The sequence below is a fragment of the Klebsiella sp. JN_Kp121 genome (assembly GCF_040062145.1).
Lineage (GTDB): Bacteria > Pseudomonadota > Gammaproteobacteria > Enterobacterales > Enterobacteriaceae > Klebsiella > Klebsiella aerogenes.
The window spans coordinates 1-85,588 of sequence record NZ_JBEAHX010000032.1; the positions used below are offsets into that span (position 1 = coordinate 1).

The 85,588-nt window shown below is 54.6% G+C and carries 77 protein-coding genes, 1 pseudogene and 1 riboswitch; of the genes and pseudogenes, 49 read left to right on the plus strand and 29 right to left on the minus strand.

What is annotated here, in order from left to right; translation table 11 throughout:
• Window positions 1-145: 145 nt before the first annotated feature.
• From ABLU86_RS21040 to aceK, 5 genes are all read left to right on the plus strand, one after another.
• Window positions 146-535: a YjaA family stress response protein gene (locus ABLU86_RS21040; protein ID WP_015368803.1), complete on the plus strand. Its 390-nt coding sequence runs from the start codon at window positions 146-148 to the stop codon at window positions 533-535.
• A gap of 126 nt (window positions 536-661) precedes the next feature.
• Entirely contained in the window at window positions 662-1,591 is a 930-nt protein-coding gene (gene metA, locus ABLU86_RS21045; protein ID WP_045396850.1) for a homoserine O-succinyltransferase, read from the plus strand.
• Window positions 1,592-1,851: 260 nt separating this feature from the next.
• On the plus strand, window positions 1,852-3,453 hold the full coding sequence (aceB, locus tag ABLU86_RS21050; RefSeq protein ID WP_020079890.1) for a malate synthase A: 1,602 nt from the start codon (window positions 1,852-1,854) through the stop codon (window positions 3,451-3,453).
• 31 nt (window positions 3,454-3,484) lie between these two features.
• Window positions 3,485-4,789, plus strand: a complete 1,305-nt coding sequence (gene aceA / locus ABLU86_RS21055) for an isocitrate lyase (protein WP_015368800.1) — start codon at window positions 3,485-3,487, stop codon at window positions 4,787-4,789.
• A gap of 100 nt (window positions 4,790-4,889) precedes the next feature.
• Window positions 4,890-6,674 carry a bifunctional isocitrate dehydrogenase kinase/phosphatase gene (aceK, locus tag ABLU86_RS21060; RefSeq protein WP_015704022.1) on the plus strand — a complete coding sequence of 595 codons (1,785 nt, stop codon included), beginning with the start codon at window positions 4,890-4,892 and terminating at the stop codon, window positions 6,672-6,674.
• Between the two features lie 51 nt (window positions 6,675-6,725).
• On the opposite strand, the gene iclR is transcribed toward aceK, so the two are convergent.
• Window positions 6,726-7,556 carry a glyoxylate bypass operon transcriptional repressor IclR gene (iclR, locus tag ABLU86_RS21065; protein ID WP_015368798.1) on the minus strand — a complete coding sequence of 277 codons (831 nt, stop codon included), beginning with the start codon at window positions 7,554-7,556 and terminating at the stop codon, window positions 6,726-6,728.
• Between the two features lie 195 nt (window positions 7,557-7,751).
• Here iclR and metH point away from each other — a divergent pair, with 195 nt between their 5' ends.
• A complete protein-coding gene (gene metH, locus ABLU86_RS21070; RefSeq protein ID WP_020079886.1) occupies window positions 7,752-11,435 on the plus strand; it encodes a methionine synthase in 3,684 nt (1,227 codons plus the stop codon).
• 130 nt (window positions 11,436-11,565) lie between these two features.
• Entirely contained in the window at window positions 11,566-13,197 is a 1,632-nt protein-coding gene (locus ABLU86_RS21075) for a Na/Pi cotransporter family protein (protein ID WP_015368796.1), read from the plus strand.
• 70 nt (window positions 13,198-13,267) lie between these two features.
• On the opposite strand, the gene pepE is transcribed toward ABLU86_RS21075, so the two are convergent.
• Window positions 13,268-13,957, minus strand: coding sequence for a dipeptidase PepE (pepE, locus tag ABLU86_RS21080; protein ID WP_072383819.1), 690 nt, complete (start codon window positions 13,955-13,957; stop codon window positions 13,268-13,270).
• 145 nt (window positions 13,958-14,102) lie between these two features.
• On the opposite strand from pepE, the gene ABLU86_RS21085 reads away from it, so the two are divergent.
• Complete coding sequence (locus tag ABLU86_RS21085) at window positions 14,103-14,348, plus strand: YmjA family protein (RefSeq protein WP_020079884.1); 246 nt, start codon at window positions 14,103-14,105, stop codon at window positions 14,346-14,348.
• Window positions 14,349-14,409: 61 nt separating this feature from the next.
• On the plus strand, window positions 14,410-15,288 hold the full coding sequence (rluF, locus tag ABLU86_RS21090) for a 23S rRNA pseudouridine(2604) synthase RluF (RefSeq protein WP_015368793.1): 879 nt from the start codon (window positions 14,410-14,412) through the stop codon (window positions 15,286-15,288).
• On the opposite strand, the gene ABLU86_RS21095 is transcribed toward rluF, so the two are convergent.
• Entirely contained in the window at window positions 15,285-15,557 is a 273-nt protein-coding gene (locus ABLU86_RS21095; protein ID WP_015368792.1) for a DUF3811 domain-containing protein, read from the minus strand. The two genes, rluF and ABLU86_RS21095, sit on opposite strands and share 4 nt — an antisense overlap.
• A 203-nt stretch (window positions 15,558-15,760) precedes the next feature.
• Here ABLU86_RS21095 and ABLU86_RS21100 point away from each other — a divergent pair, with 203 nt between their 5' ends.
• A complete protein-coding gene (locus ABLU86_RS21100; RefSeq protein ID WP_072383821.1) occupies window positions 15,761-16,117 on the plus strand; it encodes a type II toxin-antitoxin system RelE/ParE family toxin in 357 nt (118 codons plus the stop codon).
• Window positions 16,114-16,452, plus strand: a complete 339-nt coding sequence (locus ABLU86_RS21105; RefSeq protein ID WP_015368790.1) for an XRE family transcriptional regulator — start codon at window positions 16,114-16,116, stop codon at window positions 16,450-16,452. Before ABLU86_RS21100 ends, ABLU86_RS21105 begins: the two co-directional genes overlap by 4 nt.
• Window positions 16,453-16,488: 36 nt before the next feature.
• Here ABLU86_RS21105 and panS read toward each other — a convergent pair whose 3' ends face one another.
• Window positions 16,489-17,418 carry a ketopantoate/pantoate/pantothenate transporter PanS gene (gene panS / locus ABLU86_RS21110; protein ID WP_015368789.1) on the minus strand — a complete coding sequence of 310 codons (930 nt, stop codon included), beginning with the start codon at window positions 17,416-17,418 and terminating at the stop codon, window positions 16,489-16,491.
• A 125-nt stretch (window positions 17,419-17,543) separates the two neighbouring features.
• Window positions 17,544-19,115 carry an RNA repair transcriptional activator RtcR gene (rtcR, locus tag ABLU86_RS21115; RefSeq protein ID WP_015368788.1) on the minus strand — a complete coding sequence of 524 codons (1,572 nt, stop codon included), beginning with the start codon at window positions 19,113-19,115 and terminating at the stop codon, window positions 17,544-17,546.
• Between the two features lie 453 nt (window positions 19,116-19,568).
• Here rtcR and ABLU86_RS21120 point away from each other — a divergent pair, with 453 nt between their 5' ends.
• The 3 genes from ABLU86_RS21120 to ABLU86_RS21130 are packed head-to-tail and all read left to right on the plus strand — an operon-like array spanning window position 19,569 to window position 22,722.
• On the plus strand, window positions 19,569-20,711 hold the full coding sequence (locus ABLU86_RS21120; protein WP_015368785.1) for a slipin family protein: 1,143 nt from the start codon (window positions 19,569-19,571) through the stop codon (window positions 20,709-20,711).
• On the plus strand, window positions 20,701-21,927 hold the full coding sequence (locus ABLU86_RS21125; RefSeq protein ID WP_032713435.1) for an RtcB family protein: 1,227 nt from the start codon (window positions 20,701-20,703) through the stop codon (window positions 21,925-21,927). Before ABLU86_RS21120 ends, ABLU86_RS21125 begins: the two co-directional genes overlap by 11 nt.
• Window positions 21,928-21,933: 6 nt before the next feature.
• Entirely contained in the window at window positions 21,934-22,722 is a 789-nt protein-coding gene (locus ABLU86_RS21130) for a nucleotidyltransferase domain-containing protein (RefSeq protein WP_015704031.1), read from the plus strand.
• Window positions 22,723-22,779: 57 nt separating this feature from the next.
• Here the strand turns inward: ABLU86_RS21130 and lysC are convergent, their stop codons facing one another.
• On the minus strand, window positions 22,780-24,129 hold the full coding sequence (gene lysC / locus ABLU86_RS21135) for a lysine-sensitive aspartokinase 3 (protein ID WP_015704032.1): 1,350 nt from the start codon (window positions 24,127-24,129) through the stop codon (window positions 22,780-22,782).
• A gap of 183 nt (window positions 24,130-24,312) precedes the next feature.
• Window positions 24,313-24,546: riboswitch (Lysine riboswitch) on the minus strand.
• Window positions 24,547-24,886: 340 nt separating this feature from the next.
• Here lysC and pgi point away from each other — a divergent pair.
• Window positions 24,887-26,536, plus strand: a complete 1,650-nt coding sequence (pgi, locus tag ABLU86_RS21140) for a glucose-6-phosphate isomerase (RefSeq protein ID WP_020079879.1) — start codon at window positions 24,887-24,889, stop codon at window positions 26,534-26,536.
• A gap of 49 nt (window positions 26,537-26,585) precedes the next feature.
• Here pgi and ABLU86_RS21145 read toward each other — a convergent pair whose 3' ends face one another.
• The 5 genes from ABLU86_RS21145 to ABLU86_RS21165 all read right to left on the minus strand — a co-directional run bounded on the left by ABLU86_RS21145 (window position 26,586) and on the right by ABLU86_RS21165 (window position 29,990).
• Entirely contained in the window at window positions 26,586-27,065 is a 480-nt protein-coding gene (locus ABLU86_RS21145; protein WP_015368780.1) for an acyltransferase, read from the minus strand.
• A 109-nt stretch (window positions 27,066-27,174) separates the two neighbouring features.
• The gene (locus tag ABLU86_RS21150; RefSeq protein WP_348796321.1) at window positions 27,175-27,555 is read right to left on the minus strand and encodes a Rid family detoxifying hydrolase; all 381 of its coding nucleotides are present in this window, start codon (window positions 27,553-27,555) and stop codon (window positions 27,175-27,177) included.
• 20 nt (window positions 27,556-27,575) lie between these two features.
• Window positions 27,576-27,896, minus strand: coding sequence for an AzlD domain-containing protein (locus ABLU86_RS21155; protein ID WP_015368778.1), 321 nt, complete (start codon window positions 27,894-27,896; stop codon window positions 27,576-27,578).
• Window positions 27,889-28,629, minus strand: coding sequence for an AzlC family ABC transporter permease (locus ABLU86_RS21160; protein WP_100279307.1), 741 nt, complete (start codon window positions 28,627-28,629; stop codon window positions 27,889-27,891). Before ABLU86_RS21160 ends, ABLU86_RS21155 begins: the two co-directional genes overlap by 8 nt.
• A gap of 83 nt (window positions 28,630-28,712) precedes the next feature.
• Window positions 28,713-29,990, minus strand: a complete 1,278-nt coding sequence (locus ABLU86_RS21165) for an L-serine ammonia-lyase, iron-sulfur-dependent, subunit alpha (RefSeq protein WP_348796320.1) — start codon at window positions 29,988-29,990, stop codon at window positions 28,713-28,715.
• Window positions 29,991-30,354: 364 nt separating this feature from the next.
• Between ABLU86_RS21165 and psiE the strand changes: the two genes are divergently transcribed.
• A complete protein-coding gene (psiE, locus tag ABLU86_RS21170; RefSeq protein ID WP_015368775.1) occupies window positions 30,355-30,765 on the plus strand; it encodes a phosphate-starvation-inducible protein PsiE in 411 nt (136 codons plus the stop codon).
• A 193-nt stretch (window positions 30,766-30,958) separates the two neighbouring features.
• Here psiE and malG read toward each other — a convergent pair whose 3' ends face one another.
• From malG to malE, 3 genes are all read right to left on the minus strand, one after another.
• Entirely contained in the window at window positions 30,959-31,849 is an 891-nt protein-coding gene (malG, locus tag ABLU86_RS21175) for a maltose ABC transporter permease MalG (RefSeq protein WP_015368774.1), read from the minus strand.
• A gap of 14 nt (window positions 31,850-31,863) precedes the next feature.
• On the minus strand, window positions 31,864-33,408 hold the full coding sequence (malF, locus tag ABLU86_RS21180) for a maltose ABC transporter permease MalF (RefSeq protein WP_015368773.1): 1,545 nt from the start codon (window positions 33,406-33,408) through the stop codon (window positions 31,864-31,866).
• Window positions 33,409-33,537: 129 nt separating this feature from the next.
• A complete protein-coding gene (malE, locus tag ABLU86_RS21185; protein WP_015368772.1) occupies window positions 33,538-34,728 on the minus strand; it encodes a maltose/maltodextrin ABC transporter substrate-binding protein MalE in 1,191 nt (396 codons plus the stop codon).
• Window positions 34,729-35,098: 370 nt separating this feature from the next.
• Here malE and malK point away from each other — a divergent pair, with 370 nt between their 5' ends.
• From malK to ubiA, 5 genes are all read left to right on the plus strand, one after another.
• Window positions 35,099-36,208, plus strand: coding sequence for a maltose/maltodextrin ABC transporter ATP-binding protein MalK (malK, locus tag ABLU86_RS21190; protein ID WP_015368770.1), 1,110 nt, complete (start codon window positions 35,099-35,101; stop codon window positions 36,206-36,208).
• A 99-nt stretch (window positions 36,209-36,307) separates the two neighbouring features.
• Complete coding sequence (locus ABLU86_RS21195; RefSeq protein ID WP_015704036.1) at window positions 36,308-37,606, plus strand: maltoporin; 1,299 nt, start codon at window positions 36,308-36,310, stop codon at window positions 37,604-37,606.
• A gap of 107 nt (window positions 37,607-37,713) precedes the next feature.
• Window positions 37,714-38,652, plus strand: a complete 939-nt coding sequence (malM, locus tag ABLU86_RS21200; protein ID WP_015704037.1) for a maltose operon protein MalM — start codon at window positions 37,714-37,716, stop codon at window positions 38,650-38,652.
• Between the two features lie 188 nt (window positions 38,653-38,840).
• A complete protein-coding gene (gene ubiC, locus ABLU86_RS21205; RefSeq protein ID WP_015368767.1) occupies window positions 38,841-39,338 on the plus strand; it encodes a chorismate lyase in 498 nt (165 codons plus the stop codon).
• Window positions 39,339-39,350: 12 nt separating this feature from the next.
• Entirely contained in the window at window positions 39,351-40,220 is an 870-nt protein-coding gene (gene ubiA, locus ABLU86_RS21210; protein ID WP_015368766.1) for a 4-hydroxybenzoate octaprenyltransferase, read from the plus strand.
• 52 nt (window positions 40,221-40,272) lie between these two features.
• Here ubiA and plsB read toward each other — a convergent pair whose 3' ends face one another.
• Entirely contained in the window at window positions 40,273-42,696 is a 2,424-nt protein-coding gene (gene plsB / locus ABLU86_RS21215) for a glycerol-3-phosphate 1-O-acyltransferase PlsB (protein ID WP_015368765.1), read from the minus strand.
• 130 nt (window positions 42,697-42,826) lie between these two features.
• Here plsB and ABLU86_RS21220 point away from each other — a divergent pair, with 130 nt between their 5' ends.
• The 4 genes from ABLU86_RS21220 (at window position 42,827) to ABLU86_RS21235 (ending at window position 45,707) form a co-directional block, all read left to right on the plus strand.
• Window positions 42,827-43,195: a diacylglycerol kinase gene (locus tag ABLU86_RS21220; RefSeq protein ID WP_015368764.1), complete on the plus strand. Its 369-nt coding sequence runs from the start codon at window positions 42,827-42,829 to the stop codon at window positions 43,193-43,195.
• 122 nt (window positions 43,196-43,317) lie between these two features.
• Window positions 43,318-43,926 carry a transcriptional repressor LexA gene (gene lexA, locus ABLU86_RS21225; RefSeq protein WP_015704040.1) on the plus strand — a complete coding sequence of 203 codons (609 nt, stop codon included), beginning with the start codon at window positions 43,318-43,320 and terminating at the stop codon, window positions 43,924-43,926.
• Between the two features lie 70 nt (window positions 43,927-43,996).
• Complete coding sequence (gene dinF / locus ABLU86_RS21230; RefSeq protein ID WP_047037043.1) at window positions 43,997-45,322, plus strand: MATE family efflux transporter DinF; 1,326 nt, start codon at window positions 43,997-43,999, stop codon at window positions 45,320-45,322.
• Between the two features lie 175 nt (window positions 45,323-45,497).
• Window positions 45,498-45,707 carry a CsbD family protein gene (locus tag ABLU86_RS21235; protein ID WP_015704042.1) on the plus strand — a complete coding sequence of 70 codons (210 nt, stop codon included), beginning with the start codon at window positions 45,498-45,500 and terminating at the stop codon, window positions 45,705-45,707.
• 80 nt (window positions 45,708-45,787) lie between these two features.
• Here ABLU86_RS21235 and zur read toward each other — a convergent pair whose 3' ends face one another.
• Window positions 45,788-46,303, minus strand: a complete 516-nt coding sequence (gene zur / locus ABLU86_RS21240; RefSeq protein ID WP_015368760.1) for a zinc uptake transcriptional repressor Zur — start codon at window positions 46,301-46,303, stop codon at window positions 45,788-45,790.
• 114 nt (window positions 46,304-46,417) lie between these two features.
• On the opposite strand from zur, the gene ABLU86_RS21245 reads away from it, so the two are divergent.
• The 3 genes from ABLU86_RS21245 (at window position 46,418) to pspG (ending at window position 48,403) form a co-directional block, all read left to right on the plus strand.
• Window positions 46,418-46,906, plus strand: coding sequence for a cupin domain-containing protein (locus ABLU86_RS21245; protein ID WP_015368759.1), 489 nt, complete (start codon window positions 46,418-46,420; stop codon window positions 46,904-46,906).
• Window positions 46,907-47,008: 102 nt separating this feature from the next.
• The gene (gene dusA, locus ABLU86_RS21250; protein ID WP_080709064.1) at window positions 47,009-48,007 is read left to right on the plus strand and encodes a tRNA dihydrouridine(20/20a) synthase DusA; all 999 of its coding nucleotides are present in this window, start codon (window positions 47,009-47,011) and stop codon (window positions 48,005-48,007) included.
• Window positions 48,008-48,160: 153 nt separating this feature from the next.
• Window positions 48,161-48,403, plus strand: a complete 243-nt coding sequence (pspG, locus tag ABLU86_RS21255; RefSeq protein ID WP_015368757.1) for an envelope stress response protein PspG — start codon at window positions 48,161-48,163, stop codon at window positions 48,401-48,403.
• Window positions 48,404-48,596: 193 nt separating this feature from the next.
• Here the strand turns inward: pspG and ABLU86_RS21260 are convergent, their stop codons facing one another.
• Complete coding sequence (locus tag ABLU86_RS21260) at window positions 48,597-49,580, minus strand: quinone oxidoreductase (protein WP_015704044.1); 984 nt, start codon at window positions 49,578-49,580, stop codon at window positions 48,597-48,599.
• A 52-nt stretch (window positions 49,581-49,632) separates the two neighbouring features.
• Between ABLU86_RS21260 and dnaB the strand changes: the two genes are divergently transcribed.
• The 6 genes from dnaB (at window position 49,633) to ABLU86_RS21290 (ending at window position 55,414) form a co-directional block, all read left to right on the plus strand.
• Entirely contained in the window at window positions 49,633-51,048 is a 1,416-nt protein-coding gene (gene dnaB / locus ABLU86_RS21265; RefSeq protein ID WP_015368755.1) for a replicative DNA helicase, read from the plus strand.
• Window positions 51,049-51,079: 31 nt separating this feature from the next.
• The gene (gene alr / locus ABLU86_RS21270) at window positions 51,080-52,159 is read left to right on the plus strand and encodes an alanine racemase (RefSeq protein WP_020079873.1); all 1,080 of its coding nucleotides are present in this window, start codon (window positions 51,080-51,082) and stop codon (window positions 52,157-52,159) included.
• Window positions 52,160-52,343: 184 nt separating this feature from the next.
• Window positions 52,344-53,537 (plus strand): aromatic amino acid transaminase, encoded by a 1,194-nt coding sequence (gene tyrB, locus ABLU86_RS21275; RefSeq protein ID WP_320896208.1) that lies wholly within the window; start codon window positions 52,344-52,346, stop codon window positions 53,535-53,537.
• Between the two features lie 248 nt (window positions 53,538-53,785).
• A complete protein-coding gene (gene aphA, locus ABLU86_RS21280) occupies window positions 53,786-54,499 on the plus strand; it encodes an acid phosphatase AphA (RefSeq protein WP_015368752.1) in 714 nt (237 codons plus the stop codon).
• A 141-nt stretch (window positions 54,500-54,640) separates the two neighbouring features.
• Complete coding sequence (locus ABLU86_RS21285; protein WP_221914602.1) at window positions 54,641-55,057, plus strand: secondary thiamine-phosphate synthase enzyme YjbQ; 417 nt, start codon at window positions 54,641-54,643, stop codon at window positions 55,055-55,057.
• A gap of 3 nt (window positions 55,058-55,060) precedes the next feature.
• Window positions 55,061-55,414 (plus strand): MmcQ/YjbR family DNA-binding protein, encoded by a 354-nt coding sequence (locus tag ABLU86_RS21290; RefSeq protein WP_020079872.1) that lies wholly within the window; start codon window positions 55,061-55,063, stop codon window positions 55,412-55,414.
• Between the two features lies 1 nt (window position 55,415).
• On the opposite strand, the gene ABLU86_RS21295 is transcribed toward ABLU86_RS21290, so the two are convergent.
• The 3 genes from ABLU86_RS21295 to uvrA form a co-directional block, all read right to left on the minus strand.
• Complete coding sequence (locus ABLU86_RS21295) at window positions 55,416-55,733, minus strand: hypothetical protein (RefSeq protein ID WP_125992625.1); 318 nt, start codon at window positions 55,731-55,733, stop codon at window positions 55,416-55,418.
• The gene (locus tag ABLU86_RS21300; RefSeq protein ID WP_348796319.1) at window positions 55,733-56,140 is read right to left on the minus strand and encodes a hypothetical protein; all 408 of its coding nucleotides are present in this window, start codon (window positions 56,138-56,140) and stop codon (window positions 55,733-55,735) included. Before ABLU86_RS21300 ends, ABLU86_RS21295 begins: the two co-directional genes overlap by 1 nt.
• Before the next feature lie 133 nt (window positions 56,141-56,273).
• Window positions 56,274-59,099 carry an excinuclease ABC subunit UvrA gene (uvrA, locus tag ABLU86_RS21305; RefSeq protein ID WP_015368747.1) on the minus strand — a complete coding sequence of 942 codons (2,826 nt, stop codon included), beginning with the start codon at window positions 59,097-59,099 and terminating at the stop codon, window positions 56,274-56,276.
• 254 nt (window positions 59,100-59,353) lie between these two features.
• Between uvrA and ssb1 the strand changes: the two genes are divergently transcribed.
• Entirely contained in the window at window positions 59,354-59,878 is a 525-nt protein-coding gene (ssb1, locus tag ABLU86_RS21310; RefSeq protein ID WP_015368746.1) for a single-stranded DNA-binding protein SSB1, read from the plus strand.
• A gap of 79 nt (window positions 59,879-59,957) precedes the next feature.
• Here the strand turns inward: ssb1 and ABLU86_RS21315 are convergent, their stop codons facing one another.
• On the minus strand, window positions 59,958-61,538 hold the full coding sequence (locus ABLU86_RS21315; protein ID WP_348796318.1) for a lytic transglycosylase F: 1,581 nt from the start codon (window positions 61,536-61,538) through the stop codon (window positions 59,958-59,960).
• Window positions 61,539-61,988: 450 nt separating this feature from the next.
• Here ABLU86_RS21315 and iraM point away from each other — a divergent pair, with 450 nt between their 5' ends.
• A complete protein-coding gene (iraM, locus tag ABLU86_RS21320; protein WP_015704054.1) occupies window positions 61,989-62,348 on the plus strand; it encodes an anti-adapter protein IraM in 360 nt (119 codons plus the stop codon).
• A 67-nt stretch (window positions 62,349-62,415) separates the two neighbouring features.
• Here the strand turns inward: iraM and ABLU86_RS21325 are convergent, their stop codons facing one another.
• Window positions 62,416-62,697 (minus strand): YjcB family protein, encoded by a 282-nt coding sequence (locus ABLU86_RS21325; RefSeq protein ID WP_015704055.1) that lies wholly within the window; start codon window positions 62,695-62,697, stop codon window positions 62,416-62,418.
• A gap of 551 nt (window positions 62,698-63,248) precedes the next feature.
• On the opposite strand from ABLU86_RS21325, the gene ABLU86_RS21330 reads away from it, so the two are divergent.
• The gene (locus tag ABLU86_RS21330; RefSeq protein WP_042894962.1) at window positions 63,249-64,853 is read left to right on the plus strand and encodes an EAL domain-containing protein; all 1,605 of its coding nucleotides are present in this window, start codon (window positions 63,249-63,251) and stop codon (window positions 64,851-64,853) included.
• Here the strand turns inward: ABLU86_RS21330 and soxS are convergent.
• Window positions 64,838-65,167 (minus strand): superoxide response transcriptional regulator SoxS, encoded by a 330-nt coding sequence (gene soxS / locus ABLU86_RS21335; RefSeq protein WP_015368734.1) that lies wholly within the window; start codon window positions 65,165-65,167, stop codon window positions 64,838-64,840. The genes ABLU86_RS21330 and soxS overlap by 16 nt on opposite strands.
• A gap of 85 nt (window positions 65,168-65,252) precedes the next feature.
• Between soxS and soxR the strand changes: the two genes are divergently transcribed.
• From soxR to ABLU86_RS21355, 4 genes are all read left to right on the plus strand, one after another.
• Complete coding sequence (gene soxR / locus ABLU86_RS21340) at window positions 65,253-65,711, plus strand: redox-sensitive transcriptional activator SoxR (protein ID WP_015368733.1); 459 nt, start codon at window positions 65,253-65,255, stop codon at window positions 65,709-65,711.
• A gap of 274 nt (window positions 65,712-65,985) precedes the next feature.
• Window positions 65,986-66,654 carry a glutathione S-transferase gene (locus ABLU86_RS21345; RefSeq protein ID WP_015368732.1) on the plus strand — a complete coding sequence of 223 codons (669 nt, stop codon included), beginning with the start codon at window positions 65,986-65,988 and terminating at the stop codon, window positions 66,652-66,654.
• Between the two features lie 372 nt (window positions 66,655-67,026).
• Entirely contained in the window at window positions 67,027-68,376 is a 1,350-nt protein-coding gene (locus ABLU86_RS21350; RefSeq protein ID WP_015368730.1) for an NCS2 family permease, read from the plus strand.
• A 147-nt stretch (window positions 68,377-68,523) separates the two neighbouring features.
• Entirely contained in the window at window positions 68,524-70,170 is a 1,647-nt protein-coding gene (locus tag ABLU86_RS21355) for a Na+/H+ antiporter (protein ID WP_015368729.1), read from the plus strand.
• Window positions 70,171-70,500: 330 nt separating this feature from the next.
• Here ABLU86_RS21355 and ABLU86_RS21360 read toward each other — a convergent pair whose 3' ends face one another.
• Window positions 70,501-71,382 (minus strand): LysR family transcriptional regulator, encoded by an 882-nt coding sequence (locus tag ABLU86_RS21360; RefSeq protein ID WP_015368728.1) that lies wholly within the window; start codon window positions 71,380-71,382, stop codon window positions 70,501-70,503.
• A 103-nt stretch (window positions 71,383-71,485) separates the two neighbouring features.
• On the opposite strand from ABLU86_RS21360, the gene ABLU86_RS21365 reads away from it, so the two are divergent.
• From ABLU86_RS21365 to ABLU86_RS21395, 7 genes are all read left to right on the plus strand, one after another.
• Entirely contained in the window at window positions 71,486-71,896 is a 411-nt protein-coding gene (locus ABLU86_RS21365) for a CidA/LrgA family protein (RefSeq protein WP_015368727.1), read from the plus strand.
• Window positions 71,889-72,578: an LrgB family protein gene (locus ABLU86_RS21370; RefSeq protein WP_015368726.1), complete on the plus strand. Its 690-nt coding sequence runs from the start codon at window positions 71,889-71,891 to the stop codon at window positions 72,576-72,578. Before ABLU86_RS21365 ends, ABLU86_RS21370 begins: the two co-directional genes overlap by 8 nt.
• Window positions 72,579-73,080: 502 nt before the next feature.
• A complete protein-coding gene (locus ABLU86_RS21375; RefSeq protein WP_162619017.1) occupies window positions 73,081-73,641 on the plus strand; it encodes a fimbrial protein in 561 nt (186 codons plus the stop codon).
• Window positions 73,642-73,698: 57 nt separating this feature from the next.
• Entirely contained in the window at window positions 73,699-74,388 is a 690-nt protein-coding gene (locus ABLU86_RS21380) for a fimbrial assembly chaperone (RefSeq protein ID WP_032706696.1), read from the plus strand.
• Window positions 74,342-76,927, plus strand: coding sequence for a fimbria/pilus outer membrane usher protein (locus tag ABLU86_RS21385; RefSeq protein ID WP_348796317.1), 2,586 nt, complete (start codon window positions 74,342-74,344; stop codon window positions 76,925-76,927). The genes ABLU86_RS21380 and ABLU86_RS21385 overlap by 47 nt, the downstream gene beginning before the upstream one ends.
• A 34-nt stretch (window positions 76,928-76,961) precedes the next feature.
• A complete protein-coding gene (locus ABLU86_RS21390) occupies window positions 76,962-77,531 on the plus strand; it encodes a fimbrial protein (RefSeq protein WP_015368722.1) in 570 nt (189 codons plus the stop codon).
• A 21-nt stretch (window positions 77,532-77,552) separates the two neighbouring features.
• Window positions 77,553-78,644 (plus strand): type 1 fimbrial protein, encoded by a 1,092-nt coding sequence (locus tag ABLU86_RS21395; protein ID WP_042894947.1) that lies wholly within the window; start codon window positions 77,553-77,555, stop codon window positions 78,642-78,644.
• Window positions 78,645-78,685: 41 nt separating this feature from the next.
• On the opposite strand, the gene actP is transcribed toward ABLU86_RS21395, so the two are convergent.
• The 3 genes from actP to acs all read right to left on the minus strand — a co-directional run bounded on the left by actP (window position 78,686) and on the right by acs (window position 82,793).
• Entirely contained in the window at window positions 78,686-80,335 is a 1,650-nt protein-coding gene (actP, locus tag ABLU86_RS21400; protein ID WP_015704067.1) for a cation/acetate symporter ActP, read from the minus strand.
• Window positions 80,332-80,646 (minus strand): DUF485 domain-containing protein, encoded by a 315-nt coding sequence (locus ABLU86_RS21405; RefSeq protein WP_015704068.1) that lies wholly within the window; start codon window positions 80,644-80,646, stop codon window positions 80,332-80,334. The genes actP and ABLU86_RS21405 overlap by 4 nt, the downstream gene beginning before the upstream one ends.
• Window positions 80,647-80,834: 188 nt before the next feature.
• Entirely contained in the window at window positions 80,835-82,793 is a 1,959-nt protein-coding gene (gene acs / locus ABLU86_RS21410; RefSeq protein WP_032709622.1) for an acetate--CoA ligase, read from the minus strand.
• Window positions 82,794-83,207: 414 nt separating this feature from the next.
• Between acs and gltP the strand changes: the two genes are divergently transcribed.
• Window positions 83,208-84,518, plus strand: coding sequence for a glutamate/aspartate:proton symporter GltP (gene gltP, locus ABLU86_RS21415; RefSeq protein ID WP_015368716.1), 1,311 nt, complete (start codon window positions 83,208-83,210; stop codon window positions 84,516-84,518).
• A 35-nt stretch (window positions 84,519-84,553) separates the two neighbouring features.
• Here gltP and ABLU86_RS21420 read toward each other — a convergent pair whose 3' ends face one another.
• Both ABLU86_RS21420 and ABLU86_RS21425 read right to left on the minus strand, forming a co-directional pair.
• Entirely contained in the window at window positions 84,554-85,237 is a 684-nt protein-coding gene (locus ABLU86_RS21420; RefSeq protein WP_063402167.1) for a tetratricopeptide repeat protein, read from the minus strand.
• A 68-nt stretch (window positions 85,238-85,305) separates the two neighbouring features.
• Window positions 85,306-85,588, minus strand: a pseudogene (locus ABLU86_RS21425) (hypothetical protein); the annotation flags it as partial.

The window sequence follows — 85,588 nt, forward strand, 5'->3', positions numbered from 1 at the left end:
TACAGACCCCGTAGCCCGGAAAAGGTGCGCAGCACCGCCTCCGGGGAAATCCCACGCCCTATTCCGAAACTTGATACGGAGCGTCTAAAGTCTCCTGTCAGCTGTTATTATCCTCTCAGGATCTTGCTGAAACAGGAAAGGACGCGTGACCATCTTATATATCTCGTTGTATAAAAATCGAATGACCGTACGTAACCTCGATGATAGCCGCGAATACAGTGGCAGCGGGGCATTTAGCAATCAACGTCTCCTCGTGGCACAGTTTTTTGCCGCGCATGACGTCTTATATCCCCTGATCCAACAACAAAAAGGCGAAAACTGGCTGGCGCGTTTGCTGAAAAGAAAGCGCTTTCGCATTCTGGTCGATGCCATGGAGTTAAATGAAGGAGGGTTATCACAAGTCGAAGAGCGCGCAATAATGGAAATGGTTGCCAGCGCCGTATCAATGCGTTACCGCCAGCTTGAAGTTCGCTGCAGCAGCCATGTACGCAACGATGTTGAAGTTCGTGCGTTGCTGGCTAATTCCACGTCCTGACGGCTGTTGTCGATATTGAAACTTTCTCACCTTCCGCTTGCAGACTCGACATTTTGTTTATTCCTGGTTATTGTCAGCTATCTGGATGTCTAAACGTTTATACGTATGTAATGAGGTGATACAGCTATGCCAATTCGGGTGCAGGACGAGCTACCGGCCGTCAATTTCTTGCGCGATGAAAACGTCTTCGTGATGACCACATCGCGTGCTACAACTCAGGAAATCCGCCCGCTGAAGGTGTTAATTCTCAATCTGATGCCCAAGAAGATCGAGACGGAGAATCAGTTCCTGCGGCTGCTGTCGAACTCGCCGCTGCAGGTTGATATCCAGCTGCTACGCATCGATGCGCGTGAGTCGCGTAATACGCCGACGGAGCACCTGAATAACTTTTACTGCAACTTTGACGACATTCGCGAGCAGAACTTCGATGGTCTGATTGTTACCGGTGCGCCGTTGGGGCTGGTCGAGTTTAATGATGTTGCCTACTGGCCGCAGATTAAACAGGTACTGGAGTGGGCTAAAGATCACGTCACGTCAACGCTATTTGTCTGTTGGGCGGTACAGGCGGCACTGAATATTCTGTATGGCATCCCCAAGCAAACTCGTACCGAAAAGATCTCTGGCGTTTATGAACACCATATTTTGCACCCGCATGCGCTGCTGACTCGGGGGTTTGATGACACCTTCCTTGCGCCTCATTCGCGCTATGCCGACTTCCCGGCCGGGCTGATTCGTGACTACACTGACCTCGATATTCTTGCTGAAACCGAAGATGGCGATGCCTATCTGTTCGCCAGCAAAGACAAGCGTATCGCTTTTGTTACCGGTCACCCTGAATACGATCCGCATACCCTGGCAAGTGAATACTTCCGCGATCTGGAGGCAGGTTTAGCGCCACAGCTTCCGGACAACTACTTCCCGAATAACGATCCAAACAATAAACCGCGGGCGACCTGGCGCAGTCATGGCAATCTCCTGTTTGCCAACTGGCTTAACTATTACGTCTACCAAATCACACCATACGATCTGCGACATATGAATCCCACGCTGGATTAATCTACCAGCGCGTACGATCCTAAAGCGTTTCAGCATCTCGCCTCAGGCACCTTCGGGTGCCTTTTTTATTTCCGAAAATCACTTCCCCTTCTATTTAAACTTTAATTTCTTTGTTATCAGGATGTTGTATAAATTTTAAATTGAAAATGGAAATTGTTTTTGATTTTGGAAAATTCTTGAGTAGTCTTAATTGTGCTGAGCGAAAAGCAGACAACGATCTTTCGTTCGCGCTACCAGGATAAACCAAGAGGAGCTGCACAATGACGCACCAGGCGACAATGACCGATGAACTGGCTTTCAGCCAGCCTTATGGCGAGCAGGAGAAGCAAATTCTGACTGCGGAAGCGGTGGAGTTCCTGACGGAACTGGTGAGCCGCTTTATGCCTGAGCGTAATCAACTGTTGGCGGTACGCGTCCAGCAACAGCAGGCCATTGATGAGGGTAATCTTCCTGATTTTATTTCGGAAACGGCTTCCATTCGTAATGGTGACTGGAAGATTCGAGGTATTCCGGCCGATTTACAGGACCGCCGCGTAGAAATCACCGGTCCGGTTGAACGCAAGATGGTAATTAACGCCCTGAATGCTAACGTCAAAGTCTTTATGGCTGATTTCGAAGACTCGCTGGCGCCGGATTGGCACAAAGTCATTGATGGCCAAATCAACCTGCGTGATGCGGTCAACGGCACCATCAGCTACACCAACGAAGCGGGGAAAATTTATCAGTTGCAGCCCGATCCGGCGGTTCTGGTCTGCCGCGTTCGCGGCCTGCATCTGCCGGAAAAACACGTTACCTGGCGTGGTGAGGCGATTCCCGGCAGTCTGTTCGATTTTGCGCTCTATTTCTTCCACAACTACCAGGCCCTGCTGGCGAAAGGGAGCGGCCCCTATTTCTATCTGCCGAAAACCCAGTCCTGGCAAGAGGCGGCATGGTGGAGCAAAGTCTTCAGTTTCACCGAAGATCGTTTTGAACTGCCGCGCGGCACCATTAAGGCTACTTTGCTGATTGAAACACTGCCGGCAGTGTTCCAGATGGATGAAATCCTGCATGCGCTGCGCGACCATATTGTTGGCCTGAACTGCGGGCGCTGGGACTATATCTTCAGCTATATCAAGACGCTGAAAAATCACCCCGATCGTGTCCTGCCGGATCGCCAGGTGGTGACGATGGATAAACCTTTCCTGAGCGCCTATTCACGCCTGCTGATTAAGACTTGCCATAAGCGCGGCGCCTTCGCGATGGGCGGTATGGCGGCGTTTATCCCGAGCAAAGACGCCGAGCGCAATCGTCAGGTGCTGAATAAAGTCACCGCCGACAAAGAGCTGGAGGCTAACAATGGCCACGATGGCACCTGGATTGCGCATCCGGGACTGGCGGATACGGCAATGGATGTCTTTAACCGCGTACTGGGTGAACATCCTAACCAGCTGTTTGTTACCCGCAATGACGACGCGCCGATTACCGCCGAGCAGTTGCTGGCTCCCTGCGAGGGCGAGCGTACTGAAGCCGGCATGCGCGCCAATATCCGCGTGGCGGTGCAGTACATCGAGGCCTGGATCTCCGGCAACGGCTGCGTACCGATTTACGGCCTGATGGAAGATGCGGCGACGGCTGAGATTTCGCGTACCTCTATCTGGCAGTGGATCCATCATCAGAAAACCCTGAACGACGGCACACCGGTTACCAAGGCGCTGTTCCGCCAGTGGCTGGCTGAAGAGCTGATGGTGATTCAGGAAGAGTTGGGGGAACACCGCTTCAGCCACGGTCGCTTTGACGATGCGGCACGGCTGATGGAGCAAATCACCACTTCCGACGAACTGATCGACTTCTTGACGTTGCCAGGTTACCGCCTGCTGGCGTAATTCACCCCATCACAATATGGAGCATCTGCACATGAAAACCCGTACCCAACAAATCGAAGAATTAAACAAAGAGTGGACGAACCCGCGCTGGGAAGGCATTACCCGCCCATACAGCGCGGAAGAGGTGGTGAAGTTACGCGGCTCGGTGAACCCGGAATGCACGCTGGCGCAGCTTGGCGCGGCGAAAATGTGGCGTCTGCTGCATGGTGAAGCGAAAAAGGGTTATATCAACAGCCTTGGCGCGTTAACCGGCGGCCAGGCGCTGCAGCAGGCGAAGGCGGGCATTGAAGCCATCTACTTGTCTGGCTGGCAGGTCGCCGCCGACGCCAACCTGGCCTCCAGTATGTACCCGGATCAATCGTTGTACCCGGCTAACTCGGTGCCATCGGTGGTTGATCGGATCAATAACACCTTCCGTCGCGCCGATCAGATCCAGTGGGCGGCGGGGATTGAGCCGAACGATCCGCGTTTTATCGACTATTTCCTGCCGATCGTCGCCGATGCGGAAGCCGGTTTTGGCGGCGTGCTGAACGCCTTTGAGCTGATGAAATCGATGATTGCGGCCGGTGCAGCGGCCGTGCATTTCGAAGATCAGCTGGCGTCGGTGAAGAAGTGCGGACATATGGGCGGCAAGGTGCTGGTGCCGACACAAGAGGCGATTCAGAAGCTGGTCGCCGCGCGCCTGGCGGCGGATGTGATGGGCGTGCCGACGCTGCTTATCGCCCGTACCGACGCTGATGCCGCTGACCTGATTACCTCGGATTGCGATCCTTACGATCGCGAGTTTATCTCCGGCGATCGCACCAGCGAAGGTTTTTATCGCACCCATGCCGGAATCGAACAGGCAATCAGCCGCGGCCTGGCCTACGCCCCTTACGCTGACCTGGTATGGTGTGAAACCTCCAAACCGGACATTGAACAGGCGCGTCGTTTTGCCGAGGCGATCCACGCCCGCTTCCCGGGCAAGCTGCTGGCCTATAACTGCTCGCCATCTTTTAACTGGAAGAAAAATCTCGACGATAAAACCATCGCCAGCTTCCAGCAGCAGCTTTCGGATATGGGCTATAAATTCCAGTTCATTACCCTGGCGGGTATTCACAGCATGTGGTTCAACATGTTCGACCTGGCCCACGCCTACGCGCAGGGTGAAGGCATGCGTCACTACGTCGAAAAAGTTCAGCAGCCGGAGTTTGCCGCCGGGCCGGAAGGCTACACCTTCGTGTCGCATCAGCAGGAGGTGGGTACCGGGTACTTCGATAAAGTGACCACCATTATCCAGGGGGGGACCTCGTCGGTAACGGCGCTGACCGGCTCGACCGAAGAATCGCAGTTTTAAGCAATGCCCGGTGGCGCTGCGCTTACCGGGCCTACAAAGGTGTAGGCCGGATAAGCGAACGCGCCATCCGGCATGATGTTGTGCCGGATGGGGGAAAGCGATGACGCGTGGCCTGGAACTACTGATTGCCCAAACCATTTTACAGGGATTCGACGCCCAGTATGGGCGTTTTCTGGAAGTCACTTCCGGCGCGCAGCAGCGCTTTGAACAGGCTGACTGGCACGCCGTGCAGCAGGCGATGAAGCAGCGTATCCACCTCTACGATCACCACGTGGGTCTGGTGGTAGAACAGCTGCGCTGTATTACCGAAGGGAAAAGTACCGACGTCGATTTTCTTCTGCGGGTGAAACAGCAGTACACCCAACTTTTGCCGGATTACCCTCGCTTTGAAATTGCGGAGAGCTTTTTCAACTCGGTCTACTGCCGACTGTTTGACCACCGCTCGCTGACCCCCGAGCGGCTCTTTATTTTCAGCTCCCAGCCAGAACGGCGTTTTCGCACGATTTCGCGACCGCTGGCGAAGGACTTTTATCCCGAACGCGGCTGGGAATACCTGATGCATAACCTGCTTGCCGATTTGCCGCTGCGCCTGCCGTGGCAAAACAAAGGGCGTGATATCGGTTATATCGTCAGTCATTTACGCGAAGCGCTTGGCGGCGAGTTGCTGTCGCAGTCGCATCTGCAGGTGGCGAATGAGTTGTTTTACCGTAATAAAGCCGCCTGGCTGGTGGGTAAACTGATTACGCCGATGGCGACGCTGCCGTTCCTGCTGCCGATACATCGTAGCGATGACGGTCAGCTGTTTGTGGATACCTGCCTGACGACCCACGCCGAGGCGAGTATCGTCTTTGGTTTCGCCCGCTCCTATTTCATGGTCTACGCGCCGCTGCCCGCGGCGCTGGTTGAATGGCTGCGCGAGATTCTGCCGGGAAAAACTACCGCCGAGCTATATATGGCGATTGGCTGCCAGAAGCATGCTAAAACGGAAAGTTATCGCGAGTACCTGCACTATGTTACCCGCAGCGATGAGCAGTTTATTGAAGCGCCAGGCATCCGTGGGATGGTGATGTTGGTCTTTACCCTGCCGGGATTCGACCGGGTATTTAAGGTGATTAAAGACCGCTTTGCGCCGCAAAAAGAGATGACTGCCGCCCACGTCCGCGCCTGCTATCAGCTGGTCAAAGAACACGACCGCGTCGGGCGGATGGCGGATACTCAGGAATTTGAAAACTTTGTGCTCGATAAGCGGCAAATTGCGCCCGAGCTGATGACGCTGTTGCAGGCGGAAGCGGGAAATAAGTTGACCGACCTCGGCGATCGCATTGCCATCAGCCATCTTTATATTGAACGACGGATGGTGCCGCTCAATATCTGGCTGGAGCAGGTGGAAGGCCAGGCGCTGCGCGACGCGGTAGAAGAGTATGGTAATGCCATTCGCCAACTGGCGGCCGCCAATATCTTTCCCGGCGACATGCTGTTCAAAAACTTCGGCGTCACGCGCCACGGGCGGGTAGTATTCTACGATTACGATGAAATTTGCTACATGACCGAGGTGAATTTCCGCGATATTCCGCCGCCGCGCTATCCGGAAGATGAGCTGGCCAGTGAACCCTGGTATAGCGTGTCCCCTGGCGATGTCTTCCCGGAAGAGTTCCGTCACTGGTTGTGCGCCGATCCGCGGATCGGACCATTACTGGAGGAAATGCACGCCGATTTGCTGCGTGCCGATTACTGGCGCGAATTACAGACGCGAATTAAAAACGGACACGTGGAAGATGTTTATGCTTACCGGCGTAGGCAGCGCTTTAGCGTGCGCTATGGCGCCGACAGTAGGCCGGATAAGGCGTTTACGCCGCCATCCGGCAAGGTGCGCCGATCTGCCTGATGGCGCTACGCTTATCAGGCCTACTAAAAATGCCCCTTTGGGGCATTTTTATTATTTAACCCCGCCGTATGCCAACGTGACTTCCTTGGCGGCCTTAATGACCAATGCGCCAAGCTCGGTCACCCGGTCATCGGTCATGCGCGAAATCGGCCCGGAGATGGAGATAGCGGCGAACGGCTCGCGGTGTTCGTCGTAAATGCAGGAGGCGATACAGCGCAACCCCAGCGCATGTTCTTCATCATCAAATGAATAGCCGCGTTTACGCGTTTGGGCCAAATCCTCTTTCAAATGTACCGGAGAAACCAGGGTAGCGTGGGTGTAAGCGTGCAGCCCTTTCCGATGTAGCAGCGTGGTGACCTCTTCTTCGCTCAACTGCGACAGAAACGCTTTTCCGGCGCCTGACGCGTGCATCGGCAATTTGCCGCCAATCGGCGCCGACATGCGCATCAGCTGCGTACATTGCACCTGGTCGATGATAATCGCCTGATGATCGCTTTTATCCAGCACCGCCAGGTTGACCGTTTCGCCGGAATCTTCCATCAGCTGGCGCAGAATAGGATGGACGATGGCCAGCAGATTGCGGCTTTGCAGGAAGCTGCTGCCGACGACAAACGCATGCGCGCCAATCGCCCAGTGCCCCAGATCGCCGACCTGGCGGACAAAACCGAGCTGCTGCATGGTGGTGAGCAGACGATGGGTCGTGGAGTTAGGCAGTCCCGCCTGCTGCGCCAGTTCGGTGAGTGCGACGCTGCTATGCGATTCAGAAATCCATTCAAGCAGTTTCAAACCGCGGGTAAGCGACTGCACTTGCCCGCCAGCCTGCGCGGCAGGGGCGGCAGCGGCGGGTTTTCTGCCGCGTTTGGCGGGAACCGGGGTAGCCATGATGAACTCCTTTTTTCTGTATCGTGGAAATGATTTTCGTTTTATTTGGCGATAATGCAATCAGAACCAGACTGATCGGAGGAGTGAAGTTGAACTTGTCTCATGTTGCTGCAGGTTTCCTTTTCCGGCAGGTTGGTTTATGCCAGTATGGTTTGTTGGCTTTTTGGTCTGAGTTGAGCGCTGTCGGGAGTCTGTGTGAGTAACAAAGTAGAACAATTACATCAGCAGTTAAGAGAACGCATTCTGGTTCTGGACGGGGGCATGGGCACCATGATCCAGGGCTATCGTCTGAGTGAGCAGGATTTCCGCGGCGAACGCTTTGCCGATTGGCCGTGCGACCTGAAAGGCAATAACGACCTGCTGGTCCTCAGCAAGCCTGAGGTTATTCGCGAGATCCACGACGCCTATTTCGCCGCCGGCGCGGACATTATCGAGACCAATACCTTCAACTCGACAACCATCGCGATGGCGGATTACCAAATGGAATCCCTGTCGGCGGAAATCAACTTTGCCGCCGCAAAGCTGGCCCGCGCCAGCGCCGACGCGTGGACCGCGCGTACGCCGGAAAAACCGCGCTATGTGGCGGGGGTGCTCGGGCCGACCAACCGCACCGCTTCTATTTCTCCGGACGTCAACGATCCGGCATTTCGGAATATCACGTTCGATCAGCTGGTGGCCGCCTATCGTGAATCCACCAAAGCGCTGGTGGAAGGCGGCTCGGATCTCATTCTTATTGAAACGGTCTTTGACACCCTGAACGCCAAAGCGGCGATTTTCGCGGTCAAAGAAGAATTTGAGGCGCTCGGCGTCGAGCTGCCGATTATGATTTCCGGCACTATCACCGATGCCTCCGGACGTACACTGTCCGGGCAGACGACCGAAGCGTTCTATAATTCGCTGCGCCACGCCGATGCCCTGACCTTTGGCCTGAACTGCGCGCTGGGGCCGGATGAGCTGCGCCAGTACGTGCAGGAGCTTTCGCGGATCGCCGAATGCTACGTTACCGCGCACCCGAATGCCGGACTGCCGAACGCCTTCGGCGAATACGATTTGGATGCCGACACCATGGCGGCGCAAATTCGCGAATGGGCGCAGGCTGGTTTCCTTAATATCGTCGGCGGCTGCTGCGGCACCACCCCGGAACATATCGCCGCCATGAGCCGGGCGGTAGAAGGCTTACCGCCGCGCCAGCTGCCGGAACTGCCGGTCGCCTGCCGTCTGTCTGGCCTGGAGCCGCTGAACATCGGCGACGATAGCCTGTTCGTCAACGTGGGTGAGCGGACCAACGTCACCGGCTCCGCTAAATTTAAGCGCTTAATCAAAGAAGAGAAATACAGCGAAGCGCTGGACGTGGCGCGTCAGCAGGTGGAAAGCGGCGCGCAGATTATCGATATCAACATGGATGAGGGGATGCTCGATGCCGAAGCGGCGATGGTGCGTTTCCTCAACCTGATAGCGGGTGAACCGGATATTGCCCGTGTGCCGATTATGATCGACTCCTCCAAGTGGGAAGTCATCGAAAAAGGGCTCAAGTGCATTCAGGGCAAGGGCATCGTTAACTCGATCTCGATGAAAGAGGGCGTCGAACCCTTTATTCATCACGCGAAGCTGGTTCGCCGCTACGGCGCGGCAATGGTGGTCATGGCCTTTGATGAAGTAGGCCAGGCCGATACCCGCGAGCGCAAAATCGAAATTTGCCGCCGCGCCTACAAAATCCTCACCGAAGAGGTCGGTTTCCCGCCGGAAGATATCATCTTCGACCCCAACATTTTTGCCGTCGCTACCGGTATTGAAGAGCACAACAACTACGCTCAGGACTTTATCGGCGCCTGCGAAGACATCAAACGCGAGCTGCCGCATGCGCTGATTTCCGGCGGCGTCTCCAATGTGTCGTTCTCGTTCCGCGGTAACGATCCGGTACGTGAAGCGATCCACGCCGTATTCCTCTACTACGCTATCCGCAACGGTATGGATATGGGCATCGTCAATGCCGGCCAGCTGGCGATATACGACGATCTGCCTGGCGAGCTGCGCGACGCGGTTGAAGATGTGATCCTTAACCGCCGCGATGACAGTACCGAAAGATTGCTTGAGCTGGCGGAAAAATATCGCGGCAGCAAAGCGGACGATAGCGCGAACGCTCAGCAGGCGGAATGGCGCAGCTGGGAGGTGAAAAAGCGTCTTGAATACTCGCTGGTCAAAGGGATTACCGAATTTATCGAGCAGGATACGGAAGAGGCGCGCCAGCAGGCCGAACGGCCGATTGAGGTGATTGAAGGGCCGCTGATGGACGGCATGAACGTGGTCGGCGATCTGTTCGGCGAAGGCAAAATGTTCTTGCCGCAGGTGGTAAAATCCGCGCGGGTGATGAAACAGGCGGTGGCCTACCTCGAACCTTACATCGAAGCCAGCAAAGAACAGGGCTCCAGCAACGGTAAGATGGTGATCGCCACCGTGAAGGGCGATGTACACGATATTGGTAAAAACATCGTCGGCGTAGTGCTGCAGTGCAACAACTACGAAATTATCGATCTCGGCGTGATGGTGCCGGCAGAGAAAATCCTGCGTACCGCGCGCGAAGAAAACGCCGATCTGATTGGTCTCTCCGGGCTTATCACGCCGTCGTTGGACGAAATGGTCAACGTGGCGAAAGAGATGGAGCGTCAGGGCTTTACCATTCCGCTGCTGATTGGCGGAGCGACGACCTCGAAAGCCCATACCGCGGTGAAAATCGAACAGAACTACAGTGGCCCGACGGTCTACGTGCAGAACGCCTCGCGTACCGTAGGCGTGGTTTCAGCCCTGCTGTCGGCAACCCAGCGCGATGATTTTGTCGCCCGTACCCGTAAAGAGTATGAAACCGTGCGAATCCAGCACGGGCGTAAAAAGCCGCGCACGCCGCCGGTGACTCTGCAGGCGGCGCGGGAAAACGATCTGGCGTTTGACTGGGAGAGCTACACGCCGCCGGTAGCCCACCGTCTGGGCGTGCAGGAGGTGGAAGCCAGCATCGAAACGTTGCGTAACTACATCGACTGGACGCCGTTCTTTATGACCTGGTCGCTGGCGGGTAAATATCCGCGTATCCTGGAAGATGAAGTGGTGGGTGAAGAGGCGCAACGCCTGTTTAAAGACGCCAACGATTTGCTGGATAAACTCAGCGCCGAAAAAACGCTCAACCCGCGCGGCGTGGTCGGGCTGTTCCCGGCCAACCGAGTTGGCGACGACGTGGAAATCTATCGTGATGAAACCCGCACCCACGTGCTGACGGTCAGCCATCACCTGCGCCAGCAAACGGAAAAAGTCGGCTTCGCGAACTACTGCCTCGCTGATTTTGTTGCGCCGAAGCTGAGCGGTAAAGCGGACTATATCGGGGCTTTCGCGGTGACCGGCGGGTTGGAAGAAGACGCGCTGGCGGAAGCCTATGAAGCGCAGCACGACGACTATAACAAGATCATGGTTAAGGCCATCGCCGACCGTCTGGCGGAAGCCTTCGCCGAGTATCTGCATGAGAAAGTGCGTAAGGTTTACTGGGGCTATGCGGCCAATGAGAACCTCAGCAATGAAGAGCTGATCCGCGAAAATTACCAGGGGATCCGCCCGGCGCCCGGTTATCCGGCCTGCCCGGAACACACCGAGAAAGCGACCATCTGGGAACTGTTGGATGTGGAAGCGCATACCGGCATGAAGCTCACCGAGTCCTTCGCCATGTGGCCTGGCGCATCGGTTTCCGGCTGGTACTTCAGCCATCCTGATAGTAAGTACTTCGCCGTGGCGCAGATTCAGCGCGACCAGGTAGAAGATTACGCCCTGCGTAAAGGGATGACGGCGGCCGAAGTTGAGCGTTGGCTCGCCCCTAACCTCGGCTATGATGCTGACTAACGAAATATGTTTCGTTACAACAAACAAGGCGCTCTTTGAGCGCCTTGTCTCTTTATTGAAGTTAACCCCTTATACTGAAGGGAGGTTTAAACCTCAGGAACACTTATAACGATAAGGAGAAGCTGATTCTGTGTTAACGCTGTTACACCTACTTTCCGCCGTAGCCCTACTGGTGTGGGGTACCCATATTGTGCGCACCGGCGTGATGCGCGTCTTTGGCGCGCGCCTGCGTACCGTGCTCAGCAGCAGCGTGGAGAAAAAACCGCTCGCCTTCTGCGCGGGGATTGGCGTCACCGCGCTGGTGCAGAGCAGTAACGCCACCACCATGCTGGTGACGTCGTTTGTGGCCCAGGATCTGGTCGCGCTGGCGCCAGCGCTGGTCATGGTGCTGGGTGCGGATGTGGGGACGGCGCTGATGGCGAGGGTACTGACCTTCGACCTCTCCTGGCTATCGCCGCTGCTGATATTTATCGGCGTTATTTTTTTCCTCGGGCGTAAACAGACCCGCGCGGGCCAGCTTGGACGGGTGGGTATCGGCCTCGGGCTTATCCTGCTGGCGCTGGAGCTTATCGTCCAGGCGGTGCATCCGATTACCCAGGCCAACGGCGTTCAGGTGATTTTCGCCTCGCTGACCGGCGATATCATGCTGGATGCGCTGATTGGCGCCGTGTTCGCCATTATCAGTTACTCCAGCCTGGCGGCCGTGCTGCTGACCGCAACGTTAACCGGCACCGGGGTGATCTCTTTCCCGGTGGCGCTATGTCTGGTCATCGGCGCTAACCTTGGCTCAGGTCTGCTGGCAATGCTTAACAACAGCGGTGCCAATGCGGCGGCGCGGCGGGTGGCGCTTGGCAGCCTGCTGTTCAAGCTGGTGGGGAGCTTGATAATTTTGCCATTTGTGCACGTACTGGCGGATGTCATGCACAAATTGCCGCTGGAAGAGTCGGAGCTGGTCATCTACTTCCACGTCTTCTACAACCTGATTCGCTGTGTGGCGATGGTGCCGTTCGCCGGGCCGATGGCGAACCTGTGTAAACGCCTGATCCGCGATGAGCCGGAGCTGGATAACCATCTCAAGCCGAAGCATCTGGACCCCTCGGCGTTGGATACGCCGGCATTGGCGTTGGCCAATGCCGCGCGTGAAACCCTACGTATCGGCGACGCCATGGAGCAGATGCTGGAAAGCCTGCGCAAGGTGATGCACGGCGAGCCGCGCGAAGAGAAAGAGTTGCGGCGGATGGCGGACGATATCAACGTGCTGTATACGGCGATTAAGCTTTATCTGGCGCGGATGCCGAAGGACGAGCTGGCGGAAGAGGAGTCGCGCCGCTGGGCGGAAATTATCGAGATGTCGCTCAACCTGGAGCAGGCGTCTGACATCGTCGAGCGAATGGGCAGCGAAATCGCCGATAAATCTCTGGCGGCGCGGCGCGCATTTTCCGTCGAGGGGCTAAAAGAGCTGGATGCGTTATACGAGCTACTGCTCAGTAACCTGCAGCTGGCAATGTCGGTCTTCTTTTCCGGCGACGTGCCGAGCGCCCGTCGGTTGCGCCGCAGTAAGCACCGTTTTCGTATTCTTAACCGCCGTTACTCGCACGCGCATGTTGACCGCCTGCATCAGCAAAACGTGCAGAGTATTGAAACCAGTACGTTGCATCTGGCGCTGCTGGGCGATATGAAGCGTCTGAACTCGCTGTTCTGCGCTGTTGCCTATAGCGTGATGGAGCAGCCGGATGAAGACGACGAGCGGGATGATTATTAGCGGGATTTACGCAGGGTAGCCCGGATAAGGCGCAACACGCCGCTATCCGGGTAATGTTCGCCAAACCAGCCTAGAAACGGTGTCCCGCGGCCAGGGTTACCGCTTCTTCTCCCGCTTTGAACAACAGCGTCGGGTTCGGGCCGCCGAGCGTGGCGTGTCCGTCGCTGACCTGAATCCAGTTCCCCTCCGGCAGGCCAATCACCGTTAATTCCGGCGCCACGACCAGCAATTCGCGAATACGTTGCTCGCGGGTCTCACCCTGATGCCCGGTCGGCAGCGCGTTGGTGAAGTGCGGGTTAATCTGCAGCGGGAACAGCCCTAACGCGTCAAACCCCTGAGGATCGACAATCGGCATATCGTTGGTGGTGCGAATGGTCGGGCAGGCGAGGTTAGATCCCGCGCTCCAGCCGATATACAACGCTCCGCGCTTGACGACATCGACAATCGGCGCCAGCAGCCCGCGGCTGCGACACTCTTTCAGAAGCTGGAAGGTGTTCCCGCCGCCGACGATAACCATCTCGGTGTTTTCAATGGCGGCGATAGGGTCGGCGACGCTGTGAATACCGGTCACTCTGACGCCCATAGGCGCCATGACTGCGGCGGCTTTGGCGGTGTAATCATCCCAGCTTTGCGTCACCCCGGCGAAGGGAATAAATACCGCCGAACGGCGGCCTTTGACCTGGCCGGCAATCAGCGGCAGCGCATGTTCCATCCAGGCTTTGCCCGGTAGCGTTGAGTTACTCAGTAACAGCAGTTCCATCTTTTCATCCTGTGTAAGCATGTCATTTGACGCCGATTCTATCATTGGCCCGGCGTCGGGGCGCTGATATGGCTCACGGTGCAGATAAGCTGAATGCTATCATCGGGGCCGAAAGCGCAGATGCTAGCCACCCCGGAGACGACCTATGAACAATGAAATACCGCTGAAATATTATGACATCGTGGATGAGTACTCGACGGAGTGCGCAGAAGCGGTAAAAGAGTCCGAGCGCGATTGTCTGGCGCATTACTTCCAGCTGCTGATTACGCGCTTAATGAATAACGAGGAGATCAGCGAGGAAGCGCAGCAGGAGATGGCCCGTGAAGCAGGCATTGCCGAACAGCGTATCGACGATATCGCCAATTTCCTCAATCAATGGGGTAATGAATAACGCTATCCCTGTTTTTTATCGCCAGTAAGGTGAGGTATATTTCGCTGTCAAAGGAGAAACTATGCTGACCGACTCATCTACTCGATTAAATAAATACATCAGCGAAAGCGGGATTTGCTCGCGTCGCGAAGCGGACCGCTTTATTGAACAAGGCAACGTCTTTATCAACGGTAAGCGCGCCGCCATTGGCGATCAGGTGAAACCGGGCGATGTGGTGAAAGTCAACGGTCAGCTGATTGAGCCGCGAGAAGCCGATGATTTGGTGCTGATTGCGCTGAATAAGCCAGTAGGTATTGTCAGCACTACCGAAGATGGCGAGCGCGATAATATTGTCGACTTCGTGAACCACAGTAAACGTGTGTTCCCGATTGGCCGTCTCGATAAAGACTCCCAGGGGTTAATTTTCCTGACCAACCATGGCGATCTGGTCAACAAAATCCTGCGCGCCGGCAACGACCACGAAAAAGAGTATCTGGTCACCGTCGATAAGCCGGTTACCGATGAGTTTATTCGTGGCATGGGCGCGGGGGTGCCGATTCTTGGTACCGTGACCAAGAAATGTAAGGTCAAGAAAGAAGCGCCGTTCGTGTTCCGCATTACGCTGGTTCAGGGGTTAAACCGTCAGATCCGCCGCATGTGTGAGCATTTCGGCTATGAAGTCACGAAGCTGGAGCGGACGCGCATTATGAACGTTAGCCTGACGGGCATTCCCCTGGGTGAGTGGCGCGATTTAACCGATGATGAGCTGATCGACCTGTTCAAGCTGATTGAAAACTCCTCTTCCGAAGCGAAGCCAAAAGCTAAACCGAAGGCCAAAGCGGCGACCGCCGGGATCAAGCGCCCGGTGGTGAAGATGGAAAAAACCAACGATAAAGGAGGCCGCCCGGCCTCGAACGGTAAACGTTTCGCTCAGCCGGGACGTAAAAAGAAAGGCCGCTAACGCCTGCCGCGGGTCGGCGTATTCGCCGACCACGAAAATGTCGCCTCTTTGTCTACTTTGTAAGCCTGCTGTTTTTTCGCCTGGCGGGCTTTCTTCGCTTCCGCTTCGCGCACCGCCATCAGCTTATCGATATATTCCTTTTTTACGCTGTTCGTTTCCGCATTGCTCAGCGGGCGGCCGTGCGCGATACGCGCGCGGTCCAACAGCGTTTTCAATTCGCGCTGTTCGCGCTCGGTCATCTCTTTTTGTGTAATGCGGGGGAGTGCCATGGTGGTGCCCTCAATCAGACCAGAGAACCCAGTGTACGGCAATCAGCGCAAAATAGAACTAATCCGGAAAATGCCTCGCAGAATATTTGCTGCGTGGGTGACTGATGATGTTGTCTGGATTAGCGTAGCGGCATGGTTTATGTGGTCATCCGCAAACTTATTTTTGCGTGATTTGTGTATAAAATTTTATACAAGGATGTGGTATGTTGAATCAAGGGCAAAGTTTACGACGTATTGTCTGGATGGGGTCTTCCTTTGATGATTTGCGCCAATTTCCTGAGGAGGTCCGCCGTGATGCCGGTTTCCAGCTTTACCGTTTACAGGCGGGGTTAGAAACTGCTGATTGGAAAGCAATGCCTCAGTTGGGTCGAGGCGTGGAGGAAATACGGTTACGTCATTATTCCGGCGCTTATCGGGTGATTTACCTTGCTCGTTTTGAGGCAGAGGTTTATGTCCTGCACTGTTTTAACAAAAAAACTCGACGTACCGCCGAACATGAAAAACAAATTGTCAGAAGCCGTTTGCAGCTTATACCGCAGGAACACAGGAGTCGTAAATGAATCGTAAGACAGTGGATGGCATCCGTCACGTGACGGCAGCAGAGACGAATATTTTCAGTGAACTCGGCTTTGATGACTGTGAAGCGGAGCGGTTAAGGGCGCAAGCGGAACAAGAAGTCGAACAGCTAATGATACTTAAGCGGCAACTCATGCAGGAAATTGCTGAGTGGATAGATGAAAATCAACTGAAGCAAGCGGATGCTGCAGCGAAGTTGAATATTTCACGACCACGTATTTCAGATGTGGTAAACCAGAAAACCAGTAAGTTTACCCTTGATGCGTTGGTCATGATGTTAATGAAGTTAGGCAAGCCGGTGAGTTTACAGGTGGGATAAACAAAACGTCCGGGCATTTGCCCGGACGTATACCGATTAGCGCTGGTTGCCTTTTTTGGTCGTCGGCTTACCGGACCAGTAACCCGCCAGCAGCGAGCCGGAAAGGTTATGCCATACCGAGAACAGCGCGCCGGGCAGGGCGGCCAGCGGGCCGAAGTAGATTTTCCCGAGGGCCGCGGCGAGGCCGGAGTTTTGCATACCCACTTCGATCGCCAGGGTGCGGCAGGTGGATTCATCAAAACCGAACAGGCGCCCGCCCCAGTACCCGCCGAGCAGGCCAATGGCGTTATGCAGGATCACCGCTACGATAACCACCAGGCCTACCGAAGCGATATGCGATGCGGAACCGGCGACCACGGCGCTGATAATCGCCAGGATGCACAGCATGGAGAAGGCGGGAAGGAAGGGTTCCACCGCCTTTACCACTTTTGGCAACAGGTGATGGACAATCAGACCGAGGCCGATTGGGATCACCACGATTTGCAGGATGCTTAACAACATGCCCATCACATCGACCTGAATGTGCGCATCAACGTACAGGCGCGTCAGCAACGGCGTGGCAACCACGCCAACCAGCGTAGAAACGGAAGAGATGGTTACCGACAGCGCGACATCGCCTTTCGCCAGGTAGATCATGACGTTGGATGCCGTGCCGCTGGCGACGCTGCCGACCAGCACCATCCCGGCGGAGAGTTCTGGCGGCATGTGGAACAGCAGCGCCAGTACCCAGGCGGCGAGCGGCATCACCAGGTAATGCAGAAAAATTCCCGCAGCGACCGGCGCCGGACGTGACAGCACGCGCTTAAAATCGTCCAGCTTCAAATGGACGCCCATGCCGAACATAATCAGCATCAGCAGCGTGGTGACCCACGGGCCGATAGGGGTAAAAGTGGTTGGCGTGTAATAAGCCAATACGGAGAGCAGCAGCGCCCATAACGGGAACAGCCGCGTAAGCGTGGCGAGCATAGTGTATTCCTTGCGACAGTGTTTGTTGTGTTGATGTTGTTATAAAAAAGCCGGGTTCGAGCCCGGCTATAGCTATTGTTTATCGCGCTAAGGAATAATATTCAAACAAATTATGCTCATGATGATTAGCCCAGGCTTTCCCAACTGAGACCAAAGCGGGCGAGGTACTTGCGTAACCGGTCGGCATCATTCGGATTGGCCTTTTTCAGCCGGGAGACCGCAAACAACTCACGGCCGGCTTCAGATAGCGAAGCGCTGCGGCGGCAAACCTCCAGCACCGTTTCCAACTGACGGCGATCGAACAGATCGATCTCGTCGATGACGGCGGGAAGAGGATCGTTGATCTGCCAGCTCTCGCTCAGTCGCGAAATTTCCTCATCGACCACATCCAGCGTAATTCGGCCCTGTTCGGCGAGGGTCGCCATGCGGGTCACCGAGGCGCCAAGCTCGCGAAAATTTCCGCGCCACTGGGCCTGCGGCGAACTGGCGAAAGCCAAATAGCGCACGCGCGCGTCTTTATCAAAACGTATTTGCTGCTGTCTGGCGCTGGAGAAACGTTGCAATTCGTACTCAATATTGGGCGCAATATCTTCTCTACGCTGCGCCAGACCGGGTAGCGCAAAGCTCCACATGTTGATACGCGCGTATAAATCCTCACGAAAGCGGCCATCGGCGACCCACTGGCGCATGTCGCGGTGGGTACCAGCAATCAGTTGAAAATCACTGTGCACTTCTTTGTCGGAGCCAAACGGGAAAAAGCTTTTTTCTTCAATCGCTTTTAACAACATCGCCTGTTCATCGAGGCCCAGTTCGGCAATTTCATCGAGAAACAGCACGCCGCCATCGGCCTCGCGTAGCAGGCCGCTACGCGCCGCTTGCGCGCCAGTAAAAGCGCCTTTGACGTGGCCGAATAGCGTCGACATGGCGTTATCGCCACGCAGCGTGGCGCAGTTGATGGCGACAAACTTACCCGCCACCAGGTGGCGTGACTGGCGTAGCTGGAAAATGCGTTTCGCGAGAAAGGATTTGCCCGCGCCGGTAGGCCCGGTGAGTAGAATCGGATCGGTTGAACGCAGAGAAACCCGCTCAATGCGATCGATAAGCTTATTGAAGGTGGCGTTGCGGGTTTCAATCCCGTCCTTAAGAAATGAAACGGACTGCTGTTGTTCACGCTGAAAACGGCTGGTTAGAGTGGCATAGCGGCTTAAATCCAGATCGATAACCGAGGCGGTACCGGCCGCGATCTGCTCGTCGGTGGCGCCTTTTGGCGCCGGCCCGGTCTGCAGCAAACTGGCGGGCAGATAGCGCGCCTCGGTCAACAGGAACCAGCAGATCTGCGCCACGTGCGTTCCGGTGGTGATATGCACCAGATACTCTTCATTGTCGGTATCGAACGGGTAGCGGGTCGCAAAATCAAGAAAGGCGGCATACACCTCTTCGAAATCCCAGGGATTAGCGATGGCTACAGCATGTGGATGTACTTCGGTCTGTGGCGAGACCAACGCCACATCTTCGGCGAGCTGCTGCGCCATGCCGATGTCACGCGGCTGATGCAGTAGTTCCAGCCGATCAATGGGCATTTCAGCTTGTTGGCACAACCCAACCGTTGGCCGCCACTTGCGAAAACGGTTGGCGCGCTTGCCACGTTTATCGAGTACCGTCCCCAGTACGCCAATAACCACCCGACGTTTTCTCATGATTTATCCTGCAAGATAAAATTAGATACTTAAGGATAAAAATATATCTTGCCGTAGGCAATCTGAATAGATGCTTAATAAATAAAAGTCATTAATTTTCATTTTGTTAAAAGATTATTTTGTTGTTTTACGTTTTTGGCACGCTTCTGGCAATAACTCTATTGTCAACGCGCTGAAATGCAGGGGGTTAAACCCCGCCGGCGCTGTAGAAACGGCGCAGTCCGTTTTTCTGCCGCGTTCCGTCAGCAACTGACCACAAAAGTGGAGGGTTCGATTCCCTCATTCATCTCCTCGATGAAACTGGTTGTAAATCAAAATAATAAACCGGGGAACTGCGGGTTTGGCGGTCCCCAAAACAGGTTGCCGATAATAACGCCGGGCGCCAGGCAAAAGAGAGTTCCCCTGCCGTTTCGCCTTTGCATCCGCGCCTGCTCCATTTTTAAGGAACGAATAATGGCTAAGAAAATGACGATACGAAAAGGTCAATTAGGTCTGCTGGCGAAAGCGGGCGACTATTATCAGGTGCTGGAAGCCGGCGAGCATCGCTTACCGTGGTTTTCCACACCGGAAGTGCTGATCGTCACCACCGATGGCAGCGAAGTACCGCAGGCGTTGGCCGACTATATGCGCCGCTTCCAGCCTGAATGGATCGACCGTTACTGCCTGGCGGCTGATATGGCGGAAGAGGAAGCCGGCGCGCTGTATATCGATGGCGTACTGCAGGAGATCATCCCGCCAGCGACGCGCCGTCTGTACTGGCAATATGACAATGCGCTGAAGCTGGTACGTATGGATACTCGCGCGGTGCTGGTACCCGCAGAGGTGATGAACGCGGTACTGCAACCTCGACGCAGCGGCGCGGTAAAAGGGCGTGAGTCGATACTGACGGTACAGGTTCCTGCCTGGCATGTTGGGGTGTTGAAAATTGACGGCGAGCTGCAGAAAGCTCTACCTCCCGGTTTGACTGCCTACTGGAAGATTAACCATCTGGTGGAAGCCGAAGTGGTGGATACTCGTCTGCAGGTGCTGGAGGTCAGCGGTCAGGAGATCCTGACCAAAGACAAAGTTAATTTACGTCTGAATCTGGCGGCGAACTGGCGTTATCAAGACGTGCTGACGGCATTTTGCCAGTTAACTAAACCGCTGGATCATCTGTATCGTGAACTGCAGTTCGCGCTGCGCGAAGCGGTCGGTACACGTACGCTGGATGAGCTTCTGGAAAATAAACAGATGATTGATGAAGTGGTGAGCGCGCAGGTGAAAGAGCGTATGGCGCCATTCGGCATCGAAATCGCCTCGTTGGGAGTAAAAGATATCGTCCTGCCAGGCGACATGAAGGCCATTTTGTCGCAGTTGGTGGAAGCGGAGAAATCGGCCCAGGCCAACGTTATCCGCCGCCGGGAAGAGACGGCGGCAACTCGTTCTTTATTGAACACGGCCAAAGTAATGGAAAACAATCCGGTCGCCCTGCGCTTAAAAGAGCTTGAAACGCTCGAACGCGTCGCGGAGCGAATCGATAAAATCTCCGTATTTGGCGGGCTGGACCAGGTATTACATGGACTTATCAACATTAATGGAGTGAACCATGGCGCATAACGATTATCACCTGCTGACGGCGGAAAATAGTGCGCCGATCAAAATGTGGACCCGCGGCGTGCCGGTAGAGCCGGAAGCTCGCGTCCAGTTGCTGAATACGGCAAAAATGCCGTTTGTCTTTAAGCATCTGGCGGTGATGCCGGACGTGCATCTCGGGAAAGGCTCGACTATTGGCAGCGTGATCCCGACAAAAGGGGCAATCATTCCGGCGGCCGTCGGCGTGGATATTGGCTGCGGTATGATGGCGGTGCGTACTTCGCTTATTGCCAGCGATCTGCCGGATAACCTGGGCGGGTTGCGCAGCGCGATCGAGCAGGCGGTACCGCACGGGCGAACTAACACGCGCTCCCGGCGCGATAAAGGCGCCTGGGAGACGCCGCCGCAGGAAGTCGATCAACAGTGGTCGCTACTGGCTCCGCGCTTTAAGCGCCTGACGGACAAATATCCGCAGTTGTTGAAAACCAATAATCATCAGCATCTCGGAACATTGGGTACCGGCAATCACTTTATTGAAGTGTGCCTGGATGAACAGCAGCGGGTATGGGTAATGCTGCATAGCGGTTCGCGCGGCGTCGGTAATGCTATCGGCAACCTGTTTATTACCCTGGCGCAGAACGATATGCAGCAGCATATCGCTAATCTGCCGGACAGAAATCTGGCCTACTTTCAGGAAGGTAGCCCGCACTACGAGGATTACATCGAGGCGGTGGAATGGGCGCAGGATTTCGCCAGGCATAATCGCGAGGTAATGATGGCGCGGGTACTGGCGGCGCTATCGGCCATTGTGACGAAACCGTTTATGACCCAGCAGGAGGCGGTCAATTGCCACCATAACTATGTGCAGAAAGAGCGGCACTTTGGCGAAGAGGTTCTGGTCACGCGTAAAGGCGCGGTATCGGCGCAGAAGGGGCAAATGGGCATCATTCCCGGCTCAATGGGGGCAAAAAGCTTCATTGTGCGCGGATTGGGTAATGAAGAGAGTTTCTGCTCATGTAGCCACGGCGCAGGACGCGTGATGAGCCGAACGGCGGCGAAAAAGCGGTTCACCGTCGCAGACCAGATCCGCACGACCGCCCATGTCGAATGCCGAAAAGATAGTGAGGTGATCGACGAAATTCCGCTGGCTTATAAAGACATTGAGGCGGTGATGGCCGCGCAATCGTCGCTGGTAGAGGTGGTACATACCCTGCGTCAGGTCGTCTGTGTTAAAGGATAAAAAATAATGAGTGAAAATAGCGTCGATGCCGCGATGCGCCAGCGCGTGCGGCGGCAGTTAGCCGACATAGAACAACGCTACCAGGTCAGGGTGCTGTATGCCTGTGAATCGGGTAGCCGCGGCTGGGGTTTTGCCTCGCCGGATAGCGATTATGATGTTCGCTTTTTATATGTTCATCAACCCGAATGGTATTTACGCGTGGAAGCGCAGCGCGATGTTATCGAACTGCCGATAGATGATGAGCTGGATGTCTGCGGCTGGGAGTGGCGCAAAGCGCTGGGGTTATTGAAAGCGGCGAACCCTACTCTTATAGAGTGGCTGGATTCACCGGTGGTGTATCAGCAGGATGCGTCGACAGTGGCGGCGTTAAAAGCGCTGGTGCCGCAGTGGTTTTCGCCGCTACGCGCCCGTTGGCACTACTATTCAATGGCGCGGAAGAACTTTCGCGGCTACCTGCAGGGTGAGCAGGTACGGTTGAAAAAATACTTTTATGTACTGCGCCCGCTGTTGGCCGTGCGCTGGGTTGAAGCCGGTAAAGGCGTGCCGCCGATGCGTTTTAGCGAACTGCTGGCGGGCAGCGAACTGGAACCCGCCCTGCGTAATGAAATCGATGAGCTGCTGGTTCGCAAACAACGTGCCGGCGAAGCAGAGTACGGCATACGACGCCCGCTTTTGCATGCCTTTATTCAACATGAGCTGGCGCGTGGCGAGGTAGCGCCGGAACTGCCGGATAGCCGAACGGGGCGCGTTGAGCAACTCGATCGCTTGCTGATGAGCACGGTACTGGCGCCATAAAAAAGGCCCGGCTTCTGACGAAACCGGGCCTTTTGCTAACGGGCTTTCCCGTCGCGATTATTCAAACAAATTATGATGCAGCTTCTGCACCACTTTCTCCGCATCGTCGCCCGGCACCAGGAAGCACAGGTTGTGGCTGGATGCGCCGTAACAGATCATGCGGATATTGAACGGTTCCAGAACGCCAAACACCTCTTTACCGACGCCGCAGGCTTTCGACAGCTCGTTGCCGATCAGGGCGACCAGCGCCAGATTTTCTTCCACTTCGACGCGGCACAGCGAAGAGAGTTCGGTCAGCAGCGCCTGGGTGAGCAGGGTGTCGCCAGCGGAGGTAGAACCGGTGGTGTCCATGGTCAGCGCAATGCTCACTTCCGAGGTGGTGATCAGATCGACGGAAATATTATGCCGCGCCAGAATACCGAACACTTCAGCAAGGAAGCCGCGGGAGTGCAGCATATGCAGGCTGTGCAGGGTCAGTAGCGTCTGACGACGACGCAGCGCCAGCGCGCGGAACAGCGGTGGATTTTCGGTTTTATGACAGACCAGCGTGCCGCCGGCTTTAGGTTCTTTACTGGAACCGACGAATACCGGAATATCGCTGCGTACGGCCGGCAGCAGGGTGGCCGGATGCAATACCTTGGCCCCGAACGTGGCCATCTCCGCGGCTTCAGCGAAAGCGATCACATCGATGCGTTTCGCCGCGGGCGCGACGCGCGGGTCGGTTGTGTAGATCCCTGGGACATCGGTCCAGATATCCACACGGCTGGCGTTTAAGGCCTCGCCGAGCAGCGCAGCGGTATAGTCGCTGCCGCCGCGACCAAGGGTAGTGGTACGTCCTTTGGCTTCGCTGCCGATAAAGCCCTGGGTAATAACCAGGCCTTCTTGCAGGCGCGGCGCCAGTTGTTGTTGCGTTAGCTCCGCCAGCGCGGCGATATCCGGTTCGGCACGGCCGAAACGATCGTTGGTGCGCATCACTTTACGTACGTCGAACCACTGAGCCGCAATACCGCGTTCGCGCAGGATCTCAACGAACAGTAAGGTGGACATCAGTTCGCCGTGGCTCACCAGTTCATCGGTCAAGGCTTCCGAGCTGGCCAGCGAGGCGGCTTCCGCCAGGGTAGTAATGTTTTCCAGCAGACGTTCAATTTCTTCACGAATAACGTTGGGATAACGTAAACGCTCCAGAATATTGAACTGGATTTGGCGCATTTCATCGAGCTTAGCGAAACGTTCGGTGGGTTCCAGCCCTGCCGCTAAAGCAACTAAGATATTGGTAACGCCAGCCGATGCGGATAACACCACTACGCGGGTATTCGCATCCAGCAGCGCGACGTCGACGCTACGGTTCATCGCGTCGAAATCGGCCACGCTGGTGCCGCCGAACTTAGCAACAACTAAATCTGTCATAACAACCTCGTGTCAGGGGGCCTGACTTATTAAAACGATTCCTGAACAACCGCTCCTGGTTCGGGCTGGAAATAACCGGAGCGCTACAAAATGTCTTAATAAGCCAGGCCAAATTAACTCAGCCATGGCACAAGGGAAGAGCGAAAAGTAGGGTGGGCGCAGAGCGATAAACAAACTACGATGTCACCCAGAAGTGCTCCACCTTGTAGACCCGTTCGCCGATGACGCGCATCGGTTCGCGAGTATGAAACGCCCGACTGCGAACGCTTCTGGTGACAACCCAGGGGATTCAGCCCCTGTGGCCGGCGACAGACTTAACCAGATGTCTGTGCGCCTCGGCGTTGCTCCCCCTCACGTATTATCCCCGGACTGGTTCCTCCAATACGGTTACCTGGGCAACGCACCTCTTCTGGCAATTACTGACGTCTTTCACTATGCCTGGGGAGAGACTGGTCATTATACCCCCCAACGATACTCTTCGCTGTAGCGTGAAATGCGCGAGCAATACATACCTACGGTTCCGTAGGCAGTTCAGCTATATAAAGGCTTCCGGACGGGTATGTCAACGACAGGGTTATGCGGATTTTTCATGCATCGGCGGATAACAGAAAAAAGCCTAATGATCGCTATAATATGGGAGCTCTTTACCCTATTTCTGACCCCCGTCAACGGCATAACACAAAAATCATCACAATTTTTCGCCGCTGAGGCTACAATCGACCGAAGTCACATTTTTCAAATCAGAAGAGTATTGCTAATGAAAAATATCAACCCAACGCAGACCGCTGCATGGCAGGCATTACAGAAACACTTCGATGAAATGAAAGACGTCACTATCAGCGAGCTTTTCGCCAAAGATAGCGATCGTTTCTCTAAATTCTCCGCCACTTTTGACGATCTGATGCTGGTGGACTTCTCCAAGAACCGCATCACTGAAGAGACGCTGTCTAAGCTGCAGGATCTGGCGAAAGAGACCGATCTGGCCGGTGCTATCAAGTCGATGTTCTCCGGTGAAAAAATTAACCGTACCGAAGACCGCGCGGTACTGCACGTCGCGCTGCGCAACCGCAGCAATACGCCAATTGTGGTTGACGGCAAAGATGTGATGCCGGAAGTCAACGCTGTACTAGAGAAGATGAAAGCCTTCTCAGAAGCGATTATCTCTGGTAGCTGGAAAGGCTATACCGGCAAACCGATCACCGACGTGGTGAACATCGGTATTGGTGGTTCAGATCTCGGCCCGTTCATGGTGACCGAAGCGCTGCGCCCGTATAAAAACCACCTCAACATGCACTTCGTTTCTAACGTTGATGGCACCCATATCGCCGAAGTGCTGAAAGCGGTGAATCCGGAAACCACGCTGTTCCTGGTGGCTTCTAAAACCTTCACCACTCAGGAAACCATGACCAACGCCCACAGCGCGCGTGACTGGTTCCTGGCGACCGCGGGCGACGAGAAACACGTGGCGAAACACTTCGCGGCGCTCTCCACCAACGGTAAAGCGGTTGGCGAGTTCGGTATCGATACGGCTAACATGTTTGAGTTCTGGGACTGGGTCGGCGGTCGTTACTCCCTGTGGTCCGCCATCGGTCTGTCTATCATTCTGTCCGTCGGCTTCGACAACTTCGTTCAGCTGCTGTCCGGCGCCCACGCCATGGACAAACACTTCTCTACCACGCCGGCTGAGAAAAACCTGCCGGTACTGCTGGCGCTGATTGGTATCTGGTACAACAATTTCTTCGGCGCCGAAACCGAAGCAATTCTGCCGTACGATCAATACATGCACCGCTTTGCCGCTTACTTCCAGCAGGGCAACATGGAATCCAACGGTAAGTACGTTGACCGTAACGGCAACGTCGTGGATTATCAGACTGGCCCAATCATCTGGGGCGAGCCGGGGACTAACGGTCAGCACGCGTTCTATCAGCTGATCCACCAGGGCACCAAAATGGTACCGTGCGATTTCATCGCCCCGGCTATCACCCATAACCCGCTGTCTGACCACCATCAGAAACTGCTGTCTAACTTCTTCGCTCAGACCGAAGCGCTGGCCTTTGGTAAATCCCGCGAAGTGGTTGAGCAGGAATATCGCGATCAGGGTAAAGATCCGGCTCAGCTTGAGCACGTGGTGCCGTTCAAAGTGTTCGAAGGCAACCGTCCGACCAACTCCATCCTGCTGCGTGAAATTACCCCGTTCAGCCTGGGCGCATTGATTGCGCTGTATGAGCACAAAATCTTCACCCAGGGCGCGATCCTCAACATCTTCACCTTCGATCAGTGGGGCGTTGAGCTGGGTAAACAGCTGGCTAACCGTATCCTGCCGGAACTGAAAGATGGTGCGGACGTCAGCAGCCACGACAGCTCTACCAACGGCCTGATTAACCGTTATAAAGCCTGGCGCGCATAAGCGCTGCGTAATTAAACCTTAATGCCGACCCTCGGGTCGGCATTTTTATTTATAGTCGCCGCAGCAGCCTCGCCGGGTTGCCTGCCCAAACGCCTTTCTCGGTGATGGATTTTGTCACCACGCTCCCGGCGCCGATGACCACGCCATCGCAGATACTCACCGCCAGAATGGTGGCGCCGCTGCCGATAGACACGTCATTGCCGATTTCAATGCGCCCCCAACTGTCGCGGTCGGCATTCGGTTTGCCATCGCGGAACATATCGTTAGCGAACATCACGCCGTGGCCGATAAAACAGCGTTGGCCGATGGTGACGTACTCGCAGATAAAACTGTGGGACTGGATTTTGCTGTCCGCACCGATGCGCGTGTGCCCCTGAATCTCGACGAACGGCCCGACAAAGACGTTATCGTCAAGCTGGCAATCATAAAGGTTGGCGGGCTGGTATATGACCACGTTTTCGCCGCAAATGACGTTGCGAACGCCGGTATCGCGAAGCGTAAAAGGGGGAATATTTGGCTCATTCGACATGCTGCATTCCTCGTTCGGATCTCATCGTATAGTGCCTGCAAAATGAGCAAGGAGGAACGGCGAAAAACGGTGGGGAAGGAGGCTGGAGGTTTTCCCCCCAGCCAGGAGATTAACGAGCGAAGACGATGGCTTCGATTTCGACGCCGGCGTCTTTCGGCAGTCTTGCGACCTCCACGCAGGAGCGTGCCGGAAAGGTGGCCTGATGTTCGGTAAAGAAGGCCTCATAGGCGGCGTTGATGGCGGCAAAATCCTGCAGGTCTTTGACAAACACCGTGGTTTTAACAATCTGCCCGACCGTGAGTCCAGCAGCTTCAACGATGGCTTTCACATTTTCCAGCGATTGCCGCGCCTGTTCGGCGATATCGCTGGGCATGGTGCCGTCCAGCGGATTAATCGGCAGCTGACCGGAGGTGATGGTCATCGCGCCGAGATTGACGCCCTGCACGTACGGGCCGATAGCGGCAGGCGCGTCAGCGGTGGTAATAATCATACGGGTTATCCTTCAAACGGTTACATAAAGTAATTCAACAACACCAGCGAGCCGACGCCGCTCACCACCACCCACACCAGGCCTAAACGGAAGCTGGCGAGCGTGCAGATAATGGCGGCGATCACCTTCGGATTCTTTAAGTCGAACTCCATGCTGGAATTCACGCTAAGGATCTGAATGGTGATAATGGCCGGCAGGACGGTGACCGGGACGAAGCGCAGCGTTTTCGTCACCCGCTCGGACATCTGGATTTTTCCGGCCAGGCCGATAAACGAAAATCGGATCAGGAAGGTCACGGCGGCCATACCCAAAGTCAGGGCGATAAAGTAGCTATTATTCATGTTCCAGCGCCTCCACGAGCGGCATGTCGGATTCGGCCATCGCTGCCTGTTTACGTTCTTCAGCCAGGTCGACGCACAGCCCGGCGAGCACGCCAAGTACTGAGGCGACGACAATACCCAGGGAGTAGGGCAGGATGACCAACAGCACGCCGGAGACGGCGGCCACCACGGCGGCGACGGTACAGGCCTGGCTTTTTATTTGCGGCACCACAATGGCGATAAAGGCGGCGACCATGGCGAAATCCAGACCATACTTTTCAATATTCGGGAATGAGGCGCCGACCAGCGCGCCGAGGAAATCGGCCAGTACCCAAATCGCCCAGAAGGTGATCATCGCCGAGCCATAAAACAGATACTTATCCTGCTTATTGCCCTCCATCTCTTTTACGGTGGTGGCGTACACTTCATCGGTCAGCGCGTAGGACATAAAGCATTTTTTAAAGAACGATGCTTCACGGACGGTACCGGAAATAGAGGCGCTGTACAGTACGTGACGTAGGTTAATTATTAATGTGGTGAATATAATAACCCCGAGCGTGGCGCCGGTTTTAAGCATATTTAATGCCAGCATTTGCGCCGAACCGGCAATAACAATCGCCGACCACGCCGTACTCTGCCAGACGCTCATGCCGGCGCTGACGCTTAATGCGCCGACAATAAATGAAAATGGAAAGTCGCCGATGCACAGCGGCATAATGGCGCTGGCGCCGCGGAAGATGACTTTTTTATTCATCTGCTATACCTGCTAATTTATAAATAATAGTGTGGGTAGGGTAGGTTAATCAGGGCCTGAATGTTCAGGCCCGTTAAATATTATTATTTAGCGGCCATGATGCTGATGATTTCTTTATCGGTGAGGGCCATTGGTTTAATCACCAGGCGACACAGGTTATTAATAGTCTGCTCGACATCGGCGCAGACAATACCGTCATTGGCGCCAGCACAGCTATTTTGCATTGCCATCAGTACTGCCTTAAAGGCGCTGGATACCACAGATGAGACTTTCATCGCACAGCTATTAGAGGCGCCATCACAAATCATGCCGGTAATATCGCTGACCATATTAATAATCGCGGTGTTAATGGTGTTGATGTCGCGAGTAAATAGCCAGGCCATCCCGGCGGCGGCGCCCATGGCGGCGGTTGAGGCCGCGCATAGCGCAGATAAGCGCGTATAACGAGAATGAATTGAGATGGCGGTGAGATGAGAAAGAGACAAAGCGCGCGCCAGGTTCTCTTCATCGGCGCCGAGATGCTCTGCAACCACCACTACCGGCATGGTTGCTGTAATGCCCTGATTGCCTGAGCCGAAGTTAGACATCGCTACCACCGGCGCGCCGCCCATGCGGGCATCTGAAGCGGCGACGGTGTCGATGATCACCTTGCTTAACAGATCGTTGCTCATCAGGCCGTTTTTCACGGCGTCAGCAAAGGTACCGTTAATGTTCAGGCCATATTTTTTGGTTTTGCCTTCTGCCGCCAGCGCGGAGTTTAAGCGCGCGGCTTCGAGAATAAAGCGAATATCATTAAAGTCGGCGCTATTAATAAATTCGTAAGCCTGCTGTAGCGAAAATGTGGGCAGCGTTTCGTGCCGGGCGCTCGCATTCTGTTTTGCGCTTAATGGCTGCTGCTGGCCATTAATATAAAGTTCGACCACGTTGGTGTGGGTTCCTTTCACCACGACGCGACAGTTATTCTCGCCAGCAGAGAGGGTTAAATCGAGATGAATAAAGTCCGGAGTCTCTTCGACGGCAATATCAACGGCATTATTGGCGATCAGTTTCTGCGCCATTTCGACGTGTAGTGGGGTGATATCTTCCAGCGTTTTTAATCCCTTTTGCGGGTTGCCGCCGAATGCGCCAATTGCGGCGGCCAGCGCTACACCGCAAACGGTGGTGCCGGGAATAGTCACGCCCATCGCGTTTTTATAGAGATTGGCGGAAATAAAACCGCTAATTCTGGTGCAAGGCTGATCCAGATATTGTGCGGCGTAGGCGGCAGTGAAGGAAATAGCGACGGGTTCAGTACAACCTAAAGCCGGGGCAACTTCTTGTTTGAGCCATTTTACGTACAGGGAAGCGTTATCGGTATTCATAATGATTTAATGTCCAAAATTAAATTTTATTCAGCTGCGATAATGCTAAGACAAAGGATGAGAAAAATCTTACCCTAATAGCCATATAAATAATGCGGATTAGAGAAAAATTTTATCTTGTGGCAGGTTTTAAGATATAACTGTTTCAAATGGTAAATGTTTTAAATTTCAGTTGGTTATTTGGTTTTGTCCTAAGCGTAACGGATGATTTAGTTAACTTGCTCACAGCATTGTAGGAAGTAAAACTTTCTCTTAGTTGCATTTACCGCGTTGAAGGACCGATGCTGCTCGCAAAGCGAAGTAGATCTGGATCACACTTTTGCGCTATACAGATCAATAACGTTCATGCATTTGAGGTGTCACTATGCCGTCGGTATATCGTCCGCTGGTTAATTTTGTTGCGAAGGCCATGCAGGCCGTGCTCAACCTGGCGCTGCTGTGTCTGGGAATTATTCTGGTGGTGTTCCTGGGAAAGGAGACCCTGCATCTGGCGCACGTGCTGTTTACGCCGGAGCCGGTGAGTAAGTACAAGCTGGTCGAAGGGCTGGTGGTTTATTTTCTCTACTTCGAATTTATCGCGTTGATTGTGAAATACTTTGAGTCCGGTTTTCACTTCCCGCTGCGTTATTTCGTCTATATCGGCATTACGGCGATTGTTCGGCTTATTATCGTCGACCATGAGTCGCCGATGGCGGTGCTGATTTACTCTGCGGCGATCCTTATCCTGGTGATTACCCTGTGGTTGTGTAATTCCAACCGCCTGAAACGGGAATAAAAAAAGCGGCCTCCAGGGCCGCTTGACCGACAATCACAAATGAAATTTATGTAGGGTCCAGTAGAGGATTGCAGTGGCATTTGCCCTACTTTTTCAGGGAGAGGTGGGCTGCCGTACCCGGTTGGGGTCGTGTACCACATCCCACCCTCTCTGAAATTTGGGGCGATAAAACAAGGGTCTAACATGATGAAACTTAACCTTTCACCCCGCCCGCCGTCAGGCCGTTGACCAACCAACGCTGAGCCAGCAGGAAGACGACGGTAATCGGAATCGCCGACAGTACCGCCGCCGCGGCGAAGTCGCCCCACAGGTAGTTCTGCGGATTGAGATACTGCTGCATCCCCACCGCCAGGGTATAGCTGTTCACATCGCGTAGCAGCAACGAGGCCACCGGCACTTCGGTAATCGCGGCGATGAACGACAGAATAAACACGACCGCCAGAATCGGCACCGACAGCGGCAGCAGCACCAGGCGGAAGGCCTGCCACGGAGTGGCGCCATCCAGCGCGGCCGCTTCTTCCAGTGAACCATCGATAGTTTCGAAGTAGCCCTTAATCGTCCAGACGTGCAGCGCGATGCCGCCCATATAGGCGAAGATCACCCCGCCGTGAGTGTTGAGGCCGACGAAAGGCAGATACTGACCGAGGCGGTCGAACAACGCATACAGCGCCACTAACGACAGTACCGCCGGGAACATCTGGAAAATCAACATCCCTTTGAGCAGCGTCGCTTTACCCGGGAAGCGCATACGGGCGAAAGCGTAAGCGCAGGTGGTGGAGAGGGCGACGATGCCGATCGCAGTAATCCCGGCCACCTTAATTGAGTTCCACAGCCACAGCAGGACCGGGAATGGCGGCGGCGTTACCCGGCCATCGGCGTGTTCGACGCTGAAGCCTAATGCCAGACGCCAGTGCTCCCAGGAGATGGTATCCGGGATCAGGCTGCCGGTCGCGAAGTTGCCTTCGCGCAGCGAGATAGCGATAACCATCAGCAGCGGGAACATAATCGCGGCGATAAAAATCAGCAGCAGGAGATGCGTGGTAAATAAACGTAGCTTCTGCGATTTGGGTTGGACCATAGCCATTATCGTTATCTCCCTTAATCAAACTTCATGCGCGTGGCTTTCAGATTCACAATCGCTAACGCCCCAACCAGCAGGAAGATAAGCGTGGCGATAGCCGCCGCCAGGCCGAAGTCCTGACCGCCGCCGCCTTCAAAGGCGATGCGATAGGTGTAGCTCACCAGCAGGTCGGTATAACCGGCCGGCGTGGTGGTGCCGAGACGGTCCGGGCCACCGTTGGTTAACAGTTGAATCAGCACGAAGTTGTTAAAGTTAAAGGCGAAGCTGGCGATCATCAGCGGCGTGAGCGGCTTGATCAGCAGCGGTAGCGTAATTTTAAAGAAGTTCTGGAACGGGCCCGCGCCATCCATCGCCGACGCCTCGTACAGATCGTCCGGAATCGCCTTCAGCAGTCCCATGCACAGGATCATCATGTACGGGTAGCCCAGCCAGGTGTTGACGATGATGATCATCGTGCGCGCGGTGGTTGGGTCGCTAAACCAGGCCGGTTTAATGCCGAACAGCGCGCTCAGCATCATGTTGATTTCACCAAAGCTCTGGTTAAACAGCCCCTTGAAAATCAGTATTGAGATAAATGACGGCACCGCATACGGCAGAATCAACAGCACGCGGTAAATCGCTTTGCCCTTCAACGCTTCCCACTGCACCAGGCAGGCCAGCACCATTCCCACGGCGACGGTCAAAATCACCGTCAGCACCGAGAACACCACGGTCCAGACGAAAATGGCGAAGAACGGCTTCTGGATCCCTTCATCCTGGAAAACGCGGGTGAAGTTATCCCAGCCGATGGTGACGGTATAACCCGGGCTCAGCTTCTCATTGCCCCAGCTGCCGTCGGCATTGATGGATTGATAAAAGCCGATGTCGGCGTTGGGGCGGTATTTCACGCCGCTTTGGTTGTTGGTGAGCGTGCCGTCGTTAGCCAGTGCGTACAGCGGCTGGGTGCCGGAAAACTGGCGCAGTGAACTCATAATCACTTTGCTTTCATCCGGCAGCACGGCGGTCAGTTGGTTCAGCGCGGCGCGGTTCTGGGTGATTACGCGTAAATTCGCGCGTTCGCCTTGCGGCAGGGCATCGGCTTCTTTTAACGCCAGCTTCTGCTCGCCGCCAAATTTAAAGGCTTCAGAGAGATAATTTTTACCGCTTTCACCGTCTGTCAGCGCCAGCTGCCACTCATCGCCTGCCGGGTAGAGTGAGAAGTTATAGGCTTTGCCGGCCTGGAAAGAACGATCCATCAGTACCTGTTGGGCGCGTTCGAAGGTGAGCTGGTTGGTGCTGCTGTAGTTGGTGAAGGCGATGGCAATGGTGCAGATCAGCGGGAACAGAACAAACAGCCCCATCCCGGCGAGACCCGGATAAACATAGCGCCAGGCGTAAGCCTTGCGATTGGAAAAGATATACAGGCCAACTGAGCTTAAAATCAGCGTCATGATGGCGAACAGGTACTCCCCCTGGGCGTACATTAAAACAACAAGGTAACCCACCAACAGGCACAGCAAACCAATCACAGACCATGTGAGTTGCGGGCTTTGCCACCAGTGTTTCTTTTTAACGGCATCCATGGGGATCATCCTCTACAACGTTAAATATCTGTCGACAAGAGTGCCTGATGGCGCTGTGCTTATCCGGCCTACAAAGCGTGTAGGCCGGATAAGGCATTTATGCCGCCATCCGGCACGTGTGCGACGGTATTACTTGGTGATACGGCCCTGTGCATCCTTCAGCGCGGCATCGACGGTCTGACGGCCGCTTGCGGCGTTGATAACCGCGGTACGGACGGCATACCAGAACGCCGACATCTGCGGGATGTTCGGCATGATTTCGCCTTTCTGGGCGTTAGCCATGGTGGCGGCGATACGCGGGTCTTTCTCCAGCTTCTCCTGGAAGGATTTCAGCGCCACGGCGCCCAGCGGTTTATCGTTATTCACCGCTTCCAGGCCCGGATCGGTCATCAGGTAGTTTTCGAGGAACTCTTTCGCCAGTTCTTTATTCGGACTGGCGGCGTTAATCCCGGCGCTCAGTACGCCAACGAACGGTTTAGACGGTTTGCCTTTGAAGGTCGGCAGCAGAGTGACGCCGTAGTTAACCTTGCTCTTGTCGATGTTAGACCACGCCCACGGACCGTTGATGGTCATCGCGGTTTCGCCTTTGTTGAATGCCGCTTCCGCGATGGAGTAGTCGGTGTCGGCGTTCATGTGTTTATTTTTGATGAGGTCGACCAGGAAGGTCAGACCGGCTTTTGCCCCGGCGCTATCGACGCCGACGTTTTTCACGTCGTATTTGCCGTTTTCAAACTTAAACGCGTATCCACCATCGGCGGCGATCAGCGGCCAGGTGAAGTACGGTTCTTGCAGGTTGAACATCAGCGCGCTCTTACCTTTCGCCTTCAGCGCTTTATCCAGCGCCGGGATCTCTTCCCAGGTTTTCGGCGGGTTCGGGACCAGGTCTTTGTTATAAATCAGCGATAAGGCTTCCACCGCCACCGGGTAAGCGATCAGTTTGCCGTTGTAACGTACGGCATCCCAGGTGAACGGATAGAGCTTGTCCTGGAACGCTTTATCCGGGGTGATTTCCGCCAGCAGACCGGACTGCGCGTAGCCGCCAAAGCGGTCATGCGCCCAGAAGATGATATCCGGGCCGTCGCCGGTCGCTGCAACCTGCGGGAACTTCTCTTCCAGCTTATCCGGATGTTCTACGGAAACTTTAATGCCGGTATCTTTTTCGAACTTTTTACCCACTTCAGCGAGGCCGTTATAGCCTTTATCGCCGTTAATCCAGATAACCAGCTTACCTTCTTCAATTTTTGCGAGGGCAGAGGCGGAAAACATCATCGTCGTCAATGCAGACAGCGCGAGGATGCGAGCGCCAGTTTTGATTTTCATATACCCGTCCTATTTGGTGATGTGCTCGTGGATACACTTGAGTGGTTTAACGCTGATGAGTTTCCTTTTTTAACAACCTCTTTCCATCCTCCCTATGTCTACGCCCCGCCCGCCGTTTATGTGATCCGTATTGCAGAAATGCCGGTAATGGGCCCTGGAGCACATAAAAAAGCCACCGTTTTTGTCGCTTCGATCACGAAATGACCTTTTGCCGGGAACTTCCGGCGGCGAGAGGCAATTTCTCATCCTCCCGTCTCCTCCCCCATCAAAAACCCGGGGGGTGGAGGATTTGCCAACGTAATGAATGCCGCATAGTCAGCCCATCTTGAATGTGTCTTTAAGTGACAGGTTGTAACGAAGGGAGAAGGGCATGGCGAGCGTACAGCTACGAAATGTAACGAAAGCCTGGGGCGACGTGGTGGTATCTAAAGATATCAATCTCGAGATCCAGGATGGGGAGTTCGTCGTGTTTGTAGGACCGTCGGGCTGCGGCAAATCCACCCTGCTGCGTATGATTGCCGGACTGGAAACGGTCACCAGCGGCGATCTGTTTATTGGCGATACCCGAATGAACGATGTGCCGCCCGCCGAGCGCGGCATCGGCATGGTATTCCAGTCTTATGCGCTCTATCCCCACCTTTCCGTTGCCGAAAATATGTCTTTTGGCCTGAAACTGGCCGGGGCGAAAAAAGAGGTGATTAACCAGCGCGTGACTCAGGTCGCCGAAGTGTTGCAGCTGGCGCACCTGTTGGAGCGTAAGCCGAAAGCGCTCTCCGGCGGCCAGCGTCAGCGTGTAGCCATCGGCCGTACCCTGGTCGCCGAGCCGCGGGTTTTCCTGCTTGATGAACCCCTGTCCAACCTCGATGCCGCGCTGCGCGTGCAGATGCGTATCGAAATCTCCCGTCTGCATAAGCGCCTTGGTCGCACGATGATTTACGTCACCCACGATCAGGTGGAAGCCATGACCCTGGCCGACAAAATCGTCGTGCTGGATGCCGGCCGCGTCGCGCAGGTCGGGAAACCGCTGGAACTCTATCACTATCCGGCAGACCGCTTCGTCGCGGGCTTTATTGGCTCGCCGAAGATGAACTTCCTGCCGGTCAAAGTCACCGCGACCGCCATTGAACAGGTACAGGTCGAACTACCGAACCGCCAGCAGGTCTGGCTGCCGGTAGACAGCGCCCACGTTCAGGTCGGCGCCAATATGTCTTTGGGCATCCGCCCGGAACACCTGCTGCCGAGCGACATCGCCGATGTCACCCTTGAGGGCGAAGTGCAGGTGGTCGAACAGCTTGGTCACGAAACGCAAATTCATATCCAGATCCCCGCCATCCGTCAGAACCTGGTGTACCGCCAGAATGACGTGGTGTTGGTAGAAGAGGGAGCCACATTCGCCATCGGTTTGCCGCCGGAGCGCTGCCATTTATTCCGTGAGGATGGCACCGCTTGTCGTCGGTTGCATAAAGAGCCAGGCGTATAAGGTTCCCCATTAAAAGAAGACGCGAACCCAGCGCGCAGCCAACCATGCGGCGGCCGACGGGGAAGTGTTCAAAGAAAAGCAATGATCTCAGGAGATAGAATGATGATTACTCTGCGCAAACTTCCACTGGCGGTAGCCGTTGCGGCGGGCGTGATGTCTGCCCAGGCGCTGGCTGTCGATTTCCACGGCTACGCGCGTTCCGGTATTGGCTGGACCGGCAGCGGCGGCGAACAGCAGTGCTTCCAGGCCACTGGCGCTCAAAGTAAATACCGTCTCGGTAACGAATGTGAAACTTACGCTGAACTGAAACTGGGCCAGGAAGTGTGGAAAGAGGGCGATAAGAGCTTCTACTTCGATACCAACGTTGCCTACTCGGTATCGCAGCAGAACGACTGGGAATCTACCAGCCCGGCCTTCCGTGAAGTTAACGTGCAGGGTAAAAACCTGATCGACTGGCTGCCGGGTTCAACCCTGTGGGCCGGTAAGCGCTTCTATCAGCGTCATGACGTTCACATGATCGACTTCTACTACTGGGATATATCCGGTCCTGGCGCCGGTATCGAAAACATCGATCTGGGCTTCGGTAAACTCTCTCTGGCCGCCACTCGTTCTTCTGAATCCGGCGGCTCGGCAACCTATGCTGACCGCGATCCGCTGACTGGCGAACGCGTTTATGATCATCTGGTACCGAACGACGTCTTCGATGTGCGTTTAGCGCAGATGGAAACCAACCCAGGCGGTACGCTGGAGCTGGGCGTGGACTATGGTCACACCAACGTGCCGGATGACTACTACCTGCAGCCGGATGCATCAAAAGATGGCTGGATGTTCACCGCTGAACATACCCAGAGCATCCTGAAAGGCTACAACAAATTTGTTCTGCAGTACGCGACCGACGCCATGACCTCCAACGGCAAAGGCGTACCGCAGGGCGGCAGCATTAATAACGATGGTTCCATGTGGCGTGTGCTTGACCACGGCGCGGTCTCTCTGGCGGACGATTGGGACATGATGTACGTCGCCATGTACCAGGACGTCAACCTGGACAACAACAACGGTACCAAATGGTGGACCGTCGGCGTACGTCCTATGTACAAGTGGACGCCGATCATGAGCACCCTGCTGGAAGTCGGCTACGACAATGTCAAATCGCAGAAAACCGGCGACAGCAACAACCAGTACAAAATCACCCTGGCGCAACAGTGGCAGGCGGGCGACAGCATCTGGTCCCGTCCGGCAATTCGTCTGTTCGCCACCTACGCGAAGTGGGATGAGAAGTGGGGTTACACCGATAGCGGCGTCGCCATGCGCGATACCTCTGGTACCGGCATCAACACTTCCAGCCGCGGCGACGACGATGAGTGGACCTTCGGCGCCCAGATGGAAATCTGGTGGTAATGCAATCCGCATCATGATGAGTAAAAGAGGGGCAGCAGCCCCTCTGTTTTCGGCCCAGCGCGCTATTGCCTGGCTAACGCTCGGCCATAGGAATTGAGGTGATAACAATGAATATGAAGAAAAGTCTCGTTGCCCTCTGCCTGTCCGCCGGCCTGCTGGCCAGCGTACCCGCAGTCAGTTTTGCTGATGTCAATTTCGTGCCGCAGAATACCTCTGCCGCGCCGTCAATCCCGGCCTCCTCGCTGCAGCAGTTGACCTGGACGCCGGTCGATCAATCGAAAACCCAAACCTCTAAAGTGGCGGTCGCCGGTCAAACGCTGAATGTCCCCGGTATCGCCGGGCCGGTGGTGGCCTATAGCGTACCGGCCAATATCGGCGAGTTAACTCTGACGTTGACCAGCGAAGTCGACAAACAGACTAGCGTCTACGCGCCAAATGTCCTGATCCTCGATCAGAGCATGACGCCGTCCGCCTTCTTCCCGAGCAGCTATTTCACTTATCTGGAGCCGGGCGTGATGAGCGCCGACCGCCTGGAAGGGGTAATGCGCCTGACGCCGGCGCTGGGACAGCAGAAAATTTATGTGCTGGTGTTTACCACTCCGCAGGATCTGCAGCAGACCACCAAATTAATCGACCCGGCGAAAGCCTACGCGAAAGGCACCGGTAACGCGGTGCCGGACATTCCGGATCCGATCGCTAAACATACCACTGACGGCACCTTGAGCCTGAAGGTGAAAACGTCTTCGAGTTCCAGCGTGCTGGTGGGCCCGCTGTTCGGCTCCTCCGGCCCAGGCCCGGTGACCGTCGGTAATACCGCCGCGCCGGTCTATAACGCCCCGGCCGCTGCGCCGGTAGCCGCGCCAGCCCCAGCAGCCAAAAGCGAACCGATGCTTGACGATACCGAAACCTACTTCAACAACGGTATTAAGCAGGCGGTGAAGCAAGGTGATATCGACAAAGCCCTGAAATTGATGAACGAAGCTGAACGCCTCGGCTCGAAATCTGCTCGTTCCACCTTTATCAGCAGTGTAAAAGGCAAGGGGTGACCGTCTCCCCACAATGCTGATGTTTAGGCACAGCCTTTAGGTGCGTCCGCCTGGACGCACTTTTTTTTCTCGCGCAGCGGCAACTGTTGCATGCCTGTTGCGCGGATGATCGTATATTGACGTTTGCCCGCCCTCAAAACGCTATTCTGCGATACAATGCCTGCACGTTTTGTACCGGAGAATCAGGCATGCCACATCCTGCGCTTACGCAACTGCGTGCGCTGCGCTATTTTGCCGCCATACCCGAGCTGGACGCGCCGCTGCGCGACTGGCTGTTGCTGGAAGACTCAATGACCAAACGCTTTGAGCAACAAGGGAAAAAGGTCACCGTGACCATGATTAACGAAGGTTTCGTCGGGCGCGACGCGCTGGCGGGCGAAGAAGCCCTGCTGCCGGAAGATGCGCGGTATTGGCTGCGGGAGATCATTCTTTGCGCCGATGGCGAACCCTGGCTTGCCGGTCGTACTCTCGTGCCGGAATCGACGCTATGCGGCCCGGAATTAGCCCTGCAGCAGTTGGGGCAGACGCCGCTGGGTCGGTATCTGTTTACGTCGTCGACGTTAACCCGTGATTTTATTGAGATTGGCCGTAGTGCACAGCTGTGGGGGCGACGTTCCCGTCTCCGGCTGAGCGGCAAACCGCTGCTGCTGACAGAGCTTTTTCTGCCTGCATCGCCATTGTATTAAGAGGAAGAGAAAATGGAGTGGAGTCTGACGCAGAATAAGCTGTTGGCGTTTCACCGCCTGATGCGTACTGACAAACCAATCGGCGCGCTATTGCTGCTGTGGCCGACGCTGTGGGCGTTATGGGTGGCTTCACCCGGGGTACCGCCGCTGTGGATTCTGGCGGTATTTGTCGCTGGCGTCTGGTTGATGCGCGCCGCCGGCTGCGTCGTGAATGACTATGCCGACCGTAAATTTGATGGTCACGTTAAGCGTACGGCTCGCCGGCCGTTACCAAGCGGCGAGGTCACGGAAAAAGAAGCGCGCATATTATTCGCGGTGCTTGTGGGGCTCTCCTTCCTGTTGGTGCTGACGCTCAATACCATGACCATCCTGCTGTCGGTCGCGGCGCTGGCGCTGGCCTGGGTCTACCCCTTTATGAAGCGCTACACCCATCTGCCGCAGGTGGTGCTGGGCGCGGCCTTTGGTTGGTCGATCCCGATGGCGTTCTCGGCGGTAAGTGAAGCGCTGCCGCTCAGCTGCTGGCTGATGTTCCTCGCCAATATTCTGTGGGCGGTAGCCTACGACACCCAGTACGCGATGGTCGATCGCGACGATGATGTCAAAATCGGCATTAAGTCGACGGCGATTCTGTTCGGCGAAAACGATCGTTTGATTATCGGTATTCTGCAGGTTGCCGTGCTGGTATTGATGGGGGCTGTAGGCTGGCTGAATGGGCTGAACTGGGCGTTTTACTGGTCGCTGTTTATCGCGGCAGGACTGTTTGTCTGGCAGCAGAAACTTATCTTCAAGCGCGAACGCGATAACTGCTTCAAAGCGTTTATGAATAATAACTACGTTGGGCTGGTGCTGTTTCTCGGTCTGGCGATGAGTTACCTGCAGTAAATCCTTCTGTTCCCCGACTCGCGCCGCGAGCCGGGGAACAGAAGCCGCAACGTTATGCGTCGTCCTGAGCGGCGCTTTCAATCGTCAAACGTACATCCGACGTAATCAAATCCGCCAGCATCTGGTAGACCTTCAGGGTCTCTGCCGGCTCGGCATCGCCAGTATCGCTGATGTAGCCTTCGTCACGCAGGGTCAGCACGAGGGTACTGAACACCGCCTTATCGAAGAACTCCGGCGCATTGATACCATGCAGTACCGACAGACGCTGCGCCATGGTGCGGCTTTCTTTCTCCAGCGTACTGCGGTTGATGGACGGGTTGGCGCTCAGCAGCCAGAAGGTAATCGCGTAGCGCTGTAACGTCTCACGCGCGCCGGCGGCCAGCAGCTGCAGGGAACGAGAGTGAGCCGGATTGACGCTCATCTCATCGCCATTCAGCACCACCAGCCCCTGACGCTGCATCTCTGCCATCAGCGCATCGATAACGCCCGCCAGTTCTTCTTTTTCCCAGCGCAGGAACAGTTCGGCTTTCAGGAACGGATAGAACATCTCGACATGACGCAGCACTTCGCTACGGGAGATGCGGCGATGCTGGGTCACGATAGCGGCCAGCAGCGATGGCATCACCAGCATATGGGCGATGTTGTTGCGATAGTAGGTCATCAGCACCGCCTGCTCGCGCGGCAGGATGATGATATCGCCGATGGTGTCTTTCTCGACTTCGAACTTGTTCATCTGCAGCGCGTGGTCGATAAGCTCGCTGGCGGAAGCCGTCGGCGCGGTCGAATCGGTGGAGTACGGCACGTTACGCAGCAGGTCGAGGTAGCAATCCAACTGTTGGGTTAGCTGCTCACGGGTCAAAGAACGCTGACGTGACGCCAGAAGCGCCGTACAGCACAGGTTCATGGCGTTAGCTGCCCCGGCATTGTTGATGCGCACCATCAGGTCGGCGGCGATATTATTCACCGTCGGCGTCAGCCAGGAAGGGCGGACGGCTTCGATAGGATCGATGGCTTCGCGCCATTCCGGCACGTGCTGATTGAGATAGGTCATCAGCGGCAGCGGTTCACCGAAGTTAACGTAGCCCTGGCCAAGATTACGCAGCTTACTGAGGCCGCGCATCATCTGCGGCAGGCTCTCTTTTTCTTTTGTCGCGCCGCGCAGCTCTTTGGCGTAGGTACCCACTTCCATCACGTGCTCGTAGCCGATATAAATCGGCACCAGCGTGATGGGGCGGCTACCGCCGCGCAGCATCGCCTGGATAGTCATCGACAGGGTGCCGGTTTTCGGATCCAGCAGACGGCCGGTACGGGAACGCCCGCCTTCGACAAAGTATTCCACCGAATAACCACGGCTGAACAGCTCGCCAAGATATTCGCGGAATACCGTGGAATAGAGCTTGTTGCCCTTAAAGGTACGACGAATAAAGAAAGCGCCCAGGCGGCGGAAAATCGGCCCAGCCGGCCAGAAGTTGAGGTTTATGCCGGCAGCGATATGCGGCGGCACCAGACCCTGATGATAGAGCACATAGGAGAGCAGCAGGTAGTCCATGTGACTACGGTGACAAGGCACATAGACAATCTCATGGCCGTCATGCGCCAGCTGGCGTACGCGCTCGGCATTGTGCACGTTAATCCCCTGGTACAGACGGTTCCAGGTAAAGCCCAGAATACGGTCAGTCAGGCGGATCATTTCATAAGAGAAGTTAGCGGCAATCTCTTCCATCAGCGCAATGGCGTTCTGCTGGGCCTTCTCGTGAGAAATCTTCTTGCTGCGCGCTTCATCTTCTACCGCGCGGGCGATAGCTTTCGACGCCAGCAGCTTGTTGAAGAGATCCTGGCGGGCAGGGAGGCGCGGGCCGACGGCGGCCAGACGTTGACGGGCGAAGTGCATACGCGCCACGCGGGCCAGCTTCTGGGCGATGATTTTATCGGTCCCGTGCTCATCCGCCATGCGGCGCAGAGAGACCGACGGCGAGAAACGCACGAAGCTATCGCGGCCAAGCCAGGAGACGGCGAAGAATTTCTGAATACCGTTAAGCATCCGCAGCGGCGGATTCTCTTCGCCTTTTTCACGACCCGGCGCGCGGCCGAACATGACCGACACCGGTACCATTTGCACGTCGAGGTCGGGATGATTACGGTGCAGATCCAGGTAGTCGTGGAACAGCTTGATGGACTCTTCTTTCGGCGTGTAGTAGGTAAACACGCGCGGGCCGCCGTGGATGAAAACGTAGCGCGGCAGCAGTGTGCCGTCGATTTCCAGCGGTTCAAAAGGGTCGGGTAAGTCATGCGCCAGGCACTGGGCGCGCAGGGTCAGCAGGTCCGCCTTGGAGTTATAAGGCAAGACGTACATTATCGGACGCGAGGTATCGAGCCCTAATTCCTGAGCAGGTTCTGCCGGAATAGACTTGCTTTTTACCAGCACCCGTAATGGTAAATTCAGTAATTTATAGTAAATTCGTTGCCAGCCGGACATAAACGATGTGAAGCCTCTGGTTAATCATGCAAATGCGCGGCAAGAATAACAGAAAGCGTACAAAATTTCCGTTGTCACACGGCAAACACGTACACTCAGCGACGTCATTTACATTAAAAGGTTCTTTTTGATGGCCAATAATACCACTGGGTTAACCAGAATCATTAAAGCAGCAGGTTATTCCTGGAAAGGTTTCCGCGCGGCATGGGTTAATGAAGCCGCTTTCCGTCAGGAAGGGGTCGCCGCTATTGTGGCCGTGGCGATAGCCTGCTGGCTGGATGTCGATGTCATTACGCGAGTCCTGCTTATTGGCTCGGTCCTGTTAGTGATGATAGTCGAAATACTTAATAGCGCGATTGAAGCGGTGGTTGATCGTATCGGGCCTGAGCATCATGAGCTTTCCGGGCGCGCCAAGGATATGGGGTCGGCAGCGGTGCTGCTGGCGATAATCATCGCGCTGATCACCTGGGCCATGCTGCTGTGGTCGCATTACCGCTAAGTCTTGTCGGCAACGCTCGCAAAACGGAAAGAATCTCCTGATTTTTATATGATATGTGGTTCCAAAATCACCATTAGCTGTATATACTCACAGCATAACTGTATATACACCCAGGGGGCGGAATGAAAGCGTTAACGACCAGGCAGCAAGAGGTGTTTGATCTCATCCGGGATCACATCAGCCAAACGGGCATGCCGCCGACGCGTGCGGAAATTGCTCAGCGCTTGGGGTTCCGTTCCCCAAACGCGGCGGAAGAACACCTCAAAGCGCTGGCGCGTAAAGGCGCGATTGAAATCGTCTCCGGCGCTTCCCGCGGCATTCGTCTGCTGACGGAAGAAGAACATGGCCTGCCGCTGATTGGCCGCGTCGCCGCCGGCGAGCCGCTGCTGGCGCAGCAGCATATTGAAGGTCACTACCAGGTTGACCCGGCGATGTTTAAACCGAATGCCGACTTCCTGCTGCGCGTAAGCGGGATGTCGATGAAAGACATCGGTATCCTCGACGGCGATCTGCTGGCGGTGCATAAAACTCAGGACGTGCGTAACGGCCAGGTCGTCGTCGCGCGTATCGATGAAGAAGTCACCGTAAAACGTCTGAAAAAGCAGGGCAACGTCGTTGAACTGCTGCCGGAAAACAGCGAGTTTTCCCCGATCGTCGTCGATCTGCGCCAGCAGAGCTTCACCATTGAAGGTCTGGCCGTCGGCGTGATCCGTAACGGTGAGTGGCTGTAACTCCCGTCCTAACGCAGCGTCATCATGATGCATGACGCTGCGATGTTCCTCCTCTGTCTGGTCCCTCTTCATGCTGCTCAACGCCGCCGATAAAGCACTGTGGCGCCTCGCGCTACCGATGATTTTCTCGAACATTACCGTTCCGCTGTTGGGGCTGGTCGATACCGCCGTTGTCGGCCATCTTGATAGCCCCGTATACCTTGGTGGCGTCGCCGTCGGCGCAACGGCCACCAGTTTCCTCTTTATGCTGCTGTTGTTCCTGCGAATGAGCACCACTGGCTTAACCGCTCAGGCCTACGGCGCCAAAGATCCGCAGCGGCTGGCGCGCGCTCTGGTGCAACCGCTGATCCTGGCGCTGGCCGCCGGGCTGCTCATTGTTCTGTTCCGCATGCCGCTCATTGACCTCGCGCTACATATCGTCGGCGGGAGCGAGGCGGTACTGGAGCAGGCCAGACGGTTCCTCGAAATTCGCTGGCTCAGCGCCCCGGCGTCGTTAGCTAACCTGGTGCTGTTAGGGTGGCTGCTTGGCGTCCAGTACGCTCGCGCCCCGGTGATCCTGTTGGTGGTCGGTAACTTGCTGAATATCGTGCTCGATCTGTGGCTGGTAATGGGGCTGCATATGAACGTGCAGGGGGCGGCACTGGCGACGGCGCTGTCGGAATACGCTACCTTTATCATCGGCCTGCTGATGGCGAAACGGGTGCTGGCGCTGCGCGGCGTGACGCTTGCCATGTTGAAGGAAGCCTGGCGCGGCAATATGCGGCGCCTGCTGGCGCTTAATCGCGACATCATGCTGCGTTCGCTGCTACTGCAGCTCTGTTTTGGCGCCATCACCGTCTTCGGCGCCCGTCTGGGCAGCGACGTGGTGGCGGTCAATGCGGTACTGATGACCATGCTGACCTTTACCGCTTACGCGCTGGACGGTTTTGCCTATGCCGTCGAAGCCCATTCCGGACAGGCTTACGGCGCGCGTGACGGTAGCCAACTGCTGGAAGTCTGGCGCGCGGCCTGTCGGCAGTCGGGAATGGTCGCGCTGGCGTTCGCGTTAATCTACAGCGTGGCCGGTGAGCATATCATCGCGCTATTGACCTCTATCCCATCATTGCAGCAGCTGGCCGACCGCTATCTGTTCTGGCAGATGATCCTGCCGGTGATTGGCGTCTGGTGTTATCTGCTGGATGGCATGTTTATCGGCGCGACGCGCGGCGCGGAGATGCGTAATAGCATGGCGGTAGCCGCTGCGGGGTTTGCGGTGATGTTGCTCTCTGTGCCCGTGCTCGGCAATCACGGCCTGTGGCTGGCGCTGGCCGTGTTCCTGGCTTTGCGTGGGCTTTCGCTGGCGCTCATCTGGCGCCGCCACTGGCAGCGTGGCACCTGGTTTAACTCACCCTCCTGAATGTAAAAAGCCCGGCTCAGCGTAGCGCGAGCCGGGAAAATCCCCCCAGCGTTTTCAATCGACCTGATGGTTAAAAATTCCGAATAACGAATCGGTGCCAGCATTGTCATCTATAGTTATTACCATGTCCGGAACAAAACGGGCTGTTAACCCACCGAATGATGAGGACGTAATGATGAATAAAGACGAAATCAGCGGTAACTGGAAACAGTTGAAAGGTAAAGCCAAGGAACAGTGGGGTAAGCTGACCGATGACGATATGACGGTCATCGAAGGGAAGCGCGACCAGTTGGTCGGTAAAATTCAGGAACGCTACGGCTATGCCAAAGATCAGGCCGAAAAAGAGGTGTCTGACTGGGAGCGTAAGAACGATACGCGCTGGTAGCGAACGCGGTTTTGACCCCCTGTTTATGCCTGTCTAACGGCATAGTGATATGCCGTAGCTTCCCGCTGATGTCGCCCGACTCAGCGGGCTTTCTTTTTAATCTGGATGGTATGATCGTGATGGCAGTGTTCGCGAGTACTGCAGGCTTCGACTTCCACGCAGGCCGCGCACAGGCCATGCGCTTCAATCACATTATGCCGTAGAGCGAAGCCCATTCTGGCCGCCAGCGTATGCATAATATCTTCTACGCCTTCCGCACACTCTTCTTTGACCACGCCGCAGCGATCGCAGATAAACATCGCCGAACTGTGGGTTGGCTGATCGAAAAGGTGGCACAGCACATAGCTGTTGGTCGATTCAACTTTGTGCACAAAACCTTGCTCCAGCAGAAACTCCAGCGCGCGATAGACCGTCGGCGGCTTCGCCTGCGGCTCTTTTTCACGCAGCAGATCCAGCAGATCGTAGGCGCTAATCGCCCCTTGCTGCAGGCTCATCAGACGCAACACTTCCAGACGCTGCGGGGTCAGGCGTACGCCACGTTGCACGCAAAGCTTTTCAGCCTGCGCTAACATTTCTTGCGAAGTGGTGTTATCCATGAGCATCCTCTGGTTGCGTGATGTTGAAACTGTTACTTTATCACGAACCAGGTAAAACGCCGAGAACCTGCAAGCTTTGCTATACCTGATGTATCTCATTTTCGGGAGAAAACGATGAAACGACCTGATTGCATTCGACATTGGCGCGAACTGGAAGGTGCGGATGATTCCACCTACCCCGATAGTCACGAGCTTTTTTCTATTGGCGCGCCTCTTGCCCGCGGCCTACGGCTAAATCGGCTGGGCATCCATCATGAACGTTTACCGCCGGGACGTAGAACCTCTTATCCGCACGCGGAAAGCGATGAAGAAGAATTCATCTACGTGCTGGAAGGCTTTCCGGAAGTCTGGATCAATGGCTATCTATGGAAGCTGGAACCGGGCGATAGCGTCGGCTTTCCGGCGGGAACTGGCGTATGTCATACCTTCCTGAATAATACCGAGCAGGAGGTGCGACTGCTGGTCGTTGGCGAGGCAAATAAAAAGCACAACCGTATTTACTATCCGCTGAACCCGGGCTATGCAGCGACTCGCCAGGACCGTTGGGTGGATCACCCTCCGCAGTTCTTTGGCCCGCACGACGGTAAACCGCGTAAAATATAGGCAACATTTTGACCATGGCGCGTGGCGTTCGACGCTATGCGCCGTGGTTTGTGTTTGTGCTATAGTAGCGCCCCTTTTTACCCGGATGCTTATTTATTCGCCATGATGCCAGAATCCACGTCTACCGCTTTTGCCGCCCACCGTTTTTCTATCGCGCCCATGCTCGATTGGACCGACAGACATTGCCGCTACTTCCTGCGTCTGCTGTCGCGCCATACTCTGTTGTATACCGAAATGGTCACCACCGGCGCGATTATTCACGGTAAAGGCGACTATCTGGCCTATAGCGAGGAAGAACATCCGGTAGCGCTGCAGCTGGGCGGTAGCGATCCTGCGGCGTTGGCGCAATGCGCGAAGCTCGCCGAGGCGCGCGGCTATGATGAGATTAACCTCAATGTCGGTTGCCCCTCTGACCGCGTGCAGAACGGGATGTTTGGCGCTTGTCTGATGGGTAATGCCGCGCTGGTGGCGGACTGCATCAAAGCGATGCGCGACGTGGTGTCGATCCCGGTAACGGTAAAAACCCGTATTGGCATTGACGATCGGGATAGCTATGAATTCCTGTGTGATTTCATTGAGACCGTCTCCGGCAAAGGGGAGTGTGAAATGTTCATCATTCACGCCCGTAAAGCCTGGCTTTCCGGCCTGAGCCCGAAAGAGAACCGTGAAATCCCGCCGCTGGATTATCCGCGCGTCTGGCAACTAAAACGTGATTTCCCGCATCTGACGATGGCGATTAACGGCGGAATTAAATCTCTGGCAGAGGCCAAACTGCAACTTGAGCACATGGATGGCGTGATGGTGGGGCGTGAAGCCTATCAAAATCCGGGCATTCTGGCTTCGGTGGATCGTGAGATTTTCGGCGTCAACGGCGCGGATGCCGATCCGGTGGCGGTGGTGCGCGCAATGTACCCCTATATCGAGCGTGAGCTCAGCAACGGTACCTATCTGGGTCATATCACCCGCCATATGCTGGGATTGTTCCAGGGGATCCCCGGCGCGCGTCAGTGGCGCCGCTATCTCAGCGAAAACGCCCACAAAGCGGGCGCCGATATCAACGTGCTGGAGCACGCGCTGAAGCTGGTTGCCGATAAGCGTTAATTTTTTCGCTAAAACCTGGTCTTTTTCGCCACGCCCTGCGCTATTTCTGCAGGGCGTTTTGTTTTAATTCAATGAGTTATACCTGGCATGATTCTTGAAGATGACTCTTGAAATAGCTAATCAGCTATCTGGTTATTTTTTCGGGAGAAGACCATGCTGGAACTCTTATTTGTTATTGGCTTTTTTGTCATGTTGCTGGTCACCGGCATCTCGCTGCTTGGCATTATTGCCGCGCTGGTTGTCGCCACGGCGTTGATGTTCTTCGGCGGCCTGTTTGCATTAATGTTTAAGCTGCTACCCTGGCTGCTGCTGGCGGTGGCTGTCGTATGGGTCATTCGGGCGATGAAATCGCCGACGACCACCCGCTATCGTCGTGAAGATCGCTGGCGCTATTAAGCCAACATTTTGGGTATTGAGCGGTATGTCACAACCTGAGTAATTTTGCATAAAACAGCGTAGGCATTGCGTATTAAATCTGTCACTATTAGCGCGATAACGAATTCATCGCGCTGTACCCTACATACAGCCGAACAAAAAAAGTCAGGGCCTCCGTCAGGAGGCCCTAAACTTTTCTGGCGATCTCACCCCGTTACGGCAGCAGCAGGCTCGACCCCTCGGTCACCCGGCTTTCCAGAATCTCATGCGCGCGCCGGGCGTCACGCAGGGCGTATTTCTGATTATCCGCCACATCGACTTTGATCACGCCGCTGGCGATCAGCGAAAATAGCTCGTTGCTGGCTTCCGTCAGCTCTTCCCGGTTGGTGATGTAGCCTTGCAGAGAAGGGCGGGTCACATAGAGTGAGCCTTTCTGATTGAGGATACCCAAATTCACGCCGGTTACCGGGCCAGATGAATTGCCGAAGCTGACCATCAGCCCACGCCGCTGAAGACAATCGAGCGAGGCCTCCCAGGTATCTTTACCTACGGAATCGTAAACCACGGCGACTTTTTTGCCGCCGGTCAGCGCCTTGACGCGCTCGGCAATATTCTCTTCGCGGTAGTTAATGGTTTCCCAGGCGCCGGCCTGCCGGGCGCGCTGCGCTTTTTGCTCGCTGCCGACGGTGCCGATAAGTTTCGCCCCCAGCGCTTTCGCCCACTGGCAGGCAATCAGCCCCACGCCGCCCGCCGCCGCGTGGAACAGGAAGGTCTCGTTGGCTTTTATTTCATAGGTTTTGCGCAGCAGATACCAGACGGTCAATCCTTTCAGAAACGAGGCGGCGGCCTGCTCAAAGGAAATCGCATTCGGTAAAATCGCCGCTTTATCGGCATGCACGTTATGCACCGAGCTATAAGCGCCAAGCGCGGCCTGGGCGTACACCACCCGATCGCCAACCTTGATATGTTTAACGCCGCTGCCGATTTTACTGACGATACCGGCGGCTTCGGTGCCCAAACCGCTCGGCAGCGAGGGCGGCGGATACAGGCCGCTGCGGATGTAGGTGTCGATGTAGTTGATACCGATAGCTTTATTTTCTACCTGGATTTCGTGCTCGGCAGGATCGTTGGGGGTAAACTCGACCGCATGCAGCACCTCGGGGCCTCCATGCGCGGGAAATTCAATTCGTGTTGCCATGTGAACTCCTTTATAATTTTGTGTCTCTCATTTACAGGTAACTCCATTCACTATGGCAGGAAATAAACCCTTCAACAAACCACAGACAGAACCTCGCGAACGCGATCCGCAGCTCGCCGGGTTGAAAGTCCCGCCGCACTCGATTGAAGCGGAACAGTCGGTGTTGGGCGGTTTAATGCTGGATAACGAGCGCTGGGACGACGTCGCCGAAAGGGTGGTGTCGGAAGATTTCTATACCCGTCCGCATCGTCATATCTTTACCGAGATGGCGCGTCTGCAAGAGTCAGGTAGCCCGATTGACCTGATCACCCTCGCGGAGTCGCTGGAGCGTCAGGGGCAACTGGATAGCGTCGGCGGCTTCGCCTATCTGGCCGAACTCTCCAAAAATACGCCAAGCGCGGCGAACATCAGCGCCTATGCCGACATCGTGCGCGAACGCGCGGTGGTGCGTGAAATGATTTCGGTGGCCAACGAAATCGCCGAAGCCGGTTTCGACCCCCAGGGGCGCACCAGCGAGGATCTGCTGGATCTGGCGGAATCGCGGGTATTTAAAATTGCCGAAAGCCGCGCCAACAAAGATGAAGGGCCGAAGAACATCGCCGATGTGCTCGATGCCACCGTCGCCCGTATTGAGCAGCTGTTCCAACAGCCGCACGATGGCGTCACCGGGGTGAATACCGGCTATGACGACCTCAACAAAAAGACCGCTGGGCTACAGCCTTCGGATCTGATTATCGTCGCCGCGCGTCCTTCGATGGGTAAGACGACATTTGCGATGAACCTCGTGGAAAACGCGGCGATGTTGCAGGATAAGCCGGTATTGATATTCAGTCTGGAGATGCCCTCCGAGCAGATCATGATGCGTTCTCTGGCCTCGCTATCGCGCGTCGATCAGACTCGTATCCGTACCGGCCAACTGGACGATGAAGACTGGGCGCGTATCTCCGGCACTATGGGTATCTTGCTGGAAAAACGGAACATTTATATTGATGATTCCTCCGGCCTGACGCCGACGGAAGTGCGTTCGCGCGCCCGACGTATCGCCCGCGAGCACGGCGGTATCGGCCTTATCATGATCGACTACCTGCAGCTGATGCGCGTACCGTCGCTCTCCGACAACCGTACTCTGGAGATCGCCGAAATCTCCCGCTCGCTGAAGGCGCTGGCAAAAGAGTTGCAGGTGCCGGTGGTGGCGCTGTCGCAGCTGAACCGCTCTCTGGAACAGCGCGCCGATAAACGCCCGGTCAACTCCGACCTGCGTGAATCCGGCTCTATTGAACAGGATGCCGACTTAATCATGTTCATCTACCGTGATGAGGTTTATCACGAGAACAGCGATTTAAAAGGTATTGCTGAAATTATCATTGGTAAACAACGTAACGGCCCGATCGGTACAGTACGACTGACCTTTAACGGCCAGTGGTCGCGTTTCGATAATTATGCCGGCCCTCAGTATGACGATGAGTAAACCTCTGTCAGTCTTTTTTTAAGGAATTCAAATGCAAGCGGCAACTGTAGTTATCAACCGCCGCGCTCTGCGACACAACCTGCAACGCCTGCGTGAACTGGCTCCTGCCAGCAAACTGGTTGCGGTGGTGAAAGCGAACGCCTACGGACACGGCCTTCTTGAGACCGCGCGAACGCTGACCGACGCCGATGCCTTCGGCGTCGCCCGCCTGGAGGAGGCGCTGCGCCTGCGTGAAGGGGGTATTACCCAACCGATATTGCTGCTGGAAGGTTTCTTTGAAGCGGCGGATCTCGCGCTGATTTCCGCGCAGCACCTGCATACCGTGGTACATAGCCCGGAACAGCTGGCGGCGCTCGAACAAGCGGAACTGGCCGAACCGGTTACCGTCTGGATGAAGCTGGATACCGGTATGCATCGCCTTGGCGTACTGCCGGAACAGGCCGAAGCGTTTTATCAGCGGCTAAGCCGGTGCAAAAATGTCCGCCAGCCGGTGAATATCGTCAGCCATTTCGCTCGCGCCGATGAGCCTGAATGCGGCGCGACCGAGCGTCAGCTGGATATTTTCACCACCTTTACCGAAGGTAAGCCGGGGCTGCGTTCTATTGCCGCCTCGGGCGGGATCCTGCTGTGGCCGCAGTCGCATTTCGACTGGGCGCGGCCGGGCATCATTCTCTATGGCGTTTCGCCGCTGGAGAACCACTCTACCGGTGAGGATTTCGGCTGCCTGCCGGTCATGTCGCTGACCTCCAGCCTGATTGCGGTGCGCGAGCATAAAGCCGGGGAGCCGGTGGGCTACGGCGGCACCTGGATTAGCGAGCGCGATACCCGCCTCGGCGTCGTGGCGATGGGCTATGGCGATGGCTATCCACGCGCCGCGCCCTCCGGCACGCCGGTGCTGGTCAACGGCCGCGAAGTGCCGATAGTCGGCCGCGTGGCGATGGATATGATTTGCGTTGACCTCGGCCCTCAGGCGCAGGATCAAGCCGGCGATCCGGTTGTGTTATGGGGAGAAGGACTCCCCGTTGAGCGCATCGCGGAAATAACGAAAGTGAGTGCTTACGAACTTATCACTCGCCTGACCTCCAGGCTGGCTATCCGTTACCTCGACTAACTACGGTCAGTGGCATATTTCCCCGATTACGCTACGCTTATCGGGGTAATGAGCAGGGGCGGCGCGCGGCGTCGCCCATGTTTGCAGCGATCTTTGTCGATAACTTACCAACATCCCCTCGACCTTCCCCAACTTCCGGTTTATTGTGTAAATACCTGCTTTCGTAAACCTGGAGATACATCTCGTGTTTCAAAAAGTTGACGCCTACGCCGGCGACCCCATTCTCTCCTTGATGGAGCGTTTCAAAGAAGATCCGCGTAGTGACAAAGTGAACCTCAGCATCGGTCTTTACTACAACGAAGACGGCATTATTCCGCAACTACAGGCCGTGGCGGATGCCGAAGCACGACTCAATGCCCAGCCGCACGGCGCCTCGCTGTATTTGCCGATGGAAGGCCTCAATAGCTACCGCCACGCCATTGCGCCGCTGCTGTTTGGCGCCGACCATCCGGTGCTGAAACAAAACCGCGTAGCGTCAATTCAAACCCTGGGTGGCTCCGGCGCGCTGAAGGTTGGCGCCGATTTCCTTAAACGCTACTTCCCACAGTCTCGCGTATGGGTTAGCGACCCGACCTGGGAAAACCACATCGCCATATTTGAAGGGGCTGGATTCGAAGTAAGTACTTACCCATGGTTCGATGATGAGACCAACGGCGTACGTTTTGAAGCCTTCCTCGCCAAACTACAGACGCTCCCTGAGCGCGATATCGTGCTGCTGCATCCATGTTGCCACAACCCAACGGGCGCCGATCTGAGCAACGCTCAGTGGGATGAAGTCGTTAAAGTGTTGAAAGCACGTAATTTAATTCCTTTCCTCGATATTGCCTATCAGGGCTTTGGCGCCGGTATGGAAGACGATGCCTACGCTATCCGCGCGATTGCCAGCGCCGGCCTGCCGATGCTGGTCAGCAACTCATTCTCCAAAATCTTCTCGTTGTACGGCGAACGCGTCGGCGGCCTGTCAATCGTCTGCGATGATGCTGAAACCGCTGTCCGCGTGCTGGGTCAGTTGAAAGCGACGGTGCGTCGTAACTACTCCAGCCCGCCTAATTTTGGCGCGCAGGTGGTGGCGGCAGTATTGAACGACCCGGCGCTGAAAGCTTCATGGCTGGCGGAAGTGGAAGCTATGCGTACCCGCATCCTGGCGATGCGTCAGACGCTGGTGGATGCGCTGAAAGAGGCCGTTCCCGGCAAAAACTTTGACTACCTGCTGAAGCAGCGCGGCATGTTTAGCTACACCGGATTGAGCGCGGCACAGGTGGATCGTCTACGCGAAGAGTTTGGCGTTTACCTGATTGCCAGCGGCCGGATGTGCGTGGCGGGACTTAACTCGCGTAACGTCCAGCGCGTCGCTCAGGCGTTTGCTGCAGTAATGTAAGTACTTACTTACTAATTTGCCCTCGCCAGCGTTAAGGCGAGGGTAGTATTACCTCCGAAGTGTGATCATGCTCTTTTTATATGACATTTGAGCAGAAAATCCTTTCTATCTATATGGGCAGGCGTTAAGGTCTTGGTACATTAATGCGCTCACTCATTATTAAAAATAATAACGAATCGATTATTTAGACCCAAAATAACTCAGGTTGCCGCTAAGCGGCCTGGCGCATGAGGGGCATAGGGATAAATATGCGTAAGTTAACTTTGGCCATTAGCGCCACTTGTCTGTTGTTCGCTCTGAATAGCTCCGTTGTCGCTCGCGCGTCCACTCCACAGCCCATTTGGGAAGGGACGAATGTTGCGAAACTCGCCGAACAGGCGCCGATCCATTGGGTATCGGTAGCACAAATCGAAAATAGCCTGCTGGGCCGCGCGCCGATGGCGGTGGGTTTCGATATCGATGATACCGTGCTGTTTTCGAGCCCCGGTTTCTGGCGCGGGCAAAAAACCTATTCTCCCGGCAGCGAAGCCTATCTGAAGAATCCCGAGTTCTGGGAAAAGATGAATAACGGCTGGGATGAGTTCAGTATGCCGAAAGAAGTGGGCCGCCAGCTGATCGCGATGCATATTAAGCGCGGCGACAGCATCTACTTCGTCACCGGCCGCAGCCAGACCAAAACTGAGACCGTCTCCAAAACCCTGCAGGATGATTTCCTGATCCCTGGTGCTAACATGAACCCGGTGATTTTTGCCGGCGATAAGCCCGGCCAGAACACGAAAACTCAGTGGTTACGCGAGAAGAATATCAAAGTCTTCTACGGCGACTCTGACAACGATATCTCGGCGGCCCGCGATGCCGATGCGCGAGGAATTCGCGTGCTGCGTGCGGCAAACTCCTCCTATAAACCTTTGCCGATGGCCGGGTCGCAGGGGGAAGAGGTGATTGTGAATTCAGAATATTAAGGCGTGTGAAACGCAACGCATCTGAATACGAGAAGGCAGCCGCAGGCTGTCTTTTTTTTGTACGAATTTCAGCCTTTGAGGTTTTACCTTTTCGTTTCTTGCTGCAAACTTAGAAGGATTCACACATTACAGGAGTCGTTTATGTGGCATCAGCAAACCCTGACATTAGGCCCGAAATCTCGTGGTTTCCATCTGGTGACCAACGAACTTATTGGTCAAATCCGCGAGCTCTCGCATATCAAGGTTGGCCTGCTGCATCTGTTACTCCAGCATACTTCCGCTTCCCTGACGTTGAATGAGAACTGCGATCCTACGGTCCGTTTTGATATGGAACAGCATTTCCTCAATGCCGTACCAGACAACGCGCCGTATGAACACGATTATGAAGGTCCTGATGATATGCCCTCGCACATTAAATCATCGCTGCTGGGCGTTTCCCTGATGTTGCCGGTGCAGAACGGCAACGTCATGTTAGGGACCTGGCAGGGGATCTGGCTGGGGGAGCATCGTATTCACGGCGGTTCGCGGCATATTGTCGCAACGCTCATGGGAGAATAAAAAATGACCATATCGGATCTACTGCAGTACTGCATGGCGAAGCCGGGCGCGGAGCAAAGTGTTCATAGCGACTGGAAAGCGACGCAAATCAAGGTCGCGGATGTGTTATTCGCCATGGTGAAAGAGGTGGAGGATAAGCGGCCGGCCGTTGCGTTAAAGACCAGCCCGGAGCTTGCCGAGCTGCTGCGCGAACAACATCGCGATGTTCGCCCCAGCAGGCATCTGAATAAAGCTCACTGGAGCACGGTTTTCCTCGATGGCTCTCTGCCAGACTCGCAGATTTACTACCTGGTGGATGCTTCCTATCAACAGGCGGTCGACCTGCTGTCGGAGGATAAGCGGAGGCAGTTGGCCTAGCTTATAGCCTGCCAGCCAGCGCCAGCAGCGTGATATCGAACAGCCGTAACAACGTCGCCTGCAGCTGCGCCTGGCGCGCGATGCTCTGGTTGTTGGCGCGAATGCGGGCAATATCGCGCTGACCTTCCAGCAGTAGCCGTAGATCGTCTTCGGTCAGCCAGCCCTGAGCTTTTTGCTGCAATGCCTGTAGCAAAAAGATGGCGCTATCGCGTACTTCGCGCTGCTCATCGCCAAGTACTCTATTCAGTAATGGCATCCATTCGGCGCTATCAATCGCGCAAGCGGACAACAGCGCGCGAATCTCCATGGTTGTCGGCATTATTCCCTCCCTGTACGCTGACATTCGCCAGCGATAGCCTGTTGATAGAGATAAATGGTCTGCCGCGTTAAATATTGCGCTTCGGCAGGGGTAAAGGGCGCGCCCAGCATCTGGCGATGGGCGTAAACGCGTAAATAGTTACCTTCAAGTATCCTGAAATTTTCCTGGCGCAGCGCGTCGCCTTGGGCGATCGCCTGCGTGAACTGCTGGCGAATCTGTTCATCTTCCTTGTTCAATTGTTGATCGTCCTGCGTCGCTGCGGTGGCGATGAACTGCAAATGCAACTGCTTGAGTGTGAGCAATTGCTGATAGGCTGTATCGCTGTAGCGGCCAACCCATGAGCAGGCGCTTAACGTACATAGCGCGGCGGCGATGATAAATAACGGAATGAGGTGTGGTACTCGCATAGTTTTCCCGGCATTCGGTGGGCGATAGCGACTATCAGACGCCAGAGTGAGCGCTCCGGGCAAATCACGAAGTCTCAGCGTGAAAAAATGAGATGAAATGAGGCCTCTTCCGTGAAGGAAGAGGCCTGAGAGATTACTTCAGCAAGGGCTTCAGGAAGCGCGCCGTGTGTGAGGCTTCACATTCGGCAACGGTTTCTGGCGTGCCGGAAACGAGAATTTCCCCACCGCCGCTACCGCCTTCCGGGCCGAGGTCGACAATCCAGTCGGCGGTTTTAATCACGTCGAGGTTGTGCTCAATGACCACGATGGTATTGCCCTGATCGCGTAGCTGATGCAGCACGTCCAGCAGCTGCTGAATATCGGCGAAATGCAGACCGGTGGTCGGTTCATCAAGGATATACAGCGTCTGGCCGGTACCGCGCTTGGAGAGTTCGCGCGCCAGCTTCACGCGCTGGGCTTCACCGCCGGAGAGCGTGGTTGCCGACTGGCCGAGACGAATATAGGTCAGACCAACATCCATCAGGGTTTGCAGCTTACGCGCCAGCGCCGGCACGGCATCAAAGAATTCGCGCGCTTCTTCGATGGTCATATCCAGCACTTCGTGGATAGTTTTGCCTTTGTACTTAATTTCCAGCGTTTCGCGGTTATAGCGTTTGCCTTTGCACTGGTCGCACGGCACATAGATATCCGGCAGGAAGTGCATCTCAACCTTGATCACTCCGTCGCCCTGACAGGCTTCGCAGCGGCCGCCGCGGACGTTAAAACTGAAGCGGCCCGGCGTATAGCCGCGTGAACGTGATTCCGGTACTCCGGCGAACAGTTCGCGCACCGGCGTGAAGACGCCGGTGTAAGTCGCCGGGTTTGAACGTGGTGTACGGCCAATCGGGCTCTGGTCGATATCAATGACTTTATCGAAGTGCTCCAGCCCCTGAACATCGCGATACGGCGCAGGCTCGGCAATCGTCGCGCCGTTCAACTGGCGCTGGGCGATGGGGAACAGGGTATCGTTAATCAGCGTTGATTTACCGGAACCGGAAACGCCGGTAATGCAGGTAAACAGGCCGACAGGCAACGTTAGCGTCACATCCTTGAGGTTATTGCCCCGTGCGCCGGTCAGTTTCAGCACTTTTTCCGGATCGGCGGCGACGCGCTGTTTCGGCACTTCGATTTTGCGTTTACCGCTCATGTACTGCCCGGTGAGCGATTCTGGTACCGCCATAATGGCGTCCAGCGGCCCTTCGGCCACCACCTGGCCGCCGTGAACCCCAGCGCCGGGGCCGATGTCGATCACGTGGTCGGCGGCGCGAATAGCGTCTTCGTCATGCTCAACGACAATGACTGTGTTACCGAGGTTACGCAGGTGGATAAGCGTACCGAGCAGACGTTCGTTATCACGCTGGTGCAGGCCGATGGAGGGCTCATCCAGCACGTACATCACGCCAACCAGCCCCGCTCCAATCTGGCTCGCCAGACGAATACGCTGCGCTTCACCGCCGGAGAGCGTCTCCGCCGAACGAGAGAGCGTCAGGTAGTTCAGACCGACGTTGACGAGAAACTTCAGGCGATCGCCAATCTCTTTCAGCACTTTCTCGGCGATTTGCGCCCGCTGTCCGGACAGCTTCAGGTTGTTGAAGAAGTCCATCGCGTGGCCGATGCTCATATCGGAAATGGTCGGCAGCGGTGTGTTCTCCACAAACACGTGGCGCGCTTCGCGGCGCAGACGCGTGCCTTCGCAGCTGGCGCACGGACGGTTGCTGATGAATTTCGCCAGCTCCTCGCGCACCGCGCTGGATTCCGTCTCTTTGTAACGGCGCTCCATGTTGTGCAGCACGCCTTCAAACGGATGGCGGCGTACTGACGTGTCGCCGCGGTCGTTCATGTATTTGAATTCAATATTCTCTTTACCTGAACCGTACAGCACGACTTTCTGCACATTAGCGCTGAGGGTGCCCCAGGGCGCTTCGACATCAAACTTATAGTGATCCGCCAGCGACTTCAGCATCTGGAAATAGTAGAAGTTGCGGCGATCCCAGCCGCGGATGGCGCCGCCAGCCAGCGATAGCTCCGGATTCTGAATCACCCGATCGGGATCGAAATACTGTTGAACGCCAAGGCCGTCGCAGGTCGGGCAGGCCCCTGCCGGGTTGTTGAAGGAGAACAGACGCGGCTCCAGTTCGCGCATGCTATAGCCGCAAATCGGGCAAGCGAAGTTCGCCGAGAACAGCAGTTCTTCCGCTTTACTGTCATCCATGTTGGAAACAATGGCGGTGCCGCCTGAGAGCTCCAGCGCGGTTTCGAAAGACTCCGCCAGACGCTGCGCCAGATCGTCACGTACTTTGAAGCGATCGATAACCACTTCGATCGTGTGTTTCTTTTGCAGCTCTAACTTCGGCGGATCCGAAAGATCGCAGACTTCGCCATCGATCCGCGCGCGAATGTAGCCCTGGCTGGCAAGGTTTTCCAGCGTTTTGGTGTGCTCGCCCTTACGCTCTTTAATAATGGGCGCCAGCAGCATCAGGCGCTGACCTTCCGGCTGTGAGAGCACGTTATCGACCATCTGGCTGACGGTTTGCGCGGCCAGCGGGACGTCGTGGTCCGGGCAACGCGGTTCGCCGACGCGGGCGTACAGCAGTCGCAGATAGTCGTGGATTTCAGTAATGGTGCCTACCGTCGAACGCGGGTTGTGGGAGGTCGATTTCTGTTCGATAGAAATCGCCGGCGACAGCCCTTCGATATGATCGACGTCCGGTTTCTCCATCAGAGACAGGAACTGTCGCGCATAGGCGGAGAGCGATTCGACGTAGCGACGCTGGCCTTCGGCGTACAGGGTGTCGAAAGCGAGTGAGGATTTGCCAGACCCAGAAAGCCCGGTGACGACAATGAGTTTGTCGCGCGGGATGACGAGGTTGATGTTTTTGAGATTATGGGTGCGGGCGCCCCGAACTTCGATCTTATCCATTCACCTTTCCCGGTAGGTAGATACACGGATTGCCTGGTTTGTTTGAAGGACAAACGGCAGAAACGGCTAATTATGACACAACTTAACCTGTCTGGATATACAGTATTGGAATGGCGCTGCAGTAAGAGGGTGAAAAATTGCATAGCGGCGGGATGTTTTCTGGAATTGGCTTCGCAGCTATCAAATTGCCCCTTTGTGGTGTTAGAATTCCCGGTTTACACTTATACAAAACGTATTATTCAGGAGATTCGATCATGGCCAGCAGAGGCGTAAACAAGGTGATTCTCGTCGGTAATCTGGGGCAGGACCCGGAAGTACGCTACATGCCAAGTGGCGGCGCTGTCGCCAACTTCACGCTGGCAACTTCCGAATCCTGGCGCGATAAGCAAACCGGCGAAATGAAAGAGCAGACTGAATGGCACCGCGTTGTGCTGTTCGGCAAACTGGCGGAAGTCGCTGGCGAATACCTGCGTAAAGGTTCTCAGGTTTATATCGAAGGCCAGCTGCGCACCCGTAAATGGACCGATCAGTCCGGTCAGGACAAATACACCACTGAAATCGTGGTAAACGTCGGCGGCACCATGCAGATGCTGGGCGGCCGTCAGGGCGGCGGCGCACCGGCAGGCGGCGGCCAGCAGCAGGGCGGTTGGGGTCAGCCTCAGCAGCCGCAGGGCGGCAACCAGTTCAGCGGCGGCGCGCAGTCTCGTCCGCAGCAGCAGGCCCCGGCAGCGCCATCTAACGAACCGCCGATGGACTTCGACGACGATATTCCGTTCTAAGGCTTTCCTTATAACGCACTGCCAATGCAGTAAACCAACAAAAAGCCCCGAGTGTTCGGGGCTTTTTCGTTTCAGGCTCTCAGGTTGCCGGGGCCGAAGCTTCAGGAGCGGTTGGCGGAACTGTGTCGGGCTGCGGCTTGCCCGTTCCTGGCTCGGGTAGCGGCGCAGCAGTCGCTTTTTGTTTACGGGCGATATCATCCATAATCAGCCGATACGCAATGTAGTATTTATAGATATTGCTGACGTAGGTCACCGTCTCAGCGCCGATCTTCTCTGCTGCGAGATTCTCGACGTTGCCAAACCAGATATTTGGGTCAAAACCGCGTTTTTGGGTTTCCGTACGTAGACGCGCGATGCGTGCCGGGCCGGCATTGTAAGAAGCAAACGAAAACAGCGCCTTATCAAGCGGCGTCATCGGTTGGTCACCATAGTAATGATCGATCATCCAGCGCATATACTTAACGCCGGCATGAATGTTGGGGTCGATTTTTTTGATATCGCCAACCTTCAATTCCTTGCCGGTCGCGGGCATGACCTGCATCACGCCGATTGCGCCGACGTGGCTGCGTACCGATTGATTGAGCCGCGATTCCTGATATCCCTGGGCGGCCATCAGCAGCCAGTCGACATCATAGCGTTCGCCATATTTTCTAAAAATTTCCACCATCTGCAAAAACTTAGCGCGCTCTCTGTTGGCTGCGGCGTTTTTAACGTAGGTCGCGCTTTTCAGGTAGCGCAGCAGAATCATGTTTCCCAGGGTGCTGCCTTGACGATTATTTTTCACGAAATTATTCAGTACCGCGAGAAGCTGTGGGTTATCTTTGCGGACCGCCCAGGCGATGCTACCGCCATCCCGTAATACAATGTCGTCATGCACCTGAATTTTTGGAAACACCTGTTTCCAGAAAAGCGCCTTATGGCGATCCACTACGATCAGGGGAATCAGGCCGGCATTGAGCATTTCGAGAAGATCCTCATCTTCGAGCGCCTCTGGCGCTTCCTGCAGAATAACCGGCGGCAGCGACGCTTTAGCGAAGCGGGCGTTAAGCGTCTGCAAACTTTCGTAATAGCTGGAGGAGCGGCGGACAAACACGGTTTTACCGGAAAGCTGCTCCAGGTTTTTCACGTCGGACGATGATGGCCCCGATACCAACAGTTCTTTGACATCGCTATAGAGCGGGGTGGTAAAGGCGACCTGCTCCTGACGCGACGAGGTAATCGTGAGATTGGCGGCGGCGATATCCCCCTTGCCTTCATTTAGCGCTTTGAACAGGTTATCCCGAGTGACCGGGATGAAAACGATCCGCACTTTGAGGTGTTTCTGCTTCAGCTTCTTCTCTTTTGCGAGCTGATTATTGAGATCTTTTTCTAAAGCGATGAAAAGATCGTGGGTAGCGCCGCGTTGGGTACCTTTGTCGATAAAAAAGAACGTCTTGCTGTAAGTCGTTAGCACTCGGATCGCCCGTCGGTTGATCATGTCGGGAAGATCGCCTTTTTGCGGCTGCATGATGTGATCCATATTGATAGCCAGTTCAGCTTTATCATTTTGCGACGGCGGCGGTTTTTCCGTCGAAGATACCGGGGCTGAGACGGCAAACAGTAAGGTGAGAAGGCAGGCGGAAAGCGTCGCCAGGCGACGCTGAAAACCGAAGATGTTCATGATGCGACACTCTGCAGGGAGATGGTTATATTTTAGACAATACCTACGCTCTCCCGCGCCTTTTTCTGCTTACCTCCATTGCGTCGGTACGGCGGAAGAGGTATTACCGTTTTCGCTGTAATACAAAAGAAGGAGGTACTGCCCTCCCTGTAGAATATTTTTTATTTGTGATCGCTAATCACTTATTTAACCTGATGGACTATCAAAATGATATTTTTGTCTGTTATTTAAAATCTAGTGTAAGGTTATTTATAGCCTCTGCATGGTTATGTTTTTTTAGTATTAATACATAATTCGTAGAAAGCCCGGAGTAGCTTACTTCATGAGTGGTATGACCGATGTGTTCTAGCCTCGTTCTATATCACACTATTAATAAGCTACCTTGCAGATAACGACCAGGAGTGCTATCACTAAATTCCCCGTCACAGATTTTACTTACAAGGATGGAAGATGAAATGGACTATTCTTAACACCCTTATCTGCCCGCATACCGGCGTTGCGTTCTCGTCAATATCGGGGCTGCGGTTTCTGAAGTTTATTATCTGGTATGAAGCCGATCTTTTATTGCTTCCCGGTGAAACAATGAAACTTTTTTCCTCTAAAGTTTTAATTAATGATCAATATCATTCATTAAAAATTTATAACATTACGCGTTATGACGATAAACAGTGGGAAACGTTAAGAGAGCGGCCAATCTGCCCGTACAATTTTGAAGCCGCGGAACCAGAATCTTGTCTTTATCAATCATATTGTGCAGTTAAGCGCTGCCCAAACGAGCGTCTACGGCCGCAGTTATGCGAACAATATTAGCCGGGGGCGCGGGGAAGGTTCTCACTGTTGCTGAAAATAAAAAAGCTTCCCGTAGGAAGCTTTTTTATCAGGTCATCATCATTGGCCATTCTGGTGGCGTCTGACTCATGACTTCAACCATGACGTCTTTAATGTTGCCCCAGATTTTGGCGACATCCACCATGGTGATGCCTAACAAGCCGGTAGCAAACCAACAGGCGGCAGCGAGGCCCAGACAGCTACAAATAATCGCTAAACCGGCATAGTCGCTTTTACGTAATTGAATATTCAGCGAGCTGGCCAGGAACATCAATACTGCGCTCACCAGGGGCCAGCGCAAAAGAACGACACTGGTAGTAATGGAAGCCATTAACTTATCCTATCTCTCAATGAAAGTCGGGGGCCTTAGACAACCTGGCGCGATTATCAATTAATGAGACGCTCTGGCTATCTGGGGGCACTTCAGGGAGTGATGAAACGAAAGTTTTGTTTCATCAACTTGTGTGAACTATATCACATTTGCTGATTTATTCGCCAGACAAAAAATGACCTTTTTTGACATTTTAAAACCACAAAATAAATGTGGTTAATGTCGGGGGAATGTACGCCAGCTTGTCTGGCGTCTGTTTTTCGACGCTGCTAAGGGCTGGGCGTAGACTGCCGATAATTGTTCTACGGGTTTTGTTACTTATTACGAGTAATTGTACGGAGAAACCGAATTAGTAAGTGGCTAGTGTCTTAATTATTACGAGAATGTTTCTCGATCCATCTATAAGTAAGTATGATTCATCATTATTAGGTGTGAGGTTTTTACATAAACGTGTTCGTTGCTGAAATTCGCTGTTTTTTATAACAGTCGGTAATGCCTGGTTTTTGCCCTTATACCGTGATTGAGGCGTATCGCATGGATAAAAAGCGGAAATGAGTCGTAGCGCGCCGCATAAGGCGTTCAAAATATTCTTCACCATACTGGTGGTTGTGCTGCCGGTGGTGTTGGCGTTGTGGTTCGCGCAAATTAGAGCCCGGGAAGAAATCTCAGATAGATTGCAGTCGTTTTCGCAGCTGGCGTTGCAAAAAACGGAAATGGTCATTCATGAATCCGAGCAGGCGCGCGAAAAAGCCATGCAATTTGAAGGGGTATTATGTTCCCCGCAGCATCAGCATTACATGTTGAATATTGTCCGTGGGTTGCTGTATGTCGATGACTTGATTTACGCGAACGGTAACAAATTCATCTGTTCTACTGCAGTTCATCCCGAAGAGGGGTGGAGAATAGCCGCGGCGAATTACACCCGCCAACCCGACGTCTCTATTTACTACTACCGCGATACGCCGTTTTATCCGGGCTATGACATGAATTATATGCAGCGCGGCCATTATGCCGTGGTGGTTAATCCTCTCTCTTATAGCTCGGTCATTTCCAGTGATAGAGACTTAGCCTACGGCGTCTTCGATACCAAAACGAACATGTTTTTCTCGGTGAGTAAAAACGTTGATGCCAGGGAACTACACCGCCTTATCCGCCACGAAGACGCTTTTTTTAATCAGGATGGCCGGGTTTATACCGTCGCTCATTCCTCGATTCGGCCGATTGCGGTCATCATGTCCACCTCGCGCGCCAGCTATTATGCCAGCCTGTACGATCAGGTCACCTTGACCCTGCCGTTAGGGATCATCTGCAGCATATTGATTCTGATGGTATGGTCGCGCAGCCGTCAGCAGTATCATTCACCGCGTAATAAGCTCTTGCGGGCGTTAAGCCACCGCCAGCTATGTCTGCATTATCAACCCATTATCGACATTAAGAATAATCGCTGCGTCGGCGCCGAGGCGCTGCTACGCTGGCCGGGATTTGATGGTCCGGTTATGAGTCCGGCGGAGTTTATTCCATTGGCGGAAAACTCAGGCATGATTGCTCAGGTCACAGATTACGTAGTTGACGAGTTGTTCAACGATCTTGGCGAATATTTGTCCCGACACCCGCAGCTCTATATCGCGATTAATCTTTCGGCCTCGGATTTCCACTCCGCGAGGTTGATTGCGCAGATCACTGAGAAAGCGCGCAGCTATGCAGTTTGCGTGAAGCAAATCAAAATTGAAGTCACCGAAAGGGGGTTTATCGATGTGCCGAAAACCACGCCGGTGATCCAGGCTTTCCGCGAAGCGGGCTATGAGATAGCTATTGATGATTTCGGTACCGGTTATTCCAACCTGCACAACCTCTATTCGCTCAACGTCGATATTCTGAAGATTGATAAATCTTTTATCGATACGCTGACGACTAATAGCACCAGCCACCTGATTGCCGAGCATATCATCGACATGGCGCGTAGCCTGCGTTTAAAAACCATCGCTGAAGGGGTAGAAACGCTGGATCAGGTGGATTGGTTGCTTAAGCGCGGCGTGCAGTTTTGTCAGGGTTGGCATTTTGCCAGGGCAATGCCGCCACAGGAGTTTATCCAGTGGCTGGCGAAATCCCCGATCTTACTGCGTCCGCCGCACGACGGTCGTCAGGCGGAAATCTGATGACGGTAGTCGCTGGGAGTGCGATCGAACTCCCGGCGGAACACCCGCGAGAACGTCTGTTGCGAGACGTATCCCAAATCCATCGCAATATCAAAAATAGGGCGTTGCGTGGTCCTTAGCGCCTCAGCGGCGAGCAGTAGCCGGCGCTGGCGAATGTAATCACCCAGCGTTTGGTGGGTGACGGTACGGAACATCCGCTGCAGATACCATTTCGAGTATCCCGATTTTTTAGCGACTACATCAATGTTAAGTGGTTGATCGATATGTTCATCAATCCATTCAATAAGCGTTTGGATAATATCCTGATGGGACATAAAGCGGCCTCTCTCAATTCTCGATTCGTCGTTTTGTCTGCTGGCGAGTATAATTCCTCAAGTTAACTTGAGGTAAAGCGCTTTTATGGAAAAGAAACCAACCCGTATCAAAATGCTGCTCTCCCCTGGGGAAGTGGCGAAACGAACCGGCGTCGCCGTCTCGGCGCTGCACTTTTATGAAAGCAAAGGGCTTATCCGCAGCCAGCGCAACGCGGGCAATCAGCGGCGATATCGCCGCGATGTGCTGCGTGCGGTCGCTATCATCAAGATTGCGCAACGTATTGGTATTCCGCTGGCGACCATCGGCGAGGCATTCGGCGTCCTGCCGGAAGGGCATAATCTGAGCGCCAAAGAGTGGAAACAGCTGTCGTCGCAATGGCGGGAGGAGCTGGACCGGCGTATTCACACCCTGACCGCGTTGCGCGACCAGCTCGACGGCTGCATCGGTTGCGGCTGTTTATCGCGCCGCGATTGTCCGTTACGCAACCCTGGAGATAAGTTGGGTGAAGAGGGGACCGGCGCACGCCTGCTGGAAGAGGATTAATGATGATGCCTGCAAAAAACTAAAGCGCCACAACAGGGCGCTTTAGTTGTTTTCCGGTCTTTGTCTTTCGCATTATCCCGCTGGCTCACGGGAGGGTTTCCCCCGACGTCGACTCCCCTCAGGTATTGCGCAATGTGTTGAAGGAGGTTCCGGATTGCGTCGACAATGTAATTGTGGCACAGCCTGCTGATTTTGCCTGTCGACGTTGCCGAAATTTTTCCGTCATTGGCCGCCTGTTTCTATAGTTAATTTGAACGAACAACAGGAGAGCGCCATGTTGACGGTCCATCACCTCAACCAATCCCGCTCGCAGCGCGTGCTGTGGGCGTTGGAAGAACTGCAATTGTCCTATCAGGTAGTCTGCTACCAGCGTGAAAAAAACATGCAGGCGCCAGCGGAACTGAAAAAAATTCACCCGTTGGGTAAATCGCCGGTGCTTGAGGATCAAGGCGTGGTGCTGGCGGAGTCCGGCGCGATTCTGGAATATCTGCAGGAGACCTACGATAGCGCCCAGCAGCTCAGACCGCTGGGGCGGGAAGAGAAACTGCAATATCGTTTCTGGCTCCATTATGCCGAGGGATCGTTAATGCCTTTGTTGTTGATGAAGCTTATCTTCGCCAGCCTCGGCAAGCCGCCGGTGCCGCTTGGCATGCGCACGCTGGGCGGGGCGTTGGGCAAAGGGGTGCAAAAAGCGTGGCTGGACAAACAGCTGGCGACCCACGCGGCGTATATAGAACAGCATCTGGCCCGTCAGCCGTGGTTTGCCGGCAGTGCGTTGAGTATGGCGGATATCCAGATGAGCTTCCCGGTGATGGCGTTACTGGCGCGCGGCGGTGTTGGAGACTTGCCGCATACACGGCGCTGGCAGCAGCAGGTTGAGTCACGTCCGGCATGGATTAGCGCTATTGAGCGCGGCGGGCCGTTTACCCTACCTGGCGGTTAATGCGCCTGAAAGCGGATTAAAACATATAAAAATGTTAATGCTTTGCGCATTGACGATAACGTTTGCGCATCGTTTGTCTATTTCCTGAGCTTTGGCGGCGAAATTTGGCAAAATACGACAAACTTCAGTTGAAAAGGGCCGTCTAAAGACAGGATAATCGTTTGCCTTTTTACTTTGCTCGTTTTTTCCCCTGCCTACAGGGGGAGCAAAGACATTCCATATACCGCATTGTATGCGCGGAGTTAAACGTTTGCTTTTTCTCAGCCTCCCTCCTGGCGCCGGGAAACAGCACAAGGAGATGGCGTTTAACTGGCAGTGGACGGTCCATCACGCATACACGCGAACGATCAAAATTTTCAGGGGAAGTTTTCTATGTCTACGCCTTCAGCGCGTACCGGCGGTTCTTTAGACGCCTGGTTTAAAATTTCAGCTCGCGGCAGTTCCGTACGTCAGGAAATCGTTGCCGGGTTAACGACCTTCCTGGCGATGGTGTACTCGGTCATTGTGGTGCCGGGAATGCTGGGGAAAGCGGGTTTTCCGCCGGCAGCGGTGTTCGTGTCGACCTGCCTGGTGGCGGGCGTCGGTTCATTAGTCATGGGCCTGTGGGCCAACCTGCCGCTGGCTATCGGGTGCGCGATTTCGCTGACCGCATTTACCGCTTTTAGCCTGGTGCTGGGGCAGCACATCAGCATTCCAGTAGCATTAGGCGCCGTTTTCCTGATGGGGGTGTTGTTCACCATTATCTCCGCTACCGGTATTCGTAGCTGGATCCTGCGCAACCTGCCGCAGGGCGTGGCGCACGGCACCGGCATCGGTATCGGCCTGTTCCTGCTTCTGATTGCCGCCAACGGCGTCGGCCTGGTGATTAAAAACCCGCTGGACGGCCTGCCGGTTGCGCTGGGCAACTTCGACAGTTTCCCGGTGATGATGTCGCTGATTGGCCTGGCGGTCATTATCGGGCTGGAAAAACTGAAAGTGCCGGGCGGCATTCTGCTGACCATCATCGGGGTATCAATTATCGGGCTGATTTTCGATCCGAACGTCCACTTCTCCGGGATTTTCGCCATGCCGTCGCTGAGCGATGACAAAGGCAATTCGCTGATTGGCAGCCTTGATATCATCGGCGCGCTGAATCCGGTGGTGCTGCCAAGCGTGCTGGCGCTGGTCATGACCGCGGTATTCGATGCTACCGGTACCATTCGCGCGGTGGCCGGCCAGGCTAACCTGCTGGATAAAGACGGGCAGATCATCAACGGCGGCAAAGCGCTGACTACCGACTCCCTGAGCAGCGTGTTCTCCGGCGTGGTGGGCGCGGCTCCTGCGGCGGTGTATATCGAATCGGCGGCCGGTACGGCGGCGGGCGGTAAAACCGGCCTGACGGCCGTCACCGTTGGCGTGCTGTTCCTGCTGATCCTGTTCCTTTCTCCGCTCTCCTATCTGGTGCCGGCCTACGCGACCGCGCCAGCGCTGATGTACGTTGGCCTGCTGATGCTGAGCAACGTGGCGAAAATCGACTTCAATGACTTCGTTGATGCGATGGCGGGGCTGATTACCGCGGTGTTCATCGTGCTGACCTGCAACATCGTGACCGGTATTATGATCGGTTTCGCATCGTTGGTGATTGGCCGCGTGGTATCCGGCGAGTGGCGTAAGCTCAATGCGGGCACCGTGATCATCGCGGCGGCGCTGGTTATCTTCTATGCCGGCGGCTGGGCGATTTAACTTTTCCTGCTAACGACGGGCGGCTTTGGCCGCCCGTTTAATTTTTAAGCCACATCCTGTTTCCTTTTGCGTTAATCTGAGTAGCGTATCATTTCGAGACATGACGCCTCAGATGTAAAAAAAGAAAACGCAGCAAACAGGGAACACATGGAAATATTCTTCACCATACTCATCATGACCCTTGTGGTCTCACTCTCCGGGGTGGTTACACGCGTACTGCCCTTTCAGGTTCCACTACCGTTAATGCAAATCGCCATCGGCGCGCTGTTAGCCTGGCCAACCTTTGGTTTGCACGTCGAGTTCGACCCTGAACTCTTCCTCGTTCTGTTTATTCCGCCGCTGCTATTTGCCGATGGCTGGAAAACGCCGACCCGCGAATTTATCGAGCACGGGCGGGAAATCTTCGGCCTGGCGCTGGCGCTGGTGGTGGTTACCGTGGTTGGTATCGGCTTCCTGATTTACTGGATTGTGCCGGGGATCCCGCTGGTTCCGGCGTTCGCCCTGGCGGCGGTGCTGTCGCCGACCGATGCCGTGGCGCTGTCCGGTATTGTTGGCGAAGGGCGGATACCGAAGAAAATCATGGGCATCCTGCAGGGCGAAGCGCTGATGAACGACGCCTCTGGCCTGGTGTCGTTAAAATTTGCCGTTGCCGTGGCGATGGGGACGATGGTGTTCACCATTGGCGGCGCAACCGTTGAGTTCTTGAAGGTGGCGATTGGCGGCATCCTGGCAGGTTTTGTGGTCAGCTGGTTGTATGGCCGCTCAATGCGTTTCCTCAGCCGCTGGGGCGGCGATGAACCGGCAACGCAAATTGTGCTGCTGTTCCTGCTGCCGTTCGCTTCCTACCTGATTGCCGAACATATCGGTTTCTCGGGGATCCTGGCGGCGGTGGCCGCGGGTATGACTATCACCCGTTCCGGGGTGATGCGTACCGCGCCGCTGGCTATGCGCCTACGCGCCAACAGTACCTGGGCCATGCTGGAGTTTGTGTTTAACGGCATGGTGTTCCTGCTGTTGGGCCTGCAGCTGCCGGATATCCTGTCGAGCTCGCTGGTGGCGGCGGAAGCCGATCCGAACGTTGAAACCTGGATGCTGTTCACCGATATCGTGCTGATTTACGCCGCGCTGATGCTGGTGCGTTTCGGCTGGCTGTGGACGATGCGTAAGCTTAGCCAGCGCTTCCTGAAGAAGAAACCGATGGAGTTTGGCTCCTGGACCACTCGCGAGCTGCTGATCTCCTCCGTCGCCGGGGTGCGCGGGGCGATTACCCTCGCCGGTGTGCTATCGATTCCGCTACTGCTGCCGGACGGCAACGTCTTCCCGGCGCGTTACGAGCTTATTTTCCTTGCCGCCGGGGTGATTCTTTTCTCCCTGTTCGTCGGGGTGATCGCGTTGCCGATTCTGTTGCGGCGTATTGAGTCCACCGACCACGTACAGCAGCGCAAAGAAGAGCGTCTGGCGCGCGCCGCGACGGCGGATGTGGCGATTGTCGCGATTCAGAAAATGGAAGAACGCCTGGCGGCGGATACCAAAGAGAATATCGACAACCAGCTGCTGACCGAGGTGAGTTCGCGTGTCATCGGTAATTTGCGTCGCCGCGTAGATGGGCGTAACGATGTCGAAACCTCGATGCTGGAAGAGAGCCTTGAGCGCCGTTTCCGTCTGGCGGCGCTGCGTTCGGAACGCGGCGAGCTGTACCACCTGCGCGCGACGCGGCAAATCAGCAACGAGACGTTGCAGAAACTGCTGCACGATCTCGACCTGTTAGAAGCGCTGTTAATCGAAGATCAGTAACCTTCGCCCCGGTAAGCGCGACGCTTATCGGGACTACTCGCGGTGCCGTTTTTTGTCGGGTAGCGGCTAACGCCTTACCCGACCTTCGGTCCTACGGTCCGTGCGGCCTGCCTTTAATTTATTCACTATGCTGGCTGAAACTGCCGGTACCAATGGCCTCAAAATCCCCCGGTGGCGCTGCCGCTTACCGGGGCTACAGCGCTGTGCGATTTGGTAGCCCGGAGAAGGCGCAATGCGCCGCCTCCGGGAAAAATCCTTAAAAAGTTGCCAACCGATAACAGTATCGACAGTCTATATGTAGCCCCGGTAAGCGTTAGCGCGACCGGGGAGTTACTCCAGCCAAAACGACTTACTGCACTCCAGCCACGCCTGGGCGCTGCGCGACATATACACTCCTTCCCGCCAGATCATCCCTAATTCCCAACGTAATTCGCTCTCCAGCGGGATCCAGTAAAAATCCTCAGCGTCAAGACGCTGGCAAATCGGCTCCGGCAAAATCGCCACGCCAATGCCTGCCTGCACCATCGCCGCCAGAAAATCCCACTGGCCGCTGCGCACGGCGATACGCGGCTTCACGTCATGCTCGGCAAACAGGCGCATCAGTTGCTGGCTGAGGGCGAAATCTTCGTTGTAGATAACCAACGGATGCTGCGCCAGCTTTTGCGGCGAGATCGAGGTGATACCCTGCCACTGCGCCGTCTTCGGTACGAGGACGCAGAGCGGATGGCTGAAGAGCGATAGCGTGGTCAGAGCGCTGGCCTCATCGACCGGTAGCGCGGTCATCGCCAGATCGAGTTCGCCGTTGCTAACCGCCTGCTGCACCGTCAACCCGCCGAACTCGGAAATTTTCAGCTCCACGCCGGGATAACGCAGGCGAAAGCGGCTGATGGGCTCGGCCATCAGCATGCCGACCATCGGCGGGATCCCCAGGCGCAGCACGCCTTTATTCAGATGGTTGATATCGCTGAGCTCGGCTTTTAACTGGCTGAATTCGCCGAGGATAGCCTGGCCGCGTTCGAACACTACCCGGCCGGTATCGGTTAATAAGAGCTTACGGCCATCACGGATAAGCAGGGTGCAATTGAGCTCGTCTTCCAGATTTTTGAGCATCTTGCTGATGGTGGGCTGCGTGACGAAGAGCTTCTCCGCCGCGCGGGTAAAGCTTTGCTGGCGGACGACTTCGACAAAATACCGCAACGTACGTATATCCATGATTATTCCCTGAGACTATACCTGTGATGATTTTAATTCATTTCTGTCCGCAAGGGCGGCTCTCTATACTGCACCCCTGACTTATTTTTAGGGAATTCCGCTCATGGCCTTCGCGCCAGCACGTGTTGCGCCTTTCGTGATGCAACGTCTTCAGGTACCGGTTCAGGTACTGCTCTATGCCGGGTTGTTTGTCTGCGCTGAATATCTGGTTAATTGGCTACATCTCCCGCTTCCTGCCAATCTTGTCGGCATGTTGATGCTGCTGATGCTTATCGTCTGCCGGGTGATACCGCTAAACTGGGTGCGTGCAGGCGCGCGCTGGCTACTGGCGGAGATGCTGCTGTTTTTCGTCCCGGCGGTGGTTGCTGTCGTTAACTATGCGCAACTGCTGATGATAGACGGCTGGCGCATCTTCCTCGTCATCGGGCTAAGCACCACCATGGTACTGGGCGCCACGGCCTGGGTAGTGGATAAGGTCTATCGCTATGAAGTGAGCAGGTTGAAAGATGAGTGATTTTACCCTGAGCGTGCTGTGCCTGGCGGTCACCCTCGGGCTCTATTTCGCCAATAAACGCCTCTATCGCCGCTTCCACAAACTGCCGTTGATGCCGCTGGTGCTCACACCGGTACTGTTGGTGCTGATCCTCGTCTTTGGTCATATTTCCTACCAGAGCTATATGGGCGAGTCGCACTGGCTATTGTGGTTATTGGGGCCGGCCACCATCGCCTTCGCCGTACCGGTCTATGACAACATAGCGATTATTAAGCGTCACTGGATGTCGTTGACCGCCGGTGTCGTGACGGCTTCGGTGGTGGCGGTGACCACTTCCGTCTGGCTCGCGCGTCTATTTACTCTTTCTGATGAGATCCAGCGAAGCCTGGCGGTACGCTCGGTGACCACTCCGTTTGCGCTGGCGGCAGCGAAACCGCTCGGCGGCCAACCGGATCTGGTGGCGTTATTTGTGGTGGTTACCGGAGTCTTTGGCATGGCGATTGGCGACGTGCTGTTCTTACGCCTGTCGATCAGCGCCGGAATGGCGAAAGGGGCTGGGTTCGGCGCAGCGTCGCACGGCGCCGGGACTGCCCGCTCCTACGAACTCGGCCAGCAGGAGGGCGTGGTCGCCAGCCTGGTAATGATGCTCTCCGGCGTGGTAATGGTTCTGGCGGCGCCGCTAGTACGCTGGGCAATATTTTAATATTCAGCAGTTTTACCTCAAAGTGCAGCAGGTAAGGCTGCTGATATTAGAATGATTTAAGAAACTACGTATATATAAGACGTTTGGCTTAATTGATATTTAAAGTGTTTAGGCTTTATTCCGAATCCATCAAAATGCATTAACTTTCTTTATGGCTGAAGGTGTATCTAATTGGTTGATGTTTATGGTTTTATATTGTGTGATGACAGATGATGAATCTCAGCTAATAAGTGATGTTAGCTCTTCTTATTGAAAAATATATTCTGCACGATATTCTTTTTACGTGGGCTATTATTATTGAATGGATTCTATGAGTGACCACGTGGTGAAATATACCCTAAATAATTCGAGTTGCAGGAAAGCCAACGCACATGCAACTTGAAGTATGACGGGTATAAATTGATCTTATCATTGTTTGCATGACGCATTTGTAATGCGAATATTGAATTCCATTCTCTAATATACCTGCATGAAGCAATTGACGGATTGATTGTCATTTAAAATGGATATGGGAATTCATATGAAAATTAGTAAGAAATATGCGTTAAGCGCGCTGGCAATTTCTGCCTCCTGCATGCTGTCGACTTTTACACAAGCTGCATCGAATACTATCACTTTCAACGGTACCGTTTCTGATACCACCTGTACCGCAACAATTGATGGTGGAGTGACATCTATCGAAATGGGTACCACTTCAGTAGCGGACTTGAAAGCGAATACCTTTGGTGCGGCGAAGAATTTTTCATTTTCACTCGCTAACTGTCCTGCTACTGAAGAAGGGGGCAACGCTGTCGCCCGCATCACCTTCGGTGGCGAGGCAGATGCTGCGAACAGTGATTACTTCAAAAACCAGGCCACGAGTTCTGCTGCTTCCGGCGTTGCGGTCGCCATTTTTGATAACGAGGGTAATCTGCTGAAAAATAACGAAGAAGGTGCCGATGTCGATATTTCATCCGGGGCAGCAACTATTCCTTTTACTGTGAAAATGGTCAAGTCAGGCGCTTCTGATCCTACGAAAGGTACGGTAAATACGACAGTGACCTATAACGTGACTTACTATTAATTTATTTTATACGGAGAAAGGGGAGCTGAGTGTAGATTCCCCTTTATTTAGGGATATATGAGAAATTGTTTATTCTTTATTAGCTTATTGCTAACTTTTTCGAATGCACAAGCGAGCGTGGTGGTGGGCGCGACTCGTGTGATATTTGATGGCGCCAAAGAGAGTACGGTGGTTGGTGTTGATAATAAAGATAATACTACTAATATTGTTCAGTCCTGGCTTTCTGTCGTTGATACGTCATCGCCAGTAAAAGACGCTTTTATTATTACACCACCGCTATTTCGATTAAATTCGGGAGAGAAAGGATTTGTCCGGATCGTGCGCTCAGGGAAACCATTGCCAACAGATCGCGAGTCTATGCTCTGGTTAAATGTTAAAGGCATACCCGCGATGGACAATATGCCAGATAAAAATACGGTGCAGTTTGCCATTAACTCTAAAATTAAACTTATTTATCGTCCAAAAGAACTACAGGGCCAAATACCAGAAAACTATGCGGATAAATTACAATGGCGCCGCGATAGCAATTTTTATAGTGTTATAAATTATTCACCATTGTATATGAACTTCTCACAAATAAAGATTAGTGGTCAGAATATATCTGGAATATGGTTCGTTGCACCATTTTCTACGTTAAAGATACCGGCAAAAGCTGTTTTATCCTCTGCGGGAAGTAAAGAAATCACATGGAGCGTGATTAATGATTATGGCATGGCAGGGAAAAAATATTCCGCAATCATACAGTAGCATTGCTCTGTTTCAGACTCCAGGGTATATCGGAGTAGCATTTCTGCTATACGTTACTACCCTAAGTTCTGGCGCGCAAGCCGGAGAATACTTCAACCCTCATTTACTGGAAGTGACTGAAAGTAGTGCTACCGCTGTGGATTTATCCTGGTTATCTCAGGATACCATTCCTCCCGGCAGTTATAATCTGGATATTTATATTAATGATAAATATATATCTTCCGAGGTTGTTGAATTTAAAAAAAACACGGATAACCAGCAGATAAAGGTTCAACCCTGCATTGGCGTTGAGCTGTTAAGATCATGGTCGATTAATACCGAGCGTTATCCGCAGTTAGCGGATATGGCAACGCATTGTGCCCGTCTGTCTGTTATTCCTGGCCTTGAATACTCCGTATCGTTATCGCAGCAGCGCCTCGCATTTTCTGTGCCGCAGGCGGCGTTGCTTAATCGCCCTGGAGACTATGTTCCGGAAGAACAGTGGCAGCAAGGAATAAACGCGGGTTTGCTTAACTACAGTTTGTCGGGGCAATGGAATACACCGCGGCACGGCGGTAGCGCCACCGAAAGTCAGTTTGCGAGTTTGCAGCCTGGCATAAATCTGGGGCCGTGGCGCCTTCGCAACTATAGCACGTTTGATCATGGCGATGACGGCAGCCACTGGCAATCGGTGTATAGCTATCTTGCTCGCGATATTCATACCTTGAGAAGCCAATTCGTTCTGGGTAATACGTATACCTCATCAGGTATATATGACAGTATGAATTTTACTGGTCTGCAACTAAGCTCTGATAAGGAAATGCTGCCGGACAGTCTGCATGGTTTCGCGCCAACGATTAAAGGTATCGCGCGTACTACCGCTGAGGTCACCGTTTATCAGAATGGTTACAGTATCTATAAAACAACGGTTGCCCCCGGGGCCTTCGAGATTAAGGATCTTTATTCAACGGGGAGCGCAGGCGATCTCAACGTTAATATTAAAGAGTCCGATGGTAGTGAGCAAAATTTTATTGTGCCTTATGCGTCGCTTGCCATTTTGCAGCGAGAGGGGCAGTTGGACTATGCCTTTAGTAGCGGAAAAACGCGCGCGACCAGTTCTGGCGATAAAGAATATAATTTTATCCAGTCGACAGCGGCATACGGCGTTTCAAGCAATATTACGTTATATGCTGGATTGCAACAGGCTGAAGATAAATATACTAATATATTAATGGGTTCTGGTTTTAACTTAGGCAGTATTGGTGCGTTGTCGTTTGACGCTTCTCAGTCATTGGCAGATATTAAACAAAACGAAACCCGTTCTACGTTATCGCAAAAAAAAGGACAATCCTTACGTCTGCGCTTTAGTAAGAGCTTTATACGGACGGGAACTAATTTTTCGGTTGCGGGTTATCGCTATTCTACCGCGGGATATTACTCCTTTCAGGATTTTATCGATAATGCCTCAAATGACCGCGATTGTTGTACCTTAAATGGCCGGAAAAAAGGGCGCTTTGATGCCTCAATATCGCAATCACTATTTGGACACGGTTCTCTGTCGCTTTCTTTAGTCAATGAAACCTACTGGGATAGTTCGCGAATGGAGTCTCTGGGTATTGGCTATAGCGGGTCTGTGGGAAAAGTCTCGTATTTTATTAATTACTCATATAACCGAAACGTGCAAAGTAGCGAAAATAGTACCGAGACTAAACCTGACAGCGATACCCTTGTGTCTTTAACGCTGTCTCTGCCGCTCGGCGAGAGTCTCTCATCTAACTACAGCATGAGCTCTGGCCGTACCAGCGACACTACCCACAGCGTAGGACTGAACGGTATGATGCTGGCGGATCGATCGCTTAACTGGAATATTCAGCAAGGTTATAACGCCAGTAATAAAAGCACTTCCGGAAATATTGGCGTGGATTATCAGAGTTCCAGAGGGGATATTTCCGGCGGTTACGGCTATGACCATTATAGCAACCATTATAACTATTCATTACGCGGTGGCATGATCGCCCACGCCGGTGGACTCACGCTTTCCCGATTCCTCGGCGAGAGTTCCGCCCTGATTGCCACGCCCGGTGTGGGTGATGTGGCGGTACGCGGACAAACCAATGTCACTACCGATTCCACAGGTTACGCAATTGTGCCATATATTCGGCCGTACCATATTAATAACCTGTCATTGGATGAACAGCAGATTGCAGGTGCGGAGATCGATAATGTGGTGAAAAACGTGGTACCGACGCGCAACGCGATAGTGAGAGTGCAATACGATACTTATATTGGAGCGAAAGCGATGGTCACTTTAAAGACGCGGACCGGCGTCGCGCCGTTCGGCGCCATTGTGACTTTAGAAAAACAGCCGCAACGGCGCCAGGATATTCGCAGCAATATTGTTGGTGATGACGGGCAGGTTTATATGACAGGGCTTCAGCAAAAAGGAACCATGCTGGTGAAATGGGGTGAGGGAGACAATGAACAATGCCGCGCAAACTATGATTTGACGGGTAGAGAAAAAAGCCAGGAGATTATTTTTTATCAAACACTGTGTCATTAATTTATGCAATTGCTCAAAGCAATGGGGTTTTATAATGGGTGATGTTAAAAATATTGGCGGTATCTTGATCTGTTTATTAGGTTATTTAATCTGTGGGTTGTTTGTTATTTCGCCACCAGTTTTCGCCTATGAGGATTCAAGTACGCTCAATTTTAATGTTTCCGGAAACATTGAGGAGCCATCCTGTAACGTTGAAATAAAACCCTCTACCACCATTGATCTAGGCACGGTGTCGTATCAAACGCTTACCGGTAAAGCGGGTTCTAGTGGGGAAAGCACGCCGGTTAAGCTTGAGTTTAGTAACTGCTCCGCGGGAATCTCTACGGTCACCTTATCCTTCAGTGGCTCCTATTTTGATGATGCCCATGCTTCAATTTATAAAAACTATCAAACCGGTAGTGATGGGGCCAGCGGTGTCGGAATGCAACTGCTAAGCCAGGCGGATAACCAGCCATTAGGGCCGAACGATCGGTATGTTTATACGTTTGATGATAGTGCTGGCGCTCATACATTTAACATGATCGCCAGAATGTATTCGCCCTACGGAAAAATTAGTGCTGGCATTGTGGGATTTACCGCGACCTTTGATGTCACCTATAAATAACTATTACATGCAGGAGGATGCATGAAAAAATTTATCTGGCTAGCTCTGTTCCTGTTTACTGAGTTTAGCTGGGGGTGTGGCGGGGAAAATTACGGTGATATATCCATGACTAATTTACCTGAGAAGATTTTAGTTAGTGCCGGGAATTACTCAGCCGGAACAGTATTATATGACTCAGGAAAAATAACTCATTCGTCAACCGCTCTAACTAATTGTAAAGGAGATATCTACGCTCTCTTTCAGTGGGCCTCAAATAATGCAGGTAGTTTACTCGGTGATAATATCTATACCACCTCGTTACAAGGCGTTGGATTGAGAGTCAAAGTCTGGCTAAACATTACCGGGGAATATGACGGCGATAGTGGTGATTTCAGTAGTGACTATCAGACGCATTTTATTGGTGATGCTAATTACTATCTTGGTAAACCTTCCGGGGTACTGGATTATTATGCTTCAACCAGTTATTCACCCGCTTACCAGCTGCAGTTAGTGGCGACAGGCGGTCCAATAGCGACAAATAGTAAACTGTCTTTGACCGATCCGATCGCTACGGTTTCTGCGAAAGATAGCACAGGCACTATCGTGATTTCGCAACTGCATATTAGCGGCACCACCACGATTCAACTGACCCCGATGGGCTGTGTAACCAATAGCTCGGGGCTGAACTTCGAGATGGGTACGGTCAGCGCCTCGGCGTTTAATACCGCTACGAAAGTGGGCTCAGCTCGGCAGTCGGTCACGCTCTCCTGCGAACCCGGGACTAACGTATCGATGCGGGTGACGGCGGCACAAGCGGGCGGTGATAATCCTGATAACACGGTGATGGCGCTGACGGCAGATAGCAATGTCGCCACCGGCGTTGGCGTCCAGCTCAATCTGAATGACGAGGCGCTACCGTTGAATACGGATATCAGTTTGTATTCTTCAAGCCGCACGACGGTGACCAATAGCGACGCGGATGCCGGTTATACCGTCTTTACTAATCCTGATAGCCCCGGCGGTGCTACCGCTATGCAGACATTATCGTTTTCCGCCAACTATTATAAGACGGGGGCTGAGGTGACGGCGGGGCCGGCAAATGCGAGCGGGGTGATAACCTTTACCTATAACTAAAACACAGCCCCTTCCTCAAGGCGAGGAAGAGGCTGATATGCTTAGTGCGCCTGTCCGCGTTCGATACCGATACCGGTTTGCGAACGGATGAACTGAGCGCGGAACTGCTCGCGCTCGCGCATCCCTTCGGCGGAGTTATCGGTAATCGAGAACAGCCAGATGCCGATGAAAGCGATGGCGATGGAGAACAGCGCCGGGTATTCATACGGGAAGACCGCTTTCTCGTGACCAAGGATCTGCACCCAAATGGTCGGGCCGAGGATCATTAAAATCACCGCAGTGAGCAGGCCGAGCCAGCCGCCGATCATCGCGCCGCGGGTGGTCAGCTTCGACCAGTACATCGACAGCAGGATAATCGGGAAGTTACAGCTGGCGGCGATAGAGAACGCCAGGCCGACCATGAAGGCGATATTCTGGTTTTCGAACAAAATCCCCAGCAGAATCGCCACCACGCCCAGGATCAGCACGGTAATTTTCGACACTTTCAGCTCTTCACGTTCGGTCGCCCCTTTCTTGAACACGTTGGCATACAGGTCATGAGAGACCGCCGATGCCCCCGCCAGCGTCAGCCCGGCGACTACCGCCAGGATCGTGGCGAAAGCCACCGCCGAGATAAAGCCAAGGAACAGATTACCGCCGACGGCATCCGCCAGATGCACCGCCGCCATATTATTGCCGCCGATAAGCTGACCGGCGGCGTCTTTAAACGCCGGATTCGCTCCCACCAGCATGATGGCACCGAAGCCGATGATAAAGGTAAGAATATAAAAGTAGCCCATGAAACCGGTGGCGTAGAACACGCTCTTACGCGCTTCTTTGGCGTCGCTCACGGTGAAGAAACGCATCAGAATATGCGGCAGACCCGCGGTACCGAACATCAGGCCGAGACCGAGCGATAGCGCCGAGATGGGGTCTTTCACCAGCCCGCCGGGGCTCATGATCGCTGCCCCTTTCGGATGCACCGCCATCGCTTCGGCGAACAGATTATTGAAGCTGAAGCCGACGTGCTTCATTACCATAAAGGCCATAAAGCTGGCGCCGAACAGCAGCAGGACCGCTTTGATAATCTGTACCCAGGTGGTGGCGAGCATGCCGCCGAACAGCACGTACAACACCATCAGCACGCCGACCAGCACCACCGCCACGTGATAGTTGAGGCCGAATAGCAACTGGATGAGCTTACCGGCGCCAACCATCTGCGCAATCAGATACAGCGCCACCACCACCAGCGAACCGCAGGCGGAGAGGGTGCGGATCGGCCCCTGCTTCAGGCGGTAAGACGCTACGTCGGCAAAGGTGTAACGGCCGAGGTTACGCAGGCGTTCGGCGATCAGAAACAGAATAATCGGCCAGCCGACAAGGAAGCCGAGCGAATAGATCAGTCCATCGTAGCCGGAGGTGTAGACCAGCGCCGAAATGCCGAGGAACGAGGCCGCGGACATAAAGTCGCCGGAAATCGCCAGCCCGTTCTGGAAGCCGGTAATATTGCCGCCAGCGGTGTAGTAATCGCTGCGCGAACGGACGCGTTTTGACGCCCAGTAAGTGATGTACAGCGTCAGGGCGACGAAAATCACGAACATGATAATCGCCTGCCAGTTGGTCGGCTGACGCTGCACCGCGCCGGTAATGGCATCGGCGGCGTTAGCGGCGAAAGGGAGCGTGGCGGCAAGCGCCGTCAGGACTTTTTTCATGATGCTTGCACCTCGCTGATCACGCTTTTGGTCAACTTGTCGTATTCGCCGTTTGCCCGCCAGACGTAAATCCCGGTCAGGACGAAGGACACAATAATAACGCCGATACCAATAGGGATGCCGCGGGTCACGCTGGTGCCTTCATGCAGAGGCGTCCCCAGCCAGCCGGGCGCGAAGGCGATAAGCAAAATAAAGCCTACGTAAATGACCAACATAATGACTGACAGAATGGCGGCAAACCGTTGCCGTGATGCAACTAACTCCCTGAAATGCGCACTATTTTCTATCCGCTGACAAATTTGTTCATTCATCTTCGCGTCTCCAGAGGTAACCCTTATGTCATCCATCGGCTATCCGTCGGCAACAGTGACTCGCCCGACGCTATTGCGTCGAGTCGTCGCTGATTTACCGCTTTCCTGCTGAATAGAATCCTTGGGGGGAGTTTATGTTTTTAACCTCTCCCTCCTAAGAGGGAGAGGGGGTAGGGAATAGGTTAAGGTTATGACGGCATCGCAATGGCCTGCTTCTCTTCGAGCAGTTTGTCCACTACGCCCGGATCGGCCAGCGTCGAGGTATCCCCGAGATTACTGGTATCGCCAGCGGCAATCTTACGCAGAATACGGCGCATGATTTTGCCGGAGCGGGTTTTCGGCAACGAGTCAGTCCAGTGCAGTACATCCGGTGTCGCCAGCGGGCCAATCTCTTTGCGTACCCAGTTACGTACTTCGGCATACAACTCCGGCGTCGGCTCTTCGCCGTGATTCAGCGTCACGTAGGCGTAGATGGCCTGGCCTTTGATGTTATGCGGAATACCGACCACCGCCGCTTCGGCGATTTTCGGATGCGAAACCAGCGCGGATTCAATTTCCGCGGTGCCCAGACGGTGGCCGGAGACGTTCAGTACGTCATCGACGCGACCGGTGATCCAGTAGTAACCATCTTCGTCGCGACGGGCGCCGTCGCCGCTAAAGTACATATTTTTAAAGGTTGAGAAATAGGTCTGCTCGAAGCGTTCATGATCGCCAAACAGGGTACGCGCCTGGCCAGGCCAGGAGTCGGCGATCGCCAGGTTGCCCTCGGTCGCGCCTTCCAGCGGCGTCCCTTCGTTGTCCACCAGCACCGGCTGGACGCCGAAGAATGGACGCGTGGCGGAACCGGCCTTCAGTTCGGTGGCGCCCGGCAGCGGGGTGATCATGAAGCCGCCGGTTTCGGTCTGCCACCAGGTGTCCATCACCGGACATTTTTCGTTGCCGATCTTCTTCCAGTACCACTCCCAGGCTTCCGGGTTAATCGGCTCGCCGACCGAGCCGAGGATGCGCAGTGAGGAACGATCGGTACCTTCGATAGCTTTGTCGCCCTCCGCCATCAGCGCGCGGATCGCCGTCGGCGCGGTGTACAGAATATTGACCTGATGTTTATCCACTACCTGGCACATGCGCGCCGGGGTCGGCCAGTTTGGCACGCCTTCAAACATCAGCGTGGTGGCGCCGCAGGCCAGCGGGCCGTACAGCAGGTAGCTGTGACCGGTGACCCAGCCCACATCGGCGGTGCACCAGTAGATATCGCCCGGATGATAATCAAAGACGTATTTGAAGGTAGTCGCCGCATACACCAGGTAGCCGCCGGTAGTGTGCAGCACGCCTTTAGGCTTGCCGGTCGAGCCGGAGGTATAGAGGATGAACAGCGGGTCTTCGGCGTTCATTTCCACCGCTTCATGTTGGTCATCCGCTTTTTCAATCAGATCGCTCCACCACAGGTCACGACCTTCCTGCCAGTCGATTTTGCCGCCGGTGCGTTTGAGTACCACTACGTGCTCGATGCTGGTGACGTGCGGGTTTTTCAGCGCATCATCGACGTTTTTCTTCAGCGGGATGGCGCGACCGGCGCGTAACCCCTCGTCAGAGGTGATCACCAGGCGAGCGCTGGAGTCGATAATGCGTCCGGCAACCGCTTCTGGCGAAAAGCCGCCGAAGATAACCGAATGGATAGCGCCGATGCGCGCGCAGGCCAGCATGGCGACGGCCGCTTCAGGCACCATCGGCATATAGATAGCAACGACATCGCCTTTTTTAATGCCCAGATCGAGCAATACGTTGGCAAAACGGCAAACATCGCGATGGAGTTGGCGATAAGTGATGTTTTTGCTCTGGCTGGCGTCGTCGCCTTCCCAGATGATCGCGGTCTGGTCGCCGCGCTCGTGCAGATGGCGGTCGAGACAGTTGGCCGCGAGGTTCAGGGTGCCATCTTCATACCATTTGATGGAGATGTTTCCCGGGGCGAAAGAGGTATTTTTTACCTGCGTATAGGGCTTAATCCAGTCGAGGATTTTGCCTTGCTCACCCCAGAAGGCATCTGGGTTGCTGATGGATTGTTGGTAGTTCACCTGGTACTGTTGCGGATTCATCAGGCAATGTTCCGCAATCTCTGCGGGAATAGGGTGTTTATGTATTTGGCTCATGGCTTTTTTTCTCCTTTAACTTGTTAAATATATGTCAAATAACCGTTAAGAATAGGGGCTTTATGAGCTTTGTTTACTATTTGGGGGGCAGATCACGCATTGATTAAACTGAATGAAATTCAATCAAATGAAACTTTGAAGTGAAATAATTTACAGCGTGGATTTATAGAAACTGAATGTGTTAAATATTTTTTATAACAAATACTTATGCAATGTAATGCGCTGAAATGGGCGGATTTATGCAGAAAACCAGAGGAAAGCCCTGTTCTTAAAGGCTTGCGCAGCATGCCGTGCAAATGATACTGATATTGCGCGTTAAATAACCCCATAAAGCAACGCAACACAATTCATACCCCTTTCAGTGGGTGCCATTACCTCCCGGAATGGTGCCTTTCATTGAGGAAGTCAGTAGTGATGAAAAAAACAAAAGTCAGCCTGGCCTGGCAGATTTTGCTAGCCCTGGTGCTTGGCATACTTCTGGGCAGCTACCTGCATTACCACGCCGAAAGCCGTGATTGGTTAATCTCAAACCTCCTGACCCCGGCGGGCGATATCTTTATCCACCTGATTAAAATGATTGTCGTCCCGATTGTCATCTCGACGCTGGTGGTGGGCATTGCGGGTGTAGGCGACGCCAAGCAACTGGGCCGCATCGGCGCCAAGACCATTATCTATTTTGAAGTGATCACCACGGTGGCGATTGTGCTGGGGATCACCCTGGCGAACGTCTTCCAACCGGGCAGCGGCATTGATATGTCGCAGCTGGCGGCGGTCGATATCTCGAAATATCAGAACACCACCGCAGAGGTGCAGAGCCACGCTCATGGCCTGATGGGGACTATCCTGTCGCTGGTGCCGACCAATATCGTCGCCTCGATGGCGAAAGGCGATATGCTGCCGATTATCTTCTTCTCGGTGCTGTTCGGTCTGGGCCTCTCTTCATTGCCGGCGACCCATCGCGAACCGCTGGTCACCGTTTTCCGTTCTATCTCTGAAACCATGTTCAAAGTGACGCACATGGTAATGCGCTATGCGCCGGTCGGGGTCTTTGCCCTGATCTCGGTGACCGTCGCCACCTTCGGCTTCGCTTCGCTGTGGCCGCTGGCTAAGCTGGTTATCCTGGTTTACTTCGCGATTCTGTTCTTCGCGCTGGTGGTGCTGGGTATCGTGGCGCGGGTATGTGGGCTGAGCATCTGGATCCTGATTCGTATCCTTAAAGATGAGCTGATTCTGGCTTATTCCACGGCGAGCTCCGAGAGCGTGCTGCCGCGTATCATTGAGAAAATGGAAGCCTACGGCGCGCCGGCCTCAATCACCAGCTTCGTGGTGCCGACCGGCTACTCCTTTAACCTCGATGGTTCGACGCTATATCAGAGCATCGCGGCGATCTTCATCGCCCAACTGTACGGTATCGACCTCTCCCTGTGGCAGGAAATCACTCTCGTGCTGACGCTGATGGTGACCTCGAAAGGCATCGCGGGCGTACCGGGCGTCTCCTTCGTGGTGCTGCTGGCGACCCTGGGTAGCGTGGGGATCCCGCTGGAAGGGCTGGCGTTTATTGCCGGCGTCGACCGTATCCTCGATATGGCGCGTACCGCGCTGAACGTGGTCGGCAACGCGTTGGCGGTGCTGGTTATCGCCAAGTGGGAACATAAGTTTGATCGCAAGAAAGCGCTGGCGTATGAACGCGAAGTGCTGGGCAAGTTTGATAAAACCGCCCAATAAGATGTCAGGGCCCGGCCATTCGCGCCGGGCTTTTTTTAGCCTTTGGTTATCCTGTCGAACTCTTCACATCCGGTATCAAACCCCTCCTGACAGCTGACGTTAAGCCAGTGCAGCGCTTTTTGCGGGTTTGGTTCGATAAAACCTTTCTCTCCCTGCTGGAACATCATCCCTGCCCAGTATTCGGCATAGCCGGTACGTGAAAGCGCCGAGCTGCCTTTGAAGTATTGCGCGGCCTTGAGGTCATCTTCCGGCGGCAGCACGCCGCTGGCGTAGATAAGCCCCAGCAGCATCTGCGCATCGACGGCGGAGTCGCTCTCTTCATCTTTGGCCGCATCCTGCAGCAGCCTGATGGCGTGCGCATAATCGGTTGGGCCAGCCTGCTGATTGACCAGCACGCGGGCGAGGATAATCTCGCCGGCCTTGCTGCCGGCCTGCACGGATTTTTCCGCTAGCTGTCGGGCCTGTTGATAGTCGGCCTGCTGCGGATTACGGATTTTAAGCTGAGCCAGCAGCGCCATCGCGTCGCCATCGCCCTGCGCCGCCGCTCTCTGCGCCCAGTATTCAGCCTGTTGATAGTTGCCGGAGCTAACCCAGGTATCCGCCAGATAAAACTGCGCGCGTGGGTCGCCGGCTTCGGCCTGCTGTTGGTATTGGCTGCCCGGATCCGCAGCGTCTGCGGCGAAGCTTGCCAGCGCCAGCAGTAAATAGAGGTATTTCATTTTTTTATTATCAGTAAGGGAGACCCCCGCAGTATAAAGGGCGGCGGAAAAGAAGAAAATGGCGGGAATTAGCGGGGTGAATACCCGGAGAAGGCGCATAGCGCCTTCTCCGGGCTACGGTTCGGTATTTGGTTGGTAGCCCCGGTAAGCGTAAGCGCCACCGGGGAAGGATCCCGGATAGCGGCGCATAGCGCCTTATCCGGGCTACGGTTCGGTATTCGGTTGGTAGCCCCGTTAAGCGCAAGCGCCACCGGGGGAGGGGTCCCGGATAGCGGCGCATAGCGCCTTATCCGGGTTACGGTTCGGTAGTCGGTTGGTAGCCCCGGTAAGCGTAAGCGCCACCGGGGAGGG

Bases quoted from the DNA above. Each gene is read 5' to 3' on its own strand.
- metA (WP_045396850.1), top strand. From the start codon at position 662: ATGCCAATTCGGGTGCAGGACGAGCTACCGGCCGTCAATTTCTTGCGC.
- aceB (WP_020079890.1), top strand. From the start codon at position 1,852: ATGACGCACCAGGCGACAATGACCGATGAACTGGCTTTCAGCCAGCCT.
- aceA (WP_015368800.1), top strand. From the start codon at position 3,485: ATGAAAACCCGTACCCAACAAATCGAAGAATTAAACAAAGAGTGGACG.
- aceK (WP_015704022.1), top strand. From the start codon at position 4,890: ATGACGCGTGGCCTGGAACTACTGATTGCCCAAACCATTTTACAGGGA.
- iclR (WP_015368798.1), bottom strand. From the start codon at position 7,556: ATGGCTACCCCGGTTCCCGCCAAACGCGGCAGAAAACCCGCCGCTGCC.
- pepE (WP_072383819.1), bottom strand. From the start codon at position 13,957: ATGGAACTGCTGTTACTGAGTAACTCAACGCTACCGGGCAAAGCCTGG.
- ABLU86_RS21085 (WP_020079884.1), top strand. From the start codon at position 14,103: ATGAACAATGAAATACCGCTGAAATATTATGACATCGTGGATGAGTAC.
- rluF (WP_015368793.1), top strand. From the start codon at position 14,410: ATGCTGACCGACTCATCTACTCGATTAAATAAATACATCAGCGAAAGC.
- ABLU86_RS21095 (WP_015368792.1), bottom strand. From the start codon at position 15,557: ATGGCACTCCCCCGCATTACACAAAAAGAGATGACCGAGCGCGAACAG.
- ABLU86_RS21100 (WP_072383821.1), top strand. From the start codon at position 15,761: ATGTTGAATCAAGGGCAAAGTTTACGACGTATTGTCTGGATGGGGTCT.
- ABLU86_RS21105 (WP_015368790.1), top strand. From the start codon at position 16,114: ATGAATCGTAAGACAGTGGATGGCATCCGTCACGTGACGGCAGCAGAG.
- panS (WP_015368789.1), bottom strand. From the start codon at position 17,418: ATGCTCGCCACGCTTACGCGGCTGTTCCCGTTATGGGCGCTGCTGCTC.
- rtcR (WP_015368788.1), bottom strand. From the start codon at position 19,115: ATGAGAAAACGTCGGGTGGTTATTGGCGTACTGGGGACGGTACTCGAT.
- ABLU86_RS21120 (WP_015368785.1), top strand. From the start codon at position 19,569: ATGGCTAAGAAAATGACGATACGAAAAGGTCAATTAGGTCTGCTGGCG.
- ABLU86_RS21125 (WP_032713435.1), top strand. From the start codon at position 20,701: ATGGCGCATAACGATTATCACCTGCTGACGGCGGAAAATAGTGCGCCG.
- ABLU86_RS21130 (WP_015704031.1), top strand. From the start codon at position 21,934: ATGAGTGAAAATAGCGTCGATGCCGCGATGCGCCAGCGCGTGCGGCGG.
- lysC (WP_015704032.1), bottom strand. From the start codon at position 24,129: ATGACAGATTTAGTTGTTGCTAAGTTCGGCGGCACCAGCGTGGCCGAT.
- pgi (WP_020079879.1), top strand. From the start codon at position 24,887: ATGAAAAATATCAACCCAACGCAGACCGCTGCATGGCAGGCATTACAG.
- ABLU86_RS21145 (WP_015368780.1), bottom strand. From the start codon at position 27,065: ATGTCGAATGAGCCAAATATTCCCCCTTTTACGCTTCGCGATACCGGC.
- ABLU86_RS21150 (WP_348796321.1), bottom strand. From the start codon at position 27,555: ATGATTATTACCACCGCTGACGCGCCTGCCGCTATCGGCCCGTACGTG.
- ABLU86_RS21155 (WP_015368778.1), bottom strand. From the start codon at position 27,896: ATGAATAATAGCTACTTTATCGCCCTGACTTTGGGTATGGCCGCCGTG.
- ABLU86_RS21160 (WP_100279307.1), bottom strand. From the start codon at position 28,629: ATGAATAAAAAAGTCATCTTCCGCGGCGCCAGCGCCATTATGCCGCTG.
- ABLU86_RS21165 (WP_348796320.1), bottom strand. From the start codon at position 29,990: ATGAATACCGATAACGCTTCCCTGTACGTAAAATGGCTCAAACAAGAA.
- psiE (WP_015368775.1), top strand. From the start codon at position 30,355: ATGCCGTCGGTATATCGTCCGCTGGTTAATTTTGTTGCGAAGGCCATG.
- malG (WP_015368774.1), bottom strand. From the start codon at position 31,849: ATGGCTATGGTCCAACCCAAATCGCAGAAGCTACGTTTATTTACCACG.
- malF (WP_015368773.1), bottom strand. From the start codon at position 33,408: ATGGATGCCGTTAAAAAGAAACACTGGTGGCAAAGCCCGCAACTCACA.
- malE (WP_015368772.1), bottom strand. From the start codon at position 34,728: ATGAAAATCAAAACTGGCGCTCGCATCCTCGCGCTGTCTGCATTGACG.
- malK (WP_015368770.1), top strand. From the start codon at position 35,099: ATGGCGAGCGTACAGCTACGAAATGTAACGAAAGCCTGGGGCGACGTG.
- ABLU86_RS21195 (WP_015704036.1), top strand. From the start codon at position 36,308: ATGATGATTACTCTGCGCAAACTTCCACTGGCGGTAGCCGTTGCGGCG.
- malM (WP_015704037.1), top strand. From the start codon at position 37,714: ATGAATATGAAGAAAAGTCTCGTTGCCCTCTGCCTGTCCGCCGGCCTG.
- ubiC (WP_015368767.1), top strand. From the start codon at position 38,841: ATGCCACATCCTGCGCTTACGCAACTGCGTGCGCTGCGCTATTTTGCC.
- ubiA (WP_015368766.1), top strand. From the start codon at position 39,351: ATGGAGTGGAGTCTGACGCAGAATAAGCTGTTGGCGTTTCACCGCCTG.
- plsB (WP_015368765.1), bottom strand. From the start codon at position 42,696: ATGTCCGGCTGGCAACGAATTTACTATAAATTACTGAATTTACCATTA.
- ABLU86_RS21220 (WP_015368764.1), top strand. From the start codon at position 42,827: ATGGCCAATAATACCACTGGGTTAACCAGAATCATTAAAGCAGCAGGT.
- lexA (WP_015704040.1), top strand. From the start codon at position 43,318: ATGAAAGCGTTAACGACCAGGCAGCAAGAGGTGTTTGATCTCATCCGG.
- dinF (WP_047037043.1), top strand. From the start codon at position 43,997: ATGCTGCTCAACGCCGCCGATAAAGCACTGTGGCGCCTCGCGCTACCG.
- ABLU86_RS21235 (WP_015704042.1), top strand. From the start codon at position 45,498: ATGAATAAAGACGAAATCAGCGGTAACTGGAAACAGTTGAAAGGTAAA.
- zur (WP_015368760.1), bottom strand. From the start codon at position 46,303: ATGGATAACACCACTTCGCAAGAAATGTTAGCGCAGGCTGAAAAGCTT.
- ABLU86_RS21245 (WP_015368759.1), top strand. From the start codon at position 46,418: ATGAAACGACCTGATTGCATTCGACATTGGCGCGAACTGGAAGGTGCG.
- dusA (WP_080709064.1), top strand. From the start codon at position 47,009: ATGATGCCAGAATCCACGTCTACCGCTTTTGCCGCCCACCGTTTTTCT.
- pspG (WP_015368757.1), top strand. From the start codon at position 48,161: ATGCTGGAACTCTTATTTGTTATTGGCTTTTTTGTCATGTTGCTGGTC.
- ABLU86_RS21260 (WP_015704044.1), bottom strand. From the start codon at position 49,580: ATGGCAACACGAATTGAATTTCCCGCGCATGGAGGCCCCGAGGTGCTG.
- dnaB (WP_015368755.1), top strand. From the start codon at position 49,633: ATGGCAGGAAATAAACCCTTCAACAAACCACAGACAGAACCTCGCGAA.
- alr (WP_020079873.1), top strand. From the start codon at position 51,080: ATGCAAGCGGCAACTGTAGTTATCAACCGCCGCGCTCTGCGACACAAC.
- aphA (WP_015368752.1), top strand. From the start codon at position 53,786: ATGCGTAAGTTAACTTTGGCCATTAGCGCCACTTGTCTGTTGTTCGCT.
- ABLU86_RS21285 (WP_221914602.1), top strand. From the start codon at position 54,641: ATGTGGCATCAGCAAACCCTGACATTAGGCCCGAAATCTCGTGGTTTC.
- ABLU86_RS21290 (WP_020079872.1), top strand. From the start codon at position 55,061: ATGACCATATCGGATCTACTGCAGTACTGCATGGCGAAGCCGGGCGCG.
- ABLU86_RS21295 (WP_125992625.1), bottom strand. From the start codon at position 55,733: ATGCCGACAACCATGGAGATTCGCGCGCTGTTGTCCGCTTGCGCGATT.
- ABLU86_RS21300 (WP_348796319.1), bottom strand. From the start codon at position 56,140: ATGCGAGTACCACACCTCATTCCGTTATTTATCATCGCCGCCGCGCTA.
- uvrA (WP_015368747.1), bottom strand. From the start codon at position 59,099: ATGGATAAGATCGAAGTTCGGGGCGCCCGCACCCATAATCTCAAAAAC.
- ssb1 (WP_015368746.1), top strand. From the start codon at position 59,354: ATGGCCAGCAGAGGCGTAAACAAGGTGATTCTCGTCGGTAATCTGGGG.
- ABLU86_RS21315 (WP_348796318.1), bottom strand. From the start codon at position 61,538: ATGAACATCTTCGGTTTTCAGCGTCGCCTGGCGACGCTTTCCGCCTGC.
- iraM (WP_015704054.1), top strand. From the start codon at position 61,989: ATGAAATGGACTATTCTTAACACCCTTATCTGCCCGCATACCGGCGTT.
- ABLU86_RS21325 (WP_015704055.1), bottom strand. From the start codon at position 62,697: ATGGCTTCCATTACTACCAGTGTCGTTCTTTTGCGCTGGCCCCTGGTG.
- ABLU86_RS21330 (WP_042894962.1), top strand. From the start codon at position 63,249: ATGAGTCGTAGCGCGCCGCATAAGGCGTTCAAAATATTCTTCACCATA.
- soxS (WP_015368734.1), bottom strand. From the start codon at position 65,167: ATGTCCCATCAGGATATTATCCAAACGCTTATTGAATGGATTGATGAA.
- soxR (WP_015368733.1), top strand. From the start codon at position 65,253: ATGGAAAAGAAACCAACCCGTATCAAAATGCTGCTCTCCCCTGGGGAA.
- ABLU86_RS21345 (WP_015368732.1), top strand. From the start codon at position 65,986: ATGTTGACGGTCCATCACCTCAACCAATCCCGCTCGCAGCGCGTGCTG.
- ABLU86_RS21350 (WP_015368730.1), top strand. From the start codon at position 67,027: ATGTCTACGCCTTCAGCGCGTACCGGCGGTTCTTTAGACGCCTGGTTT.
- ABLU86_RS21355 (WP_015368729.1), top strand. From the start codon at position 68,524: ATGGAAATATTCTTCACCATACTCATCATGACCCTTGTGGTCTCACTC.
- ABLU86_RS21360 (WP_015368728.1), bottom strand. From the start codon at position 71,382: ATGGATATACGTACGTTGCGGTATTTTGTCGAAGTCGTCCGCCAGCAA.
- ABLU86_RS21365 (WP_015368727.1), top strand. From the start codon at position 71,486: ATGGCCTTCGCGCCAGCACGTGTTGCGCCTTTCGTGATGCAACGTCTT.
- ABLU86_RS21370 (WP_015368726.1), top strand. From the start codon at position 71,889: ATGAGTGATTTTACCCTGAGCGTGCTGTGCCTGGCGGTCACCCTCGGG.
- ABLU86_RS21375 (WP_162619017.1), top strand. From the start codon at position 73,081: ATGGATATGGGAATTCATATGAAAATTAGTAAGAAATATGCGTTAAGC.
- ABLU86_RS21380 (WP_032706696.1), top strand. From the start codon at position 73,699: ATGAGAAATTGTTTATTCTTTATTAGCTTATTGCTAACTTTTTCGAAT.
- ABLU86_RS21385 (WP_348796317.1), top strand. From the start codon at position 74,342: ATGATTATGGCATGGCAGGGAAAAAATATTCCGCAATCATACAGTAGC.
- ABLU86_RS21390 (WP_015368722.1), top strand. From the start codon at position 76,962: ATGGGTGATGTTAAAAATATTGGCGGTATCTTGATCTGTTTATTAGGT.
- ABLU86_RS21395 (WP_042894947.1), top strand. From the start codon at position 77,553: ATGAAAAAATTTATCTGGCTAGCTCTGTTCCTGTTTACTGAGTTTAGC.
- actP (WP_015704067.1), bottom strand. From the start codon at position 80,335: ATGAAAAAAGTCCTGACGGCGCTTGCCGCCACGCTCCCTTTCGCCGCT.
- ABLU86_RS21405 (WP_015704068.1), bottom strand. From the start codon at position 80,646: ATGAATGAACAAATTTGTCAGCGGATAGAAAATAGTGCGCATTTCAGG.
- acs (WP_032709622.1), bottom strand. From the start codon at position 82,793: ATGAGCCAAATACATAAACACCCTATTCCCGCAGAGATTGCGGAACAT.
- gltP (WP_015368716.1), top strand. From the start codon at position 83,208: ATGAAAAAAACAAAAGTCAGCCTGGCCTGGCAGATTTTGCTAGCCCTG.
- ABLU86_RS21420 (WP_063402167.1), bottom strand. From the start codon at position 85,237: ATGAAATACCTCTATTTACTGCTGGCGCTGGCAAGCTTCGCCGCAGAC.